The sequence below is a fragment of the Lysobacter sp. TY2-98 genome, assembly GCF_003367355.1.
Lineage (GTDB): Bacteria > Pseudomonadota > Gammaproteobacteria > Xanthomonadales > Xanthomonadaceae > Cognatilysobacter.
On the sequence record NZ_CP031413.1, the window covers coordinates 2,956,245 to 3,071,587 of the forward strand.

At 68.6% G+C, this 115,343-nt stretch carries 94 protein-coding genes and 3 pseudogenes (2 of these 97 cut by a window edge); 56 read left to right on the forward strand and 41 right to left on the reverse strand.

Going from position 1 to position 115,343, the window contains the following annotated elements:
• The 7 genes and pseudogenes from DWG18_RS14230 to DWG18_RS14260 form a co-directional block, all read left to right on the forward strand.
• Positions 1-631, forward strand: the 3' portion of a protein-coding gene (locus tag DWG18_RS14230; RefSeq protein WP_115647797.1) for an ATP-binding protein. Its footprint begins 401 nt before the window's first position; the window shows 631 of its 1,032 coding nt (coding positions 402-1,032); its start codon lies off the left edge, out of view; the stop codon is at positions 629-631.
• Complete coding sequence (ntrC, locus tag DWG18_RS14235) at positions 624-2,033, forward strand: nitrogen regulation protein NR(I) (protein WP_115647798.1); 1,410 nt, start codon at positions 624-626, stop codon at positions 2,031-2,033. Before DWG18_RS14230 ends, ntrC begins: the two co-directional genes overlap by 8 nt.
• Positions 2,034-2,090: 57 nt before the next feature.
• Positions 2,091-2,678: a superoxide dismutase family protein gene (locus DWG18_RS14240; protein WP_115648213.1), complete on the forward strand. Its 588-nt coding sequence runs from the start codon at positions 2,091-2,093 to the stop codon at positions 2,676-2,678.
• Between the two features lies 1 nt (position 2,679).
• Positions 2,680-3,180, forward strand: a complete 501-nt coding sequence (locus DWG18_RS14245) for a GNAT family N-acetyltransferase (RefSeq protein ID WP_240318545.1) — start codon at positions 2,680-2,682, stop codon at positions 3,178-3,180.
• A 219-nt stretch (positions 3,181-3,399) separates the two neighbouring features.
• The gene (locus DWG18_RS14250) at positions 3,400-3,699 is read left to right on the forward strand and encodes a hypothetical protein (RefSeq protein WP_115647799.1); all 300 of its coding nucleotides are present in this window, start codon (positions 3,400-3,402) and stop codon (positions 3,697-3,699) included.
• 148 nt (positions 3,700-3,847) lie between these two features.
• Positions 3,848-4,342 (forward strand): annotated as a pseudogene (locus DWG18_RS14255) (pyridoxamine 5'-phosphate oxidase family protein); the annotation flags it as partial.
• 238 nt (positions 4,343-4,580) lie between these two features.
• Positions 4,581-4,808: a DUF378 domain-containing protein gene (locus DWG18_RS14260; RefSeq protein ID WP_115647801.1), complete on the forward strand. Its 228-nt coding sequence runs from the start codon at positions 4,581-4,583 to the stop codon at positions 4,806-4,808.
• A gap of 7 nt (positions 4,809-4,815) precedes the next feature.
• On the opposite strand, the gene DWG18_RS14265 is transcribed toward DWG18_RS14260, so the two are convergent.
• Positions 4,816-5,724, reverse strand: coding sequence for a hypothetical protein (locus tag DWG18_RS14265; protein WP_115647802.1), 909 nt, complete (start codon positions 5,722-5,724; stop codon positions 4,816-4,818).
• Between the two features lie 87 nt (positions 5,725-5,811).
• Here DWG18_RS14265 and DWG18_RS14270 point away from each other — a divergent pair, with 87 nt between their 5' ends.
• Both DWG18_RS14270 and DWG18_RS14275 read left to right on the forward strand, forming a co-directional pair.
• Entirely contained in the window at positions 5,812-7,089 is a 1,278-nt protein-coding gene (locus DWG18_RS14270) for an acetyl-CoA C-acetyltransferase (RefSeq protein ID WP_115647803.1), read from the forward strand.
• A 93-nt stretch (positions 7,090-7,182) separates the two neighbouring features.
• The gene (locus tag DWG18_RS14275) at positions 7,183-8,214 is read left to right on the forward strand and encodes a DUF4349 domain-containing protein (RefSeq protein WP_115647804.1); all 1,032 of its coding nucleotides are present in this window, start codon (positions 7,183-7,185) and stop codon (positions 8,212-8,214) included.
• 57 nt (positions 8,215-8,271) lie between these two features.
• On the opposite strand, the gene DWG18_RS14280 is transcribed toward DWG18_RS14275, so the two are convergent.
• Both DWG18_RS14280 and DWG18_RS14285 read right to left on the reverse strand, forming a co-directional pair.
• Positions 8,272-9,504 (reverse strand): heme biosynthesis HemY N-terminal domain-containing protein, encoded by a 1,233-nt coding sequence (locus DWG18_RS14280; protein ID WP_115647805.1) that lies wholly within the window; start codon positions 9,502-9,504, stop codon positions 8,272-8,274.
• Between the two features lie 72 nt (positions 9,505-9,576).
• Positions 9,577-10,335: a uroporphyrinogen-III synthase gene (locus DWG18_RS14285; RefSeq protein WP_115648215.1), complete on the reverse strand. Its 759-nt coding sequence runs from the start codon at positions 10,333-10,335 to the stop codon at positions 9,577-9,579.
• Between the two features lie 33 nt (positions 10,336-10,368).
• Here DWG18_RS14285 and DWG18_RS14290 point away from each other — a divergent pair, with 33 nt between their 5' ends.
• The 5 genes from DWG18_RS14290 (at position 10,369) to DWG18_RS14310 (ending at position 13,492) form a co-directional block, all read left to right on the forward strand.
• Positions 10,369-10,833, forward strand: a complete 465-nt coding sequence (locus tag DWG18_RS14290; protein WP_115647806.1) for a YiiD C-terminal domain-containing protein — start codon at positions 10,369-10,371, stop codon at positions 10,831-10,833.
• A gap of 83 nt (positions 10,834-10,916) precedes the next feature.
• Positions 10,917-11,330 carry a hypothetical protein gene (locus DWG18_RS14295; RefSeq protein WP_115647807.1) on the forward strand — a complete coding sequence of 138 codons (414 nt, stop codon included), beginning with the start codon at positions 10,917-10,919 and terminating at the stop codon, positions 11,328-11,330.
• 79 nt (positions 11,331-11,409) lie between these two features.
• On the forward strand, positions 11,410-11,847 hold the full coding sequence (locus DWG18_RS14300) for a rhodanese-like domain-containing protein (RefSeq protein WP_115647808.1): 438 nt from the start codon (positions 11,410-11,412) through the stop codon (positions 11,845-11,847).
• A 76-nt stretch (positions 11,848-11,923) separates the two neighbouring features.
• Positions 11,924-12,442, forward strand: coding sequence for a protein-export chaperone SecB (gene secB, locus DWG18_RS14305; protein ID WP_115647809.1), 519 nt, complete (start codon positions 11,924-11,926; stop codon positions 12,440-12,442).
• Positions 12,443-12,448: 6 nt separating this feature from the next.
• The gene (locus DWG18_RS14310; RefSeq protein WP_115647810.1) at positions 12,449-13,492 is read left to right on the forward strand and encodes an NAD(P)H-dependent glycerol-3-phosphate dehydrogenase; all 1,044 of its coding nucleotides are present in this window, start codon (positions 12,449-12,451) and stop codon (positions 13,490-13,492) included.
• Between the two features lie 75 nt (positions 13,493-13,567).
• Here DWG18_RS14310 and DWG18_RS14315 read toward each other — a convergent pair whose 3' ends face one another.
• Together DWG18_RS14315 and DWG18_RS14320 are read right to left on the reverse strand one after the other, a co-directional pair.
• Positions 13,568-14,158: an outer membrane beta-barrel protein gene (locus DWG18_RS14315; RefSeq protein WP_115647811.1), complete on the reverse strand. Its 591-nt coding sequence runs from the start codon at positions 14,156-14,158 to the stop codon at positions 13,568-13,570.
• Between the two features lie 159 nt (positions 14,159-14,317).
• Entirely contained in the window at positions 14,318-14,887 is a 570-nt protein-coding gene (locus DWG18_RS14320) for a diffusible signal factor-reguated Ax21 faimly protein (RefSeq protein WP_115647812.1), read from the reverse strand.
• Between the two features lie 229 nt (positions 14,888-15,116).
• Here DWG18_RS14320 and wrbA point away from each other — a divergent pair, with 229 nt between their 5' ends.
• On the forward strand, positions 15,117-15,716 hold the full coding sequence (wrbA, locus tag DWG18_RS14325) for an NAD(P)H:quinone oxidoreductase (RefSeq protein ID WP_115647813.1): 600 nt from the start codon (positions 15,117-15,119) through the stop codon (positions 15,714-15,716).
• A 15-nt stretch (positions 15,717-15,731) separates the two neighbouring features.
• Here the strand turns inward: wrbA and DWG18_RS14330 are convergent, their stop codons facing one another.
• Positions 15,732-16,211, reverse strand: coding sequence for a tRNA (cytidine(34)-2'-O)-methyltransferase (locus DWG18_RS14330; RefSeq protein ID WP_115647814.1), 480 nt, complete (start codon positions 16,209-16,211; stop codon positions 15,732-15,734).
• Positions 16,212-16,238: 27 nt separating this feature from the next.
• Entirely contained in the window at positions 16,239-16,943 is a 705-nt protein-coding gene (locus DWG18_RS14335; RefSeq protein WP_115647815.1) for an SDR family oxidoreductase, read from the reverse strand.
• Positions 16,944-17,086: 143 nt separating this feature from the next.
• Between DWG18_RS14335 and DWG18_RS14340 the strand changes: the two genes are divergently transcribed.
• The 8 genes from DWG18_RS14340 to ubiB all read left to right on the forward strand — a co-directional run bounded on the left by DWG18_RS14340 (position 17,087) and on the right by ubiB (position 27,501).
• A complete protein-coding gene (locus DWG18_RS14340) occupies positions 17,087-19,948 on the forward strand; it encodes a pitrilysin family protein (protein ID WP_115647816.1) in 2,862 nt (953 codons plus the stop codon).
• Between the two features lie 72 nt (positions 19,949-20,020).
• On the forward strand, positions 20,021-20,347 hold the full coding sequence (locus tag DWG18_RS14345; protein ID WP_115647817.1) for a DUF4156 domain-containing protein: 327 nt from the start codon (positions 20,021-20,023) through the stop codon (positions 20,345-20,347).
• Between the two features lie 126 nt (positions 20,348-20,473).
• On the forward strand, positions 20,474-21,490 hold the full coding sequence (locus DWG18_RS14350) for a 3-oxoacyl-ACP synthase III (protein ID WP_115647818.1): 1,017 nt from the start codon (positions 20,474-20,476) through the stop codon (positions 21,488-21,490).
• A gap of 76 nt (positions 21,491-21,566) precedes the next feature.
• Positions 21,567-22,511, forward strand: coding sequence for an alpha/beta fold hydrolase (locus DWG18_RS14355; RefSeq protein ID WP_115648216.1), 945 nt, complete (start codon positions 21,567-21,569; stop codon positions 22,509-22,511).
• The gene (gene oleC / locus DWG18_RS14360) at positions 22,508-24,172 is read left to right on the forward strand and encodes an olefin beta-lactone synthetase (RefSeq protein ID WP_115647819.1); all 1,665 of its coding nucleotides are present in this window, start codon (positions 22,508-22,510) and stop codon (positions 24,170-24,172) included. The genes DWG18_RS14355 and oleC overlap by 4 nt, the downstream gene beginning before the upstream one ends.
• Positions 24,169-25,167 carry a 2-alkyl-3-oxoalkanoate reductase gene (gene oleD / locus DWG18_RS14365; protein WP_115647820.1) on the forward strand — a complete coding sequence of 333 codons (999 nt, stop codon included), beginning with the start codon at positions 24,169-24,171 and terminating at the stop codon, positions 25,165-25,167. The genes oleC and oleD overlap by 4 nt, the downstream gene beginning before the upstream one ends.
• A 34-nt stretch (positions 25,168-25,201) precedes the next feature.
• A complete protein-coding gene (locus DWG18_RS14370; RefSeq protein ID WP_115647821.1) occupies positions 25,202-25,843 on the forward strand; it encodes an SCP2 sterol-binding domain-containing protein in 642 nt (213 codons plus the stop codon).
• Positions 25,840-27,501, forward strand: coding sequence for a ubiquinone biosynthesis regulatory protein kinase UbiB (ubiB, locus tag DWG18_RS14375; protein WP_115647822.1), 1,662 nt, complete (start codon positions 25,840-25,842; stop codon positions 27,499-27,501). The genes DWG18_RS14370 and ubiB overlap by 4 nt, the downstream gene beginning before the upstream one ends.
• Positions 27,502-27,530: 29 nt before the next feature.
• Here the strand turns inward: ubiB and DWG18_RS14380 are convergent.
• Positions 27,531-28,004 (reverse strand): annotated as a pseudogene (locus DWG18_RS14380) (tryptophan 7-halogenase); the annotation flags it as partial.
• 51 nt (positions 28,005-28,055) lie between these two features.
• Positions 28,056-29,342, reverse strand: coding sequence for a sugar MFS transporter (locus DWG18_RS14385; protein WP_115647823.1), 1,287 nt, complete (start codon positions 29,340-29,342; stop codon positions 28,056-28,058).
• A gap of 211 nt (positions 29,343-29,553) precedes the next feature.
• Between DWG18_RS14385 and DWG18_RS14390 the strand changes: the two genes are divergently transcribed.
• Positions 29,554-30,570 carry a LacI family DNA-binding transcriptional regulator gene (locus DWG18_RS14390; RefSeq protein WP_205289368.1) on the forward strand — a complete coding sequence of 339 codons (1,017 nt, stop codon included), beginning with the start codon at positions 29,554-29,556 and terminating at the stop codon, positions 30,568-30,570.
• A gap of 2 nt (positions 30,571-30,572) precedes the next feature.
• On the opposite strand, the gene DWG18_RS14395 is transcribed toward DWG18_RS14390, so the two are convergent.
• The 3 genes from DWG18_RS14395 to DWG18_RS14405 all read right to left on the reverse strand — a co-directional run bounded on the left by DWG18_RS14395 (position 30,573) and on the right by DWG18_RS14405 (position 37,173).
• Positions 30,573-31,760, reverse strand: coding sequence for an NAD(P)/FAD-dependent oxidoreductase (locus tag DWG18_RS14395; protein ID WP_115647825.1), 1,188 nt, complete (start codon positions 31,758-31,760; stop codon positions 30,573-30,575).
• Positions 31,761-31,862: 102 nt separating this feature from the next.
• Positions 31,863-34,634: a pitrilysin family protein gene (locus tag DWG18_RS14400; RefSeq protein ID WP_115647826.1), complete on the reverse strand. Its 2,772-nt coding sequence runs from the start codon at positions 34,632-34,634 to the stop codon at positions 31,863-31,865.
• Positions 34,635-34,782: 148 nt separating this feature from the next.
• A complete protein-coding gene (locus DWG18_RS14405; RefSeq protein WP_115647827.1) occupies positions 34,783-37,173 on the reverse strand; it encodes a S9 family peptidase in 2,391 nt (796 codons plus the stop codon).
• Between the two features lie 215 nt (positions 37,174-37,388).
• On the opposite strand from DWG18_RS14405, the gene DWG18_RS14410 reads away from it, so the two are divergent.
• The 4 genes from DWG18_RS14410 to DWG18_RS14425 are packed head-to-tail and all read left to right on the forward strand — an operon-like array spanning position 37,389 to position 43,444.
• The gene (locus DWG18_RS14410) at positions 37,389-38,804 is read left to right on the forward strand and encodes a cytochrome ubiquinol oxidase subunit I (protein WP_115647828.1); all 1,416 of its coding nucleotides are present in this window, start codon (positions 37,389-37,391) and stop codon (positions 38,802-38,804) included.
• A complete protein-coding gene (cydB, locus tag DWG18_RS14415; RefSeq protein ID WP_115647829.1) occupies positions 38,801-39,817 on the forward strand; it encodes a cytochrome d ubiquinol oxidase subunit II in 1,017 nt (338 codons plus the stop codon). The genes DWG18_RS14410 and cydB overlap by 4 nt, the downstream gene beginning before the upstream one ends.
• A gap of 44 nt (positions 39,818-39,861) precedes the next feature.
• Complete coding sequence (locus tag DWG18_RS14420; protein WP_115647830.1) at positions 39,862-40,143, forward strand: YcgL domain-containing protein; 282 nt, start codon at positions 39,862-39,864, stop codon at positions 40,141-40,143.
• Positions 40,136-43,444 (forward strand): ankyrin repeat domain-containing protein, encoded by a 3,309-nt coding sequence (locus DWG18_RS14425; RefSeq protein ID WP_162823872.1) that lies wholly within the window; start codon positions 40,136-40,138, stop codon positions 43,442-43,444. The genes DWG18_RS14420 and DWG18_RS14425 overlap by 8 nt, the downstream gene beginning before the upstream one ends.
• A gap of 36 nt (positions 43,445-43,480) precedes the next feature.
• On the opposite strand, the gene DWG18_RS14430 is transcribed toward DWG18_RS14425, so the two are convergent.
• Positions 43,481-45,283, reverse strand: coding sequence for a monovalent cation:proton antiporter-2 (CPA2) family protein (locus DWG18_RS14430; protein ID WP_115647831.1), 1,803 nt, complete (start codon positions 45,281-45,283; stop codon positions 43,481-43,483).
• 136 nt (positions 45,284-45,419) lie between these two features.
• Here DWG18_RS14430 and DWG18_RS14435 point away from each other — a divergent pair, with 136 nt between their 5' ends.
• The gene (locus DWG18_RS14435; RefSeq protein WP_115647832.1) at positions 45,420-46,391 is read left to right on the forward strand and encodes a GGDEF domain-containing protein; all 972 of its coding nucleotides are present in this window, start codon (positions 45,420-45,422) and stop codon (positions 46,389-46,391) included.
• A complete protein-coding gene (locus DWG18_RS14440; protein WP_162823873.1) occupies positions 46,388-47,320 on the forward strand; it encodes an energy transducer TonB in 933 nt (310 codons plus the stop codon). Before DWG18_RS14435 ends, DWG18_RS14440 begins: the two co-directional genes overlap by 4 nt.
• A gap of 87 nt (positions 47,321-47,407) precedes the next feature.
• Here the strand turns inward: DWG18_RS14440 and rho are convergent, their stop codons facing one another.
• Positions 47,408-49,087, reverse strand: a complete 1,680-nt coding sequence (gene rho / locus DWG18_RS14445; RefSeq protein ID WP_115647834.1) for a transcription termination factor Rho — start codon at positions 49,085-49,087, stop codon at positions 47,408-47,410.
• Between the two features lie 312 nt (positions 49,088-49,399).
• Positions 49,400-49,726, reverse strand: coding sequence for a thioredoxin (gene trxA / locus DWG18_RS14450; protein ID WP_115647835.1), 327 nt, complete (start codon positions 49,724-49,726; stop codon positions 49,400-49,402).
• A 243-nt stretch (positions 49,727-49,969) separates the two neighbouring features.
• Between trxA and rhlB the strand changes: the two genes are divergently transcribed.
• The 10 genes from rhlB to DWG18_RS14500 all read left to right on the forward strand — a co-directional run bounded on the left by rhlB (position 49,970) and on the right by DWG18_RS14500 (position 61,123).
• The gene (gene rhlB, locus DWG18_RS14455; protein WP_115647836.1) at positions 49,970-51,709 is read left to right on the forward strand and encodes an ATP-dependent RNA helicase RhlB; all 1,740 of its coding nucleotides are present in this window, start codon (positions 49,970-49,972) and stop codon (positions 51,707-51,709) included.
• A 298-nt stretch (positions 51,710-52,007) separates the two neighbouring features.
• Positions 52,008-52,694, forward strand: a complete 687-nt coding sequence (ftsE, locus tag DWG18_RS14460) for a cell division ATP-binding protein FtsE (RefSeq protein WP_115647837.1) — start codon at positions 52,008-52,010, stop codon at positions 52,692-52,694.
• The gene (gene ftsX, locus DWG18_RS14465) at positions 52,691-53,650 is read left to right on the forward strand and encodes a permease-like cell division protein FtsX (protein ID WP_115647838.1); all 960 of its coding nucleotides are present in this window, start codon (positions 52,691-52,693) and stop codon (positions 53,648-53,650) included. The genes ftsE and ftsX overlap by 4 nt, the downstream gene beginning before the upstream one ends.
• Before the next feature lie 7 nt (positions 53,651-53,657).
• A complete protein-coding gene (locus DWG18_RS14470) occupies positions 53,658-54,494 on the forward strand; it encodes a response regulator (RefSeq protein ID WP_115647839.1) in 837 nt (278 codons plus the stop codon).
• A gap of 138 nt (positions 54,495-54,632) precedes the next feature.
• Entirely contained in the window at positions 54,633-55,361 is a 729-nt protein-coding gene (gene ung, locus DWG18_RS14475) for a uracil-DNA glycosylase (RefSeq protein ID WP_115647840.1), read from the forward strand.
• A gap of 126 nt (positions 55,362-55,487) precedes the next feature.
• The gene (gene zwf, locus DWG18_RS14480; RefSeq protein ID WP_205289369.1) at positions 55,488-56,945 is read left to right on the forward strand and encodes a glucose-6-phosphate dehydrogenase; all 1,458 of its coding nucleotides are present in this window, start codon (positions 55,488-55,490) and stop codon (positions 56,943-56,945) included.
• 2 nt (positions 56,946-56,947) lie between these two features.
• Entirely contained in the window at positions 56,948-57,658 is a 711-nt protein-coding gene (gene pgl, locus DWG18_RS14485) for a 6-phosphogluconolactonase (protein WP_115647842.1), read from the forward strand.
• Positions 57,658-59,493, forward strand: coding sequence for a phosphogluconate dehydratase (edd, locus tag DWG18_RS14490; RefSeq protein ID WP_205289370.1), 1,836 nt, complete (start codon positions 57,658-57,660; stop codon positions 59,491-59,493). Before pgl ends, edd begins: the two co-directional genes overlap by 1 nt.
• Positions 59,490-60,473, forward strand: a complete 984-nt coding sequence (gene glk, locus DWG18_RS14495; protein ID WP_115647844.1) for a glucokinase — start codon at positions 59,490-59,492, stop codon at positions 60,471-60,473. The genes edd and glk overlap by 4 nt, the downstream gene beginning before the upstream one ends.
• Positions 60,470-61,123, forward strand: coding sequence for a bifunctional 4-hydroxy-2-oxoglutarate aldolase/2-dehydro-3-deoxy-phosphogluconate aldolase (locus DWG18_RS14500; protein ID WP_115647845.1), 654 nt, complete (start codon positions 60,470-60,472; stop codon positions 61,121-61,123). Before glk ends, DWG18_RS14500 begins: the two co-directional genes overlap by 4 nt.
• Before the next feature lie 3 nt (positions 61,124-61,126).
• Here DWG18_RS14500 and DWG18_RS15620 read toward each other — a convergent pair whose 3' ends face one another.
• From DWG18_RS15620 to DWG18_RS14510, 3 genes are all read right to left on the reverse strand, one after another.
• A complete protein-coding gene (locus tag DWG18_RS15620) occupies positions 61,127-61,252 on the reverse strand; it encodes a hypothetical protein (protein WP_255417361.1) in 126 nt (41 codons plus the stop codon).
• Positions 61,253-61,352: 100 nt separating this feature from the next.
• On the reverse strand, positions 61,353-62,804 hold the full coding sequence (locus DWG18_RS14505; protein WP_115648218.1) for a sodium/solute symporter: 1,452 nt from the start codon (positions 62,802-62,804) through the stop codon (positions 61,353-61,355).
• Positions 62,805-62,887: 83 nt separating this feature from the next.
• A complete protein-coding gene (locus DWG18_RS14510) occupies positions 62,888-65,683 on the reverse strand; it encodes a TonB-dependent receptor (RefSeq protein ID WP_115647846.1) in 2,796 nt (931 codons plus the stop codon).
• A 215-nt stretch (positions 65,684-65,898) separates the two neighbouring features.
• Here DWG18_RS14510 and DWG18_RS14515 point away from each other — a divergent pair, with 215 nt between their 5' ends.
• A complete protein-coding gene (locus tag DWG18_RS14515) occupies positions 65,899-68,457 on the forward strand; it encodes an alpha-amylase family glycosyl hydrolase (protein ID WP_162823874.1) in 2,559 nt (852 codons plus the stop codon).
• 6 nt (positions 68,458-68,463) lie between these two features.
• Here DWG18_RS14515 and DWG18_RS14520 read toward each other — a convergent pair whose 3' ends face one another.
• A complete protein-coding gene (locus DWG18_RS14520) occupies positions 68,464-70,245 on the reverse strand; it encodes an alpha/beta hydrolase-fold protein (RefSeq protein WP_205289371.1) in 1,782 nt (593 codons plus the stop codon).
• A gap of 61 nt (positions 70,246-70,306) precedes the next feature.
• On the opposite strand from DWG18_RS14520, the gene DWG18_RS14525 reads away from it, so the two are divergent.
• Positions 70,307-70,618 (forward strand): hypothetical protein, encoded by a 312-nt coding sequence (locus DWG18_RS14525; RefSeq protein WP_115647849.1) that lies wholly within the window; start codon positions 70,307-70,309, stop codon positions 70,616-70,618.
• Positions 70,619-70,631: 13 nt separating this feature from the next.
• On the opposite strand, the gene DWG18_RS14530 is transcribed toward DWG18_RS14525, so the two are convergent.
• The 3 genes from DWG18_RS14530 to DWG18_RS14540 are packed head-to-tail and all read right to left on the reverse strand — an operon-like array spanning position 70,632 to position 77,035.
• On the reverse strand, positions 70,632-72,674 hold the full coding sequence (locus tag DWG18_RS14530) for a glycoside hydrolase family 97 protein (RefSeq protein ID WP_115647850.1): 2,043 nt from the start codon (positions 72,672-72,674) through the stop codon (positions 70,632-70,634).
• A gap of 4 nt (positions 72,675-72,678) precedes the next feature.
• Positions 72,679-75,372, reverse strand: coding sequence for an alpha-1,6-glucosidase domain-containing protein (locus DWG18_RS14535; protein WP_240318547.1), 2,694 nt, complete (start codon positions 75,370-75,372; stop codon positions 72,679-72,681).
• A gap of 49 nt (positions 75,373-75,421) precedes the next feature.
• On the reverse strand, positions 75,422-77,035 hold the full coding sequence (locus DWG18_RS14540) for an alpha-glucosidase family protein (RefSeq protein ID WP_115647852.1): 1,614 nt from the start codon (positions 77,033-77,035) through the stop codon (positions 75,422-75,424).
• 288 nt (positions 77,036-77,323) lie between these two features.
• On the opposite strand from DWG18_RS14540, the gene DWG18_RS14545 reads away from it, so the two are divergent.
• On the forward strand, positions 77,324-78,826 hold the full coding sequence (locus DWG18_RS14545) for an MFS transporter (RefSeq protein WP_115647853.1): 1,503 nt from the start codon (positions 77,324-77,326) through the stop codon (positions 78,824-78,826).
• A gap of 35 nt (positions 78,827-78,861) precedes the next feature.
• The gene (locus tag DWG18_RS14550) at positions 78,862-80,505 is read left to right on the forward strand and encodes an alpha-amylase family glycosyl hydrolase (RefSeq protein WP_240318668.1); all 1,644 of its coding nucleotides are present in this window, start codon (positions 78,862-78,864) and stop codon (positions 80,503-80,505) included.
• Between the two features lie 12 nt (positions 80,506-80,517).
• Here DWG18_RS14550 and DWG18_RS14555 read toward each other — a convergent pair whose 3' ends face one another.
• On the reverse strand, positions 80,518-81,552 hold the full coding sequence (locus DWG18_RS14555) for a LacI family DNA-binding transcriptional regulator (protein WP_115647855.1): 1,035 nt from the start codon (positions 81,550-81,552) through the stop codon (positions 80,518-80,520).
• 232 nt (positions 81,553-81,784) lie between these two features.
• On the opposite strand from DWG18_RS14555, the gene rpoH reads away from it, so the two are divergent.
• Positions 81,785-82,672, forward strand: coding sequence for an RNA polymerase sigma factor RpoH (gene rpoH, locus DWG18_RS14560; protein ID WP_115647856.1), 888 nt, complete (start codon positions 81,785-81,787; stop codon positions 82,670-82,672).
• 71 nt (positions 82,673-82,743) lie between these two features.
• On the opposite strand, the gene DWG18_RS14565 is transcribed toward rpoH, so the two are convergent.
• The 4 genes from DWG18_RS14565 to DWG18_RS14580 all read right to left on the reverse strand — a co-directional run bounded on the left by DWG18_RS14565 (position 82,744) and on the right by DWG18_RS14580 (position 88,075).
• Positions 82,744-84,087 (reverse strand): XVIPCD domain-containing protein, encoded by a 1,344-nt coding sequence (locus DWG18_RS14565; RefSeq protein WP_162823875.1) that lies wholly within the window; start codon positions 84,085-84,087, stop codon positions 82,744-82,746.
• Between the two features lie 26 nt (positions 84,088-84,113).
• Positions 84,114-84,737 (reverse strand): hypothetical protein, encoded by a 624-nt coding sequence (locus tag DWG18_RS14570; protein WP_162823876.1) that lies wholly within the window; start codon positions 84,735-84,737, stop codon positions 84,114-84,116.
• 92 nt (positions 84,738-84,829) lie between these two features.
• A complete protein-coding gene (gene tal, locus DWG18_RS14575; protein ID WP_115647859.1) occupies positions 84,830-85,780 on the reverse strand; it encodes a transaldolase in 951 nt (316 codons plus the stop codon).
• Positions 85,781-85,861: 81 nt separating this feature from the next.
• Complete coding sequence (locus tag DWG18_RS14580; protein ID WP_115647860.1) at positions 85,862-88,075, reverse strand: primosomal protein N'; 2,214 nt, start codon at positions 88,073-88,075, stop codon at positions 85,862-85,864.
• Between the two features lie 442 nt (positions 88,076-88,517).
• Between DWG18_RS14580 and DWG18_RS15350 the strand changes: the two genes are divergently transcribed.
• Positions 88,518-89,423: a hypothetical protein gene (locus DWG18_RS15350; RefSeq protein ID WP_162823877.1), complete on the forward strand. Its 906-nt coding sequence runs from the start codon at positions 88,518-88,520 to the stop codon at positions 89,421-89,423.
• Positions 89,413-90,051 carry a DUF3106 domain-containing protein gene (locus tag DWG18_RS14585; protein WP_162823878.1) on the forward strand — a complete coding sequence of 213 codons (639 nt, stop codon included), beginning with the start codon at positions 89,413-89,415 and terminating at the stop codon, positions 90,049-90,051. Before DWG18_RS15350 ends, DWG18_RS14585 begins: the two co-directional genes overlap by 11 nt.
• A 3-nt stretch (positions 90,052-90,054) precedes the next feature.
• Here DWG18_RS14585 and DWG18_RS14590 read toward each other — a convergent pair whose 3' ends face one another.
• Positions 90,055-90,369, reverse strand: coding sequence for a DUF4286 family protein (locus DWG18_RS14590; RefSeq protein ID WP_115647862.1), 315 nt, complete (start codon positions 90,367-90,369; stop codon positions 90,055-90,057).
• Positions 90,369-91,670 (reverse strand): DUF3667 domain-containing protein, encoded by a 1,302-nt coding sequence (locus DWG18_RS14595; RefSeq protein ID WP_115647863.1) that lies wholly within the window; start codon positions 91,668-91,670, stop codon positions 90,369-90,371. The genes DWG18_RS14590 and DWG18_RS14595 overlap by 1 nt, the downstream gene beginning before the upstream one ends.
• Before the next feature lie 118 nt (positions 91,671-91,788).
• Here DWG18_RS14595 and DWG18_RS14600 point away from each other — a divergent pair, with 118 nt between their 5' ends.
• From DWG18_RS14600 to DWG18_RS14615, 4 genes are all read left to right on the forward strand, one after another.
• The gene (locus DWG18_RS14600) at positions 91,789-93,180 is read left to right on the forward strand and encodes an MATE family efflux transporter (protein ID WP_240318669.1); all 1,392 of its coding nucleotides are present in this window, start codon (positions 91,789-91,791) and stop codon (positions 93,178-93,180) included.
• A 68-nt stretch (positions 93,181-93,248) separates the two neighbouring features.
• A complete protein-coding gene (sppA, locus tag DWG18_RS14605) occupies positions 93,249-95,141 on the forward strand; it encodes a signal peptide peptidase SppA (protein WP_115647865.1) in 1,893 nt (630 codons plus the stop codon).
• 124 nt (positions 95,142-95,265) lie between these two features.
• Positions 95,266-98,262 carry an ATP-binding protein gene (locus DWG18_RS14610; RefSeq protein ID WP_115647866.1) on the forward strand — a complete coding sequence of 999 codons (2,997 nt, stop codon included), beginning with the start codon at positions 95,266-95,268 and terminating at the stop codon, positions 98,260-98,262.
• A gap of 128 nt (positions 98,263-98,390) precedes the next feature.
• Positions 98,391-98,801 carry a response regulator gene (locus DWG18_RS14615; RefSeq protein WP_162823879.1) on the forward strand — a complete coding sequence of 137 codons (411 nt, stop codon included), beginning with the start codon at positions 98,391-98,393 and terminating at the stop codon, positions 98,799-98,801.
• Between the two features lie 12 nt (positions 98,802-98,813).
• On the opposite strand, the gene DWG18_RS14620 is transcribed toward DWG18_RS14615, so the two are convergent.
• Positions 98,814-99,044 (reverse strand): hypothetical protein, encoded by a 231-nt coding sequence (locus DWG18_RS14620; RefSeq protein WP_115647868.1) that lies wholly within the window; start codon positions 99,042-99,044, stop codon positions 98,814-98,816.
• 67 nt (positions 99,045-99,111) lie between these two features.
• On the opposite strand from DWG18_RS14620, the gene DWG18_RS14625 reads away from it, so the two are divergent.
• Positions 99,112-99,891, forward strand: coding sequence for an SDR family oxidoreductase (locus tag DWG18_RS14625; protein WP_115647869.1), 780 nt, complete (start codon positions 99,112-99,114; stop codon positions 99,889-99,891).
• Positions 99,892-100,113: 222 nt separating this feature from the next.
• On the opposite strand, the pseudogene DWG18_RS15565 reads toward DWG18_RS14625, so the two are convergent.
• Positions 100,114-100,269: pseudogene (locus DWG18_RS15565) on the reverse strand (KGG domain-containing protein); the annotation flags it as partial.
• A 354-nt stretch (positions 100,270-100,623) separates the two neighbouring features.
• On the opposite strand from DWG18_RS15565, the gene DWG18_RS14635 reads away from it, so the two are divergent.
• Entirely contained in the window at positions 100,624-102,567 is a 1,944-nt protein-coding gene (locus DWG18_RS14635) for a PBP1A family penicillin-binding protein (protein WP_205289372.1), read from the forward strand.
• Positions 102,568-102,597: 30 nt separating this feature from the next.
• Here the strand turns inward: DWG18_RS14635 and DWG18_RS14640 are convergent, their stop codons facing one another.
• The 10 genes from DWG18_RS14640 to DWG18_RS14685 all read right to left on the reverse strand — a co-directional run bounded on the left by DWG18_RS14640 (position 102,598) and on the right by DWG18_RS14685 (position 112,360).
• A complete protein-coding gene (locus DWG18_RS14640) occupies positions 102,598-103,215 on the reverse strand; it encodes a DUF4124 domain-containing protein (protein WP_115647872.1) in 618 nt (205 codons plus the stop codon).
• Entirely contained in the window at positions 103,212-103,889 is a 678-nt protein-coding gene (locus tag DWG18_RS14645) for a DUF4124 domain-containing protein (RefSeq protein ID WP_240318548.1), read from the reverse strand. The genes DWG18_RS14640 and DWG18_RS14645 overlap by 4 nt, the downstream gene beginning before the upstream one ends.
• A gap of 81 nt (positions 103,890-103,970) precedes the next feature.
• Positions 103,971-104,531: a Sua5/YciO/YrdC/YwlC family protein gene (locus DWG18_RS14650; protein ID WP_115647873.1), complete on the reverse strand. Its 561-nt coding sequence runs from the start codon at positions 104,529-104,531 to the stop codon at positions 103,971-103,973.
• Positions 104,528-104,986: a DUF4440 domain-containing protein gene (locus DWG18_RS14655; protein ID WP_205289373.1), complete on the reverse strand. Its 459-nt coding sequence runs from the start codon at positions 104,984-104,986 to the stop codon at positions 104,528-104,530. The genes DWG18_RS14650 and DWG18_RS14655 overlap by 4 nt, the downstream gene beginning before the upstream one ends.
• A gap of 13 nt (positions 104,987-104,999) precedes the next feature.
• Positions 105,000-107,507, reverse strand: a complete 2,508-nt coding sequence (locus DWG18_RS14660; protein ID WP_115647875.1) for a DNA topoisomerase I — start codon at positions 107,505-107,507, stop codon at positions 105,000-105,002.
• A gap of 194 nt (positions 107,508-107,701) precedes the next feature.
• Positions 107,702-108,655 (reverse strand): RDD family protein, encoded by a 954-nt coding sequence (locus tag DWG18_RS14665; protein ID WP_115647876.1) that lies wholly within the window; start codon positions 108,653-108,655, stop codon positions 107,702-107,704.
• Positions 108,652-109,416: a GYF domain-containing protein gene (locus DWG18_RS14670; RefSeq protein WP_115647877.1), complete on the reverse strand. Its 765-nt coding sequence runs from the start codon at positions 109,414-109,416 to the stop codon at positions 108,652-108,654. Before DWG18_RS14670 ends, DWG18_RS14665 begins: the two co-directional genes overlap by 4 nt.
• A gap of 42 nt (positions 109,417-109,458) precedes the next feature.
• Positions 109,459-109,947 carry a DUF494 family protein gene (locus DWG18_RS14675; protein WP_115647878.1) on the reverse strand — a complete coding sequence of 163 codons (489 nt, stop codon included), beginning with the start codon at positions 109,945-109,947 and terminating at the stop codon, positions 109,459-109,461.
• An 85-nt stretch (positions 109,948-110,032) separates the two neighbouring features.
• On the reverse strand, positions 110,033-111,154 hold the full coding sequence (gene dprA / locus DWG18_RS14680; RefSeq protein ID WP_115647879.1) for a DNA-processing protein DprA: 1,122 nt from the start codon (positions 111,152-111,154) through the stop codon (positions 110,033-110,035).
• 75 nt (positions 111,155-111,229) lie between these two features.
• Complete coding sequence (locus DWG18_RS14685; protein WP_115648220.1) at positions 111,230-112,360, reverse strand: LysM domain-containing protein; 1,131 nt, start codon at positions 112,358-112,360, stop codon at positions 111,230-111,232.
• Between the two features lie 210 nt (positions 112,361-112,570).
• Here DWG18_RS14685 and def point away from each other — a divergent pair, with 210 nt between their 5' ends.
• From def to rsmB, 3 genes are all read left to right on the forward strand, one after another.
• Entirely contained in the window at positions 112,571-113,077 is a 507-nt protein-coding gene (gene def / locus DWG18_RS14690; RefSeq protein ID WP_115647880.1) for a peptide deformylase, read from the forward strand.
• 126 nt (positions 113,078-113,203) lie between these two features.
• Entirely contained in the window at positions 113,204-114,124 is a 921-nt protein-coding gene (gene fmt / locus DWG18_RS14695; protein WP_115647881.1) for a methionyl-tRNA formyltransferase, read from the forward strand.
• Between the two features lie 9 nt (positions 114,125-114,133).
• On the forward strand, positions 114,134-115,343 hold the 5' portion of the coding sequence (rsmB, locus tag DWG18_RS14700; protein WP_115647882.1) for a 16S rRNA (cytosine(967)-C(5))-methyltransferase RsmB. 116 nt of this gene lie beyond the right edge of the window; only the first 1,210 of its 1,326 coding nucleotides appear in the window; the start codon lies at positions 114,134-114,136; the stop codon falls past the right edge of the window.

Sequence of the window (115,343 nt, forward strand, 5' to 3'; positions counted from 1 at the left end):
CCCGCTCGCGGGCTTGAAGGGCGCGGCGCAACTGCTCGCACGCCGGCTCGATCCCCACGATGCCGACGGTCATGCACTGACCTCGCTGATCGACGCCGAGACCGTGCGGCTCACCGCGCTGCTCGATCGCCTGCTCTCGCCGGCCCCCGCGCAGCCGCATGCACCGCTCAACGTGCACGGCGTGCTCGAGCGCGTGCTACGCCTCGCCGAATCCGACGCGGGCTGGGCGGTGCGCCTGGTGCGCGACTACGACCCCAGCCTGCCGGACATCGACGGCGACGCCGATCGCCTCACGCAGGCGACGTGGAACCTCGTGCGCAATGCGATCGAAGCCGGCGCGTCGCAGGTGACGCTGCGCACGCGCGCCGAACACGCTGCGCGCATCGGCGAACTCGTGCATCCGCTCGCGCTACGCCTCGATATTTCCGACGACGGCCGCGGCGTGCCGGCGGAACTCGCCGATCGCCTGTTCCTTCCGCTGGTGAGCGGGCGCGCGGAAGGCACGGGCCTCGGCCTCGCGCTGGCGCAGCAGGTCGTGCGCGAACATCGCGGCGCGCTCAGCTACCGCTCGCGTCCGGGCCATACCGTGTTCACGCTGCTGCTGCCGTTGCCGGAGCCGGTCGATGCCTGAGCCGCTGATCTGGATCGTCGACGACGAAGCCGCGATCCGCTTCGTGCTCGCCACCGCGTTGCGCGATGCGGGCTGGCGCGTCGAGGCGTTTCCGGACGCGGGCAGTGCGCTGGACGCGTTCGACGCGTCCGCATCGCCGCCCGACCTGCTGTTCACCGACGTCCGCATGCCTGGCGACGACGGCCTCGTTTTGCTGGAAAAACTCAAGCAGCGCCGCGCCGACCTGCCTGTCGTGGTGATGAGTGCGTACACCGACATCGCCAGCACGGCAGGTGCGTTCCGCGCCGGTGCGCACGAGTTCCTGTCCAAACCCTTCGATCTCGACGATGCCGTGGCGCTCGCGGCGCGCGTGCTCGGTCCGTCCACGCCGCCGGTCACCGCGCCCGACGAATTGCCGGCGACCAGCGAAGCGCTGCTCGGCAGCGCGCCGGCGATGCGCGAACTGTTCCGCGCGATCGGTCGCCTCGCGCAGGCGCCGTTGTCGGTGCTCGTCACCGGCGAAACCGGCACCGGCAAGGAACTCGTCGCGCGCGCACTGCATCGCGAGTCGCCGCGCGCGCAGCGTCCCTTCGTCGCGCTCAACACCGCCGCGATTCCGTCGGAACTGCTCGAATCCGAACTGTTCGGCCACGAGGCCGGCGCCTTCACCGGCGCCGCGCGTCGTCACATCGGGCGCTTCGAACAGGCCGACGGCGGCACGCTGTTCCTCGACGAGATCGGCGACATGCCGGCCGCGTTGCAGACCCGGCTGCTGCGCGTGCTGCAGCAGGGCGAATTCTTCCGCGTCGGCGGGCGCGAACTGCTCCGCGTCGACGTGCGCGTGATCGCGGCGACGCACCAAGATCTCGAAGCGCGCGTCGCCGGTGGGCAGTTCCGCGCCGACCTGCTGCATCGTCTCGACGTCGTGCGCCTGCGCCTTCCGCCGCTGCGCGAGCGTCGCGAGGACATCGCGCTGCTCGCCGCACATTTCCTCGCGCAGGCGGCGTCGCGGCTCGGCGCGCGCGCCAAGCGCTTCGATCGCGACGCGCTCGATCGTCTGCAGGTACATGCCTGGCCGGGCAACGTGCGCGAACTCGAGAACGTCTGCTGGCGCCTGGCCGCGCTCGCGCCGGGCGAACGCATCACCCGCGCCGATGTCGACGCCGCGCTCGGCACCGCGCCCGCGCCCGTCGCCGACTGGGACGCCGCGCTCGCCGACTGGGCGCGCGAAGCCCTCGATCGCGGCGATGCCAATCTGCACGATGTCGCGCGCGAACGCCTGGAGCGCGTGCTGCTCGACGTCGCGCTCGAACGCACGGGCGGGCGTCGCGGTGAAGCGGCGACGCTGCTCGGACTCGGCCGCAATACCGTGACACGCAAACTCGGACCCGGACGCCGCCGCACCCCGCGCGACGCCGGCTGACTTCACCGCGCGCGAATGCGTGCGCCGCAGACTGTCGATCCTTCGCAGGAGACCGCCATGAAGACATGCCTTGCCGTGATGACCTCCACGCTGCTGCTCGCCGGATGCGCGAGCACCGCGCCTGCACCCGCACCGTCGACGTCGCCCTCGTCCGCACCGGTCGCAAGCGTCGGCGTCGCGATGCCGCCGGTGAATTCCGCGGTGATCGCGCTCGCGCCCGCGTCGGGTTCGCTGGTCAGCGGTCGCCTGAGCGCAATGGCGATGACTGACGGCGTGCATATCACCGGCGACATCGGTGGCCTCGCGCCGAACAGCACGCATGGCCTGCACGTGCACGAGAAGGGCGACTGCAGCGCGGCCGATGCGACGAGTGCAGGCCCGCACTTCAATCCCGCCGGCAAGCCGCACGGCAATCCGTCCGCGGGAACGCATCACGCCGGCGACCTGCCGAACATCACCGCGGGCAGCGACGGCGTCGCGCACGTGAACCTGCACGTCGCTGGCGTATCGCTCGGCGGCGCCGCGGGGACGAACATCCTGGGTCGCGCGCTGGTCGTGCACGGTTCGGCCGACGACTACACCTCGCAGCCTGCGGGCAATTCCGGCCCGCGCATCGCTTGCGGCGTCGTCCGCGCGGGCGGCTGACATGCTCGGCCATCTGCGTGTGCGCGACGCGGTGCCGACCGACGCCGGACGGCTCACGCAGTGGGCGTGCACGATGGCGCGCGAGACCGAAAATCTCGAACTCGATCCGAACATCGTGCTGGCGGGTGTCACGCAAGGCATCGCCGATGCGGCCAAAGCGCACTACATCGTCGCCGTGCATGAAGTGCAGGTCGCCGGCGGCGAAGTCATCGCCGAGCCGGTCGGCATGTTGATGACGACGACCGAGTGGAGTGACTGGCGCTGCGGTTACTGGTGGTGGATCCAGAGCGTGTACGTCACGCCCGAGCACCGTCGCGCCGGCGTGTTCCGCGCGCTGTATGCACACGTGCGTGCGCTGGCTGCTGCGCGTCGTGACGTGATCGGCCTGCGTCTCTACGTCGAGCACGAAAACGCCGACGCGATGGCGACCTACACCGCGCTCGGCATGCACGACACCGGCTACCGCATCTTCGAATCGACCTCGCGCCGCGACACGCGCTGAGGGCGCGATTGCGCCGCACTACGGCCGGCTGGGCGCAGCCGTCGGCCGCTTTCACGCACGCGACCGCGACGGCCGTCACGCGACACGGCCGCTGCATGGGCCGTTCATGTGAAAACGGAGTGACGTGGCTAGGCTGTACTTCCGCTGCGCGCCGCCGATAGTTCGGCTGGGGGTCGCGTTCGGACCCCGTCGACATCATCGATCGCGCTGCATGGCGCGATGTTCCAGGAGTTCCGTGTCATGCAGGTTATGGGCGCGACGCTGCGCAAGATCACTCTCAAGGATGGCCTCACCGCCATGCTCTTCAGCCTTGCGCTGACGGCCGGCCTCGCGGTCGCGTTCAAGTCCAGCGGTCGTGACATGTGGCAAGCCACCGACGCGTTGATGCCGGTCTTCATCGGCGGTCTGGCGCAGGCCGCCGGCATCAATCCGGTGCGCAGCCCCTTGCTGCTCGCGCTGGTCGCCGCAGGCGCGGCGGTGGCGATGCTGCTGACCAAGCTGGCCCTCGGCACGCTCTGACGTACCGCGGCAGCGCAGGTGTTCGACGGCCGCCGCGAGGCGGCCGTTTTCGTTGGGTGCGTGTGCGGCTGAACGATCGCGTGGGCGATTCACCGCGCTTTGGCGACGCGCACCGCAGCGTCGGCGCGTCTTCCCACGGAATCCTGCCATGGCCCGCCGACTCACCAGCGCCGAGCAACTCGCCGAACTCATCGAAGGCATCGACATCGCGATGTTCACCACCGTCGGCCCGGACGGCTGGCTGGTGAGTCGTCCGCTGTCGACGCAGCAGGCAAGCTTCGATGGCGAACGCATCTGGTTCTTCACCGAAGCCGACAGCCCGAAGATCGCCGAGATCCGTCGACGCAAGAAGGTCAACGTCGCCTACGCGTCGAAGGACGCGAACACCTACGTGTCCGTCGCCGGCGAAGCGCGCATCAACCGCGACCGCGCGAAGATCGAATCGCTGTGGAGCGATGCGATGAAGGCATTCTTCCCCAAGGGCGTGAACGATCCCAACCTCGTGCTGCTCGAAGTGCAGGTGCGCAGCGCCGAGTACTGGACCGGCCCGAAGACCGGCGTCGGCAAGCTGCTCTCGTTCCTCGTCGCGCGCGTGACGAAGAAGGAAGAGCTGATGGGTGAGAACCGCATCCTCGACCTGCGCGACGGACGCCGCCGTGCGCTCAAGCCGCCGTCCGACAAGTCCGCGGGCGGGCGCTCCAAGACCGCGGCGAAGAAGGCCGCCGCGGGCGTGCTGACGCGCGCCAAGCCGAAGTCGACCGCTCGGGGCCGCACCGTCCACTGATCCGTCGCCGCCATCCGTCGGCGGAGCGCATCACCGGCGTTGCGGCGTCATGCCGCAGGCGCATGCTGCCGACGTCGGTCCTCCGCGGAGGTGCGCGATGAAGGCGTTGAACGTGGTGACGCTGGTGCTGCTGGTGCTCGGCGGCCTCAACTGGGGCCTGATCGGGCTGCTGCAGCTCGATCTGGTCGCGCTGGTGTTCGGCGGCGCGGACTCGCCGCTGTCGCGCATGGTCGATCTGTTCGTCGGCAGCGCGGCGCTGTGGCAACTGCTGCGCTGGATGCGGGTCAGGCGTCGCTTGCAGCCGGCGTCGGCGACGACCGGCTGAGTCGATCTCAGGCGAGGGCGTCGAGCGCGTCGGCGCCGGCGTCGCAATGCACGAAGTTCACCGGCACGCCGTGCGCCTGCAGCACGGCGGCGAGCTGGCGTTGCCGCGCTTCGAAGTGCGCGTGCTGGCGGAATGCACGCTGGCGGCATTCGTCGGTGATGCAGTCGAGGCCGACCGCGTAACGCTGCTGCCAGGCTTGCGTCGAAAACATCGCGATGCGCGCTTCGCCGTCGGTGTAGTGCACGAGTGGCTCGGGCGGTGTGTCGAGCCAGGCGTCGGCGTCGGGCGCGAGCAGCGCGGTTTCGATGACGGGCCACAGTGGCGCGAGCCCCGCGTGTTCGTACTGCAGCGAGGTCATCGCCGCGAGGTCGTGCACGGTGAGGTAGCGCGCGTGCTCGACCTGCAGGCCGAACATCGACTGCGCGGCGAGCGCGGTCGCTGCGCCGGCCATGCCGCGTTCGAGCAGTTCGTGCTCGAACAGGTCGCCGACCGGCGCGACGCGTTCGGGGTCGCCGGTCAGTACGAACGGGACCAGGCGCAGCGGGCCGCCCGCGAAGTCGGGCTGCGGCGTCAGCGCGCCGGGCAGGCCGCCTTCGTGCGCGCCGAATGCGATGACGCGGCCCCGACTGGAACCCGGCGCACGCGCGGCGAGGTCGTCGAGTTCGCGATGCAGCGGCCAACCCGGGCGCAGCACTTCGACCGGGTCGTAGTGCGCGCCCACGATCACCAGTTCGAGTTCGGCAGCGCCCGGCGCGAAGGCGGCGAGGTCGGCGGCGATCAGCGCGGCGAGTTCGCCGGCCTGGGCCTGGCTGACGCGGTTGTCGCGGACGGGGGCGTCGCCGGCCAGTTCGAGCGCGAGGGCGCCGAGCACGTGGAGGTTGCCGGCGGCGTCGGTCGCGGGGGGAAGTTCGGTCATCAGTACGCTGGCGTGTGGTAGCGCTACACTCGCTGCATTATGCCCGCGGCGCCGCGCGCGCCACGTCATCGACCCACGAGGCCTTCCATGCTGCTGCATCGTCCCGTCGCCGTGCTCGGCGGTGTCCGCATTCCCTTCTGCCGCCAGAACACCGCGTATTCCGACGTCGGCAACCTCGGCCTGTCCGTGCGCGCGCTCGGCGCGCTGGTCGAGAAGTACGGCCTGCAGGGCGTGCAGCTCGGCGAGGTCGCGATGGGTGCGGTGATCAAGCATTCGTCGGACTGGAACCTCGGCCGCGAGGCGGCGCTGTCGTCCGGCCTGTCACCGCTGACGCCGGGTATCACCCTGCAGCGCGCCTGCGGCACCTCGCTCGATACCGTGGTGCACATCGCCAACAAGATCGCGCTGGGCCAGATCGACGCCGGCGTCGGCGGCGGTTCGGACACGACGTCCGACGTGCCGATCGTCTACGGCGCCAAGCTGCGCCGCCGCCTGCTCAAGGCGGCCGCGGCCAAGACCGTGGGCGAGAAGCTGCGCGCGTTCGCCGGCTTCAGGCCGAGCGAGCTGAAGCCGGATTTCCCCGGCGTCGCCGAGCCGCGCACCGGCAAGTCCATGGGCCAGCACTGCGAGGACATGGCCAAGGAATGGCACATCCCACGCGAAGCGCAGGACGAACTCGCGCTGTCCTCGCACCACAAGCTTGCCGCGGCGTACGAGCGCGGTTTCTTCGACGATCTCGTCGTGCCGTTCCGCGGCGTGTCGCGCGACAACATCCTGCGTCCCGACACCACGCTCGCGAAGCTCGCATCGCTCAAGCCCGCGTTCGATCGCACCAGCGGCCGCGGCACGCTGACAGCGGGCAACTCGACGCCGCTCACCGACGGCGCCGCGACCTGCCTGCTCGCGAGCAATGAATGGGCGCAGGCGCGCGGCCTCGAACCGCTGTGCTGGATCCGCGACGCCCAGGTGGCGGCGGTCGATTTCGTTGCCGGCGAAGGCCTGCTGATGGCGCCGACGGTGGCGGTCGCCGAGATGCTGACGCGCAACAACCTGACGCTGCAGGACTTCGACTTCTACGAGATCCACGAGGCGTTCGCCGCGCAGGTGCTGTGCACGCTGCGTGCGTGGGAGAGCGAGGAGTACTGCCGCAACCGCCTCGGCCTGCAGCACGCCATGGGCTCGATCGATCCGGCCAAGCTCAATCCGAACGGTTCGTCGCTGGCGACGGGCCATCCGTTCGCGGCGACCGGCGCGCGCATCGTCGCCACCGCGGCGAAGGAGCTGGCGCAGCGCGGTGGTGGTCGCTGCCTGATCTCGATCTGCACCGCTGGCGGCATGGGCGTGGTCGCCATCCTCGAGCGTTGAGGTCACTGCGGCGGCCGCGTGCGGCCGCTTCGCAACCCCGGTAAGGTCGGCCGGCCGTTGAGAACGGCACCCCAATCTTTCCGGAGTCGTGCAATGCGCCGTCGCCTTGTAGTTCCCGTCGTTTTGCTCCTGCTGAGCGTGGGTTGCAGCAACAAGGAGCAGGCGGCGGATTCGGCCGCGGCGGGCGCCGACGTCGCCGCGTCGCGCGGTGCCGCGATGCAGGCGGCGGCCGATGCCGAAGGTGTAGCCGCGCCCGCCGCGCCGGCTGCCGTAGCTGAAGCCACAGCCGCGGCTGCCGTGGCCGCGGCAAAGTCGAACACGACGGGCCCCGGTGTCGATCCGGACGCCATGGGCTCCGCCGCGATGACGCAGAACGTCGGCACCCGGCGCTTCATCCGCACCGCCCAAGTCGATGCGCAGGTGCGCGATGTCCAACGCGCGGTGATTCGCATCACCGACCTCGCCGCCGCGCAGGGCGGCTTCGTGACGCGCGATGACGTCACCACGTCGATCGATCGGGTCGAAACGCGTCCCCTCGGCAACGAGCGCCTGGTCGAACTGTCGACCTACACCATGCGCGGCGACCTGCAGGTACGTGTGCCCAGCGATCGCGCGCAGATGTTCCTGCGCAGCGTCGCCGGCGAACTCGAGTTCCTCGATCGGCGCCACTACGAAGCACTCGACGCGCGGTTCGAACTGCTGCGTCGCGAACTCACGCGCCGGCGGCATGACCAGGCGCAGGCTGCGATGGGCGACGCCGCCGCTCAGAACGGCAAGATCGCCGACAAGGCCGATGCGATCGAACGTCGCGCCGATCAGCAGACCGCGCGCGACGAAGCCATCGTCGAGCAACGCACCTACGAGGATCGTGTCGAATTCGCCACGCTGGAATTCAACCTGCGGCAGGCGCAGCTCGTGCGTCGCGCGGAACGTCCGGATGTCGACGCGATCCTCCGTCACGAACGTCCGAACCTGCTGGCGCGCCTCAGCACCGCGATCGCTGATGGCGGACGCGGACTGCTCGATCTGCTCGTCACGCTCGTGGCGGTGTGGCCGCTGTGGCTAAGCCTCGCGATCGTCGTGGCGGCGGTGCGCGCATGGAAGCGTCGCTCGCGACACGCTTGAAAGAACGAACGCCTGCGCCACCGACGAGGTGACGCAGGCGTTCTCCCCCGCGACCGGTTACTGCAGGCGCGTGCTGCCGCGCGGATCGCGCAGTGGATCCAAGCGGCGTGACACGCCTGCGTCAGGCGCAAGATCCACCAACGCATCACCGCGCGCACTCCGCAACGCATTCGCGTAGGCCACACGTGCGCGGCTCTCGTCACCGTTGGCGGCATAACCGTGACCGAGCAGCTCCCAGGCTTCCGGGCCAGCGTCGTGTTGGATCGCATCGTGAAGCGTGCTCTCCGCGCCCAGCCAATCGCCGTGTGCGTATTGCAGGCGCGCGCGGCTCATCAACAGACCGGGACTGCCCGGGTGCTCGTTGAGCCAGCGCTCGATGCGCGACGCGCGCTCGTCGAGGCGCCCGATCGACAGGCGTCCGTACAGCGCAGCCAGCGATTCGTCCCAGTGCGCGTCCAGCGATTGCTCGATCGCGCGCGAGGCGGCGTCGTCCCAGTGCAGTGCAGCGGCGCGCTCCGCATACGCGGCAACCACCGCGGGATCGTGGCGAAGCGCTGACGACACGCTGTCCCAACGCGACGCCAGCGCATTGCCATCGGCTGCGGCCAGCAGCGCACCGCGCGCCCAGCGCGCTTCGAGCCGCGGCAGGTCGGCTTCCGGCACGGCGTCGGCTTTGCGCAGCGCACCGAGCATGCCGTAGGCATCGTCGTAGCGGCCGAGTTCGGCCAGTGCCTGCGCGCGCAGTGCGAGCCCACGCGGGGGCAGCGGTTGTGCGGCGCTGGCGTCGAGTGCTGTCAGTGCGTCGGCCGGACGCTGATGCGCGAGAGCGAGTTCAGCGAGCGCGACCGCACGCAACGCGGGATGCGTCGACGCGAGTGTGTCGACGTGCTGCTGCGCGAGCACCGGCTCGCCGCGCGCAGCGGCGGCGCGGGCGGCGTGCACGCGCGCGATCGCGAGCGTGTCGGGGTCGTCGATGGTCGCGAGCGAACGCTCCGCGCGGTCCCAGCGACCGAGGTGCATGTCTTCCAGCGCAGCGCCGAGCCGCGCACGTTCGACGCGCTCGCGACGGCGGCGCAATGCGATGCCCGGCGCCGCGAGCAGGCGAACCAGCAGCCACGCACCGGCGAAGATCGCCAGTCCGATCGCGATGGCGCGTGGCAGGGTGGTGGTGTAGTCGGTGCCGCCATAACGCATCAAGACCAGGCCCGGCTCAGGCAACAACACCTGCGCGGCAAGCGCGATGGCGAGGACGGCGACCGTCCAGAGCAGCAGACTGCGGATGAACGACATGGCGACGCCTCAGCGTGAACGCGAGGCCACCAGTCTCGGCAGCACGGGCGGGAGAGCCCGTGAAAAGCCGCTTCAGCGCTGCGGCCGGTTCAGCGCGGCGACAAGTTGCGCGGGTCGCGGGCCGTCGGCGACCACGACATCTTCGAAGCCGAGTCGCGTCGCATGCTCCGCCAGCCGTTCGCTCGCGGCGAGCACGCGCGCACGTCGCAGGCGCGCGAGATCGGCCGGCTCGAGTTGGCCGATCGCGAGGTCGAGTGCTTCGCCACTCGACAATGCGATCGCAAGCGCGCCGTCCGCGCCGCGCAATCCGCGCAGGCCGGTGCGCGGCAGCCCGCAGGGTTCGCGCGAATAGACATCGGCGCGCACGACCTGCGCGCCGCGCGCCTGCAGCGCGGGTGCGAGACGGTCGCGGCCGCCGGGTGCGGTGACGAGCCCGACGCGACGTCCGGCGATTGCGTCGAACACCGGCAGCGCGAGTACGCCGTCGCTGTCCATGCGCGATGGTCGCAGCACCTCGCGCGCACCTGCACGGCGCAACGCCTGTGCGGTACCGTCGCCAAGCGCAACGATCGCCGCGCGCGTGTCGATCGCCTGCAACGCCTTCGCGGCGGCGACCGCATTCGGGCTGGTGAACACGACGACGTCGCAGGCGAGCACGTCACGCAATGCGGCGCGCGTCGTCGCGTCGTCGCGCATCACGATGCGCACCGGCGATAGCGCGATGACCGCATGGCCTGCACGGCGCGCGACGTCACGCAGCCGCTGATGTTGGCCACGCGGCCGCAGCGAGATCACGTACCATCGCGGGCCCGTCGACAGGGAGTCGTGCATGACGCGCACTTTCTCACACCGGCCGATGTCGCCATGAGCGCCGACGCACTCGCGCATCTCGACGCGCACTACCAGGGCATGCCGCCGGTGCGCGCGCTGCAGTTGTCGATCGAATCGTTCGACGGCGAACGCCTGCGACTCACGGCGCCGCTGGCCGCGAACGTCAACGACAAGGGCTGCGCGTTCGGTGGTTCGCTGGCATCGCTGATGACGCTCGCCTGCTGGGGTCGCGTCTGGCTCGGCCTGCACGACGAAGGCCTCGACTGCGACATCTACGTCGCCGACAGCCGCATCCGTTACCTCGCGCCGCTGTACGACGACCTGCACACCGAAGCGATGCTGGCGGAGGGCGCGTCGTGGGCGGACTTCGTTGCCGCGATCCGCAGCAAGGGACGCGGCCGCATCGACCTGGCGGCGCGCGTCGACCTGCCCGATGGCCGCCCGGCGACGACGTTCGACGCGCGCTTCGCCGCCATCCTCCGCCCGCCCGCCGGCTGAACGATGTGGCGGAGCGCGACGCCGTCCGCTTCGCGGGCAGGGCGTTGGGCCCTAGGATCGGCGCATCCCGGGGAGACCACCGCATGCGCCTGCTTCGCTACCTGCCGCTCCTGCTGCTGCTCGTCGTCGGCCTCGCCGTCGCGGGCCCCGCCCAGCGTGCGCTGCCGCGTGCCCAGGACAACTGGTCCGCGGCGATCCGCTGGGGTGATTTCGACGGCGCGATCAACCTGATCGACCCGGCGATCCGCGCCGAGAAGGCGCCGAACTCGATCGAGATGGCGCGCTACAAGCAGGTGCAGATCTCGACCTACCACGACGTCGGCGCCAGCGCGGACTACAAGGCCGGGCTCGCCGTGCGCGACATCGAGATCGGCGTGATCAACCGCAATACGCTGGCCGAGCGCACCGTGCGCTACCGCGAGACCTGGCGCTGGGACCCGCAGGCCAAGGCGTGGTGGATCACCAGCGGACTGCCGGATCTCTGGGCGAACGACTGAGCGAACGGCGCGGCCCCGCGCCGGCATCGCCGCCGGCGCGTGCGACAATCCGCGCCCCGTTTCCGTCGGCTTTTCGTCCGTGACTTCCCAGGAAATCCTCGATTTCGCCGGCCGCCACTCGATGCTCGCCATCGGGTTCGTGGTCCTGACCGTCGCCATCATCGCCACCGAGATCGCGCGGCTGTTCCGCCCCTACAAGGCGCTGACGCCGGCCCAGTTCACCGCGCTGGTGAACCGCGAGGACGCGGTGGTCGTCGATCTCTCCGCCAGCGGCGAGTTCGAGAAGGGCCACATCGCCGGCAGCCGCAACGTGCAGGCCAGCGCGTTCGGTCCCGAGCACAAGCTGCTCGCGGGCGCCAAGGAGAAGCCGGTGATCGTCGTCTGCCGCACGGGGCAGGGCTCGGCCGACCAGGCCGCCAAGCTCAAGAAGGGTGGCTTCGCCCACGTCTACTGGCTGGATGGCGGCGTCGCCGCGTGGCAGCAGGCGGGCCTGCCGCTGGTGAAAGGCCGGGCCTGAGCCGTCCCGGGCGCGCCCGCACGGCGTGCCATAATTCCGCCCCTTTCGTATCGATATCCGTGCCGGAGCACGCGCCATGACCGATGAGATCCAGAACGACGCCCAGTTCGGCGCCACCGAAGCCACCGACGGCACCGGTGCTTCCTTCACCGTCGAGAAGATCTACGTCAAGGACGTGTCCTTCGAAGTTCCGGGCGCGCCGGCGGTGTTCAACGAGCAGACGCAGCCGCAGCTGCAGATGAACCTCTCGCAGCAGGTCACGCGCCTCAACGACTCGGCCTTCGAGGTCGTGCTCGGCGTCACCCTGACCTGCCTCGCCGACGACAAGCCGCTCTACCTCGCCGAAGTGAAGCAGGCCGGCGTGTTCGGTCTGGCCGGCTTCGACGCGCAGACGCTCGACGCGATGCTCGGCACGCACTGCCCGGGCGTGCTCTACCCGTACGCGCGCCAGATCATTTCCGACCTGATCCAGGCCGGCGGCTTCCCGCCGTTCCTGCTGCAGCCGCTGAACTTCGAAGGCCTCTACGCCGAAGGCCTGCGCCAGCGCATGTCGCAGGGCGGCCTCGAGTCGTCCGAGGCGGCCGGCAACGCCTGATCCGCGATGGCGGACACGCTTGAAACCCCGCACGCGCCCCGGCGCGTCGCGGTGCTCGGCGCGGGCTCCTGGGGCACCGCGCTCGCCGCGCTGATGGCGCGCAACGGCGAGGTCGTGACCCTCTGGGGCCGCGACACCGACGTCGTCGGCGCGATCGATACGTCGCACGAAAATCCGCGCTACCTGCCGGGCGTCCCCTTGCCGGATGCCCTGCGCGCGACCACCGACCTGCCGACCGCGATGCGCGACGCCGACCTCGTGCTGGTCGTCGTGCCCTCGCATGCCTTCGCCGAGACCCTGCGTTCGCTCGCGCCCTATCGCCCGGCCGATGCCGGCGTGGCATGGGCGACCAAGGGTTTCGAGCCGGGCAGCGGACGGTTCCTGCACGAAGTGGCCGGCGAAGTGCTGGGCCCGACCGTGCCGCTCGCGGTGGTCACCGGTCCGTCTTTCGCGAAGGAAGTGGCGCAGGGCCTACCCACCGCGCTTACCGTGCATTCCGATGACCCGCAGTTCGCGCAAGACGTCGCCGAAGCGCTGCATGGCACCGCCTTCCGCGCCTACACCGGTGACGACATGCTCGGCGCCGAACTCGGTGGCGCGATGAAGAACGTGCTCGCGGTGGCGACCGGCGTCGCCGACGGCATGCAGCTCGGGCTCAACGCGCGCGCGGGCCTGATCACGCGCGGCCTCAACGAGATGCTCCGCCTCAATCAGGCGCTCGGCGGCAAGGCCGAGACGCTGATGGGCCTCGCCGGCCTGGGCGACCTAGTGCTCACCTGCACCGGCGATCTGTCGCGCAATCGTCGGCTGGGTCTGGCGCTCGGGCGCGGGCAGTCGATCGTCGACGCGGTGCGCGAGATCGGACAGGTGGTCGAATCGGTGCAGACCGCCGACGAAGTGATGCGCCAAGCGGAACGCGTCGGCATCGAGCTGCCGATTTCGAGCGCGGTGCGGGCGGTGCTGCACGGCCAGCTCACGCCGGCCGACGGCCTGCGTCAGCTGCTGGCGCGTGAGCAGAAGCCGGAATATCCGACCGGGCTGTTCGAATAAGCGCGTTCCAGCGTCGTCGCGTCACCAAAGAAAAAAGCCCGGCCGAAGCCGGGCTTTTCTGTCACACGAGCGCGATCAGAAGCTCGCGCGCACGCCGACGTTGTAGCGGTGGTAGCCGTCGCCGGCATCGAGCTCGCCGACGATGCCCCACGTCCGGTTGATCTTGGCCTGGAAGCCCAGCGTGCCCGAGAAATCGCCGCCGAAATCGCCGCCGTCCTCGTAATTCGCCTTCAGCCAGCCCTCGAAATGCGGGTTGAACGCGCCGCGCACACCGACGCTGGCGCGGGCGCCGTCGGTCGAGAAGCCGGCGCCGGAGACCTTGATCTCCTTGCGCGCATAGCCGATCTCGGCATTGAGCTCGGCGCGCTCGCTCATCGGCATCAGCCAGCCCACGCCCACGTTCGACTCGTTGGCGTCGATGTCGGTGCCGTAATCGTTGTTCGTGCCGCGGGCGTAGCCGCCGAACACGTAGTAGCTCTGCGCGAAGCCGACCGAGCCGCGGATATAGCCGCCGTCGAAATCCGTGTCGCTGCCGACGTTGCTGCTGGTGTTGATGCTGAGGCGCGTCCAGCCACCTTCGACGTAGGTGTGGGAAACGCCCTCGGCCGCGGAGGCGGCGAACGGAGCGGCAGCCAGCGCGATCGCCAGCACGAGCATCTTCTTCATTGAAACCCCTGTTTTTATTGGTTTTTTATCGACCGCGGCTGAGCCGAGGCTACACAATATTAACAAGAAATTCACACCGGCAAAAGAAAAGCCCGGCCGAAGCCGGGCTTTTGCACTCACGAGTCGGGGGAGAGAGGACTCGAGTCGTGACCTGCTGGATCAGAACGAGATGCGCGGGCCCACGAACCACTGGGTGTCGCCGCCGTTGGCGAACTTCACGTCGGCGTTGATGCCCCAGGTCGGGTTGAACTTCACCGTGGCGCCGACGCGGCCGTAGAAGTCGCCGTCGAAGTCCTGGTAGTCCTCGTAGCCGGCCATGCCGTAGGCCTCGAAGTTCGGGGTGATCGCGCCACGCACGCCGGCTTCGACGCTGTAGCCGTTGCCGTCCACGCCCTGGCCGGCGTCGAACTTCTCGTAGGCCACCTTGGTGACGAGGTCGAGCTTCGGGTTGATCTCGCGGTTGTAGCCGGCGCCGATGCGCCACTGGTCGAGGCTGATGTCGGTGTCGTTGATGTCTACCTTCGAGTAGCCGCCGAACACGTGGAAGTTCGGGTTGATCGCGCCCGAGCCGTTGATCGCCCAGCCGTCGGCGTCGTTGTTGGTGCCGGTGTTGCTGGCGTCGGCGCGGGTGTAGCCGCCCTCGACGTAGTTGTAGGACACGCCCTCGGCCGCGGAGGCGGCAAACGGAATGGCGGCGAGCAGGGTCAGGGCGAGCAGGGTGCGCTTCATGAGGGAAGGTCTCTCGTTATTTTTTGGATTTCGACGCCGACCTGTAACCGGCCGGTGCGGCGCAGTATCCGGAGCGCAGCCGAACGGTTCCTTAATCCTGAACTGATGAGTTCATGAACTTCGTCGCGTCGCGAAGGTCGGCGGCGCGAGCCTCCGTCCCGACAGCCCGCTTGGACATCCCGCTGACGGGCGCGGTCGTGCAATCAGGGTTTCCGACCGGAGCGCGACGATGGCCAAGGTGCTGGTTCTCTATTACTCGGCCTACGGCCACATCGAGACGATGGCGAACGCGGTCGCCGAGGGCGCGCGCCAGGCGGGTCCGCAGGTGGACATCCGCCGCGTGCCGGAGCTGGTGCCGGACGAGGTCGCGAAAAATTCGCACTACAAGCTCGACCAGGCCGCGCCTATCGCGAAGGTCGACGAGCTGCCGAACTACGACGCGATCATCGTCGGCACCGGCACGCGTTACGGGCGCATGGCCTCGCAGATGGCCAACTTCCTCGACCAGACCGGCGGGCTGTGGGCGAGCGGGGCACTCAACGGCAAGGTCGGGTCGGCGTTCACGTCGACCGCGACGCAGCACGGTGGCCAGGAGACGACGCTGTTCTCCATCCTGACCAACCTGATGCACTTCGGCATGGTCTGCGTGGGCCTTCCCTACAGCTTCCAGGGCCAGATGCGCCTCGACGAAATCACCGGCGGCGCGCCTTACGGCGCGACCACGATCACCGGCGGCGACGGCTCGCGCCAGCCGTCGGCGAACGAACTCGACGCGGCGCGCTTCCAGGGCCGCGAAGTCGCGCAACTGGCAGCCAAACTGTTTGGGTGACTGAAACCTCGCGGGCTACGCGCCGCCGGCGTAGCCCTGCTGTCGCCATGCTTCGAACACGGTCACCGCGATCGCGTTCGACAGGTTGAGCGAGCGCACGCCGGGTCGCATCGGCAGCCGGAGTCGTTGCGATTCGGGCAGTGCGTCGAGCACCTCGCCCGGCAAGCCGCGTGTTTCAGGACCGAACAGGAATACATCGCCGACACGATAGTCCGGCGTGTCGAAGCGCACGGTGCCGCGCGTGGAGAACGCGAACACGCGCAAGGCCTCGCCATGCACCTCGCGAAGATGCGCGAGGGCCGCGTCGAGATCGCCATGCACCTTCACCGACGCGTACTCGTGATAGTCGAGGCCGGCGCGCTTGAGCTGTTTGTCGTCCATGTCGAAGCCGAGCGGCTCCACGAGATGCAGGCGCGCACCGGTGTTCGCGCACAGGCGGATCGCGTTGCCGGTGTTCGGCGGGATTTCGGGCTGGTAGAGGACGACGTCGAACATGTGGCGATTATCGCCGCAGTGCGCGCGTCACCACGGCAGCGGCGCGCCCTGCCAGTCCACGAACGAACCCGAATGCGCGAGGTCGAGCTTGTCGATCACGCGCAGCAGGCCTTCGACCGATTGCGTCGGCGTGACCGGCGCCTGCTCGCCGCCCATGTCGGTCTGCACCCAGCCCGGATGCAGTGACACCACCGCGATACCGCGCTCCGCCAGCGCGGCGGCGAGCAGGCGCGTGACCATGTTCAACGCCGCCTTGCTGATGCAGTAGGTCGGCGTGCCGAAGCGCGTGGTGTTGGCGATCGAACCCAGTTGCGACGTCATGTTCGCGATCTTCGCGCCGTCCGCGAGCAGTGGCGCGACCGCCTGCGCGAGCAGGAACGGGCCCATCGCATTGGTGCGGAAGCTGTCCTCGAGATTCTTCGCCGGCACGTGGCCGAAGCGTTCGCCCGAATGCAGCAGGCCCGCGTTGTTGATCAGCAGGTGCAGGCGTTCCTCGCCGAGCACCAGCGGAAGTTCGCGCGCGATCTCGATCTCCGCCTTCGGATCCATCACGTCGAGCGGCAACACATGCAGCCGTCCCGGATGCTCGCCGACGAGGCGATTGAGGTCATGCGCCTGCGCCGGGTGGCGCGCGGTGGCGATCACGTGGTCACCGCGCGCGAGCAACTGGCGGACGTATTCCAGCCCGATGCCGCGATTGGCGCCGGTAATGAGGACGTTGCGACGGGGCATGGCGGACTCCGGGGGCTGGGTGACCCGACTCTAGCCCGCGCCCCGTTCAGGCGGCGCAGGCAGGACCTTCGGCCCGGTCCGCGGCCGGCGTCGCCCGGTTAGCATCCGGCGGCCGGCGGGACCGCCGGCTTCCGGAGCCCTCGATGTCCCGTCTTCCCCTGCGCCTTACCGCCCTCGCCCTCGGCGTCGCTTTCGCCGTCGGTACGCCGGCGACCCTGCTGGCCTCGCCGACCGCTGCCACCGCCGCCCCGGCCAAGGCCGCGCTCGACATCCCCTACCAGCGCTTCGTGCTGCCGAACGGCCTGACCGTGCTGGTGCACGAGGACCACAAGGCGCCGGTCGTCGCCGTGGCGGTCTGGTACCACGTCGGCTCCAAGGACGAGCCCGCGCGCAAGACGGGCTTCGCGCACCTCTTCGAGCACCTGATGTTCAACGGCTCGGAAAACCATCCGGGCGAATTCTTCGAGCCCTTCGAGCAGGCCGGCGCGACCGGCCAGAACGGCACGACCTGGCTCGATCGCACCAACTACTACGAAACCGTCCCGACCACCGCGCTCGACATGGCGCTGTGGATGGAGTCGGACCGCATGGGCCACCTGCTCGGCGCGATCGACCAGAAGACGCTCGACGAACAGCGCGGCGTCGTTCAGAACGAGAAGCGCCAGGGCGAGAACGAGCCCTACGGCCGCGTCGACGAGCGCATGCTGCTGCAGACGTTCCCGGCCAACCATCCGTACCACCACGACACCATCGGCTCGATGGCCGACCTCGACGCGGCCTCGCTCGAGGACGTGAAGACCTGGTTCCGCGGCTACTACGGCGCGGCGAACACGGTGCTGGTGATGTCGGGCGACATCGACGTCGCCACCGCGAAGGCGAAGGCGCTGAAGTACTTCGGCGACATCCCGGCGGGCGCCCCGGTTGCGCGCCAGGCGAAGTGGGTGGCGGCGCGCACCACGTCGACGCGCGACCAGATGGACGATCGCGTCGCGCAGACACGCATCTACCGCGAGTGGAACATCCCGGGGCGCGGCGAACGCGACCTCACGCTGCTCGACCTGGCGGCCGACGTGCTCGGCGGCGGCAAGACCTCGCGCCTGTACCAGCGCCTCGTCTACAAGGATCACCTCGTCGACGACGTCTCCGTCGGCATCACGCCGTTCGAGCTGGCGAGCCAGTTCGAGCTGCAGGCCGACGTGAAGCAGGGCGTGGATCCGAAGAAGGTCGAAGCCGCGATCGCGGACGAGTGGGCGAAGTTCCTCGCCACCGGGCCCACCAAGGAAGAGCTGATGCGCCTGCAGGCGGCGAATCGCGCGGCGGTCGTGCGCGGCATGGAGCGCGTGGCGACCAAGGCCTCGCAGCTCGCCGAAGGCCAGGTCTACCTCGGCAATCCGGATGCGTGGAAGCAGTCGTTCGACTGGAACCAGAAGGCGACGATCGCCGACGTGCTGAAGGCGTCGAAGTCGTGGATCGCGCGCGGCGATTACACGCTCACCGTCGTGCCGACGACGGGCGCGCCCAAGGAAGAGACCGTCGCCGGCCTGCCCGCTGGCATGCGTCCCGCCGACATTCCGGGCAAGCCGACCACCGCGTTCACCACCACGCCGTCCGACGTCGACCGCAAGAAGGGCGTGCCGGCGGTGGAGACGTTCCCGGACCTCACATTCCCGAACGTGCAGCGCGGCCACCTCAAGAACGGCATCGAAGTGGTGCTCGCCGAGCGCCACAGCGTGCCGGTGGTCAACGTCAGCCTGCAGTTCGACGCCGGCTACGCCAGCGATGTCGGCGGCAAGCTCGGCACCGCCGCGTTCACCGCCGCAATGCTGGACGAAGGCACGGCCAAGCTCGACTCGGTCGAGATCGCCAAGCAGCGCGAGCGCCTGGGCATGGGCCTGTCGTCGGGCTGCGGCCTCGACAGCTGCGCGGTCGGCGCGAACATGCTCAGCGATTCGCTGACGCCGTCGCTCGACCTGCTCGCCGACGTGGTGCGCAACTCCGCGTTCCGCAGCGCCGACATCGAACGCGTACGCGCGCAGTGGCTGGCGGGCATCGCGCAGGAGAAGACGCAGCCGACCGGTATCGCGCTGCGCACGCTGCCGCCGCTGCTGTACGGCGAAGGCCATCCGTACGCGATCCCGTTCTCGGGCACCGGCACCGAAGCCAGCATCAAGTCGCTCAGCGCGGCCGACATGACCGCATGGCGTTCGGCCTGGCTGCGCCCGGACAACGTGCGCATCATCGTGGCCGGCGACACCACGCTGCCGCAGATCACCGAGCAGCTCGACAAGGTGTTCGCTGACTGGACGCCGCCGTCGGTCGCGAAGGGGACGAAGAGCGTTCCGCAGGTGGCCGCGCAGGCCAAGCCGCGCGTGTTCCTGATCGACAAGCCCGGCGCGCAGCAGTCGCTGATCCTCGCGGGCCTGCTCGCACCGCCGACCACGGTCGCCAACAACCTGCCGATCCAGACGATGAACTCCGCGTTCGGCGGCACGTTCACCTCGCGCCTCAACATGAACCTGCGCGAGGACAAGCACTGGGCCTACGGCGCGTATTCGTTCATGGACGACGCGCTCGGCCAGCGCCCGTACATGCTCTACGCGCCGGTGCAGACCGACAAGACGAAGGAATCGGCGGCGGAAATCCTTCGCGAAGTGCGCGACGTCGTGGGCCCGCGTCCGCTGAGCGCGGCCGAGATCACCAAGATCAAGGTCAACGACGTGCGCAGCCTGCCGGGCAGCTACGAGACGATCGGTGCGGTGCTGGGTGCGCTGTCCGACAACGTTCTCTACGGCCGTCCGGACGATTACGTCGCCACGCTGCGCGAGCGCATCGAAGCGCAGAAGGATGCCGACGTGCAGGCCGCGGCGACGCAGATCATCCATCCGGATGCGCTGACGTGGGTGATCGTCGGCGACCTGTCGAAGATCGAGGCGGGCGTGCGTTCGCTCAACTTCGGCCACGTGCAGGTGGTCGACGCGGACGGCAAGCCGGTCGCGACGAAGTAATCGCCGCAGGAGTTTTGCGGTTCAGACGCGCGGGGCGACAATCCCGCGCGTCTTCGTTTGGGGAGCCTGCCGATGCGCCATGCCGTTCGTCTTGCGTCGCTCACGACGCTGGTCCTCGCCGCCAGCGCCTGCACCTGGGTGCCGATGCAGCAGGGCGCCGCCGCCGTGCAGGTGCGCGCGCTCAATGCCGCGACCCCGGGCTGCACCAAGCTCGGCGAGATCGAGGGCAACGTCACCGACCGTGTCGCCCTGTACGAGCGCAACCCGCTGCGCGTGCAGGAGGAACTCGAGACGATGGCGCGCAACGAGGCCGTCGGCCTGTCCGCCAACACGGTGGTGCCGTTGGAGGCCCCGCACGACGGCCGCCAGCGCTACTCCGCCTGGCGCTGCCCGCGCTAAGTCCGCTACGGCCGCTGCGGCGGTCACGAAACGGCTGAACGGCCCCGCACGCCGCCGTACGGTGGCGTGCGCGGTACCCCCGCGCGCGTTAAGCTTGCGTGTTCCAGTTGCCCTCGAGCCGCGCCCATGCTGTTCCAACACGTCGCCATTGCCGGCCTCGCGCACATCGATGCGCCGCGCCGCCTCACGACGGACGAAATCAACGCAAGGCTGCGACCCACCCTCGATCGTCTGGGCATCAAGACCGACGTGATCAAGGACATCGCGGGCGTCGACGCACGCCGTCTCTGGGACGGCCCGATGCTGGCGTCCGACGCCGCCACGCTGGCGGCGGTGAAGGCGCTGGCTGATGCCGGCGTCGATCCGTCGCGCATGGGCCTGCTGGTCAACACCTCGGTCAGTCGCGACTACCTCGAGCCGTCCACCGCTTCGATCGTCTCCGGCAACCTCGGCCTGCCCGACACCTGCCAGAACTTCGACGTCGCCAACGCCTGCCTCGCCTTCATCAACGGCATGGACATTGCCGCCCGCATGATCGAGCGCGGCGAGATCGAGTACGCGCTCATCGTCGACGGCGAAACCGCCGACCTCGCCTACGAGAAGACGATCGAGCGCATGACCCGCGCGGACGTCAGCGAAGACGACTTCAAGAACGAGCTCGCCACGCTGACGCTGGGTTCCGGCGCCGCCGCCATGGTCATGGCGCGCACCGAACTCGCCCCCGGCGCGCCGCGCTACAAGGGCGGCGTGACCCGTGCGGCGACCGAGTGGAACAAGCTCTGCCGCGGCAACCTCGACGGCATGGTGACCGACACGCGCCAGCTGCTGATCGAAGGCGTCAAGCTTGCGCAGAAGACCTTCCAGGTCGCGCGCCAGAAGCTGGGCTGGGTGGCCGAGGAACTCGACGAGTTCGTCGTCCACCAGGTCAGCAAGGTGCACACCGCCGCGTTCACCAAGGCCATGGGCATCGATCCGAAGAAGGTGCTCACCATCTTCGGCGAGCACGGCAACATCGGCCCGGCCTCGGTGCCGATCGTGCTGAGCAAGCTGCGCGAGATGGGCCGCCTGAAAAAGGGCACGCGCGTCGCGCTGCTCGGCATCGGCTCCGGCCTGAACTGTTCGATGGCCGAAGTCGTCTGGTGACGACGCGACACCTGCATCGTTGAACCTTCGCGGCCGCCTCGTGCGGCCGCGTGCTTTCCAAGACATCGACCACGCGATGGACACCGCGCACCTGCCCGACTACCCGTTCACCCCGCAGCGCTTCGAGGTGCGGCCGGGCATTTCCATGTCGTATCTGGACGAAGGCCCGCGCGACGGCGAAGTCGTCGTGATGGTCCACGGCAATCCATCGTGGAGCTACTACTGGCGCCACCTCGTGCTCGGCCTGCGCGATCGCTATCGCTGCATCGTGCCGGACCACGTCGGCATGGGGCTGAGCGACAAGCCCGACGATGGCGGCGGCGTGCGTCCGCCGTCGCAGCCGTCGCGCGACGGCGCGCGCTACGACTACACGCTGCAATCTCGCGTCGACGATCTCACCGCATTGCTCGCGCACCTCGGCATCACCGGCGACGTCACGCTCGCGGTGCACGACTGGGGCGGCATGATCGGTTTCGGCTGGGCGATCTCGCACATGCCGCAGGTCAAACGCCTGGTCGTCCTCAACACCGCCGCGTTCCCGCTACCGAGCGCGAAGCCGATGCCCTGGCGCCTGTCGCTCGGCCGCGATTCGATCGTCGGCGCGTGGGCCATCCGCAGGTTCAACCTGTTCGCACGCGGCGCCTCGCGTTTCGGCGTGACGCGCGCGATGCCGCGCGACGTGCGCGATGCGTACGACATGCCGTACCACGGCTGGACGAACGCGATCTCGACGATCCGCTTCATGCAGGACATTCCGCTGCAGCCCGGCGATCGCGCGTGGCCGCTGCTCGAGCGCGTCGGCGCGACGCTGCCGCAGTTCGCCGACCGTCCGACCTTCATCGGCTGGGGCCTGCGTGACTTCGTGTTCGACAAACACTTCCTCGACGGCTTCCGCCGCGCGCTTCCGAATGCCGAGGTGCATGCATTCGGCGACGCCAACCACTACGTGCTCGAAGACAAGCACGAGGTGCTGGTGCCGGCGATCCGCGAATTCCTCGACATGCATCCCCTGAGCGCATGACGGCGGCCACCGCGCCCTGCAACATCGCTGCAGCGCTGCCGCGCATGGCGACGCAGGCGCCGGACCGCATCGCGATGCGTTGCCCGGGAACGCCCGGCGCCGATGGTCTGGCGACGTACGACATCGCGCTGACCTACGCCCAACTGGATGCGCGCAGCGATGCGATCGCGGCGGGCCTGGCGAAGCGCGGCATCGTGCGCGGTACGCGCACCGTGGTGATGGTGAAGCCGTCGCCCGAATTCTTCCTGCTGATGTTCGCGCTGTTCAAGGTGGGCGCGGTGCCGGTGCTGGTCGATCCGGGGATCGACAAGCGTGCACTGCGGCAATGTCTCGACGAAGCCGCGCCCGACGCCTTCATCGGCATCCCGCTGGCGCACGTCGCGCGTGTGCTGCTCGGCTGGTCGAAGTCCGCGCGTGTGCGCATCACCACGGGTCGTCGCGCGGTTCTCGCCGACGACACGCTGGCGCACGTCGAGGCCGATGGCGCCAACGCAGGCCCGCAACTCGCAGACACGCAGCCCGACGACGTCGCCGCGATCCTGTTCACCAGCGGCTCGACCGGTATCCCGAAGGGCGTGGTGTATCGCCATCGTCACTTCGTCGCGCAGATCGACCTGATGCGCGACGCGCTGGGCATCCGCGAAGGCGAGGTCGACTTTCCGACCTTCCCGCCGTTCGCGCTGTTCGGCCCCGCGCTCGGCCTGACGTCGATCATTCCAGACATGGACGCCACGCGCCCCGCCAGCGCGGATCCACGCAAGCTCCACGCCGCCATCGACCGCTTCGACGCGCAGCAGCTGTTCGGTTCGCCCGCGTTGATGCGCGTGCTCGCCGACTATGGCAAGCCGCTGCCGACGATCCGTCGGATCACCTCTGCCGGCGCACCGGTACCTGCCGACGTCGTTGCACGCATGCGCGAGCTATTGCCGGACGACGCCGACTTCTACACGCCCTACGGCGCGACCGAATGCCTGCCCGTCGCGGTGATCGAGAGCCGCGAATTGCAGTCGACACGCGAAGCGACGGAAGCCGGTGCCGGCACCTGCGTCGGACGCGCGGTGCCGCCGAACGAGGTGCGCATCATCCGCATCGACGACGCGCCGATTGCGACCTGGTCGAACGCTCCCGTCGTCGGCGCGAACACCATCGGCGAAATCACCGTCGCCGGGCCGACCGCGACCGACGCGTACTTCCATCGCGATGCCTCGACGCGCCTCGCCAAAATCGTCGAGACGCTCGAGGATGGCAGCACTCGCGTCGTGCATCGCATGGGTGACGTCGGCTATCTCGATGCCGAGGGTCGCCTGTGGTTCTGCGGCCGCAAGACGCAGCGTGTGGAGACGGCGAGCGGTCCGCTCTACACCGAGCAGGTCGAGCCGGTGTTCAACACGCATCCGGACGTGCGCCGCACCGCGCTGGTCGGTGTGGGGGATGCGGGCGCACAGACGCCGGTGCTTTGCGTCGAGCTGAAGCCGGGTGTCGCCGCCGCACAGTGGCCACGCATCGAGCGCGAGCTGCGTGACATCGGCCGCGGCCACGTCCACACCGCGCGTATCGAAACCTTCTTGCGGCATCCCGCATTCCCGGTCGATATCCGCCACAACGCGAAGATCGGGCGCGAGAAACTCGCCGTGTGGGCGGCGAAGGAGATCGGTCGATGAAGGTACTCGTGACGGGTGGTGGTGGCTTCCTGGGCCAAGCGCTGTGTCGTGGCCTGCGCGCACGCGGCTACGAGGTCGTCAGTTTCAATCGCGGCCACTACGCGGAACTCGATGCGATCGGCGTGACGCAGGTCCGCGGCGACCTCGCGAAACGCGACGCGGTGATCGATGCCGCGCGGGGCTGCGACGCGGTCTTCCACAACGCCGCGAAAGCCGGCGCGTGGGGCCCGTACCGCGAGTATTTCGATGCCAACGTCGCCGGCACCGAGCACGTCATCGACGCCTGCCATGCGCACCGTATCGGCAAGCTCGTCTACACCTCGACGCCGAGCGTCACCCATCGCGCGACGCATCCCGTCGCCGGCCTCGGTGCGGACGAGGTGCCGTACGGCGAACACCTGAAGTCGCCGTATGCCCGCACGAAGAAGCTCGCCGAGGAGATGGTGCTGGCGTCCAACACGCCGTCGCTCGCGGTGGTCGCGCTGCGTCCGCGCCTGATCTGGGGCCCGGGCGACAACCAGCTGCTGCCGCGCATCGCCGATCGTGCGCGCGCCGGGCGACTCAAGCTCGTCGGTGATGGCAGCAATCTCGTCGACACCACGTTCGTCGAGAACGCGGCCGATGCGCATCTCGCCGCGTTCGATCACCTCGCGCCGGGTTCCGCCTGTGCGGGCCGACCGTACTTCGTCAGCAATGGCGATCCGCGCAGCATGCGCGAGACGCTCGATGCGCTGCTCGCGGCAGTCGGCGCGCCGGGCCCGGATGGCTCGATTCCATTCCGCGCCGCTTACGCGATCGGCGCGCTGTGCGAAGGCCTGTGGACGGTCCTGCCCCTGAAGGGCGAGCCGCCGATGACGCGCTTCCTCGCCGAACAGCTGGTCACCACGCACTGGTATTCAATGGCGCCGGCCTTGCGTGACTTCGGCTGGTCGCCGCGGATCACCTTCGAGGAAGGCCTCGCGCGGCTGCGCGAGGCGTCACGAAGCGCGGCGTGAGCGTGCGGCTTCGCGGCCGCCCTACAATGCGCCGATGGACGCACGCCGCACGCCGCTGGACACGCTGAAGCCGCTCGCCGGTCGCGCCCTCGAGGCCGCGCTCAACCGCGCGCTGGCGCTCGATCCCGATACCCGCGATGGCCTGCGCAATCTCGACGGACGTCGTCTGGTCGTACGCCTCGCCACGCCACCGCTTGCGCTGCAGATCACCGTCGACGGCGAACGCCTGCGCGTGGGCCCGGTCGATGACGCGAACGAAGCCGACCTGTCGGTGCGCGCCACGATCGGTGGCCTCATCGCGCAGCTCCCCTTCATGCGTCGCGACGATGCGCCCGCAGTCGGCGCGATGCGCATCGAAGGCGATGCCGACCTCGCGCGCCGCCTGCAGCGCCTGGCCGAGCGCTTCGATCCCGACTGGCAGCAGCCCTTCGTCGCCGCGTTCGGTGACGTGCTCGGCGTGCAGGTGGCGCAACTGTTCGCGACTACGTTGCGCACGGCCAAGACGGCAACGGGCGTGCTCGCCACCAACGCCGCCGACTACGTGCAGCACGAGACGCAGGACGTCGTCGGCCGCGACGAACTCGCCGCGTTCTACGACGACATCGATGCGCTGCGCGACGACGTCGAGCGCCTCGCCGCCCGCATCGCCCGCCTGCAACCGCGGGGCGTCGCATGACGCCGGTGTTGCGCGCGTGGCGCATCGGTCGCGTGCTGCTGCGTTATCGGCTCGATGCGCTGCTGGAGGACACGCCGGCGGAACGGTGGCTGCGTCTCGCGCGCCCGTTCGTGCCGCGTGCGTCGGCGGCCGTCGCCGAATTGCCGCGCGGTGCGCGACTGCGGCTCGCGCTGCAGGAACTCGGTCCGATCTTCGTCAAGTTCGGTCAGATCCTGTCGACGCGTCGCGATCTGATTCCGCCGGATGTCGCCGACGAACTCGCACTGCTGCAGGATCGCGTGCAGCCGTTCGACGGTGAAGCCGCGCGCCTCATCGTCGAGGAATCGCTCGGCCGACCCATCACCGACCTCTTCGCAAGCTTCGACACCACGCCGCTCGCCTCCGCCTCGATCGCACAGGTGCATGCGGCGACGCTGCCGGGCAGCGGCCGCGAGATCGTGGTCAAGGTGCTGCGGCCCGGCATCCGTCGGCAGATCACGCAGGACATCGCGCTGCTGCGCGCACTCGCCGGCATCGCCGAACGCACGCATCCGGCCGCCGACAAGATCCGTCCGCAGGCGGTGGTCGACGAGATCGAACACACGCTCGACGCCGAACTCGACCTGCAGCGCGAAGGCGGCAACGCCAGCGTGCTGCGTCGCTTCTGGGAAGGCAGCGACGATCTCTATGTCCCCGAAGTGATCTGGTCGCACACCGGCGATCGCGTGCTCACGCTCGAGCGCGTGCGTGGCATTCCGTCGGATGACATCGTCGCGCTCGATGCCGCCGGCATCGATCGTCGCGCGCTCGCCGCCAAGGGCGTGCGCGTGTTCTACACGCAGGTGTTCCGCGACAACTTCTTCCACGCCGACGCGCACGCCGGCAACATCTGGGTGGACGACGATCCGGCGCGTCGCGCGAATCCGCGTTTCATCGCACTGGATTTCGGGATCATGGGCCAGCTGTCGGACGAGGACCAGTACTGGCTCGCCGAGAACTTCATGGCGATCTTCAACCGCGACTATCGCCGCATCGCCGAGTTGCACGTCGACGCCGGCTGGATGCCGGCGCATACGCGCATCGACGAACTCGAAGCCGCCGCACGCGCGGTCTGCGAGCCGTACTTCACGCGTCCGCTGTCGGAAGTGCCGCTTGCGGAAGTGTTGGTCAAACTGTTCCGCACCGCGCAGAAATACGAGCTCACGTTGCAGCCGCAGCTGATCCTGCTGCAGAAGACGCTGCTCAACATCGAGGGCGTCGGTCGCCTGCTCGATCCGCAGATCGACATCTGGGGTGTCGCGCAGCCCGTGCTCGAACGCATCCTGCGCCAGCGCTACAGCCCGAAGCGGCTTGCCAGCGAATTCCGTAAGCGCTTGCCGGAACTCGTGACGCATGCGCCGGAGATGCCGCGCCTGCTGCATCTCTGGTTGAAGCAACAGGTGGAAGGTCGCCACGAGCTCGCGATGCGATCGCAGGATCTCGCGCAACTCGTCGAAGAAGTGCGACGCATGCAGCGACGTACCGTCGCCGCGCTGCTCGGCACCGGCCTGATGATCGTCGCTGCGCTGCTGTACGCGCTCGATGCGGGTGGGCCGCATCTGTGGTCGATCCCGGCCGCCGCGTGGATCGCCGCGCTCAGCGGCCTGTGGGCCTTGCGCGCAGGCTGGCCGCGTCGCTGAGCATTACGCGGGACCGGCACGTTGGCCTGCGCTGGGCAGTAGCGCCTCACGTACTCGCTGTGCAACGGAAGCTGTCGCACGGTGTTCTCCACGCGAGAGCGAATGCCGGCAAGGAACCGAGCGAGCTCCGCATCCCTCATGAGATCCGCCGCTGCGTGATGCGTGGCCGGATGGATGCCCTGGCCGACCATCACCTGGATCCACGAATTCTCGGCGAACAGCTCGCTGGGCACGCGGAACACGTGGCCGGTTTCGCGGAACGGATCGATGCGATGACGCAGCGACGCGGGCACGTCCATCTCGCGGCACGCGCGCCAGAACGGATCGGGGCGGTTGTTGACGTGGTAGTGCAGGATGATGAAGTCGCGGATGTGCTCGATCTCGTGCCGCGTCTGCGCGTTGTATTCGGCGACGTCCGCCGGGCTGGTGCCCGCATTCGGGAACATCTGCATCAGGCGCACGATGCCGCGCTGGATCGGATGGATGCTGGTCGATTCGATCGGCCCGCGATCGAGCGCAGCCACTTGGACACGTTCGCAAAGGTGATCAGCGCATCAGTGCGCGCGCTCATACAGGCGCGCGTACTTCAGTCCGAAGAACAGGATGAAGGCGTAGCAGGCGATCGGCAGGAAGAACGACGGCTGCAGGCCGATGGTGTCGGCGAGTTTGCCCTGCACGAACGGCACGACGGCGCCACCGACGATCGCCATGCACAGCACCCCGGAGCCACGCCCGGTGAGGTCGCCGAGGCGATGCAGCGCCATGCTGAAGATCGTCGGGAACATGATCGAGTTGAACAGGCCGACGCAGAGGATCGCGATCATCGCGGTCGTGCCGCTGCCCAGCGTCGCGATCAGGACCAGCGCGATCGCCATGGCGGCGTTGAAGCCGAGCGCCACGCCGGGTCGCACGTAGCGCATCGCGGCAAAACCAATGAAGCGGCCGATCATCGCGCCGCCCCAGTAATAGCTCACGTACTTCGCGGCATCCGCGGCGGGCATGTGCGCGATCTGCGGCTCGCCGAGGAAGTTGACGAGGAACGAGCCGATGCTCACTTCCGCGCCGACGTACAGGAAGATGCCGATCGCGCCGAGCACCAGGTGCATATGGCGGAAGATCGACGTGGTCGGCGCGCCGGGCAGTGCATCGTGATGCGTGATGCGCGGCAGCCGCACCAGTGCAAACAGCACGGCTAGCAGCGCGAGCGCCGCGGCGAGGCCGAGGTAAGGGCCCTGCACGCTCGACGCCTCGGTCGCGCGATACGCGGCCTGCTGTGCCGGCGCCATCGCCGCGATCTGGTCCGGCGCGAGCGCAGCCGCACCCGACAGGATCAGCACGCCGCCGAAGTACGGGCCGATCGTCGTGCCCAGCGAGTTGAACGCCTGCGTGAGCGTGAGCCGACTCGATGCGGTGCGCGGATCGCCGAGCACGGTGACATACGGATTCGCCGCGACCTGCAGGATGGTGATGCCCGCCGCCAGCACGAAGAACGCGACGAGGAACAGCGCATACCCGCTCGTCGCGGCGGGATAGAACAGCAGGCAACCCGACGCGGCGATCGCGAGGCCCGTCACCGCGCCGCGCTGGTAGCCGATGCGCCGGATCAGTGCACCCGCGGGCAGCGAGACCAGGAAATAAGCGCCGAAGAAGCAGAACTGCACCAGCATGGCCTGGGTGTAGTTGAGCGTGTAGACGGCCTTGAGGTGCGGGATCAGCACGTCGTTGAGCGACGTCAGCAGTCCCCACATGAAGAACAGGAGCGTGACGATGACCAGGGGACGCACGGTGCCCGCAGGCGCGTCGGTGGTCGAGACAGGTGATGCGGCCGAATACGAACCCATTGACACGGTCTCCAGCGGAGGGTCGGCCGGAGTCTGCCGCAAGGCCGGCGGGGATGATAGCGCTGTCAATTTTCCGCTAGCATCGACCCGGTTCGCGGGGTCGTCGCAGCGATGCATCCCCGCCGACGCGCCGGAAATGGGGACATTACACCGCGTCGCCGCATCGCCTGCTTCATGGGCGATGGTGCGATGCAGGCCGACGGGAGCGATCATGGTGTCGAGAGTGCGGATCGAGGACGTCGCCGAAGCGGCGCAGGTCTCGATGAAAACCGTATCGCGCGTGCTCAACCGCGAGCCCAACGTGCGCGAGGAAACGCGCGAACGCGTGCTCGACGCGGTGAAGCGACTCAACTACATCCCGCACTTCTCCGCGCGCAGCCTCGCCGGCAGCAAATCGTTCCTGGTCGCGCTGCTCTACAACAACCCCTCCGACAACTACCTGATGGGCGTGATGTCGGGCGCGCTCGCGGCCTGCGAGCAGCACGACTACGCGATGCTGCTGTGTCCCGTCGAAACCGATGTGCCCGCGCTGCTGGATCGCGTCGAGAACCTCGTGCGTCGCTCGCAGCCCGATGGCCTGGTGCTGACGCCGCCGATCACCGACATCCCGGAGCTACGCGCGCGTCTTGCGGAAATGCAGATTCCGGTCGCGTGCATCTCGCCCAAGGACCGCACGCACAGCATTGGCGTCGGCATGGATGAAACCCAGGCGGCCTGCGACATGGTGCTGCACCTCGCCACGCTCGGACATCGTCGCATCGCGCACATCTGCGGCCACCCTGCACACGGCGCGACCGGTTGGCGCATCGCGGGGTATCGACTGGGCCTGCAGCGCGCGGGGCTCGACATCGACGAAACACTGATCATGCCCGGCGAGTTCTCGTTCGAATCCGGCGCACGTGCGGGTCGCGCGCTGCTGGCGCAGAAGCGTCGGCCGACGGCGATCTTCGCGGCGAACGACGACATGGCGGCCGGCGTGATTTCCGCTGCACTCGAACAGGGCCTGCGCGTGCCGGAAGATCTTTCCGTCTGCGGCTTCGACGACACGCCCATGTCGACGCAGATCTTTCCGCCGCTCACCACCGTGCATCAGCCCACGCACGAGATGGGACGTCTCGCGACGCTCGAACTGCTTGCCGCGGTCCAGAACCCCGACGGCGGCCGCATGTTGCACGTGCCCTACACCGTCTGCGTCCGACGCTCGAGCGGCCCGGCGCCGCATCGCTGATTTCAGGCGGCGATTGCTTCACCGCAGGCGTGTCCCGCGGCCCACGCCCACTGGAAGTTGTAACCACCGAGCCAGCCGGTCACGTCGACCACCTCGCCGATGAAATACAGGCCAGCCACGAGGCGCGACTCCATCGTGCTCGACGACAGCTCGTGCGTGTCGACGCCGCCCAGCGTGACTTCCGCCGTGCGATAGCCTTCGGTGCCGCTGGCCACGATCGGAAAGCGTTGGAGCAGTGATGCCGCCTCGCGCAGCTGCGGCGGCGTGAACTGCTTCATCGGGCGATCGGGTAGCCAGACTTCGCAAAGACGTTGGGCGAAACGCTTCGGCAGCGCTTCGGCGAGCACGGTGTGCATCAGCGCATCAGGGCGCGATGCGCGATGCCCCGTCAGAAACCCGTGCGCATCGCGACCGGGCAGCAGATCCAGCACCAGTTCGTCGCCCGGCTGCCAGTACGACGAGATCTGCAGGATCGACGGCCCGCTGAGGCCGCGGTGCGTGACCAGCAATTTGTTGCTGAAGCTCATGCCGTTGCAGTTCGCAGTGACATCGAACGCTACGCCGCTGAGATCCGCCAGCCGCTCCTGATGCGTACCGCTGAGCGTCAGCGGCACCAGTCCGGCGCGCGTCGGCTTCACCGCATGGCCGAAGGTGCGCGCGAGTTCGTATCCGAAACCGGTCGCGCCCATGCTCGGAATCGACAGCCCGCCGCTGGCGACGACCAGCGCACGCGCGTGGAACGTGCCCGCGGTCGTCCGCACGCGGAAGTCGCGCTCGCCCTCGTGCGCGATGCGTTCGACGCTGCAGCTCGTCAGCACCTCCACACCGGCCGCGTCGCACTCGTCCATCAGCATCTTGACGATGAGCTTGGACGACTCGTCGCAGAACAGCTGGCCCAGCTCCTTCTCGTGGTACGCGATGCGGTGCCGCTCCACCATCTCGATGAAGTGCCACGGCGTGTAACGCGCCAGTGCCGACTTGCAGAAATGCGGGTTGCCCGACAGGTAATTCGCGGGCGTCGTGCCGGTGTTGGTGAAGTTGCAGCGCCCGCCGCCCGACATCAGGATCTTCTTGCCGACGCGGTTCGCATGCTCGACGACGACCGTGCGCAGCCCGCGGCGCGCCGCGGTGAGCGCGCACATCAGGCCGGCGGCACCGCCACCGATGATGAGGACATCGACGTCTTGCATGGATCCCGTTGCAGGCAGGGCGGCCGCCAGTATCGGCGACCGCCCGTGGTCAGGTGCGCATTCGCGTGAGAGCGCCCGGCGACCGCGCCGCCGGGCGTGCGATCACTTCGCCGCAGCGGCCTTGGCGAAGTCGCCCGCGAGATAGATGCTGAGCTTCGCCGGATCGAAGTGCCTCTTCAGCGCGGCGTTCACCTCGGCCACCGAAAGCGCGGCCAGATGCGCGTCGAACTGCGCCTGGTAATCCATGGTGCGGCCGAGATAGAGGTTGTGGCTCAGCGTGCCGGCGACCGCGCCATCCGAGGCGCGCGACTGCTTCCGCTGCGTGAGCAGGCCGGCGACGGCGTCGCGCAGCTCGCTCTCGGTGACGCCGTCGCGCACCAGGCGGGTGAACTCCTCGCGGATGCCGGTCTCCACCTTCGCCGCGTTCTGCGGCGCGGCGATCGCCTGGATCGTGAGCGCGCCGTCGTCGTCGCGCCCCGTCGCGCTGGAGTCGGCCGACAGGCTGCTGCCGACGCCGTAGCTCAAGCCTTCCTTGCCGCGGATGCGCTCGCCGAGGCGCGACGCCATCGAACCACCGCCGAGGATGTAGTTCGCGACCGCGAGCGCGGGGTAGTCGGCGTCGGCTTCGTTGAGCGAGGTATTGATGCGTGCGATGACGACGGCGTTCGACTTGTCCGGCGTCTCGATCTGCAGGCGCTGCGGCGCGACGTCGGTGAAGCGCGTGTCGATCGGCGCGTAAGGCACCGGCGACTTCCAGCTCGCGAACAGCGATTCGATCTGCACGCGCATCGCCTTCGCGTCGAAATCGCCGACCACGGTGATCTCGCCCTGCGACGTGCCGTAGAAGCGCTGATGGAAGCGCCGCACGTCGTCGAGCTTGAGCGCCTTGATCTGCGCCAGCTGCGCGTCCAGCGAATCGTGGTGGAGCGGATGACCAACCGGCCACGGATCGAAATGCGTCGCGAGCGCGTCGCCAGCGAGCGGGCCCGGCTCCTTCGCGTTCGCCTCCATGCCGGTGATCGCCTGCAGCCGAATCTGCTCGAACTCGGCCTCGTCGAACGCCGGTTCGCGTAACAGGCTCGCGGCGAGTGCGAGCGCCTCGGCGACCGTGTCGCGCTTGGAATCGAGCGAGATGTTCGCCCCTTGCAGGCCGCCACCCACGCCACCGCGGGTGTTGAGCGCCTCGAAGCGCTGCGCGATCTGCTCGCGCGTGAGCGCCTTGCTGCCACGCATGAGCATCGCGCCCGCGATCGATGCCGCCGGATCCGGGCTCTGCTTGAGCGATTCGACATCGCCGAAGCGGAACGTCGCGTTCACCACCACGGTGTCACCGCGCGTGTCCTTGGGCAGCAGCGCGACCTTCAGGCCATCGCCAACGGTGAACGTCTCGGTGCGCGCCTGGATATTCTGCGGCGTCGGATCGAACGCCTCACCGGCGGCGACCGCCGCGCGACCGGTAAAGCCCTTCAGCGCCGTCGCCGCGTCCGGCGCGGCGGGGATTTCCGCGCGATCCGGCGAATCGGTGGGCACGAAGCGACCCAGCGTGCGATTGCTCGGCTTGAGATAGGCCTTCGCCACGCGATTGACGTCGTCGACCGTGACCGCCGCGACGCGATCGCGATCGAGGAAGAACAGACGCCAGTCGCCGTCCGCGACCGCACCGGTCAGACCCATCGCAACGGCATTCACGTCCGACAGGTTCTTCTCGAACGCGTTGGCGAAGCGCTGCTTGGACTGCGTGACTTCCTCGGCGGTGATCGGGTGCTGCGCGATGTCCTGTTCGACCAGCCGCAGCAGTTCGGCTTCGATCTTCGCCGCGTCCGCACTCTTCGGGGCGGATACGTAGAACGTGGCGAGGCCCGCGTCGCGCAGGCCATCGCTGCCGGCACCAACGCCCGCGGCGAGCTTGCCCTCGACCAGCGTCTTGTGCAGGCGCCCGGTCGGCGTGTCACCGAGAACGTCGAGCAGCACGTCGAGCGCGGCGCTGTCCGCATGCGTCGCGCCGGGTACGTGATACGTGAGCATTTCGAGGCGCACGTCGCCGCGGCGGCGTACGGTGACTTCGTGTTCGCCGTCCTGCACGGGCTCCACCGTGTAGAACACGGGCATCGCCTTCGCCGGCTTCGCCACGGGGCCGAACGCCTTCACCACCTGCGCCAACGCCTTGGCCGTATCGATCGGACCGGCGATGACGAGCGTCGCATTGTCCGGGCGATACCACGTGCGATAGAACGCCTGCAGACGCTCGATCGGCACGTTCTCGACGTCGCTGCGCGCGCCGATCGTGGTGTGGCCGTAGTTGTGCCACTGGTAGGCCGCGGCACGCAGGCGCTCGCTGAGCGCGCTGCCCGGATTGTTGTCGTTGCGCTCCATCTCGTTGCGCACGACGGTCATCTCGGAGTCGAGATCCTTCCTCGCGATGTTCGAATGCACCATGCGGTCGGCCTCGAGGCCGAGCATCCACGCGAGCGTGTCGTCGTTCGCGGGGAACGAGCCGAAGTAGTTGGTGCGGTCGAGCGAAGTGGTCGCGTTGTACGACACGCCGCGCTTCTTCATTTCGGCCGGGATGTCGGTATGCGTTGGCGTGCCCTTGAACATCAGGTGTTCGAGCAGGTGCGCCATGCCGGTCTCGCCGTAGCTCTCGTTCGCCGAGCCCACGCCGTAGGTGATGTTGACGGTCACCGTCGGGCGGCTGGTGTCCGGGAACAGCAGCACGCGCAGGCCGTTGGCCATGCGGTATTCGCAGATGCCTTCGACGCAGGGGCCGGCGGTCAGGCCTTTCGGCAGTGCGGTCGGCGTCGCCGGTGCGGCGAAGGCGGGCGAGAGGGCGAACGCGCAGGCAAGCGCGAGGGGAAGAATGCGAATCCGTGACATGAACGTTCCTGTGTGGGGCCGGCCTCCCCGGCGCGGCGCGCGCATTGTGCCCTGCACGTGGGCACGTCGCCCGAGGCGTGCCTTTCGCGTTCAGTCCGGCGCGGTCGCCCGAAACGATCGGGCCGCCTTGCAGCGGCCCGATGCGGGGTCACTGGCCCAGCGATTGCTGGAACAGCTCCCGGATGCGGCGGTATTCGTCGTACCACGAATCCGCATGCACGAAGCCGTGGCGCTCCATCGGATACGGCGCGAGCGTCCACTTGTCCTTGTGCAGCTCGATGAGCTTCTGGGTGAGCATCACCGAATCCTTGAAGAACACGTTGTCATCGATCATGCCGTGCGCAATCAGCAGGTTGTCCTGCAGGTTCTGCGCGTATTCGATCGGCGAACTCGTCGCGTAGGCGTCGGGGTCGAGTTCCGGCGTGTTGAGGATGTTCGACGTGTACTCGTGGTTGTACTGCGACCAGTCGGTGACGGGGCGCAACGCGGCGCCGGCCTTGAACGTGCCCGGCGAACGGAACAGACCCATCAGCGTCATGAAGCCGCCGTAGCTGCCGCCGTAGAGGCCCGCGCGGCTGCGGTCGGCATGACGGTTCGCGACGGCCCAGTCGAGCGCGTCCAGATGATCGTCGAGCTCCGGATGGCCCATGTTGCGGTAGATGGCCGTGCGCCAGTCGCGGCCGTAGCCGCTGGACGCGCGGTAGTCGATGTCGAGCACGACGTAACCGGAGTCGACGAGCAGGTTGTTGAACATCTGCTCGCGGAAGTAGTTCGGGTAGCGCGCGTGCACGTTCTGCAGATAGCCCGCACCGTGGATGAAGAACACGACCGGATACGTCTTGCCGGGCTCGTAGTTCTTCGGGCCGTAGAACTTGCCCCAGATCGTGCCGGCGCCGTGCTTGCTCGGGATCTGCACGATCTCGGGCTGGATGAAGTCGATGGCCTTGAACTTCTCGCTGCGCGTATCGGTGAGTTCGCGCGTGGCACCGCCGTTCGCGTCGACGACGGCGAGCTGCGGTGGCACGTAGCTCGACGAATGGCGCACCAGCAGCTTCGAGTCGTCCGGCGAGAGATCGAAGTCCTCGACGCCGTCGAGGCTGGTCACCTCGCGCACGTCACCGCCGTTCGCGTCGACCGCGCAGACCTCGTAGTCGCCCGGCCACTTGCGGTTGCATTCGAAGTAGAAGCGATGGCCATCACGCGTCGCGACCGGCGCGGACACTTCCCACTTGCCCGACGTCAGTGCACGCGACGAACCCGGCGCATCGCTGACGTAGAGATGCGAGTAGCCCGACTTCTCCGACAGGAACCACAGACGATTGCGGCCGTTCGCGTTCGGCAGCCAGCCGAAGTCGTTGAAGTTCCAGTTGATCCACGCGTTGTCGGTGAGGCGGTCGCGCGTGACGAGCTTCTTCGCACCGAGGTCGACCTGCGCGATCCAGCGATCCTTGTTGTCGACGGCACGTACCAGCACGGCGGCATCGCGACCATCGTCGCTCCAGTGGATGGCGGGACCGGTGCCATCACCATCGGTCTCGATGCGCGCATCGCGCGCGCCGTCGAGCGGCTTCTTGCCGGCCTTCTTGCGCAGGTCGGCGAGCGGATCGGTCTTGATGCCGGGCAGGTCGTCGAACTTCAGTTGCGTGATCGTGCCCGTCGCGGTCTCGACCAGCCACAGCGAATGCGCGGCCGGCGGATTGCGACCGACGCGCGTGCGACCTTCCTCCGTTTCCTCGTAACCCGATTCGGTCACGTACTTCGGCATCTTCGTCGCCTGGCCGAGGTTCGCATCCTTCGGATAGGTCACCGCGAGCAGCCAGCGACCGTCGGGCGACAGCGCGCTGTCGACGAGCTCGACGTCCTTGCCGAGGTACGCCGGCGGCGGCGCGGCGGTGGGGTCGGCGGCGCGCCAGCTCTTGTCCTGCGCCTTCGCGGCTTCGCGCTTTTCGCGATCGGTGCGCAGCGTGTCGATCATGTGCAGCTGGCGCGTGCGCAGATCGTCGTCCTTCTTCGCCTTGTCCGGATCGTCCTCGGTCTTGAGCGTCGAGGCCTGCGCGACGGCTGTGCCCGCGCGCCACATGAACCAGTCGTTGCCGGCGCGGAACACGAGCTGGCCCTGCGGGCCCCACTGCGGACGCGAATCCTGCTCCGCCGTGCGCGTGACCTGCGTCAGCGCGCCGCTCTTGAGGTCGCGCACGAAGATGTCGCCACCGCGCGAGAACGCCATGCGCGTGCCCGATGCATCGACGACCGCGTCGTCGCCATCGATCGACGCGCGATCGGCGCCGTCGAGCTTGACCGCCGCGCCGCCGGCGATCGGCTGGCGGAAGGTGTCGCGGATCGTCGCGCCGCTGCGCTTCTGGCTGAAGTAGGCGTTCCGGCCGTCCCAGCTCCACCACGCCTGTTCGACCGCGTTACCGATCCAGTCGGGATCGGCCATGGCCTGGTCGAGGCTGATGCGCGGCGCGGTCTGCGCGGTCGCGGCGAGCGGGGCGAGACCCGCGAGGAGAAGGGCGGTGGCGAGGCTGCTGCGACGCATCGAGGAGTCCGGCAAACGAAGTCGGCGGAGGGTAACAGCCGCCGGCGCGCGGCGGCCGTGGCGTCGGTCATCGCCAACGTGCGCGGTTTCACGGCTTCACATGCGCGGCGAACGGACACGACAGCGGACTCGGCCGTCACTGGCGGCGGGCGGCCGCCGCGGCGCACAATACGCAGGCGAACAGACGACCCACTTGATCGAAGGGATGGCCCTCGATGGATGCTTTGCTGCTCTCACGGATCCAGTTCGGATTCGTGATCTCGTTCCACATCATGTTTCCCGCGTTCACGATCGGCCTGGCGAATTGGCTGGCGTTCTGTGAATGGCGATGGCTGAAGACGCGCGACAGCGTCTGGCGCGACATCTATTTCTTCTGGCTGCGCATCTTCGCCATCAGCTTCGGCATGGGCGTGGTGAGCGGGATCGTCATGAGCTTCCAGTTCGGCACCAACTGGGCGGTGCTCAGCGAGCGCGCCGGCAACATCCTCGGCCCGTTGATGACGTACGAGGTGCTGACCGCGTTCTTCCTCGAAGCGACGTTCCTCGGCGTCATGCTGTTCGGCGCGAAGAAGGTGCCGGAGAGACTGCATTTCTTCGCGACCTGCATGGTCGCGCTCGGCACGTTGATCTCGACGTTCTGGATCATCTCCGCCAACAGCTGGATGCACACGCCGGCCGGCTATTCGATCAACGCCGCCGGCGTGTTCGAGCCCGCCGACTGGTGGGCGATCATCTTCAATCCTTCGTTCCCGTATCGCCTCGCGCACATGGTGCTGGCCGCATTCATCACCACGTGTTTCGTGGTCGGTGGTGTCAGCGCCGCGTATCTCTGGCGACGCGAGCATGTCGACGCCGCGCGCAAGATGCTGAAGATGGCGGTGCTGTTCGCCGCGATCACGGTGCCGACGCAGATCTTCGTCGGCGACCTGCACGGCCTCGAAGTCCACAAGCACCAGCCGGCCAAGCTCGCCGCGATCGAGGCGCACTGGGAGCAGGGCGAGCCCGGCGCCGGCGTGCCGCTGGTGCTGTTCGCGTTGCCGGACATGGACAACGAACGCAACAACGCCGAGATCGCGCTGCCGCGCGTCGGCTCGCTGATCCTCACGCACAGCTGGGCGGGCGAGATCACGCCGCTGAAAGCGGTGCCGCGCGATGAACGCCCGCCGGTCGCGCCGGTGTTCTTCTCGTTCCGGGTGATGGTGGGTCTCGGCGTCGCGATGCTGCTGCTCGCCTGGGCGTCGGCACTGCAGCTTCGTCGCGGACGCCTGTTCGATTCGCGCTGGCTCATCAACGGCTGGCGCTGGATGACGTTTGCCGGTTTCGTCGCGCTGCTCACCGGCTGGTACGTCGCCGAGATCGGGCGTCAGCCGTGGGTGATCTACGGTCTGCTGCGCACTGCGAACGCGGTGAGTCCGATGCTGACCACGGGGCAGGTGATCGCGTCGATCGCCGCCTTCGTCGCCGCCTATTCGGTCATCTTCGGCTCGGGCCTCTGGTACATCCGCAAGCTCGTGCGCATCGGGCCGATACCGCACGACCCGGGTCCCGACGCCGAACACGGGGACCGCAGCCCGAAGCGTCCGTTGTCGGTCGATTCGCTGCCCGAGGAAAGCGCCGGGGTGCGCCCGTGAGCGCCGCGACCGTCCTGCCGGTGGTCTGGTTCGGCGTGATCGGCTTCGGCGTGCTGATGTACGTGCTGCTGGACGGCTTCGTGCTCGGTCTCGGCATCCTCGCGCCGTTCGCCCGCGACGAGGACGAGCTCGACCACATGATGAACACGGCCGCGCCGATCTGGGACGGGAACGAGACCTGGCTGGTGCTCGGCGGCGCCGGCCTGCTCGCCGCGTTCCCGAAGGCGTACGCGGTGATGCTGTCGGCGCTGTACCTGCCGGTGCTGCTGATGCTGATCGCGCTGATCTTCCGCGGTGTCGCCTTCGAGTTCCGCTTCAAGGCGACGCGCGCGCGCCGGTTCTGGGGCGCGGCGTTCGGTCTCGGCTCGACCTTCGCCGCGTTCGCGCAGGGCGTGATCCTCGGCTCGATCGTCGAAGGCATGCCACTGACCGCGGGCAAGTACCTCGGCGGCGCGTTCGGCTGGTTCAGCCCGTTCTCGATGCTGACGGGCGTCGCCGTCGTGTTCGGCTATGCGCTGCTCGGCACCACCTGGCTGATCCTGAAAACCGAAGACCGCCTGCAGCGCTCAGCGCGTTACATGGCGCGCCCGCTGGTGCTGGCGGTGGTCGCGTTCATGGGCCTCGTCAGCGCGTGGTTGCCCTTCCTGAACTCGCGGATCATGGCACGCTGGTTCGAGGGCGGCAGCTTCTGGTGGCTGCTGCCGGTGCCGCTGCTCGCGCTGGTCAACGCGTTCCTGCTGTGGCGCGCCGCCATGCGCGAGGGCCGCGACGCCATGCCGTTCGTGCTCACGCTGACGTTCTTCCTGCTCGGCTTCATCGGGCTGGTGATCGGCGTGTGGCCGCACATCATCCCGCCATCGCTGACGATCTGGGGCGCCGCGTCGCCGCCGTCGTCGCAGGGTTTCGTGATGGTCGGCATGGCGGTGCTGCTGCCGGCGATCCTCGGCTACACGTGGTGGTCGTACCGCGTGTTTTCCGGAAAGGTCGCGGCCGATAGCGGCTATCACCACTAGTCCGCGGGTATGCTGTGCCGACGCCCCACGAGCGTCGGCCTTCAATGCACGCCCACGTCTACAAGAGCCTCCGAAAGGCCGACACCTACGTCTATCTCGCGCAGCGCGACGGGTTCGACGCGCTTCCCGAAGCCGTGCGCGCGCAGCTCGGCGGTCTCGAGTTCGTGCTCGAAGTCGAACTGTCGCCCGAGCGCAAGCTCGCGCGCGCCGACGCGGCACAGGTGCGCGAGGCGCTGGAGTCGCGCGGGTTCTTCCTGCAGATCCCACCGCTGCCCGATGCCCCGCCCTACGACGCCGAAGAGTTCTACCGGAGCCGTGATGCCTGAGCGCGGCATGTCGAACGGGCGCGCGTTCGCGTTCATCGCCGCTGCCGCGGGGGTCGCGGCGCTCGCTGCCCTGCCGTCGCCGATCGCCGCGCTCGGGCTGTTGCTCGCGCAGCCGCTGGCGACGCTCGGTATCGCGATGCGCCGTCACACCGCGCGCGGACCCAGGTCGCATGCGCTGATCGCGGCGGGCCTGTGGACGGTCGCGACCGTCGGCACTGCCGTCGTGCTCGGCTGGCCGCTGTCCGCGCTGCTGCACAGCGGTTCGCTGCCGGCGACGATCGCGTTGAGCCTCGCCATCGGCATCGTGCTGCTGGTGCTGTGGCCGACGTGGACACTGTGGAGCGGCGTCGAGCGTGACGGCGACTGGCGCGAGCATCTCGACGCGATGCACGACGCCGACCGCATCGCCTGGCGCGGCCTCGGCGTTGCCGCCGCGGTGCTCGCGATCACTGCGGCGACGCTGCTGCTGGCCTGGCCCGGCCTGCTCGCCGGAGGTGCGCGGATCGCGGTGGCGGTGGCGGTCGCGCTGCTCGGGCCGCTGCTGCACGAAGTCATCCAGCGCGCGAACGACGTGCCGCGCGCGGTGGCGCCCGTCGTCGCACCAATCGCGGCGGAAAACGTCGTCTCGCTCGACGCCGTGCGCGCCGAAACCACCGTCGCGCCGCCGCCGGTCGCCATACCCGCGGTCGATCCGCAGGCGATGCTGCGCGAGCTCTACGACGCCGCACGCGGCGGTCGCGTCGAACGCGCGCTCGCACTGATCGATGCCGGTACCGACATCACGGCACCGCCGCCCGCCGGCGAACGCGACCAGCGCGCACTGCCTGTGCTCGCTGCGGTGCTGCCCGACCTGCGCCTGCTGCGCGCACTGATCGCCAAGGGCATCGACCTCAACGCGATGCATGCCGGCATGACGCCGCTGCTCGCCGCCACGCGCGACAGCTGGCATGGACGTCCGGAAGCGGTGATGACGCTGCTGTCGAACGGCGCCGATCCGCGCATGCGCGACGCCGAAGGCAACACCGCATTGCACTTCGCCGCGCGCAGCACCGATCCCGGCGTGGCCGCGCTGCTGCGCGACGCCGCGGCCGAACTCGAAGTCGTGAACAACGAAGGCCTGTCACCGCTTGGCATGGCCTGCGCGGTCGGCAACTGGCGCGTCGCGCGCTTCCTGCTCGAACGCGGCGCACGACCGGAACCGGCGGGCGGCCAGCCCGTCCTGCTGGCTGCCGCTGGCGCGGAAGACGACGATCCCGCCGGTGTGCAGCTGCTGCTCAAGCACAAGGCGCGTGTCGATGCGCGCGATCGTTCCGGCCGCACCGCGCTGCACGTGGCCGCACTCGCCGGCCACATCGAGATCGTCATCGCGCTGCTCGAAGCCGGCGCCGATGCGGCACTCGCCGACGCGCAGGGCCGCACGCCGATCATGGAAGCGGTGCGCGGCGGCCATCTCGAAATCGCCGATGAGCTGCTGCGGCAGATGTCCGACGGCGGTGCGGCGCAGGCGGCGCGCGTCGATGCGGAGGGTCGCGGCCTGCTCGCGCTGGCCTGCGAATCCGATCGCACCACGCCCGAACTCGTCGCGCGGCTGATCGAACTCGGCGCCGATCCGTCGCACGTCGACAAGCAGGGCAAGCGACCGGTCGACCGCGCGGCGGAAGCGGGGCGCTGGTCGCTGGTCGCCGCGCTCGACGCGGGCTACGGCCTGCCGGTCGCGCTGCGCGAGGACGACGACACGCCGTTGCCCGATCGCACGCCGATGGCGCTGCTGCGCGAAGGCCTGCACGAAGGCCGCGACGGCCTCGATGCAGTGGCGAAGCTGATGTCGCCGGTCGATCTCGGCGCGTTGTTGCACGACGACGAGATCGTCGCCAATCCGGCCAACGTCGCCTGGTTGCTCGCGCGCGGCGCGGATCCGTACGTGCGCGACGGCCAGGGACAGACACCGTTGTTCGTGCTGCTCGGTCGCGGTCCGGGCGCGGTGCCGGCGCTGCGCCGTTTTCTCGATGCCGGCGTGTCGCCGACCGGGCGCGGCGGCCTCGCGCGTTTCCTCGCCGCCTGCATCGCCGGCGACGCCGCCTGCGCGCGCATGGCCATGGACCTGCTCGAACGCGGCGCCGATCCGTTCGGTCCGTCGCGCGGCGGCGATCCGGCGATCACGCTTGCGGTGCGCCTCGGTGGGGCACCACTGGTCGAACGTCTGCTGCAGATCGGCGTCGGCCTCGACGCACGCGACAGCCGCGGCATGAGCGCGCTCCATCTCGCCGCCGCACTGGGACGTCTCGATCTGGTCAAGCGCCTCGTCGCCCACGGCGCCTGCACCGAGCTGCGCGCGACCGACGGACAGACGCCGCTCGGTGTCGCACTCGCCGCGGGTCGCCGCGACATCGCCGACTGGCTCGACTGGCGCGGCTGGCCCCTGCCGCGTCGCCCGCTGCGTGCCGCCGACGTGCCGGCCGCCGCGATGGCGGGCGACGACGATGCGGTGCGTCGCCTGCTCGATCTCGGCTTCGCCGTCGACGCCACTGACCGCCAGGGTTGCAGCGCGCTGTTGCGTGCGGCGGGCGGCGGGCATCGCGCGGTGGTCGAGCTGCTGCTGTCGCGCGGCGCGGACGCCGGCCTCGCCGCGCAGTCCGGCGCGACCGCATTGTCGGCCGCGGTGTCGATGCGTCACCTCGACATCGTCGACCGCCTCGTCGCATCGGGCGTCTCGCTTGAACAGCGTCTGCCGGGCGAGCTCACCGTACTGATGGTCGCGAGCGCGCTGGGCCTGCCGGATCTGGTGATGCGCCTCATCGCCGCTGGCGCCGACGTGCACGCGGTCGACGGCCAAGGTCGCAACGCACTGCACTGCGCGGCGCTCTATGCGTTCACGGCACGCGACCGCGCGCGCGTGATCGCATTGATCGATGCACTGGAGCTCGCCGGTGTCGAACCGGACGAGCGCGCGAACGGCGTCACGCCGCTGCTGCTCCTGCTGGGTGCGCGCGCCGAACCGGGCACGCCGGTCGACGAGGAGGTGCTGCTCGCCGCACTCGAACTGTTCCTCACGCACGACGTGGCGCTCGACGCGCGCGATGCGCGCGGCTTCGGCCCGCTGCATCTCGCCGCGCTGCACGGACTGTCACGCGTGGTGCAGCGCCTGCTCAAGGCGGGCGCCGATCCGGAACTGCGCGACTCGCTCAACCGCACGCCGCGCGAGATCGCGCTGATGCGCGGCTTCGTCGACATCGCCGCGGAGTTCGCGCCGGCGGCGTCGCAGCGCGACATTTCGATGGCGCGCTTCCTGCGCGATCGCTGAGGGGTCGATTCGCCGCGGCGATGCGCGGCGGATCGGTCAGGGTGTCTCCGCCTCGCGCACCATCGTGCCCAGCACGCCTTCGCCGACGTCGGCGTTGAACAGGTCTTCGAGTTCGCGACGCGCCTCCCGCGAGGTCTGGATCAGCGCCGCTTCGTCGTCGCGCACTTCGTACTGCGCACGCAGCAGGCGTTCGTCGTGTTCGCGGAAGCGCTTGACCTGCGCGTGCACGGTGGTGGGGTCGAAGCCCAGGTCGACCAGCACGCGCTCGCCGGTGTACAGGCTGGAGTAGAACGTCTCGCGGATCGCCTGCGCGCCGAGATCCATCAGTTCCCACGCGTGCCGGCGATCGCGCGCGCTCGCATACACGGCGGCGTCGGGATACAGCTGGCGCACGGCGCGCGTCGTGCGCACCGACGCCTCGGGATCCTCCAGTGCGATCACGAACACCTTGACCGATTCCGCACCCGCCGAGCGCAGCAGATCGGAGCGACTCGGATCGCCGTAGTAGACCGGGTTGCCGAAGCGGCGGACGAAGTCGACCTGGTCGGCGCTGGGTTCGATCGCGATGAAGGGCAGCTTCTGCGCGGCGAGCAGGCGCGCGACGACCTGGCCGAAACGCCCGAACCCTGCGACCAACACCTTGGGTTGGTGGTCGGGAATCGTGTCGAACGCGCGCGCCGGTTTGGCGGGCGCGCGGCCGATCAGGCGCACGACCACCAGCATCAACAGCGGGCCGACCGCCATCGACAGGCCGACGGTCGCCACCAGGCGATCGCGCGTGAGTGCGTCGATCAGGCCGACGCGTGTCGCTTCGGAAAACACGACGAACGCGAATTCACCGCCGAGTGCCAGGACGCCTGCGAGCTGCACGGCTTCGCGCCCCGACAGTCGCCCCGGTCGACGCCCGACGATCACGAGCAGCACGAACTTGATCGCGAGCATCGCGCCGACCAGCGCCGCCATGCGCAGCGGTTCGGCGACGACGCGCGCAACGTCGATCGTCATGCCCACGGCCATGAAGAAGAGGCCCAGCAGCAGGCCCTTGAAGGGATCGATCTGCGCTTCGAGCTCGTGGCGGAATTCCGAATCGGCGAGCAGCACGCCGGCGAGGAACGCGCCGAGACCCGGCGAAAGCCCCGCCTGCAGCATGATCCACGCTGCGCCGAGCACGGTGAGCAGTGCCGCGCCGGTGAACACTTCCGGCATACCGGTGCGGGCGATCAGGCGGAACGCCTGCCGCAGCAGCAGGCGACCACCGACCACCACGAGCAGCACGGCACCCAGCGCCTTGCCGACCATGTAGCCGTCGAATGCCGTGCCGCCCACATGGCCGAGCAGCGGCATCAGCGCAAGCAGGGGAATCGCGGCGAGGTCCTGGAACAGCAGGATCGCGAACGCGAGACGGCCGTGCTCGCTGTGCACCGCGCGTCGCTCCGACAGCAGCTGCAGGCCGACGGCCGTCGAGGACAGCGCGAGCGCGATGCCGACCACGATGGAAGCCGTCCACGACAGTCCGGCCAGACGCGCGACCGTGCCGAGCGCCAGACTGCACAGCAGCATCTGTGCGCCGCCGGCGCCGAACACCGGGCGGCGCATGACCATCAGGCGCGATGGCGAAAGCTCGAGGCCGAGCACGAACAGCATCATCACGACGCCGACTTCGGAGGCCGCGAGCACCGGGTCGGCGTCCGCGACCACGCGCAGTCCCTGCGGACCGAGCAGCACGCCGGCGGCGAGGTACCCGAGCACCGCGCCGAGCCCGAGGCGTCGGAACAGCGGCGCGGCGACCACCGCGGCGAGCAGGAAGACGAGCGCGAGATCGAGACCGCTGCCGTGCATGGTGAAACTCCCGGGCCGGACGCTCCATCGTAGCCGGCGCGCCGCATGCGCGATCACGGTCATCGCGACGCAGTGTCCGCCGGGTTACGCTCGCTTGCCGGCCCACCGCGGCCGGCCCCGACCGAACGAGGCCGCGATGTCGCTCCAGCGCCTGCGCACCGACTTCCAGTTCGCCGTGCTCGTCGCGTGCTGCGTCATCGGCACGCTCGGCATCTTGCCCTTCATCGTGTTGCGCATCGCCGCGCACGAATGGGCGGCCGCCGCCGTCGACGCCTCCATCGTCGCGGCGCTCGTCCTCGCGTTCGTTCGGGGTTGGCGCGGCGGCAACGTCACGCGCATCGGGCGCTTCGTCGTCGTCGTGATCACGCTGGCCTGCGTGGCGTCGAGCCACCTGCTCGGACTGTCGGGCGCGTTCTGGTCGTTCCCGGTGCTGCTCGCGAATTTCATCCTGGTGCGTAGACGCGATGCATTGCTCGCGTCGGTGGCGCTGATTTCGACCGTCGTCATCGACGGGCGTGCGTTTGTCACCGTGCTCGACCGATCGATGTATGTCGCCAGTGCGTCGGTCGGCTGTGCGCTCGCGTACGTCTTCGCATTGCGCACCGACGTGCAGCGCGAACAGTTGCAGACGCTGGCCTCGCGCGACCCGCTTACGGGCGTCGCCAACCGGCGTGCAATGGATCGCGAGATGCATATCGCCGTCGAAGCGTTCCGTCGCCATCGCATGCCGGTTGGCCTGCTCGTGATGGACCTCGACCACTTCAAGCGCATCAACGACGAGTTCGGCCACGAAGCTGGCGACGACGTGCTGGTGCACTTCACCCGCGTCGTGCAATCGAGCTGCCGTGCCGGTGACCGCCTATTCCGCTATGGCGGCGAAGAGTTCGTGCTGCTCGTCCCGGGCATCGACGCCGACACCCTGCGTCGGCTCGCTGAAGTGCTGCGCGAGGCGGTGAGTGTGCGCGTGCGTGCGGGCACTCGCGCGGTCACGGTGTCGATCGGTGGGGCAGTGTTGCAGCCCGACGAAGACAGCGGCGCGTGGATCGCGCGGGCCGATGCAGCGATGTACGAGCCGAAGCGGGAAGGGCGGGATCGGGTGGTGGTGTGATCGTCGCTTTCCGGCACAATGCGCCGACCTGGCAGGGGAGCAAGGGAATGAGACGTTTGCCGATTGCCGCGTGCGCGGCATTGCTGGCGATCGCCCCCGCGATTGCCGATCCGCTGACGATCGAGCCGCGTGTGTTGACGACGTTTCTCGATGGGGAGCTCACGATCGATCCGACGGGCGCGGTGGAGTCCTATCGCGTGACCGGTGACATTCCAGAAGGAATGGCAGCGAAGGCGCAGGACATGGTTCGACAGCTGCGATTCGAGCCGGTGTTGGCGGACGGTCGTCCTGCGCGGGCGCATACGATCATGCGAATCACGCTGGCGGGCACGCCGACCGACGATGGCGGCATCGACGTCCACCTCGACAACATCACGTTCCCAGTGATGGATCGTTCGAAGGGCGCGAAAGAACCGGAGTCCGGAGTCCACGCGGAGGTCGACAGCAAGTCGATGCCCGACTACCCCGTGATCGCGCTGCGTGCGGGCGTCGAGACCGACGTTCTGATCGTCGTTCGTTTCTCGCGCGACGGCCGCATCACGGACGCGGCTGTGAGACAGAGCGCCCTCATGTCAGCGGGAGGCGATCCGCAGGTCGTGTCGAAGCTGCTGTCGGAATTCGAATATCAGAGCCTTCGCGCGGTGCGGCGCTGGCACGTGAAGGTCGACGTGGCCGAAGGCAAGCAGTTTCCCGAAGAGGGCATGACAGCGGTTGTACCCTTTACCTACCGCATGCATGAGCTGGTCGCGCCGCGGGCCGGTGACTGGCGATGGGAAACGCGATCCGCGAAGCGAGAGACGCCGTGGGTCAAGCGCGATCCGTCCGAGCCATTGGTGGGTGTGGCGGACATGACGGGCGGCGACATGCAGACCGAGACCGGAAATGGATTTCGATTGGCGACGCCGTCCGGTGGCAAGGGCCAGCATTGATCCTGCCGCCGCATCGCAAGGCGACCGACGGCGATGGTGAAAAAAAGCCCCGCCGAAGCGGGGCTTTTTTGCATCGTTCGAACCGCCTCAGCGCTTCATTGAACTGAAGAACTCGTCGTTGCTCTTCGTGTTCTTCATCTTGTCGAGCAGGAACTCCATGGCGGCGATTTCGTCCATGCCGTGCAGGAGCTTGCGCAGGATCCAGATCTTCTGCAGCAGTTCCGGCTCGATGAGCAGGTCTTCGCGGCGCGTGCCCGAGCGGTTGATGTCGATCGCCGGGTAGACGCGCTTTTCCGCGATGCGGCGGTTGAGGTGCACTTCGGAGTTGCCGGTACCCTTGAACTCCTCGTAGATCACCTCGTCCATCTTCGAGCCGGTGTCGACCAGCGCGGTGGCGATGATGGTCAGCGAGCCGCCTTCCTCGACGTTGCGCGCGGCACCGAAGAAGCGCTTCGGACGGTGCAGTGCGTTGGCGTCGACACCGCCCGACAGGATCTTGCCGGAGCTCGGCACGACGTTGTTGTACGCACGCGCGAGGCGGGTGATGGAGTCGAGCAGGATGACGACATCCTTCTTGTGCTCGACCAGGCGCTTGGCGCGCTCGATCACCATTTCGGCGACCTGCACGTGGCGCGCCGCCGGCTCGTCGAACGTCGAGCTGATGACTTCGCCGCGCACGGTGCGCTGCATGTCGGTGACTTCTTCCGGGCGCTCGTCGATGAGCAGCACGATCAGGTGCACGTCGGGATGGTTGTACGTGATCGCGGTGGCGACCTGCTGCATCAGCATGGTCTTGCCGGCCTTCGGCGGCGAGACGATCAGCGCGCGCTGGCCTTTGCCCTGCGGCGCCATCAGGTCGAGGATGCGGCCGGTCACGTCTTCGGTCGACCCGTCGCCGCGTTCCAGCCGGAACTTGCGGCGCGGGAACAGCGGCGTGAGGTTCTCGAACAGCGCCTTGTTCTTCGACGCTTCGATCGGCTCGCCGTTGATGGTGTCGACGATGTTGAGCGCGAAGTAGCGCTCGCCGTCCTTCGGCCAGCGGATGCGGCCGGAGATGTGGTCGCCGGTGCGCAGGTTGAAACGGCGGATCTGGGACGGCGAGATGTAGGTGTCGTCCGGGCCGGCGAGGTAGCTGGCTTCGGCGGCGCGCAGGAAGCCGAACCCATCCGGCAGGATCTCGAGCACGCCGTCGGCGGCGACGCCTTCACCGTGGCGGGTCAGCACCTTCAGCAGGGCGAAGATGATGTCCTGCTTGCGGGCGCGGGCCACGCCCTCGTGGATGTTCAGCTGCTCGGCGAGCTCGATCAGCTTGCCGGCGGGCATGCGCTTGAGATCGCCCAGCGAGTACTGCGGGAAGCCTTCGGGCACCTGCGGATGCGGGCGCGGCACGAATCCCTCGCCGTTGCTGCCGCCGTCGTCGCCCATCATGTGTTCGCGCCGTTCGCGCTGGCGCTCGCGGCGGTTCTTGAAGCGCTCGCGGCGGCTCTGGCGCTGGCCTTCGCCCTGTTCACGCGGGCCGTTCTGGCCGCCGGGGTTCTGCTGCGACGACTCGCCGGAGGCTTCGGGTGCGCCGGCAACCGGCGCGGCGGGCGCTTCGGCAGCGGGTGCGGATTCGGTGCGGGCCGGCGCGTCAGCGGCGGCCGGGGCCTCGCTGCGCGGCGGTTCGGCGACGGCGGGCGCGGATTCGGGGGCGTCGGCCTTGGCGACGCGCGTCTTGCGCACGCGCTTTTCGGCGACTTCGCCGGCGTCGGGGGTCTGGTCGGACAAGCGGAAATTCCTCGCTAAAGCGGCGAGCACTCGCGGTGCGCGAGCGATGTCGGGATCGGATCGATTCGGATGAATCAGAGGGGTGCGGCGAGCGCGAACGCGCCGGGCCAGCAGGAAACTAGCACCGCCGCGACGAGGCGTGCAAGCACTCGCGACAGCGGAATTCGACCGGAGGAAGCGGCGATGCCGCGTGAAGGTCGGCCGGGGCGGCGCCGAGGCAGGCACTCTACGCGACGGGCGGGGTGCGCGAGGCACGACGCCGCCCGTGCGGTTCATCGGCGGGTCACGCCGGCGGCGCGACCCGTGCGGGCGTCAGAGCGCCTTGTCGAGCAGCTGCGCGAGCTGGGCCTTGCCCACCGCGCCGATCTGCTGGCCGTGGATCTGACCGTCCTTGAAGACGAGCAACATCGGGATCGAGCGCACGTGGAACTTCATCGCGGTCTGGCGCTCGTCGTCGACGTTCACCTTCACGATCTTGGCGCGGCCTTCGTAAGTCGTCGCCAGCTCGTCCAGCGCGGGCGCGATCATCTTGCAGGGGCCGCACCACGGGGCCCAGAAGTCCACCAGCACCGGCTCGGACGACTGCAGGACTTCGCGGTCGAAATCGGCATCGCCGACGTGCTTGATCTTGTCGCTCACTGAAGGTGTCTCCTCGGGGTACGGGTGCGGGCGCCATGGTCGCACGGACGTGGTGCAGCCATGCGCTACACTTGGGGGCCTTCCGCGGTGGCGCAAGCCCCGCGAGACCGTCCGATCCGCACTCGCAGCGTTCCGCGAGTGCATCCCGCCCGCTCCCCACGCGCGCCCCGGACGCCTGGCCCGGCCGGCTTCATGCCCGGCTGCTGCCCTCCCTCGCACGCGCCGCTTCGGCGCCGGATCCTGATGAGCGACAAACCCTTAACCGACGTTTCCTTTACCTCGTTCGACCTGCACCCCGCGCTGCTCGCGGGCCTTGAAGCCGCCGGCTTCACGCGCTGCACGCCGATCCAGGCCCTCACCCTTCCGCTGGCACTGGCCGGCCGCGACGTCGCCGGCCAGGCGCAGACCGGCACCGGCAAGACGCTCGCCTTCCTCGTCGCCGTCGTGAACCGGCTGCTGACCCGCCCGGCGCTCGCCGACCGCAAGCCGGAAGATCCGCGCGCGCTGATCCTCGCGCCGACCCGCGAGCTCGCGATCCAGATCCACAAGGACGCGGTGAAGTTCGGCTCCGATCTCGGCCTGAAGTTCGCGCTGGTCTACGGCGGCGTCGACTACGACAAGCAACGGCAGATCCTGCAGCAGGGCGCCGACGTCATCATCGCGACGCCCGGTCGACTCATCGACTACGTCAAGCAGCACAAGGTCGTGTCGCTGCATGCGTGCGAGATGTGCGTGCTCGACGAAGCCGACCGCATGTTCGACCTCGGCTTCATCAAGGACATCCGCTTCCTGCTGCGTCGCATGCCCGAGCGCACCACGCGGCAGACGCTGCTGTTCTCCGCGACGCTGAGCCATCGCGTGCTCGAACTCGCCTACGAGCACATGAACGAGCCGGAGAAGCTCGTCGTCGAGACGGAAAGCATCACCGCCGCACGTGTGCGCCAGAAGGTGTACTACCCGTCGGACGAAGAGAAGATTCCGCTGCTGATCGGCCTGCTGTCGCGCAGCGAAGGCGCGCGCACGATGGTGTTCGTCAACACCAAGGCGTTCGTCGAGCGTGTTGCGCGTGCGCTGGAGAAGGCGGGCTACCGCGTCGGCGTATTGAGTGGCGATGTGCCGCAGAAGAAGCGCGAATCGCTCCTGAAGAAGTTCCAGGCCGGCCAGCTCGAGATCCTCGTCGCGACCGACGTCGCCGCGCGCGGCCTGCACATCGACGGCGTTTCGCACGTCTACAACTACGACCTGCCGTTCGACGCCGAGGACTACGTCCACCGCATCGGCCGCACGGCACGCCTCGGCGCCGAAGGCGACGCGATCAGTTTCGCCTGCGAGCGCTACGGCATGTCGCTGCCCGACATCGAGGCCTACATCGAGCAGAAGATCCCGGGCGAGCACGTATCGCCCGAGATGCTCACCGCCCTGCCGCGCCCGGTTCGCGAGAAGGTGGAAGGCGAGGAAGAGGAGAGCGTCAGCACGATCTTCCGCGAGGCGCGCGAGCAGAAGGCCGAGGACGACGCGCGTCGCGGCATCAAGCCGCGTAGCGGTGGCCGCACGGGTTCCGGTGGTCGTGATGGCGAGCGTCGTCCGCGCGGCCCCAAGCCCGAGCGCGCGGCCGGCGAGCCGCGCCGCGAAGCGAAGCCGGAGCCGGCCGCGTCCGTCGCAGGCGATGCAGTGGGCGAGGCCGCCAAGGCGCCACGTCCGCCGCGCATCGATCCGGTGACGGGGCAGGAACTGCCGGCGCGCAAGCGTCGTCGCCGTCGTCGCGGCAAGCCGGTCGATGGCGCCGCCGCGACGGATGCGGGCACGCCGAACGCCACAGCCGCGACGCGCAGCGAGCGCGGTCCGGCGCGCCACGACGCGCGTCCGCCGCGGGCCGCGACTGAATCGCCGAAGGCCAGTGTCGAAGCGAAGCCGGGCCTGCTGCATCGCGTCGCACGCGGGTTGAAGTCGCTGATCACGCGCGCGCCGCGCAGCCAGCACTGACGTCCCGCACAGCGTGTATCGAACGGGCGGTCGCTGCGGCGGCCGCCCGTTTTCGTTTGCGATCGTCGCGCGCGAAACTGCCCCCGATCCGGGAGGCGCTGCGCATCCTGCGCGGTGACGCAATACAGGCGCCGTGCCCGGCTGCCGCCACAACCGGATCAGGCCGCGTGCGGAGGAGGCGTCAGTGCGCCGGGCCCGACGCCGTGCCGCCGTGCGGAAGCGTTGCACGCGCCCGGAGCAGCGACCTTCATGTCGCACGGTTGATGGTCATCGCAAGGCATCTGCGATACTCCGCCGCATGACCCTCCTGCGTTTCGATAACGTCGGCAAGCGCTACGCCTCCGGGCGCGAGGCGCTGGCGGACGTGAGCTTCGAGGTGGCGCCGGGCGAAATGCTGTTCGTCACCGGGCATTCCGGTGCGGGAAAGAGCACGCTGCTGCGCCTGATCCATCTCACCGAGCGTGCCTCGCGTGGCGCGGTGATCTTTGCCGATCGCAACATCGGCAAGCTGCGTGGACGCCGCATGGCGATGCACCGGCGCGAAGTCGGCGTGGTCTTCCAGGACCATCGCCTGCTCGCGGACCGCAGCGTCGGCGACAACGTCGCACTGCCATTGCTGTTGCGCGGCATGCACCGCGCCGAGATCGGCAAGCGCGTGCGCTCCACGCTCGACAAGGTGGGTCTGGCCGATCGCGAGAAGTCGCTACCGCGCCAGCTCAGTGCGGGCGAGCAGCAGCGCGTGGGCATCGCGCGCGCGCTGGCGGCGGAGCCCAAGCTGCTGTTGGCCGATGAACCGACCGGCAATCTCGACCCCGCGCTGTCGACCGAGATCATGGGCCTGCTCGATTCGCTGGCCGCGCGCGGCACCTCGGTGATCGTCGCCAGTCACGACCTCGCGCTGGTGCGCCGCATCCGCAAACGCGTGCTGGTGCTCGACCACGGACGCCTCGTCGACGACATTCCGCCCGGGGAACTCGCGCCATGAGCACGAAGACGGCAAAGGCGCGACGCAACGACGGTGTGCACACACGGTCCCGGCTCGGCGCGTGGTTCGATCACCACGTCTACAGCCTGGTCGCGAGCCTGGGCCGCATGCTGCGCAAGCCATGGGCGACGGGGCTGACGGTCGGCGTCATGGCAATCGCGATCGCGCTGCCACTGGGGCTGTGGGCGGTGCTGGCGAACGTCGCACAGTTCACCGGCGAGGTGCAGCAATCGCGGCAGGTGAGTCTGTATCTCGTGCCGGGCACCACGCTCGAACGCGCGAATGCACTCGCGCAGCAGATCCGATCGCGGTCGGACGTCGTCGCCGTCGTGGTGCGCAGTGCGGACGAAGGCCTCAAGGAACTGCGCGCGCAGGGCGGCCTGTCGGAAGCAGCGGACGCGCTCGGCACGAACCCGCTGCCGCATCTGTTGCGCGTCACGCCGCGCGGTGACGACGCGGTACTCGCGGCGTCCTTGCAGTCGCTGACCGACGTGGACGTGGTGCAGCAGGACGATGCTTGGCGCACGCGGCTCGATCGCTGGCTGACGCTCGGCGTGCGCATCGCCCTCGTGCTCGCGGTACTGCTCGGGCTCGGTGCGTTGCTGGTGGTCGGCAATACCGTGCGGCTCGACATCCAGTCGCGCCGCGACGAAATCGAAGTGCTGCAGCTGCTCGGCGCCACCGACGGCTTCGTGCGTCGCCCGTTCCTGTACCTCGGTGCGTGCTACGGGCTGCTTTCGGGTGCGATCGCACTCGCGCTGCTCACCGGCGCGGAACTCGCACTGCGCGATCCGATCGCCGGCCTCGCGCAGACGTACGGTTCCGCATTCCGCCTGCAGGGCTTCGACCCGATCCGGGCCGCCGTCGCAGTTCTGGGTGCCGGCGTCATCGGTTGGCTTGGCGCCGGGCTGGTGACGGGTCACTATCTCCGGCAGACCCGCTCGACCGGCGACTGATGTGAGCATGGAGCACCAGGATCTTCGCCATCTGACGTCGACATCGGCGCGCGTGATGGTGGTCGATGGATCGAAGCTGGTCCGGAAGCTCATCGCCGACGTGCTGGCGAAGGAAGTGCCGGGCACCGAGGTCGTCTGCTGCGACAGCGTGGCGCAGGCGCGAGAAGCGCTGGCGAACGGGCCGGTCGACCTGGTGACGACGGCGATTGCACTGCCCGATGGCGACGGCCTCGCGCTCGCGCGCACCGTGCGCGAAGCGGCAGGGCAGAAGTACGTACCGATCATCGTGGTCTCCGGCGATGCGCAGTCGCTGCTCGAATCACGCACGTTCACCGACGACGTCACCGATTATTTCGACAAGGGCCTCGGCCACCACGCGCTCGCCGCATTCATCCGCGGCTACGTCCAACCGGAACCGATTCCGGGTGCGCGCGTGCTGTACGTCGAGGACAGCAAGGTGGTGGCCGTGGCGACCAAGCGCATGCTCGAGCGCCACGGTCTCAAGGTGCTGCACTTCATCGGCGTCGAAGAAGCGCTCGCGCATTTCGAGCAGCATCGCGGGCAGGACGACGTCGGCGCGGACCTCGTGCTCACCGACGTGTACCTCAAGGGCGAGCTCAGCGGCCACGACCTGCTTGGTCGGCTGCGCGTGCAGTTCGGCTACGGCAAGCGTCGTCTTCCGATTCTGGTCATGACGGGCGATGCGAATCCGCAGAACCAGAGCGAGCTGCTGCGCGCGGGTGCGAACGATCTGGTGCTCAAGCCGATCGAGGAACGCCTGCTGGTGACGAAGACGCTGTTCCAGCTGCGCGTGGCGGGCATGGAGCAGCGCGCGGCGGTTTGATCGCTCGCTTCGACAGGTGTCTTCAGAGCGCGTTGTCCGGCGCGCCTTCCACGCAATCCCGCGCATCACACACATCGCAAGCGTCGCTTTCGCCGCAGGCGAATTGCGTCATCCGGCTCAATTCCCCACGATAGGTGGATGGCATCCCTCGACGACATCCGACTTGAGCCGGGCTGGAAGGCGCATGTCGGCGACTACCTGCTGCGCGATGACATGCAGCATCTGGCTGCGTTCCTGCGCGATCGCAAGCGCGCGGGTGCGCAGGTGTTTCCGCCGGGCCATGAAATCTTCGCCGCGTTCGACGCCACGCCGTTCGATCGCACGCGCGTGGTCGTGCTCGGTCAGGACCCTTATCACGGGCCGGGGCAGGCGCACGGGCTCGCGTTCTCGGTGCTGCCGGGCGTGCCGGTGCCGCCATCGCTGCTCAACATCTTCGCGGAGCTGCAGCGTGATCTGGGCATCGCGCGGCCCGATCACGGTTGCCTGCTGCCGTGGGCGTGGCAGGGCGTGCTGCTGCTCAATGCGGTGCTGACGGTCGAGAACGGCCGCGCCGGCGCGCACCAAGGCAAGGGTTGGGAAGGCTTCACCGATCACGTCGTCGACGTGCTCAACGCCGAGCGCGAGGGACTCGTGTTCCTGCTGTGGGGCAGCTATGCGCAGGCCAAGGGCAAGCGCATCGACACCGGCAAGCATCGCGTACTGAAGGCGCCGCATCCGTCCCCGCTGTCTGCGCATCGCGGCTTCATCGGCTGCGGGCATTTCTCGGCGACGAACGAGTACCTGGCGCGGCGCGGCGGCACGCCGATCGACTGGTCGCTGCCCGCCGCGGCGACGCTCCGGAGCCGGTTGGATCCGACCCCGGCGTAGGGGGGGGGGAGCCCGATGACAGCGCTGCCATTCGGGGTACTCTCCGTCTGAGCGGCTGTAATCGTTTGCACCGCACCCTTCATTGCACGCGCCGTACGCTTGGGAGTCCTGTCGACCTCCGTGCCCATGAGCCCTACGCCCGCATCGCTGCTCACCATCTTCGGCGCCTCCGGTGACCTCGCGCAGCGCATGCTGCTGCCGTCCCTGTACGCCCTGCATCGCGACCGCCTGCTGCCCGCGTCCCTGCGCATCCTCGGCACCGCGCGCAGCGAGTTCGACGACGCCGGCTTCCGCGCCAGCGTCGCCGAGGCGATCGAACGCTTCGTGCCCGCCGCCGAGCGCGACGAAGCGGAAATCCGTGGGCTGCTGGAGCGCATCCACTACGTGCCGGCCACGCTGGGCGACGACGCGTCGTTCGCCAAGCTCGGCGAACGCATCGCTGCCCTGCGCAACGGCGGCGACGTCGTCTATCACCTGTCCACCGCGCCGCGCTTCTACGGTGACATCTGCCGTGCGCTCGGCACGATGGAGCTGGCCGATGCCGGCACGCGCGTCATGCTCGAGAAGCCGATCGGCCACGACCTCGCCAGCGCGAACGCGATCAACGACGCCGTCGCCGCGGTGTTCAACGAGTCGCGCATCTTCCGCGTCGACCATTACCTCGGCAAGGAGGGCGTGCAGAACCTGCTCGCACTGCGCTTCGGCAATGCGATGTTCGAGCCGCTGTGGAACGCACGGCACATCCAGCAGGTGCAGATCACCGTCGCCGAAACCGTCGGTGTCGAAGGCCGCGGCGATTACTACGACGACTACGGCGCGATGCGCGACATGCTGCAGAATCATCTGCTGCAGCTGCTGTGCCTCGTCGCGATGGAGCCGCCGTCGCACTTCGATCCATCGGCAGTGCGCAACGAGAAGATCAAGGTGCTGCGTTCGCTGCGACCGATCGGGCGCAACGACGTCGCCGCCGAAACCGTCTCGGGGCAGTACACCGCCGGTGCGATCGACGGAAAGGCGGTGCCCGGCTATCTCGACGAATTGGGTCGCCCGAGTCGCACGGAGACCTTCGTCGCCATCCGCGCGCAGGTCGACAACTGGCGTTGGGCCGGCGTGCCGTTCTACCTGCGCACCGGCAAGCGCATGGCGCGCCGCTCCACCGAAATCTACGTGCAGATGCGCCAGGTACCGCACTCGATCTTCGGCGCCGCGCCGCAGCCGAATGCGCTCGTCATCCGCCTGCAGCCGGACGAGCGCATCGAACTGCAGGTGATGAGCAAGACACCCGGCCTCGATCGCGGCGGACTGCAGCTCTCGCCGGTCGAGCTCGATCTCGACATGCACGAGGAGTTCTCGACGTATCGCCGCCGCCTCGCGTACGAGCGTCTGTACCTCGATGCGATCGAAGGCAACGGCACACTGTTCGTGCGCCGCGATGAAACCGAAGCCGCGTGGCAGTGGGTCGACGCCATCTATGACGGCTGGCGCGCCGCCGGGCTCACGCCAAGGTCGTATCCCGCCGGTACCTGGGGCCCGAGTGCGGCGGTGACGCTGGTCGACCGCAGTGGCCACAGCTGGCGCGAGTAGCGATGGCCTGGGTCGAACACACCTACGACAACAGCGAGGCACTGGCGATCGCGCTGGCGCAGACGCTCGGTGACGCCGTCGAAGCCGCGCTCGACACGCGCGGCCACGCGATGCTCGCGCTTGCCGGCGGGCGCACCCCGCTGCCGGCGTATCGCGCACTGGCCTCGCGCTGGCGCCATGACGTGCGCGCCCGCCGCATCGTGCTGATGCCGACCGACGATCGCTGCGTACCGCACGATCATCCCAATTCCAACGTCGGTGAACTGCGCGCGATCTTCGACGGCACGCCGGTGCGCGTCGAATCGCTGACGACCGCCGATGGCGACGCCGAGCGCTCGGTGCACTATGCGCACGCGATGCTGGCGGACCACCGCGACGACTTCGATGCGGTCGTGCTCGGCATGGGCGCGGATGCGCATTTCGCATCGCTGTTTCCGGGCGCGCGGCAGCTGGCTGAAGGGCTTGATCCGGCGTCGATGCTGGGCGCGCTGCGCGTCGATCCCGACCCCCTGCCGGTCGAAGCACCATTTCCGCGCATGTCGCTGACTTTTGCACGTCTGCTGCGATCGCGCGCCATCCACCTGGCCGTCACCGGCGAGGCCAAGCGCAACGTGCTGCAGGCCGCGTACGCCGATGCCGACGCGTCGATGCGACCGGTCGCGGCGCTGCTCCATGCACCGGAACGCACGGCGCACGTCCACTGGAGTCCCTGATGTCGATGCATCCCACCGTCGAGCGCGTGACCGCGCTCATTCGCCAGCGCAGCGCGACGTCGCGCGCCACCTACCTCGCGCGCATGGCGTCGATGCGCCACGACGGCCCGGCGCGCACCGCGCTGGGCTGCGGCAATCTCGCGCACGGTTTCGCCGCCGCGGGCGCCGACAAGCCGCTGCTGCGCGGCAAGGTCGGCGCCAACATCGGCATCGTCACCAGCTACAACGACATGCTGTCGGCGCACCAGCCGTTCGAGACCTATCCGACGCTGATCCGTGCGATCGCACGCGCGAACGGTGGCAGCGCGCAGGTCGCCGGCGGTGTGCCGGCGATGTGCGACGGCATCACGCAGGGCCGCTTCGGCATGGAGCTGTCGCTGTTCTCGCGCGACACCATCGCGCTGTCCACCGCGATCGCGCTGTCGCACGACATGTTCGACGGCATGCTGATGCTCGGCATCTGCGACAAGATCGTGCCGGGCCTGCTGATCGGCGCGCTGAGCTGGGGCCACCTGCCGTGCATCCTCGTGCCGGCGGGTCCGATGCCGTCCGGCATTCCGAACAAGGAGAAGGCGCGCATCCGCCAGCTCCATGCGGAAGGCAAGGTCGGCCACGAGGAACTGCTGGAAGCCGAAGCCGCGTCGTACCACGCGCCCGGCACCTGCACGTTCTACGGCACCGCCAATTCCAACCAGATGCTGATGGAGGTGATGGGCCTGCACATGCCGGGCACCGCCTTCGTCAATCCGGGCACCGCGCTGCGCGATGCCTTGACGGTCGCCGCGACCGAGCGCGTGCTTCAGATCACCGCGCTGGGCAGGGACTACACACCGCTGTCGCAGAGCGTCGACGAGCGCGCGATCGTCAACGCGATGGTCGGCCTGGCCGCGACCGGCGGTTCGACCAATCACGCGATCCACCTCGTCGCGATCGCACGCGCCGCGGGTCTGCGCATCGACTGGGACGACCTCGACGAACTCTCCCGCGTCACCCCGCTGCTCGCACGCATTTACCCGAACGGCAGTGCCGACGTGAACCATTTCGAGGCGGCCGGCGGCGTGGGTTTCGTGATCCGCGAGCTGATCGATGGCGGGTTCCTGCACGACATCCGTTGCGTGCACGGCGGCACGCTGCGTGACCAGGCGAAGCAGCCTTACCTCGACGGAACCACCCTCAAGTGGGGCGATCCGCCGGCGCAATCGCGCGATCCCTCCGTGGTGCGGCCGCTGTCCGAACCGTTCGACGCCGAAGGTGGCCTGCGCCGCCTGCAGGGCAATCTCGGCCGCGCGGTGGTGAAGGTGTCGGCGGTCGCGCCGGAACATCGCGTCATCGAAGCGCCGGTGCGCATCTTCGAAGCGCAGGACGCACTGCTCGACGCGTTCCGCGCGGGCCTGCTCGAAGGCGACTTCATCGCGGTGGTGCGCGGGCAGGGACCGAAAGCGAACGGTATGCCCGAGCTGCACAAACTCACGCCAACGCTGTCGGTGCTGCAGGACCGCGGCCAGAAGGTCGCGCTGCTCACCGACGGCCGCATGTCCGGTGCATCCGGCAAGGTGCTCGCGGCGATCCATCTCACGCCGGAAGCGGTGGCCGGCGGTGCGATCGCGAAGCTGCAGGCCGGCGATGTCGTGCGTATCGACTCGGATGCCGGGACGATCGATGCCCTCGTCGACGCCGCCGAGTGGGCGGCGCGTACGTCGCAGATGCCGAACGTCTCCATCAACCGCACGGGCATCGGCCGCGAGCTGTTCGCGCTGATGCGACGCGAAGTCGGCAGTGCCGAAGAAGGCGCGTGCTGCCTGCTCGACGCCAGCGACCGGGAACTCTCCGCATGAGCCACCTCGGTCTGATTGCCGACATCGGCGGCACCAACGCGCGTTTCGCGCTGACCGATCTCGACGCGCCAACCCCATCGCTGCGCGATGTGCAGCCGCTGGCCTGCGGCGACTTCGCCTCGCTGCAGCACGCGTGCGAGCACTACCTGCAGAGCGTCGGCGCGAAGCCGATGCGCGCCGCGATCGCGGTCGCGTCACCGGTGAATGCCGACGAGATCCGCCTGACCAATCGCGCGTGGTCGTTCAGTCGTCGCGAGCTGGAGCAGGCGCTCGGCCTCGAGCATCTGCTGCTGCTCAACGACTTCGGCGCGGTCGCGTGGGCGGTGCCGGCGTTGTCGGGTGATGACGCGGTGCATCTCTACGGCCCGTCGCAGCGTCCGCCGCGTTCGCCGGTGACGGTGATCGGCCCCGGCACGGGTCTCGGTGTCGCGCTGTTGCTGGGCGATGAGGCCAGCGGCTGGCGCGTGATCGAAACCGAAGGCGGGCACATCACTTTCGCGCCGGTCGGTGACGAGGAACGCACGATCGCGCGCTGGCTGGACTCGCTGCACGGGCGCACGTCGACCGAGCGCGTCCTGTGCGGCACGGGACTCGCGCAGATCGATGCGGTGCTGCGCGATCCGGAACGGCCCGCGGGCAATGCACCGGTGCTGCGTGACCCGGCCGAGGTGGTGCGACTCGCGCTGGAGGGCCACGACCTCACGGCGCGACGCGCGCTCGCGCGCTTCTGCGCGATCCTCGGCAGCGTCTGCGGCGACGTCGCGCTGGTGCACGGCGCGCGCAGCGTGATGATCGCCGGCGGCATCGTGCCGCGCTTCGTGCCGTTCCTGCGCTCGAGTGCCTTCCGCGAGCGTTTCCTCGCGAAGGGACGCTTCGCCGCCTATCTCGAGAACGTCGCGATCGACGTGATCACCCATCCGCAGCCCGGCCTGCTTGGTGCCGCCGTGGCGCTGCGCGCGACGACGGAGACGCATCGATGAACTGGACGCCCGAAACCCGCGCTGCGCGCGTCGACGACATCCTGGCGCAGGCGCCGGTGCTGCCCGTGCTCGCGATCGAGCGCCTCGAAGATGCCGTGCCGCTCGCACGCGCACTCGTCGACGCCGGCCTGCCGGTGCTGGAGATCACCTTGCGCACGCCGTGCGCTTTGGATGCGATGCGTGCGGTGGTCATCGAAGTGCCCGGCGCAGTGGTTGGCGCCGGCACGATGCTGCGATCGGAGGATTTCCGCGCCGTCGAAGCGACAGGCGCGGTGTTCGGCATTTCACCGGGCGCGACGCCGGCGCTCTACGACGCCGCCGAACTCAGCGCGCTCGCGTTCCTGCCCGCCGTGGCCACCGCAACGGAACTCATGCTCGGCATGGAGCGCGGCTATCGACGCTTCAAGTTCTTCCCCGCGGAAGGTGCCGGCGGCGTCACGGCGCTGAAGGCCTTCGGCGGGCCGTTCGCGGACATCCGCTTCTGCCCGACGGGCGGCATCGACGCGGCGAAGGCGACGGGCTATTTCGCGCTCGGGAACGTCGCGACGGTGGGCGGTTCGTGGATGGTGCCGGCGGACGCGCTGGCATCGCGCGACTGGGATCGGATCGGCCGGCTGGCGCGCGAAGCGGCGGCGTTGCGCGGCGGCTGAGCGTCAGTGATGCGGACGGTTGCGGCGGGCGAATCGCGCCAGCTGTCCCGCGGCGAAGGCCAGCACCGCGACGGCCGAGATCATCAGCAGCAGGACCGGGCTGTCGCCGAGCATGAAGTCCAGGATCATGCGTCGAGGATACGCCTGCCGGCCTCGGCCGCACGCTGAATGACACCCCGAAACGCGACGGGCCGCCCGCAGGCGGCCCGTCGTGCCGACGCACGGTGTATCACGCGGCGTCGGGAATCGCCTGCCGGCGCGCACCGCCCATCACGCGGCTGCCGACCAGCGCGAAGGCGATCGTCGCCAGCAGCGTCGCGAACATCAGGTGGATGTAGTGCGGCGGCGGCGGAAGCACCTGGCGTGCCGTCAGCGCCGGCCAGCCGAAGGTGAAGAAGGCATACAGCAGCGTGCCGAACACCAGCGACCAGCGCACGGCGCGCGCGTTCACGCCGTTGAAGAAGATCGCCACGATGAAGGCGGCGAGCACCGGCATCGAATACAGGCCGTTGAGCTGCTGCAGTGTGCCGATGATGCTCTTCGAATGCGTGTACAGCGGCACGATCGCGAGCGACATGATCGTGAATGCGATGGTGACGATGCGGCCGAGGCGCTTGGCGTCCGCGTTCGGATTGATCTTCGCCAGGTGCACGTCGACGGTGTACAGCGCCGCCGCCGAATTGAGCGCGGCGCTGTAGCTCGACAGCACCGCACCGGTGATCGCCGCGGCGAACGCCCCCGATAGCCACGACGGCAGCACGAGATCCACGAGTCGACCGTAGGCGTCGTCGTCGACATCGCCGAACAGCTTGAATGCGAGGAGGCCCGGCAGCACGACGATCGCGGGCGTCAGCAGCTTGAAGAAGGCGGCGGCGTAGATGCCCTTCTGCGCTTCGCGCACCGTCGGCGCGGCGAGGGCGCGTTGCGCGATCACCATGTTGGTGCCCCAGTAGAACAGGTGCGCGAACAGCATGCCGGTGAACAGCGTCTGCCACGGGATGTCGGAATCGGGACCGCCGACCAGCGTCAGGCGTTCGACCGGAATGCCCGAGAAATCCCAGTGGATGGCGTTGAGCGCGAACAGCGTGACGAGCACGCCCATCACCAGCAGCACGACGCCCATGTAGGTATCGGAGATCGCGATCGCGCGCAGGCCGCCGAGCGCGGCGTAGGCAAGGCCACCGATCGCGAACAGAACGGCGATCGCGATGATCGGCAGGTCCGGATGGAACATCGACGCCATGAACTTGGAGCCGGTGTACAGCACCATCGGCAGCAGGATGAAGAGGTAGCCGAGCAGGAACATCACCGACACCGCGCGGCGCAGGCCCGGATCGCCGAGGCGACGCTCGAGCAGTTCGGTCGTGGTCGTGCACTTGTAGCGGTAGTACATCGGCACCAGCACGTGCGCGAGCACCAGAAGACCCGCAGCGGCGCCGAATTCCCACCACGCCATGAGCATCGTCTGCGCGCCATTCATGCCGACGATCTGTTCGGCCGAGATATTCGTGAGCAGCAGCGAGCCGGCGATGAAGGGCCACGTCAGCGAGCCGCCGGCGAGGAAGTAGTCGCGACCGCGATCCGTGGCGTGGCGCTCGCGGCGGCAGCGCCACCACGTGGCGAGCGCGACCAGTGCGGTCAGCGCTAGAAAGACGGCGACCTGTACGGCATTGGAGGACATCGGCAACTCCATCGTCGCAAAAGAAAAAGCCCCTGCCGTCGGAGAGAACCGGCAGGGGCCCGGGGGTTACGCGTGTCGCGGGATCAGAACTTGTAGTTCAGACCGACCAGGTAGGTGCGGCCCCACTCCACGTATTCCAGCGGACGATCCTTGGATTCAGCGTAGGTGCGATACGCCGAGTTGGTCAGGTTGTTGACCTGCATCAGCAGGGTCAGGCCCTTCAGGCTGGACGCGTCACCGAACGAATAGCTGACCTGCGCGTCGGTGATGTTCTCGCCGACCACGTAGCGCAGCGTGCGGTTGCCGGCGAAGTTGCCGATCTCGCCGATGAAGTCGGAACGACGACGCTGGTTCACGCGCGCCTCGAAACCGTTCTTCTCGTAGTACGCCATGAAGTTGTAGACGCGCTTCGACAGGCCCGGCAGGTCGATCGGCTTGTTGCCGACGCTGCTCGCGCTGTCCGGCGCGAGGATCTGCACGCTGCTGTCGTTGAACGTCGCGCTGGTGACGATGCCGAAACCGTCGAGGGCGTCCGTGAACAGATTCAACGGCAGCGACGCGGTCAGCTCGACGCCCTGCAACTTGCCGCCCTTGCCGTTGAACGGTGCGGTGAAGTTACCGGTCGACTGTGGCTTCGGCAGGTTCGACGGGTAGCCGGCGAGTAGGTCAGAGAAGTCGTAGTTATCGACCGTCTGCGTGTAGATGTACGTCGACAGATCCTTGTAGAAGTATGCGGCGGCCACGTAGGCCTTGGTACCGAAATACTTCTCGTAGGAGATGTCGAACGCATTGGCGCGCCACGGATCGAGTTCCGGGTTGCCACCCGATGCACCCGGCTTCGGCGGCGATTTCGTAGTGTCGACACCGAAGTCACGCGAGGCACGCAGTTCGTCGACGCGCGGACGCGCCATCTGCTTGGCGAGCGCGACGCGCAGCGTCTGGTCGGCCGGCAGCGAGAACGCGAGGTTCAGGCTCGGCAGCCAGTCGGTGTACGACTTGCCGCGCGTGTACGGCACGATCTGCTGGCCGGCCGGACGCGAACCGTCGAACACGTTCGCCGACGAGGACTGGTCCGTGTGCACCGCCTGGATGCCGACGTTGCCGCGCACCGGGATCGAGCCCCACTGCGTGTCCACGTTGGCCTTGAAGTAGGTGGTGCCGATCTTCTCGTTGACCGTCCATGCCTTGGCGACCAGGTAACCCGCCGCGGTCTCGCTCGGGTTGAACGTCATGAAGCGATCGACGACGCCGGGAACGTTCCACGCTGGAATGATGCCGACGCCAGCGAAGCCGAGGTCCACGGTGCCGTACTGGAGGTCGGACGGAATCGTGACTGGACCCTGCGGACCGAGGTTGGTGGACGCTTCCGGCTGGTGCTTTTCCTTCTCGCGATCGGCGTAGTTGAAGCCGACGTCGAAATCGGAGAACCAGCTCAGCGATTCGGGCGCGGCGAAGTTCGCACCGACGCGCAGGCTGACGAGTTCATCGCGGACGCTCGGCACCTTGCCGTAACCCGAGCCGTAGATCGTGTTGGCCAGGTAGAGCTTCGACGGATCGTTGTACATCAGCGTCGGATTGATCTGCGAGAAGTCGCCGCTCGAGTACGCGAGGTGCAGCGTGTCGAGCTGGGACCCCGACGGAGTCGGCGCGAGCTGCAGGTTGTTCTCGAGGCTCAGTTCGTTGCGATCGGCCTTCGACCAGCTGACATCGGTGAAGAACTTCACGTTGTCGAACTTGAAGGTGTTGTTCCAGGCGAACGCCTTGATGGTGTCGCGGCGGTCGTTGTACATGCCGCGTACCAGCGGGTACACGCCGGTGACGGTGCCGCCGGTGAACGTGCCGTTGCCGTTGATCTGCGCGCCGGTAACGTTGAGGCCCGGGCTGTAACCGCCGTTGTACCCGCCCAGGTTCACTTCGAACTGGTTGGCGGTGTCTTCGGCGTGCGCCCTGGAGTAGAAGACGTCCATGACGCTGTGCCACATGTCGTTCGGGCGGACTTCGAACGTCGCCATCACGCCGTCGCGCTTGGTGTAGCCCGTGCGGCGCAGCGCCTTGATGCCATCTGAGTAGTAGGTGCAGCCGCTCGCGGACGGATCGGGGCAACCCGCGCCGGACGGAACGCCCGGACGCCAGGTCGGGCCGATCCGGTTCCACGGCTCGTACAGGCCGACCTGGTTTTCCTGGGTCGGCGTATCCGAATGCGAGTAACCGATCGAGAAACCGAACGTGCGGTCAGCGGACTGCGTGATCAGGCTCGCGTTGATGCGATTGCCGAAGGCGTCCTGGCCCGCCGCGCTGCCCAGCGAGTTGTACGACGCGCGTGCGCCGACGGCGATGACCTGGTCCTGGAAGTCGAGCGGGCGCACGGTGCGCATGTCGACCGTGCCCGACAGGCCCTGGCCGACGAGGCCGGCGTCCGGCGTCTTGTACACGGTCACGCCGCTGAGCAGCTCGGCCGGGTACTGGTCGAACTCGACGCTGCGGTTGTCGCCCGTGCTGACCATCTCGTGGCCATTCATCAGGCTGGTCGAGAAGTCCGGCGACAGGCCGCGCACGCTGATGACCTGCGCACGACCGGCGACGCGCTGCGCGGCGACGCCCGGCAGTCGGCCGATCGATTCGGCGATGCTGATGTCGGGCAGCTTGCCGATGTCTTCGGCGGAAACCGCCTCGACGATCGACGTCGAATTCTTCTTGGTGTCGATGGAGCGTTCGATGCCGCGACGGATGCCGTGCACCGTCACCGTGTCGAGCTGCTTGGCCTCGTCCGCGGACTTGGCGTCGGCCGCCGTGGCCGTCTGCGCCTGGGCCGCCGTCGCCAGCATCATCGCCGACGATGCGAGCGCGACGCTGAGCAGGTTGCGTTTCAGATTCAACATCCCCTGGTACTCCCCGAACTTGAGGTTTCGTAGCGAAAGGGCCCGCGATCGACGTCGCGTAACCGGACTGCTGCGGCAGGCTCCACCGAGCTGCGGCGATGGTAGAGGGGCGTCTCCCCGCACAAATCCTGCTGCAAACGTATTCATGGCAGCGCCGTGACAGCGCGCCACGCGGCGGACCACCATGCGCCACGGCCAGGGGCGGAGGGCGCGAGATGAACAGGCATCGATGGGCGTTGCTTGCGGCGGTGCTCAGTGCGTCGGCGACGGCGTCCGCCGCGCCCAAGGCGCCGCCAACGCCGGACTGGCGCGACCAGATCGTCTATTTCGTGATGCTCGACCGCTTCGACGACGGCGATCCGCGCAACGACGATCAGCACACGGGCGAATTCGACCCCGGCGATGGTGCGCACTACAGCGGTGGCGACCTCGCCGGCGTGACACGACGCCTGGACTACATCCGCGGCCTCGGCGCGACCGCGGTCTGGATCACGCCGCCGGTCGCGCACCAGTGGTGGAACCCGCGCGCGAACTACGGCGGCTACCACGGCTATTGGGCCGACGATTTCTCGAAGGTCGATGCGCACTTCGGCACGCTCGCGGACTACCGCGCGCTGGCCGACGGCCTGCACGGCCGCGGCATGTACCTCGTGCAGGACGTGGTGGTGAATCACGTCGCCGACTACTTCCGCTACGACACCGCGCCCGGCGTCGATCCATCGCAGGGTTACACGCCGGTGCGCGATCCGCGCGGCCATGTCGCACCCACGCAGGCGCCGTTCGATCTCAACGATCCGCGTCGCCCGCGCGATCGTGCCGCCGCGATCTATCACTGGACACCCGACATCGTCGATTACGGCAATGCCGCGCAGGAGAAGAACTGGCAGCTTGCCGGGCTCGACGATCTCAATACCGAGAACGCAACCGTGCGACGCGCGCTGCGTGCTAGCTACGCGAAGTGGATCCGCGACGTCGGCGTCGATGCATTCCGCGTCGACACCGCGTTCTACGTGCCGCCCGCCTACTTCGAGGATTTCCTCTACGCCAATGATGCGAAGGCGCCCGGCATCCTGCGTGTGGCGAAGGCGAACGGGAAGCCCGCGTTCCATCTCTTCGGTGAGGGCTTCGGCCTCGATCGTCCGTTCGACGACACGCAGGCGCGCAAGATCGAAACCTACGTGCGTGGCGAGCACGGCGAGCCGCGCCTGCCGGGCATGATCGATTTTCCGCTGTACGGCACCACGCTCGACGTGTTCGCACGCGGACGCCCGACCGCCGAGCTTGCTGATCGCATCAAGCGGCGCATGCGTGTGCATTCGGCGCCGCATCTGATGGCGACGTTCGTGGACAACCATGACGTCGACCGTTTCCGCGCGACCGGCAGCGACGCGGCATTGAAGCAGGCGTTGCTGATGCTGATGACGCTGCCGGGCATACCGGTCGTGTACTACGGCACCGAGCAGGGCTTCACGCAGCAGCGCGCGGCGATGTTCGCCCGCGGGTACGCCTCCGGGGGGCGCGACCATTTCGACACGACGAGCGATGGCTATCGCTACCTGCAGCGCGTGATTGCCTTGCGACGCGGCAATCGCACGCTGTCACGCGGCACGCCGACGCTTCTCGCTTCGAATCCTGCGGCACCAGGTGCGTTGGTGTATTGCATGGACGGCGCCGGCGGTGCCGTCCTGGTCGCGTTCAATACGGCGGATCGGCCGACGTTGCTCGATGCGCTGGATGTGCCCGTTCGTGGAACTCCGCGCCCGCTCTTTTCGATCGATGGCGACGCGCCGTCGTGGGACGGGCGCCGTCCGCTGGTACTTCCCGCACGCGCTGGCTATGCATGGGCGATCGATGCAACACCTTCGCGGGCCGACACCGTCCACGACCCGCTGACGATCGAGGCGCTGCCGTCCAAGCTCGCTGAAATGCAGTCCATCACCGGGCGCGCGACGCCAGGCGCCCACCTGCAGCTTCTTCTGGATGGCGATCTCTCGACCGCGCTGCCGGTCACCGTCGCGCGCGACGGACGTTGGCGCGCCACATTGCCGACGTCCGACCTCGTCGACCCCGAGGTCGCCCATCGACTCGTCGCGTTCGATGCGGCGCGCGCCACGGTCTCCTCGCCTGCGACGTTCCACGTCGACCGCGAGTGGGTGACGCTCGCCGACGTCGCCGATCCGCAGGGCGACGACATCGGTCCCACGGGCCGCTATATGTACCCTGCCGACGCGGCGTGGCGTGCGGCCCATCCGGGCGACATCACGCGCGTGCGGGCGTCCGGCAGCGGCGGCGCGCTACGCCTCGACGTCAGTCTGCGCACGCTGATGAGGTCGTGGAACCCCGCCAACGGCTTCGACCACGTCGCGCTCACCGTCTACGTTTCGCTCCCGAACGCGCGCGACGGCGCCGCCACGCTACCGCTGCAGGGCGCGGTGCTCCCGAGCAGCGCGCGCTGGCAGCGACGCCTGCGCATCGGCGGCTGGTCGAACACGCTGACGTCGTCCGATGGCGCCGACGCCACGCACGAAGGCACGCCGATGACGCCAGGTGCGCAACTGCGCGTCGACGCGGCGACCTCGACGCTGCAGGTGCTGCTGCCGTCGTCTGCACTCGGACGCCTGTCGTCGCTGCGGGGCGCGCGCGTCTACGTCACGACGTGGGACTACGACGGTGGCTATCGTGGCCTGTCGCCCGACGGCGACTCGCACACCTTCGGTGGTGCGCCAGCGGACGCACCCAAGATCCTCGACGACGCCTGGCTCGAGCTGCGCTGACCGGAGTCAGCGCAGCGGACCGAGCAGGAACTGCAGGGGCAAGTCGACGCGCGCCTTCCATGCCGCTTCGTTGTGCTCGGCGCCTTCGTAGACGCGACTGAGCACGTCACGTCCCTCGCGATAACCCAGTGCGGGCATCGCCGCGTCGATGCGCTGCTGGAACGGCGCGTACTCCGCGTCGAGCGTGCGCGTGCCGTGGTCGAAGTAGATCCGGTGCGTACCGGCGCGTGGCAGGTGCGACGCGAACCAGTCGACGCTTGCGCCGTTCGCGGCCGGCCAGTGCGTCGACACCGCACCCGCGCCGCCGAACACGTCGGGCCGCTGCGCCAGCGCGTACAACGAGATCAGCCCGCCCATGCTCGAGCCCATGACGAACGTGTCGGCCGGGGCCGTCTTCGTGCGGTAGTGCGCGTCGATGAAGGGCTTGAGCTCCTCGGCGAGGTAACGCACGTAGTCGTCCGAGCGCAGCGTCGCCGCATCCACCGGCGGTATGCCGTCGACCCCGACGTTGATCGAACTGCGCGCGACTGGCGCCTTCGGCATGTACTCCGCGAAGCGCAGCGGCGTGTTCCAGACACCGACCACGATCGCCTCGCGCACGCGGTGCGTGGCGATCAGGCGTGTCATGGCGCCGTCGACATCCCAGTCGACGCCGGTGGTGTAGCTCAATGTCGGATCGAACAGGTTCTGCCCGTCGTGCATGTAGAGCACGGGATAGCGCCGCTTCGGGTCGCGGCCGTACGACGGGGGCAACCACACGTCGACGTTGCGCGCGACGACGAAGCGCGACGGCAACTCCTGCCAGCTTTCCGTATGCCCGGTCGCGTTGAGGGCCGGCGCGTGTACCGCGTACGCCCAGCGCAGGAACGGCGGCAGCATCTGCGCCCAGCTCGCCTGCTGGTGCTTGCCCCCGTCGAGCACGTACAGCGCGACGTCGCTGCGGTCGGCGCGATGCGCGGCATCGTCGTTCACGCGGTAGCCCACCTGCTTCAGGCCCTTCATGCCGCCCGCATCGACGTTCCAGCCGTCGACCACGTCGCGCACGTCGTCGACCGCGTCGTTGACGCCGTCGCCGTCGCGATCGCTCGTCTCCTCGTCGGTGCCGATCGCGAAGAAGAAGCGCGCGCCATTGCGCGGCGGTGTGCTCGCGACCATCGACTGCGCGATGCGCGTGCGCTGCTGCGTGTCGGGGCGGGTCCGGTCGGTCGACAGCCAGAACGACGGCGAAAAGGCACCGACGCGCGCGAACACCTCGGGGTACTGCCAGCCGACGTTGAACGCATGGGCACCGCCGAGCGACCAGCCGAGGATCGCGCGCGCCTCCGGCGAGGGCCGCACCGCATAACGCGACTCCACGAAGGGCACGAGGGTGTGCACGAGCCATTCGGAATAGGCGTGCGCGCGTGCGCCGACGTCGCCGTACTTCGTCGGCGACACCACCGCCTTACCCGCGGCGCGATCGGAAAAGCCATAGGCGCCCATGCGGTCAGGCGGCATGTCGATCGCGACCACCACCGGTGCGCGGATCGTGCCGGCCGACGCCAGCGACATCACGGTGTCGGCCAGATGCACGGCTTCCGCGTCCTGCCCGTCGTCGACGTAAAGCGCATCGCAACCCGGCTGGGTGCCGGCACCGCAGGTGGGCGGCACGAAGACGCGCACGCGCAGTGGCGGGGTCGACACGCCCGGCGCCATGATCTGCAGGGTGTCGACGCGCAGCGGTGCGACATCCGCCGCCTGTGCCGCCACCGCAGCCATCGACAGCGACGTCGCGAACGCAGCGCGCACTACGCGACGCCGCCACGTCGCGTCGACACATCCGTACATTCCTCGCCCTAGAATCGTCGTCATGGATTACGAGCTCGTCATCAAGTTCTACCGCAAGTCGCTCGACGACGAGGCGTTCCTCGCCACGATCGAGGAGGAGCTGAAGCCGGTGCTCGGCGCCTCGGCGCGCACCGATGGATACGACGTGCGTCCGAAGGACATCAACCTCTTCGTACAGACCGACGATCCGCGCACGGTATTCCGCAAGATCAAGTCGGTGCTGGAGGCGCGGGGCATCGAGCGCGGCGTGTCCGCGGCGTACCGGCTCGTCGGCGGCGCACAGTTCACGTCGATCTGGCCGACGCGGCCGATGCGCCGCTTCACGCTCGACTGACCACGCACCATCGTCAGCGCAGCGCCTTCAGGCGAATGGCCTCGCCACCACCGGGCGCGAGCTTCAGCGTCAGTACGTCACCGCGCTTCACCGATCTGGTCTCGACGACGAACGCGAACGGACTGGTCTTCCAGTCCGCACCGTCGCCATCGCGATAGATCTGCGCTTCGTAACGGCGCCCGGCATCGAGGAAGTCCAGCGGCAGCGTGAGCGTGCGTGCGTTCTCGTCGGTCACGGAGCCGACGAACCAGTCGTTGCCGCCACGTTGCTTGCGCACGACCGTCACGAAGTCACCCGGTTCGCCATTGATCACCTTCGTGTCTTCCCAGTCGGTCGGCACGTCCTCGATGAAGCGGAACGCGTTCATGTGCTGCGCGTAGTGCTCGGGCAGATCCGCCGCCATCTGCACCGGTGAATAGATCACCACGTAGTTCGCGAGCTGCTTCGCGATCGTGCTCTGGATCGGCTGCCCGCCGCGGCCCTTCAGGCTCAGCACGCCGGGCGTGAAGTCGAACGGGCCGGCGAGCATGCGCGTGAACACGAGATTGGCCTCGTGCTCGGGCGGGTTCGGTGGATTGCCCCAGGCGTTGTATTCCATGCCACGCGCACCTTCGCGCGCGATCCAGTTCGGATACGTGCGGCGCAGGCCGGTGTCCTTGATCGGTTCGTGGTCGACGATCGCGATGTGCCGCTTCGCCGCTTCCTGCACGACGCGCAGCTGATGGTTCGCGCGCCACTGGCCGTCATGCCATTCGCGCAGCACCGGGCCGCCGTCGACATCCTGACGTTCGATCTGGCCCGCGTCGCAGACGTAACCGGTCTTGACCACGTCGATGCCGAGTCGCGCATCAAGATCCAGCGCCTTCGGTAGCTGGCGCTCGTAATGGCTGACCGCGCAGCCCGTTTCGTGATGGCCGATCAGGTGCACGCCCTTCGCCGCCGCGTATTTCGACAGCCCTTCGATGTCGAAGTCGGGCGTCGCCCTGGTGAAGTCGAAATCCCAGCCGTTCGCGAACCAGTTGCCGTCCCAGCCGGGATTCCACCCCTCGACGAGCACGCCACGGAAGCCGTGCGCGGCGGCGAAGTCGATGTGGCGCTTGGTTTCTTCCGTGGTGGCGCCGTGCTTCGGGCCCGTCGCCCACGTCTTCTCGTCGAGATGCAGCGACCACCACACACCGACGTATTTCGCCGGCTTGAACCAGCTCACATCGCCGAGCTTGTTGGGCTCGTTGAGGTTTAGGATGAGGCTGGACTCGACAAGACCGCCGGCGCGGTCGCTGATCGTGATCGTGCGCCACGGCGTGGTGAACGGTGCGGTGCGGCGCACCTTCCAGCCTTCGCTGCCGGGCGACAGCTGCGCCTTGAGGCGCTGGCCCTCGATGCGACGCAGCCACATGCTCGAGTAGTCGACGAGCGCGGCTTCATGGAACGAGAGATAAGTGCCGTCGTCCGTCTTCAGCGTGACCGGCGTATGCGCCTGGCTGACCTCGCGCAGTGGGGTGCGGTTGTACAGGTATTCGTAACGGTTCCATTCGCCCGCCGGAATCCACCACGCCGTCGCGTTCGGCACCACGTCGAACTCGGTGAGTTCCTCGGTGATGCGTACGTCCTTCATCGACGGCTGGTCCGGGAACTCGTAACGGAAGCCGAGGCCGTCATCGAACACGCGGAACGTCACGTCGATCGCGCGCTTGGCGTTGATCGTCTCGGTGAAACGCGTCCGCAGTTCGTTGTAATGGTTGCGGGTGACCCGACGCTCGCCCCACGGCTGTTCCCAGGTCTCGTCCGCGCTGCGCGTCTGCTGCGAGGTGAACGCGAGGTTGCGCTGAATCTGCTCGGCGTTCTGGAACAGGAAGCCGAGCCGCGACGTGCCGATCAGCGGCTTGTCGTCGCGGAACACGCGATAGCCGATGCGCCCGTCGTCGACGTCGAGCTCGACGCGCAACGAATGATCCGGCGACTCCACGCTCGCGACGGTCTTGGCCAGCGCCGGATGCGCGGTGAGCAGCACGAGGGCGGAAACGAGGGCGGTCAGCGGACGGCGTGACAGGCTCATGGGTTCACTCGATGACGAAAACGGCGGCGGTGCGGCCGGGCACGGTGACGCGGCCGGTCGGGTCGTAACGGGCTTCGCGCACGCGCGCATCGGTGCCGGCGCGTTGCACGGGGTGGAGCACGTAGGCCTTGTGCGCTTCGCCGGGCAGCGCGAGGGTCTGCGCTTCCGGCGAAGTGTTGACGAGGTAGAGCAGCTCGCGCGCGCCGGGCAGGCCCGTGCCGTCGAGATGGCCGACGATCACTGCGGGGTTCTGCGTCGGGCCGGTGTTGAGGAAACTGAGACGGCGTTCGACGTCGCTCGCGTTACGCAGGCGCAGCAGCGGCGTCGTCGCGCGCAGCTTCAGCCAGTCGCGGAAGACGTCGCGCGTCCAGGCGATCTCACGCGGTGCCGGCTTGATGGATGCATCGCGCAGGAAAGGCGCGAGGAGCGGCCAATCCTTGCCGTTGTCGGCGGACCGCGGCAGGCCGACACCGAAGCCGTTGTCGGTGTAGGTCCAGTCGAGCCGATTGAACGCGTCGCCCGACTCGAAGCTGTTGCGATCGAGTGACTTGCTGCGCAGCACGTCGATGCCGGCGTGGTAGTAGGCGACGCCCTGGCTCAATGCCACCACCGCGATGCCGAGCACCTGCGCGCGCGCACGCTCATCGCGCGGCGTCCCGGCAGGCAGGCGCAGCGCGTTCACATCGAACAGCGTGAGGTTGTCGTGGTTCTCGACATAGTTGACGACTTCGTCGGGCGCAGTTGCATAGCCCGCGGCTTGGCCCGCGTAGTCGAGCGCGGCCAGTGGCGCGGTCCGACCGTCGGCGAAGGTCGTCGTGTAGTCGCGCAGCGTGCCGGCCAGCCCCGCCCGGATCAGGTCGGCGGCGTGCAGCGCGTCGGTGCGCGACGCGGGTACTACGGCGAGTCCGTTGAGCCAGCCCTTGTTCGCACGCAACGCCTCGCCCGAATCGCAGCAGCCGCCGCCCCGCAGCGCATCGCGCGCGCGGTCGCTGAACGTCGCGATATCCGTGCCGTCCAGCCGCCCCTGCGCCGCCTGTACGAAGCGCGCACCGTTCGCGACTTCACCGAAATTCCAGCCTTCGCCGAGCATCGGCACGTCATGACCGACGGCATCGCGCAGCGCGCGTTGCGCGCGTTCCATCGCGGCGCGCGGCTGGTGGCCCATGAGGTCGAAGCGGAACGAGTCGATGCCGTAGTCGCGCGCCCAGCGCACCAGCGTGTCGGCCATGAGTCGCGCCATCATGCGGTGCTCGGTCGCTGTGTTCTCGCAACACGTGGAGTGCTCGACCTTGCCGTTCGCGTCGAGCCGGTAGTAGTAGCCCGGCACGATGCGATCGAGCACCGAGGTGTCGGCTTGGCCGGACGTCGTGGTGTGGTTGTAGACGACGTCCATGCCGACGCGCAGGGCCAGCGCATGCAGTGCCTGCACCATCGCGCGGAACTCGCGGATGCGCACCGCGCCGTCGGCGGCGTCGGTCGCATAGCTGCCCTCCGGTGCGCCGAAGTGCTGCGGGTCGTAGCCCCAGTTGTAGCAGTCGCGGTGGGCCACTTTCGCGATCGCCGCCTGCGGCGCCGGGCTGTCCGGCGCGCCCTTCAGGATTACGGGCGATGCGCAACCGCGTTCGGGAATCGTCGCGATGTCGAACACCGGCAGCAGGTGCACATCGGTCAGCCCGGCGGCGCGCAGCGCGGCGAGGTGTTTCATGCCTGCCGATGTAACGTCGGTGAAGGCGAGGTACTTGCCGCGATGTGGCGTCTGTACGCTCGCGTCGGCGACGGAGAAGTCGCGCACGTGCAGCTCGTACACGGTCATGTCGACCGGATTCTCAGCCGGCGCAGGTCGCGCGTGGTCGGGCCAGTGCGCCGGCGCGAGGTGCGGGTTGCTCGTGTCGCCCAGATCCTCGACCACGCTGCGCTTCGAGTCCGGCGTCAATGTCACCGAATACGGATCGGTGACGCGATTGCGTACGACGCCGAGGCCCGGCACGAAAACGTCGGTCAGGAACAGGTAGCTACGGCCACGCACATCGCCCGGTACACGCGCGGTCCACGCGCCGCTCGCCTCGTCGCGCTTCAGGGCGACCGGCATCGCGTTCGCAGAACCGCGTCCGTAGAGGCACAGCGCGACGCGTCGCGCGGTCGGCGCCCAGACGCCGAAACGGGTGCCGCTGCGTTCGACCTGTGGTCCCAGTTCCGCCGCGTCGCCGTCGAAGGCCGCATCGAGCAGGCCCGGCGACTGCAGGTAGGTCGCGTCGACGGCACGCCCTTCGTCGTCCTCGCGCACCAGCCACCACTGCGTCGCGACGTTCGCGCGCAGCGTGCGGGCATCGACGTCGCTAAGCTGGCGTTGCGCGCCCGCGGGGAGGAACCGAAACGCATCCGCCGCTTCGGGGGCGAGCGGCCGCGTCGGTGAGCGGGGTTGCAAGGCGAGATCGGCGCCTTGCACATGATGCGAGGCATCGATACGAAGCGCAGCGTCGTGCGACCCGACAAGGCGATAGCGCCCATCGTCGGGCATGCCGGGCCACCGCAGCGTGCGCGCGTCGAGCCAGTAGGCGCGGGCATCGAGGCGCGGGTCCGCAGCGGCGGACAGCGTGGTCGATGTCGCTTCGCGCGCGCAGTCGGCGGTCGTCGGCGCAGCGGCGAAGGCAGTGCCGGCAAACACGCCGACTGCAAGAGCGGTCAGCCCGATGTGCACGCCTCGCAGCCGATGCGACCGCACGTCGAACGATCCGGCGCGCGCCGGATCAGTCGAGTCGTGCGAACAGCGCGCCATGGGCGGGCAGCTGCAGCGTGCCAGCGTCAACGCGACCTGCGGCAACGCCCGGTGCATCGAGCTTCGTCGCAGCGCCGACGTCGAGCGTGCAGGCGACATCCGCAGCCGAAAGGTTGAACGCGACGAGCAGGCGCTCGCCCGCGTATTCGCGCACGAACACGAGTATCGGTTCGGGCGTGTCGAGGAAACGGATCGCACCTTCGACCAGCGGCGCCTGGGTGCGACGCCAGCGCAGGAACGCGCGCACGGCGTTGAGTACCGACGACGGATCGCTGTCCTGCTTCGCCACGCTGCGCGGCGTATGCGCCGGCGCGACCGGCAGCCACGGCGTGCCGTCGGTGAAGCCGGCGGACGCGCCGCCGTTCCACGGCAGCGGCGTGCGGCATCCGTCGCGGCCCTTGAACGTCGGCCAGAACGCGATGCCGTAGGGGTCCTGCAACAGCTCGTAGGGCACGTCGGCTTCGGGCAGGCCGAGTTCCTCGCCCTGGTAGAGGCAGACCGAACCGCGCAGCGAGCACACGAGCGCGACGAGCTGACGCGCGAGCACGTCGTTCGCCTGGCCGTCGCCCCAGCGCGACACCGCCCGCTGCACGTCGTGATTGCTGATCGCCCAGCACGGCCAGCCTTCGGTCATACTCGCTTCCAGGCGTTCGACCGTGCCGCGGATGAAGGCGGCGGTGAAGTCGTCGGTGAGCAGCTCGAAGCTGTAGCCCATGTGCAGGCGGCCGGGGCGCACGTACTCGGCCATCGTCGCGAGCGAGTCTTCGGACGAGATTTCGCCGAGTGCGGCGACGTCGGGATAGCGGTCCATCAGCGCGCGGATCTCCTCGAGGAAGACGAGGTTTTCCGGCTGCGTGTTGTTGTAGTGGTGGTACTGGAACGCGTACGGGTTGTCGGGCGAAAAGCCGCGGCCGGTGCGCAGGTGTTCCGGCTTCGGCGGGTTGTCGCGTAGCTGCGCGTCGTGGAAGCAGAAGTTGATCGCGTCGAGGCGGAAGCCGTCGACGCCGCGATCGAGCCAGAACTTCACGTTTTCCAGCTGCGCCTGCTGCACCGCCGGATTGTGGAAATTGAGGTCGGGCTGTTCGGTCAGGAAGTTGTGCAGGTAGTACTGGCCGCGGCGTGACTCCCACTGCCATGCGACGCCGCCGAAGATCGACAGCCAGTTGTTGGGCGGCGTGCCGTCGGGCTTCGCGTCGGCCCACACATACCAGTCGGACTTCGCGTTGCTGCGGCTCTGCCGACTCTGCTTGAACCATTCATGTTCAGCCGAGGTGTGACTGAGCACCTGGTCGATCATCACCTTCAGGCCCAGCGAATGCGCCTTCGCTAGCAGGCGATCGAAGTCCTCGAGCGTGCCGAACATGGGATCGACTTCGCGGTAATCCGCGATGTCGTAGCCGAAGTCGGCCATCGGCGACTTGAAGAACGGCGAGATCCAGATCGCGTCGACGCCCAGGCTCGCGACGTAGTCGAGCTTCTCGACGATGCCGGGCAGGTCGCCGATGCCGTCGCCATTGGTATCGAGGAAGCTGCGCGGGTAGATCTGGTAGATCACCGCGCCTCGCCACCAGGTCTTCTTCGTCATCGAGACCTCAACAACCCCAGATGCATGGACGACCGTCCGGTCGCTGCGCGGCATTCCGCGCATGCCGCGGGAGGATTCCACGCGGGCGGTGGAGGATGACGGCAGTGCGCGGCGCGCCCGTGTTGAATACGTTTGCAGCGGAATTTGTGCAGCCGGGGCGCTGTCTACCATGCCGCGCACATCGTCTGCGGGCGATCGGATGCGCGTGATCGATGTTGCAGCGCACACCGGTTTCTCGCGGACTCCGCGTCACACTCGTCGCACGACTCGACGTTACCCAGGGCATTCATGAATCCCAACACGCAGTCCAAGCCGCGGCTCTCGTTCTGGCAGATCTGGAACATGTGCTTCGGCTTCCTCGGCATCCAGTTCGGTTTCGCACTGCAGAACGCCAACGTCAGCCGCATCTTCCAGACGCTCGGCGCGAACATGGACGACCTGCCGGTGTTGTGGATCGCCGCGCCGCTCACCGGCCTGATCGTGCAGCCCATCGTCGGTCACTTCTCCGATCGCACGTGGACGAGGCTGGGGCGTCGCCGTCCGTACTTCCTTGTTGGCGCGCTGCTCGCCACCGTCGCGCTGCTCGCGATGCCGAACTCGCCGAGCCTGTGGATCGCCGCCGGCCTGCTGTGGATGCTCGACGCATCGATCAACATTTCGATGGAACCGTTCCGTGCCTTCGTCGGCGACCAGTTGCCGGTGGAGCAGCGCGCGACGGGCTATTCGATGCAGAGCTTCTTCATCGGCGTGGGTTCGGTGGTCGCCAGCCTGCTGCCGTACGTGCTCGCGCACTTCGGCGTCGCCAATACAGCGGATGCGGGCCTGGTGCCGGATACGGTGCGCTGGTCGTTCTACGCTGGCGGCGTCGTGCTGGTTGCGGCGATCGCGTGGACGATCATCAGCACGAAGGAATATCCGCCGGAAACGCTGCAGGCCTGGGACGAGGCGCCTGTCATCGCGCCGCGCCCGCGCGATGCGAAGCGCATGGGGACGGCGGCATTCGTCTGGCTTTCGGTCGGTGTTGCACTCCTCGCGCTGGTCTACCTGCGCGGGCTCGACAAGCAGCTCTACATCCTCGGCGGTCTCGTCGCGGCCTACGGCATCGCCTTGCTGCTGCGCGGCGGTTCCGTGATTGGCGGCGCCTTCGCCGAAATCATGGATGACCTGTACGACATGCCGTCGACGATGCGCCAGCTCGCCGTCGTGCAGTTCTTCTCGTGGTTCGCGCTGTTTGCGATGTGGATCTACACCACGCCGGCCGTCGCCGACCTGCACTTCCACAGCACCGACACCACGTCCGCCGCATACAACGAAGGTGCGAATTGGGTCGGCGTGCTGTTCGCCGCCTACAACGGGTTCGCGGCGATCGCAGCGGTCGTCATTCCGAAGATGGTTGCCCGCTGGGGGCTGCGCACGAGCCACCTGATCAATGCCGTGCTCGGCGGACTCGGGCTGGTGTCGATCATGTTCATCCGTGATCCGCACTGGCTGCTGCTGTCGATGGTCGGCGTGGGCTTCGCCTGGGCGTCGATCCTGTCGCTGCCGTACGCGCTGCTGTCCGACAGTGTGCCGGCGAAGAAGATGGGCGTGTACATGGGCATCTTCAATTTCTTCATCGTGATCCCGCAACTCGTCGCGGCGAGCCTGCTCGGCTTCCTGCTGAAAACGATCTTCGGCGGCCATCCGATTTACGCACTCGTGATCGGCGGCATCTCGATGGTGGTCGCGGGCCTCTGCGTGCTGCGCGTACGCGAACCGCAGGGCCACGCCCGCCTGGCGGCCGCACCGTGAGGCGCGCGCTTCTCGCCCTTGCGCTCGCGTTCGCGCTGCCGAGCGTGCATGCGGACGAGGCGTCGGTGTCGGCGCGGCAGTTCGTCGGCACCACCAAGCCGTTCGCGAGCGATGCCATCTACTTCCTGATGACGGACCGCTTCGTCAACGGCGATCCGTCCAACGATCACCGTGAGCAGGGCGGCAAGCTGCTGCACACATTCGATCGGCCGACACCCGGCGCACCCAAAGGCCATAGCGACAACATCGGTTACATGGGCGGTGATTTCAAAGGCGTGTTGAACAACGCCGACTACATCCGCGACATGGGCTTCGGTGCGGTGTGGATCACGCCCATCGTCGATCAGCCCGACGAAGCATTCACAGGCGGCGACCCGGTGAAGTGGGGCGGCATGTGGACCGATCGTGGCAAGACCGGCTATCACGGGTACTGGGGCGACAACTTCTGGGTGCTCGACGAGCATCTGCCGAGCAAGGACCTCGATTTCCGCGGCCTGACGTCCGGGCTGAAGCAGCATGGTTTGAAGACGGTGCTCGACATCGTCTGCAACCACGGCTCGCCGGCGTACACGATGCCGAAGGACCAGCCGAAGTACGGAAAGATCTACGGCCCGCATGGCGAACTCCTCGCCGATCACCAGAACCTGCCGCCGGCCAAGCTCGATCCGAAGAACGACCCGCTGCACCGCTGGTACAACACGTCGGGCGGGCTCGCCCAGCTGTCGGATCTCAACGAGAATGAGCCCGCGGTGCTCGACTACTTCGTGGGCGCGTACTCGCAGTGGATCGACCAGGGCGCCGACGCGTTCCGCATCGACACCATCGGCTGGATGCCGAATTCGTTCTGGCACGCATTCAGCGCACGCATCCGCGCGAAGCGACCGGGCTTCTTCATGTTCGGCGAAGCATTCGACCATGACGCCGCGACGATCGCGCAACACACGCTGCCGCGAAATGCCGACGTCAGTATGCTCGACTTCCCGCTGAAGGAGCGGCTGGTCGAAGCGTTCGGTACGCAGCAGAAGGGCTACGAGCGCGTGGCCGAACGTCTCTATTTGACCGATGGCCCGTACACGAACCCGTACGAGCTGATGACGTTCTACGACAACCACGACATGGCGCGCCTCGACGCGTCGGACTCGGGCTTCATCGACGCGCACAACTTCCTGTTCACCGCGCGCGGCATCCCGGTCATCTACTACGGCTCCGAGGTCGGCTTCGAACGCGGGACCGCCGAGCACACCGGCAACCGCAATTACTTCGGCCAGCAACGCATCGAAGAGGCGAAGAAGAATCCGATTCACGACGCGCTGCGTCGAATTGCGAAAGTGCGCGCGGCCACGCCGGCGTTGCAGCGCGGCCTGCAACTCAACCTCGAGTTCAAGGGCGACCACGCGGCGTTCTATCGCGTGGTCCAGACCGGTGACGCGCAACAGACCGCGCTCGTGCTGCTCAACAAGGGCAACGCGCCAACGCAGTTCCACGTCGACCGCTGGATGCAGGCGGGCACGTGGCGTGCGCAGCTTGCGGGTACTTCGACGCAGATCGCTCGCGGCGGCGCGCTCGACGCGACGGTCCCGGCGCACGGCGTCGAGGTCTACGTGCTCGATGGCGCGATCACGAACGATGAACTGCGCACGGCCCTGCAGGACGCGGAGCGCCGCAAGACGCGGCAGTGATCGGCGTCGCGCTCAGCCGAGCGTGAACGAGGATTTGCGGACCACCAGCGACGCCGGCAGCATCGCGCTCTCGGCGTGCTCGTCGCGCACCAGCTGCATCAGCGTCGCCACCAGCAGCTGGCCGGCCTTCGTCGTGTCCTGCATCACCGTCGTCAACGGCGGCGTGGTGAAGCGCGCCATCGGGATGTCGTCGAAACCGACCACCGAGACGTCGTGCGGAATGCGGATCCCGGCCTCGTGCAGCGCGCGCATGGCGCCGATGGCGATGAGGTCGCTGGCCCCGAAGATCGCGTCGAACGGGCGGCCGCGCGCGAGCAGCTGGGTCGCGGCGATGTAGCCGGCTTCCTCGCTGGTCTCGGCGTCGACCTGCAGAGCCGGATCGAGTCTCAGGCCGGCGGCCTCGAGCGCGGCGGCGCAGCCGCGGTAGCGGTCGAGGAATTCCGGGTAATGCGAGGACGCGTGGCCCAGGAAGGCGACGGTGCGCCGGCCGCAGGCGACCAGGTGCTGCCCGGCGAGCTTGCCGCCGTGGACGTTGTCGCAGCCGATCGACACGCCGGGCTGGTCGGCGTCGACCGCGCCCCAGCGAACGAAGTGGGTGCCGCGCTCGACCAGCGCCGACAACTTGTCGCGGTAGAGCTCGTAGTCGCCGTAGCCGAGCAGGATCAGCCCGTCGGCCTTCATCGAGTCCTCGTAGTCCGAGTGCCAGTCGTCCGACAGCTGCTGGAACGAGACCAGCAGGTCCTGCCCGTGGCGGGCGCAGGCGCGGGTGATCGAGCCCAGCATCGACAGGAAGAACGGGTTGATGTGCGACTCGTCGGGGGTCGGGTCCTCGAACAGCAGCAGGGCGAGGGTGCCGGACTTCTGGGTCCGCAGGCTCGAGGCCCGGCGGTCCACCTTGTAATTGAGCTCCCGGGCGACCGCCTCGACCCGCTTGCGGGTCTCCTCGTTCACCAGCGGGCTGCCGCGGAGCACGCGGGAGACGGTCGCCTGGGACACGCCGGCCCGGTAGGCGATGTCGAACGAGGTCGGCTTGGTTCGCTTGGTCATGCCGGCGGGAGTGTAGCTGTGGGCCGCCGTCCACCGGCGACCCTGCCATCGGTCAGGGCTGGAAAAGCGGCCTTGGGGTCCACATGACGGGAGTTGAGTCCCATACCGCCGGTTTTACGCGACGCAAACGAATCGATCGTCAGACTTCCGCCTCCGTCGTCCCACGAATGCAACGGTCCGGAACTTCCAGACCCTTTAGCAGTCGAATACCCCGACTGCTAACCTAGAGCCTATGACCCAGACAGCCTCCACTGCTCTCGTCACCAACAACCTGCCGACCGTCGCGTCGGTGGGTCTGAGCCCGCTTGGCTCGCTCGAGGCATATATCGGGGCGGTGAATCGCATTCCGGTGCTCAGCGTCGACGACGAACAGCGCCTTGCGCGCCGTTATCGCGACGAGGAAGACCTCGACGCCGCGCGTGAGCTCGTGCACTCGCACCTGCGCTTCGTCGTGCACGTCGCGCGCGGCTACAACGGCTACGGCCTCGGCATCGGTGACCTTATCCAGGAAGGCAACATCGGCCTGATGAAGGCCGTGAAGCGCTTCGATCCGGATCAGGGCGTACGCCTCGTGTCGTTCGCGGTCCATTGGATCCGTGCGGAGATGCACGAGTTCATCCTGAAAAACTGGCGCATCGTGAAGGTCGCCACGACCAAGGCGCAGCGCAAGCTGTTCTTCAACCTGCGCAAGAGCAAGAAGCGCCTCGGTTGGATGAACGCCGACGAGGTGCGCGCGGTCGCCGCCGACCTCAACGTGTCCGAGCGCGAAGTGCTCGAGATGGAATCGCGCCTGTCAGGTCGTGACATCGGCTTCGACGCGCCGGACGATGGTGACGAGGACGGTCCGCCGTCGCCGGTTGCCTACCTCGCCGCGCAGGGCGAAGACCCGTCGCAGCTGTACGAGCGCGAGGACGAAGAGGACAACCACCTCGAAGTGCTGCGCGAAGGCCTGGCCGAGCTTGACGCGCGCTCGCGCGACATCGTCAAGCGTCGCTGGCTCGACAGCGAAGCGAAGGTGACGCTGCAGGAACTCGCCGACGAATACGGCGTCTCTGCCGAGCGCATTCGCCAGATCGAGGCGAACGCGCTCAAGAAGATGCGCGCGCTGTTCGCGGCGTAAGCGACGTCATTCGATGTTCTCGTGAACGGCCCGGGAAACCGGGCCGTTTGCTTTTGCGTCGTGCGATCCCGTCAGTGCGACAGTGACGGGGCGGGTGCTGTATGCACCTGAGTGAACTGCGGATCCTGGCGCTGCGCCTGAACGTTCACCGCGACCTCGTGCAGCTGGCGACTGCTCTCGGCGATCGACTGCGTCGACGCCTGCCGCGCACTGATGGCATCCGTCGCGCGGTTGAGACCCGGCTCGTCACGCACCGGGCTGACCTGCACGCCGCGAACGAGCGTTCCGCTGGTGTTGAACTCGACGCGATCGATGCGGCTGAGGCCGTCGCGAACGAGTTCGGCGGCGAGCGCGGCGGCAATGCGTTCGCTATGCGGGCCGGAGTGGATGCCGCGCGCGTGCTCTGCTTCACGGACCTTTTCGAGCGTGTTCTCGAAAAGCGCGTGGTTCGGATTCGGCGGTGACGTGACGAGCGCTGCCTCGGCAGCGTGGAGCGCCGCTTGTGTCCGCGTTCCAAAAGTACCGTGCTTGTCGTCGATGTGGTGGTCGCGCTGGAAGGCTTGCAGCGCTTCGCGGGTGTGCACTCCCAAGTGGCCGTCTGCAGCGATGTGCCGGCCATGCGCGTCGCGATAGCCAAGACGGTCCAGCGCAAGCTGCATGGCGTGCACCGATGCCTCGCGCTCGCCAGCGGTCGACGCTTGATGCACCGCCTGCGGCCGATGTGCGGCCGGATGTGCCTGATGCGCGTTTGGCGACGGGGCCTGCGGCGCAGGCGGCTGTGCCCCCTGCGCATGTGCACCATGTCCGAGGTGCTCCGCCCACGCACGTGCCGCACCACGACGGGCGTCGAGGCCGTTCGCGCCGCCATTGATGTCCCGGGTCGCGAGGTCGACGTCAAACTGGTGCCCGTTCGGGCGGACACGATCGTTCCAGTACGTGATCGCGATGCGCGCGGCGATGTCGCGGTCGGCCGCGAGCTCCGGATGACCGACCAGGTCAACCCCGAGGCGTCGACCCATCGACTCGTAGTGATCACGGCCGGTGAGCTGCACGTAGCCGCGCCCTCGGAACCGCCACCCATCGTCCGGCTCGATATTGCCGAGATTCCGTGCGCCCCACGTGCCGCCGTAAACGGCATTCGCAATCGCGCGATCGCCGCCCTGCGTGATCGCGCGCGCTTCGTCGATGGTCGTCAGCCCGTTACGGCCGTCATGCCAATGCCCTTTGCGATCCCTGTGCGGCCCGAAAACTTCGAGGAGCCGCTCAGCCGAATAGTGCGTACTTTCTTCCATCCGGTGGAAACCGCCGCATTCCACCTGCATCTGGCCCATGAAGTTGGCCAGTTCGCGCGGGTCGGTGATGCCTGCAAGGCGTGCCTTTTCCAGCAGGAACTCAGCGTTGGGGTTGGAGTGCATATCGAATCCTTTCGATGCTTTGGGGTTTAGAGCGATGCCTTCTGGACCTTCGCGTCCGTCGGCCACTGGCGCGTTGCACGCAGTATGTCGAGCGATTCGGTTTCCCGGAGGCTGTCTGGCGCGCATTGCAGATCGGCGATCTTTCCGCCGTCCGCGTTCAAGATCGCTATGCCGGAGCGCGCGAGGTCATCGCGGCCCGCCACGGAATACAGAGCGTAGGTCGTTCCTTCCCGCTGGAAGGAGTACGCATACCCGCCGGTGTCGCCCGCGAACATCAAGGGCGTTCGGGAGAACGTCGGTGTGTCGCCCGCGCTGCTGACCTGTTCCAGTTCGACATTGGACGGCGTTCCGAACCGGTAGCGCGTTGTTGCGGCGGTCTTCGCGGTCGAGCAAAGGCTCACCGACTTGCCGGACGCCGCGATCGTGCAGCCGAACAGAAGTTCCTCGTCGCTCGCGCAGGCCAACACATCGCCCGCCTTGCTCGCGGTGGGGTGGTCGACGGGCGTGCTGGACGGAGCGGGCGGCTCGCCTGCTGCGCGTGCCGACGGCGCTGGTGGCGTGGCGTCGCCTTGAGGCGTCGACGTCGGGCTGCAGGCACTCAGCGCTATAGAAACGCAGGCCACACTTAGTGGCCGGAAGAATCGATCCATGACGGTTCCTGTGAAGTCCATTACGGGATGACATGCATTTAACGACGATGCCAGCGCCTTGATCGCTGCACCGGTATACGGCCCTGCTTGGGCTAGCGTACTCGCGAATCGAGCAATTGCTCCAGCTTCAGCTGATCCTGCGCGAACTTGCGAATGCCGTCGGCGAGCTTCTCGTTCGCCATCGCGTCCTCGTTGTGCTGCCAGCGGAACTGCGCTTCATTGATGTGGCTCGGAGCCGGCTCGCGCGCGCCGTCGTCGACGAGCGCGCGGTCGAGCAGCGCATCGCTGGTCTCCAGTTCGGCGAGGAGTTCGGGCGAGATCGTGAGGCGGTCGCAGCCGGCGAGCGCGGTGATCTGGCCGATGTTGCGGAAGCTCGCGCCCATCACGACGGTGTCGTAGCCGTGGCGTTTGTACCACTGCCAGATGCGGGTGACGGATTGCACGCCGGGGTCCTCCTGCGGCGTTGCGGGCTTGGCGGCGCCGTTGGCGATGTACCAGTCGTAGATGCGGCCGACGAAGGGCGAGATCAGGAAGACGCCGGCTTCGGCGCACGCAATGGCCTGCGCGAACGAGAACAGCAGCGTGAGGTTGCAATGGATGCCATCGCGTTCGAGACGCTCGGCGGCGCGGATGCCTTCCCAGGTCGACGCGATCTTGATCAGAAGGCGATCGCGGCCGACGCCCACGGCGTCGTAGAGTTCGACGAGACGACGCGCTTTCGCGACGGTTGCTTCGGTGTCGAAGCTCAGGCGCGCGTCGACTTCGGTGGAGACGCGACCGGGAACGATCTTGAGGATCTCGTTGCCGATGGCCACGGCGAGGCGATCGGATGCATCGGCAACACGTGCGTCGTGGTCGCTGCCCGCTGCGGATGCAAGCGCGGCGTCGACCAGCGGTGCATACGCGGGCAGCGCGGCGGCTTTCAGCAGCAGCGACGGATTGGTGGTCGCGTCGAGCGGGCGGAAGCGGGCGATGGCATCGATGTCACCGGTGTCGGCGACGACGGCGGACATCTCGCGCAGCTGGTCGAGCAGGGACGGCATGGGCAACTCCCGGATACGAACGGGGATTGTGCATGGCGTCGCGCGGGCGTGCCATCGAGCAGCCTGGCCCACGCCGGAGTATCAGTAGAGATCCACCGGGTCGACGTCGAGCGACCACCGCACCTTGCGCGCTTCGGGCAGTTCGCGGATCGCAGGCAACGCGGCGTCGAGCGCGGCATGCAACGCAGGACGCGCGTTCGACGACACCACGAGCTGCGCGCGCTGGTAGCCGGCGCGTCGTGGCATCGGCGCGGGAATCGGGCCCTGCGCGGTGAGCACGCCGCCGGGCGACGACGCCTCGAGATGGCCCCGTGCCTGCGCGAGGAACGCATTCGCGATGTGCATGTCGCGCGCTTCGGCGCGGAACATCGCCATGTAGGCGAACGGCGGAAATTGCGCGTGTTCGCGCAGCGCGAGTTCTTCGTCGGCGAAGCGCGTGTAGCCGCCGGTGAGCAGCGTCTGCAGCAGCGGGTGATCGGGATGGTGCGTCTGCAGCAGCACTTCACCGGGCTGGTCGGCGCGCCCGGCGCGGCCGGCGACCTGGATGAGCAGTTGCGCGAGCTTCTCCGGCGCGCGGAAGTCGGCGGAAAACAGCCCTTCGTCGATGCCGACGACGGCGACCAGCGTGAGGCCCGGGAGGTCGTGGCCTTTCGCGAGCATCTGCGTACCGACGAGGATGCCGGGGCCGTCACCGAGCGCGTCGAGGTGGCCCGAGAGTGCGTCGCGATTGCGCGTGGTGCCTTTGTCGATGCGCACGACCGACACCTGCGGGAAGCGTGCGGCGAGCGTTTCCTCGAGTTTCTCGGTGCCTGCACCCTGCGGTTGCAACGCAAGGCCGCCGCAATCGGGACATGCATCCGGTGCACGACGCGCGGTGCCGCAGTGATGGCACTGCAGCCGCCGACCTTTCGCATGCACCGTCATCGACGCGTCGCAACGCGGGCATTCCGCGGTCCAGCCGCAGTCGTGGCACAGCAGCACGGGTGCATAGCCGCGCCGGTTCTTGAACACCAGCGCCTGGCCGCCCGACGCGAGCGTGCGCGACAGCGTCTCGATCAGCTCGTTCGACAGGCCGGCATCCAGCGCGCGCTTGCGCACGTCGACGACGCGAACCGCCGGCGGCTTCGCCACGCCGGCACGGTGACGCAACTGCAGATGCGTATAGCGACCGATGCGCGCGTTGCGCAGCGATTCCAGCGACGGGGTCGCGCTGCCGAGCACCACCGGAACGCCAAGCGCATGGCCGCGATAGAGCGCGAAGTCGCGTGCGTGGTAGCGGATGCCGTCGAGCTGCTTGTAGCTGCCGTCGTGTTCCTCGTCGACGACGATGAGGCCGGCGTCGGGCAACGGCAGGAACACCGCGCTGCGCGTGCCCACGACGACGCGCGCCTGGCCCCGCAGGCAGGCGGCCCACGTGCGTGCGCGCTCGCCGTCGGACAGGCCGGAGTGCAGCGCGTACACGGGCACGCCGAGGCGCGCACGGAAGCGGGCGAGGGTCTGCGGGGTCAGGCCGATCTCGGGCACCAGCACCAGGGCCTGCTTGCCGCGTGCGAGGCAGTCGGCGATCGCATGCAGGTAGACCTCGGTCTTGCCGCTGCCGGTGATGCCGTCGAGCAGGAACGCGTTGAAGGTGTCGCGCGAGTCCAGGATCGCGCCGATCGCCGCACGCTGTTCGTCGTTGGGCTCGGGTCCATCGCGCGCGGGCGTCGCGGCGGGCGACATGACGAGGGATTCGACGAGCCCGCGCTCGTCGAGGCTGCGCAGCGCGGCGCGCCAGTCGTCGAGCAGGCTGTCCAGCTCATCTTCGGCGACGGCGCCATCGCCGAGGCGCTCGGCGAGGCGGCGCGGTCGCCCCGCACGCATCTTCGGTAGCGCGTCGATACCGGCGGCGCTCAGGCGCCAGCCGATGCGGTCCGTCGCGGGCAGGGGTTCGCCGTGGCGCAGCAGCGTCGGCAGGGCCGTGGCGACGATCTCGCCGAACGGCTCGTGCGTGTAGTGCGCCAGCCAGCGCAGGGAATCCCAGATCTCGCCGGCGAGCAGCGGCTGCGCGTCCAGGCGCGCGAGCGCGGGCTTGAGCTCGGCGCCCTCGTCGTCCGGCGCACCCATCGCGGCGATCACGCCGACGCGCTCGCGCGTCCCGAACGGCACCCGCACGCGACAGCCGACGACGTCTCCGCCGGGGTCGTCCGCAGGCGGCAGATAGTCGAACAGCCGTGGCAGCGGCAGGCCGCCGATCGCGACTTTCCACACCGCGTCAGCGGCAGGAACGGGGCGAGGGGCGGGCGGCGTCGGCATCGGGGAAGTCTAGGGGGCCGCGGCCGCTCGGCGCGTTGCGAGCTTGGGGGGCATTGCTCGCGTCGGGATCATGAATCGAACGTAAGTCCGCGCCCGTATTGAAGAACGGCCCTTATCCACATCGCGTGTGGATAAGTCTGTGAATGGAGTGCGGGGCGCACTGCGCAAGCCCGTAAAGACGGGCAGCGGCCGTGGGTTGGCGAAAAAATCGCCAAGGCGGATATTTCCTTCACAATCAAATACTTGGGCGTGAAACACGCGTGTAATCCTGCGGCTACGACGTCGCAAATGCTGCGAATGACGGCTGCGTGACGGCTGTGCACAACGCTTTTGGCCGTGGAACCGCGTCACACAAGGCTGGAGCCGTGAAGAAGGCATCTGTCAAGCCGGCTTTCACGGCATCCGGCGAGGTTCCGACGAACGCGACGGCTATCATCCCGGCATGTCGTCCCCCGCCCCGGCGCCCGCTCCGGCGCTCGCCCAACCCGCCGCCCTGGCCGCCTTCCTGCGCGGCGTGGATCGCCGCGCGGCGGTCCTCGCCGAGCTGCAGACCGGCTCGTCGTCGATCGGTGATGCCGCCCTGACCCGCGCCATGGCGGTGTTCCGCGAGGCGGCCCTGGACGCCCCGATGGCGGACTGGCCGACGCTGTTCTGGCGCACGCTGCTGGCCCAGCCCGCGTTACGGACCGCCCGCGACGGCGCGCGCCTGGGCCTGCCGCCGTCGTCGCCCGCCGTGCGCGCCGCGTTGCTGCTGCGGGTGGCGGCAGGGCTCGACGAGCCGACCGCGGCTGCGGTGATGGGGGTCGCGCCCGAGGTCCAGCGCGAGGCAGTGATCCGCGCGCTGCCGAAGCTGGCCGACGGCGGCCCCGATGCCACGGCCTGGACGCGCCTGCAGCGCGAGGCGCAGCAGCGTCTTCGCGAGCTGCCCGCCGATCGCGCGCTCGAACTCGCGCGCATCCGCGAAGGCGCATTGGCGGGCACCACCGAACGCTTCTTCCCGCAGCGTCGCGACCACCGCTGGCGCTGGGTCGCCGGGCTGGCCGCCGCGGTCGCGCTCGGGCTGGTCGGCACGCGCTACCTCGGCGGCGCGGGCGATGTCGTGCGCGTGGTCCCGTTGCCGTCCGCTGGCGAACCGGCGAGCCGCTACGCGCGCGAATCGGGCCTGATCGCCCACCCCGATTTCGAACTGCTGGCCGATCCGGATGGTGAAAAGCTCGCGCACGACGCCGCTTTCCTCAGCTGGATGGTCGGTCATCCCGCCCGCCCGGCATCGACCACCACCGCGACCGACGCGACCGCGACGACGCCCGACATTCCGGAAACCAGCGAGGCCACCGATGCGCCGTAAGGCACGCATCGCGCTGCTGTTCGCATCGTTGCTCGGTGCCGGCGCGTCGATGGCCGCCGCGACGTTGCCGGACGACCTCCAGGACGTCGCAGCGCTGTTGCAGCCGTTGCAGCGCGCCGCGCTGCAGGCGCATGCGCGCGTCTGGGCAACCTGGGATGCGGACCACCGCGCGGCGTTCACCGCGCGCGCCGATCGCTGGGATCGCCTGCCCCCGCTGGAGCGCGGCGAGCGGCGCGCCGACTGGCAGGCCTGGCGCCAGCTGCCGCAGGACGAACAGGCGCGCGTGCGTGCCGCCGCGGCGCAGTACCTCGCGATGGACGCTGCGACCCAGCATGCGCTGCACGCCGAGTTCGACGCACTCGATCTCAGCGAGCGCCATGGCTGGCGACTGGGTCCGACGCTCGGCGCCGACTATCCGCGCCTGCAGCCGTTGCTGGCGCAGGTACCGCTCGACGAACACCTCGACCTCGTGCGCACCCTGCGCGCGATGACGCCGGAGGATCGCGACCGTCTGGCCGTGATCGTGCAGCGCACACCGCCGCAGGCGCGCGAGGCGTTGCGGCGTGAGCTGGTGTCGACGTCCGACGCGAATCGCGCGGCGTGGTTGCTGCAGCGCCTGGAGCGCTGATCATCAGGCGAAGCGGTCGAGCGGGCGCATCACGCGTCGCTGCAGGCGCACGCGATCACCGAAGCGTGCGACGCCTTCGGCGCGCAGGCGCGGCGCATGCGAGCGCAGGTAGGAGTCGAGCGCATCGGCGTCGATCAGCCGGTAGCGCATGCACACGCGCAGGCGGTCGGCGTCGTCCGGATCCAGCACTTCGTCCACGTCCGCACCGGTGAAGCCGGGAAGCGCCAGGATTTCGGCGACGTGCGCCTGCAGCCATTCGAGGTACTGCGCGCGGATGTTCGCGTCGACGTCGGCGGTGACTTCGTAGGTGAGCATCATCAGTGTCCGCTCGTGAGGCCGGCGAAGACGGTGTAAGTCGCCGCCAGCATGATCAGGAACTGGTAGAGGAACGCGACGACGAAATACTTGCCCGTCGTGATCGCCCAGTGCTGTCCGTACACGCGGTGCTGCATCAGCAGCAGGTAGATGGCAGCCCACAGCCACAGCAACAGCGTTAGCGGCACTGTGAGGGCGGCCGACAACGGCGACAGTCCGAGGATGAAGCTGCCGAGCAGCGTGAGCAGCAGGAACGCGTGGCTGTACAGCGCGACGACGAGGTGTTCGAGATACGTGCGACCGCTGCGGATGTAGAGCACCTTCAGCATCAGCGCGAACAGGGGCAGCATCAGGAAGAGCGCCGACGGCACGGCGGCCAGCATCAGCTGGAAGATGTAGCCGCTGTTGTTCTGCATGCGGTCGACGTTGTCCGCGAAGTTCGCGACGCGATGGTTGAACCAGCGATCGCCGAAGTCCGGCAGCCACGGGATGTCGGCCGGGTTGGTCTTCGCATCCCACGGCAGCTTCGGATCCTTGAGCTGGGCGCCGTTGATGCCGCGCATCATCTTGTCCATCGACTCGCGCGTGTCGTCGCCATCGCCATCGTCATCGGCGACGTCATCGTGCTTCGAGCGCTTCTTCGCACCGGCCCGATCGGCGTCGACTACGCCGGGCGTCACGCTGAGCGATACACCGTTCGGTTTGTCGGACGCCGCGGTGCCCGCGGCCGTTGTGCCCGCAGTCGGCGGCGCGTGCTTACGCAGCTCGGCGATGCGCGCGGCGGCCTGCGCGCGCGCCTTCGCTTCGGCCTCGTCCATGGCGTGCGCCATGAACGGCACATCCTTGATCTTGGTGCGTGCCTGCGCGATGCCGGCGAGCGTGTCGTCGAGCTTCTTCTGCACGTCGGCTTCGGTCTTCGCCGCCGCGAACGTCGAGTTGCCGGTGCCGGCGTCGACGACCTGGACCTTGGTCTTGTCCTTGTTCGACGTGTCGCCGTCGTCGCTCACCGTCAGCCGGCCGACGAAGAACGTGATCACGACCAGCACCAGGAACACGCGCAGCGGCGGGATGTAGCGCACGCGCTGGCCGCGCAGGTAGTTGCAGGCGACGCGGCCGGGATAGAGCAGGTCGCGCATGGTGCGGAACGCGCGGCCGTCGAGATGCCAGAACGATTCGAACACCTCCTCGACGGCGTGCGAGAAGCTGCTCATCGGGTTGTGCGCGTTCTGCCCGCAGGCATGGCAGTAGTGGCCCTGCAGCACGGTGCCGCAGTTCTCACAGGCGGTAATGGCGTCGGCGGTCATCGCGGTCCCCTCGCGGTCGTCGCGCATTGCAGCATGCGCGCGCGGTTTGCGCGACCTCGACGTGTCGCGCGGTAGCGGCGGAACCCGTCGCGGCCTACGATGGCCCGCCGCGTCCGGGATCGCCGTGTCCGCGCCCGCCCGTTTCCCGCACGAGATCCGCCGCACCGCGACGCTGGCCGCGCCGCTGGTCGCCGGCCATGTCTCGACCGGCCTGATCGGCTTCGTCGACAGCACCATTGCCGGGCGGCACGGCACGCTCACGCTGGCGTCGGTCGCGGTCGGCACCGGCCTGTTCTGGCTGCCGATGATGGTGCCGATGGGCACGCTGATGTCGATGCCGCCGTCCGTCTCGCATCTCGACGGCGCGGGCCGTCGCAGCGAGATCGGCCCTTTGTTTCGTCAGGCGCTGTGGCTCGCGTTCGCGCTGGGCCTGCTGATGTTCCTGTTCCTGACGTTCGTGCCGCTCGCGCTCGCGCCGTTCGGCATCGCGCCCGACATCATTCCCGGCGCGACCGCCTTCCTGCACGGCATCCGCTGGGGCGTGCCCGCGCTGACGTGCTACCTCGCGATGCGTTACTTGGCCGAAGGCCTGCACTGGACGCTGCCCACCATGCTGCTCGGCGGCGGCGGGCTCATCGTGCTGGTGCCGCTCGGCTACGTGCTGACCTTCGGCGCGTTCGGCCTGCCCGAGCTCGGCGCGGGCGGGCTGGGCATCGCGTCGTCGGTGATGATGTGGATGCAGGCGATCGCGTTCACCGTCGCCCATGCAAAAGCACCGCGCATGCGCGACATCCGCGTGTTCGCGCATTTCGACCCGCCGCGCTGGCCGGTCATCCGCGGCCTGCTCGCGAACGGCCTGCCGATCGGCGTCACCGTGCTGATGGAGGGCGGGCTGTTCATCGCGACCGCGCTGCTGATCGGCCGGCTCGGCCCGGTGCCGGCGGCGGCGCACCAGATCGCGATCAATGTCGCCAGCCTGTGTTTCATGGTGCCGCTGGCGGTGGCCGAGGCGACGACGGTGCGGGTCGGCCATGCGCTGGGCCGTCGCGATCCGGCCGGACTGCGGCGCGCCGCGCTCGCGGGCTACGTGATCGTGCTGCTGACGCAACTGATGTCCGCCATCGTGCTGCTCGCGGGCAACCACGCCCTGGTGCGGCTCTACACGCACGACGCGCAGGTGGCAGCGCTCGCGGCGTCCCTGCTGCTCTACGCCGCCGCGTTCCAGTTCCCCGACGGCGTGCAGGTGCTGTCGGCGGGCGCGCTGCGCGGGCTCAAGGACACGCGGGTGCCGATGGGGCTCGCGGCGTTCGCGTACTGGGGCGTGGGCATGCCGCTGGGCGCGACGCTGGGGCTCGGCCTGCTCGGCAATCCCCCATGGGGGCCGCGCGGCATGTGGGTGGGCCTGATCGCCGGCCTGACCGTGGCCGCGGTGCTGCTGGGCAGCCGCTTCGCGCGGTCCAGTCGCGCCGAACGGGTGACGCGGCTGGCGGCGGGCGAAACGGCCCGGTGACCTTCGGCGCATGACCCGTCACCGCCGGATCGGTACCCTGTCGCTGCATTTTTCCGAGACACCCCCTGATGAACTCGACCCGTCGCGGCCCCATCGCGAGCTTTTTCGTCGGCCTTTGGGACGTGATGAACTTCACGCGCCGGCTGATCGTCAACTTCGTCTTCTTCGGCCTGCTGATCCTGTTCTCGCTGCTGTTCATCGGCGCGGTGATCGGCGGCAACGCGCGTCCGATCCTGCTGCCGCGCACGACGCTGGTGATCGCGCCGCAGGCCACGCTGGTCGAGCAGTACACCAGCGATCCGCTGAGCCGCGCGTTCAACAAGAGCATGGGCGGCCGCAACGAGGAGCTGCAGCTGCGTGACGTGCTGCGTGCGCTCGACGCCGCGCAGCGCGACAAGAACATCGAACGCGTGCTGCTGCACGTCGACGACCTGCAGGGCGGCGGCATGGCCTCGCTGCGCGAAGTCGCCGCGGCGATCGCGCGACTGAAGGCCAGCGGCAAGCAGGTCGTGGCGTTCTCCGAGCAGATGGACCAGAAGCAGTACCTGCTCGCCGCGCAGGCGAACGAGGTCTATCTCGATCCGATGGGCCAGCTCACACTCGAAGGTCTTGCGCGCTATCGCCAGTACTTCCGCGAAGGCCTGCAGGACAAGCTCGGCGTCGACGTGCACTTGTTCAAGGTCGGCACGTACAAGTCGGCGGCCGAGCCGTACGTGCTCGACGCCGCGTCGCCGGCGTCGAAGGAAGCCGACCTGTTCTGGATGAACGACGTGTGGCAGCGCTACCTCGGCGACATCGCCAAGGCGCGCAAGCTCGACGTCGCCACGCTCACCAACGACGTCAACAACCTGCCGCAGGGCGTGGCGTCGGTGCAGGGCGATCTCGCCCAGCTCGCGTTGAACCAGCATCTCGTCGATGGCCTGAAGACGCGCCAGCAGGTGTGGGACCTCATGCGCGAGCGCGGCGAAGCCGACGACGACGCGACCGGCGGCTTCCGCCGCATCGACCTCGACGACTACATCGCGCATCTCGACAAGGGCCTCGAAGGCGTGGTGCCGGAGAAGCACGTCGCGGTCGTGGTGGCCGAAGGCGAGATCACCGGCGGCGATGCGCCCCCGGGCAAGGTCGGCGGCGACTCCGCCAGCGAGCTGCTGCGCCAGGCGCACGACGACGACAACGTCGCCGCGGTCGTGCTGCGCGTGAACTCGCCGGGCGGCGAAGTGTTCGCCTCCGAGCAGATCCGTCGCGAAGTCGAGCGCCTGAAGAAGGACGGCAAGCCGGTCGTTGTGTCGATGGGCGACGTGGCCGCATCGGGCGGCTACTGGATCTCGATGAACGCCGATCGCATCTACGCCGACCCGTCGACGATCACCGGTTCCATCGGCATCTTCGGCGTGATCCCGACGTTCTCGCGCGCGCTGGAGAAGATCGGCGTGCACACCGACGGCGTCGGCACGTCGCCGTATGCCGGTGCATTCGACCTCACGCGTCCGCTCGACCCGCAGGTCGGCACGGTGATCCAGACCGTGATCGAGAAGGGTTACCGCGACTTCACCGGGCGCGTCGCCAAGGCACGTGGTCGCACGGTCGAACAGATCGATGCGATCGCGCAGGGCCGCGTGTGGAGCGGTGCGCAGGGCAAGGAGCGCGGCATCGTCGACGCCATGGGCGGTCTGCAGGATGCGCTCGACGACGCGGCCGCACGCGCCAAGCTCGGCAAGCGCGGCGAGTACGACGTGCGCTACATCGAGAAGATCCCGACGCCGTTCGAGAAGTTCTTCCCCGGCCTCGCCCAGAGCCGCATCGGCATGGGCATGCTGCGCGAGTCCGACATGGCGCGCGCGCTGCTGGTGAAGACGGCACCGCAGGCCGCGCGCGACCTGCAGTTCCTCGAGGCCTCGGCGAACGATCGCCGCGGCGCGCCGGTCAAGGCGGTGGCGTACTGCTTCTGCGGGCTCTGACTCGCAACGCATTGCGACAGGGGCGGCTTCGGCCGCCCTTGTCGTTTCGGATGCGATGAAGGCAGCGACATGACGTTGAAGGACCGGCGGCTATAGTGGCCCGCCTCCGTCCGGTTGCTTCCGCATGTCCGAGGATTCCCGTCCGCAAACCGACGCCGCTGCACGTTCGCTGCACCGGCTCGCGTTTCTTGCACGGGCGGGCGAACAGCTGGCGGCATCGCTCGATTACGCCACGACGCTGGGTGGCGTCGCGCGTCTCGCGATTCCGGAGCTCGGCGACTTCTGCGTGGTCGACGTGGTCGAGGGCGAGCGCCTGCATCGCGTCGCGGCCGAACACGTGCGTGCCGACAAGCAGCCACTGGTGCGTGCACTCACGCAGGCCAATCCGGATCCTGCGGCGTCGCCCGCACCTGCGGGGCGCGTGCTCGCGAGCGGGATGACCGAACGCATCGAGGTGCTGACGGCCGAATCGCTCGCCTCGCATACGCACAGCGACGCGCACCTGCAGCTGGTCAAGGACATCGGCATCCGGTCCAGCCTGGCGGTGCCGATGATCGCGCATGGTCGCGTCATCGGCGTGATGTCGCTGGGCGTCACCGAATCGGATCGTCGCTACGACGCCGAGGACCAGCTGCTCGCCGAGGAGCTCGCTCGCCGCGCGGCGCTGGCCGTCGAGAACGCACGCCTGTACCGCTCGTTGCAGGACGAACTGCAGCGACGCGAACGTGCCGAGTCCGAGCTGCGCCTGTCCGAGCAGCGCTTCCGCGCGATCATGGAGCAGTCGCCGCTGTCGACGCAGCGCTTCGCGCCGGACGGCCGCACCATCGGCGTCAACGAGGCGTTTACCCGGCTCTGGGGTCTCTCGTTCGACGCACTCGCGCAGTACAACGTGCTCGAGGATCCGCAGCTCGAGGAAAAGGGCATCGCGCCGCTGCTGCGTCGCGCTTTCGAGGGCACGCCGACCGCACTGCCGGCGATCGTCTACGACGTGCACCGCACGCTGCCCGAGCTGAGCACGTACGAGGACGCGACGCGCTGGATCACCGCCTACGCGTATCCCGTGCGCGACGACGCTGGCGTCATCCGCGAAGTCGTGCTGGTGCACAACGACGTCACCGATGCGCGGCGCGCGGAGGCGCGACTGCTGCGCAGCGAGGAGCGCCTCAACGAGGTGCTCATCGCCGGCGGCCTGCTGACCTGGGACTGGGACATGGCGACCGGGCGCGTGGAGTGCTCGGGCAATGCGCGCGAATTCTTCGGCATGGAAGTGGGCCAGCGCGACGACTTCATGCGCACCATCCATCCCGACGATCTGCCGCTGCTGCTCGGGGTTTCCCGCGCAGCCATCGAGACCGGCGAGTTCCGGGCGATCGAATACCGCCTGCGCACCAGCAACGGGCGCGAGCGCTGGGTGCAGACGCGCGGGCAGGTCGAATTCAACGGAAACGGCGAGCCCGTGCGCATGTTCGGCATAACCGTCGAGGTGACCGAGCGCCACCGCGCCGAGGCGGCCACGCGCCTGCTCGCGGATGCGGGCGAGGCGCTGGGTGCGTCGCTCGACTACGCCACCACGCTCGACAATCTCGCGCGCATCGTCGTGCCGCAGGTGGCCGACTGGTTCGCGGTCGACCTGATCACCGACGACGGTGAACTCGAACGCGTCGCGGTCTATCACCCCGATCCCGAACGCGTCGCGATCGCCAACGAGTTCTTCCGCCGCTATCCACCGCGTCGCGGTGCCGGCGGGGCGTGGAACGTGATCGAGACGCGCCGGCCCGAGTGGGCCAGCGAGATTCCCGAACAGCTCATCATCGACAACGCGGTCGACGCCGAGCAGGCGCGCATGCTGATCAACCTGCAGCTGCGCTCGTACATCCTCGTGCCGCTGATCGCACGCGACACCGTGATCGGCGTGCTCACGCTGGTCTACGCCGAAAGCCAGCGTCGCTACGAAGCACCCGATGTCGCATTCGCGCTCGATCTCGCGCGCCGCGCCGCCATCGCGGTCGACAACGCGCGCCTGCACCTGCAGTTGCAGGACGAGCACCGGCGCAAGGATGAATTCCTCGCCACGCTCGCGCACGAGCTGCGCAATCCCCTCGCGCCGCTGCGCACCGGCCTCGCGCTGCTGCAGGCCACCGATGATCCGGCGACCGCGGTACGCGCCCGCACCGTCATGGAGCGCCAGCTCGGCCACATGGTGCGGTTGATCGACGACCTTCTGGATCTCTCGCGTGTCACCCGCGGTGCGATCGCGCTGCAGCGTCGGCGCGTCGCCGTCGGCGACGTCATCACCAGCGCGCTGGAAGCCAGTCGCCCGCTGCTCGATGCGGCCGGCCTCACGCTTGCGGTCGATATCGACGATGCCGACACGCCGCTGGATGCCGATGACACACGCCTGGCGCAGGTGCTGACCAACCTGCTCAACAACGCCGCGAAGTTCACGCCCGCCGGCGGACGCGTGGAGGTGCGCGTGCGTCGCGCGGGCGCGAACGTTGGCATCGAAGTCGTCGACACCGGCATCGGCCTCGCGCCGCTGCAGATCGACCGCATCTTCGAGATGTTCGAGCGCGGCGAGGGGTCGGAGGTGCACGGCGGCCTCGGCATCGGGTTGACGCTCGCGCGCCGCCTCGCCGAACTGCACGGCGGTCGCCTGCACGCCGAAAGCGACGGCCCCGGGCGCGGCAGCCGGTTCGTGCTCGACCTGCCCGTTGCGAGCGCCGCGCAGCGCGACACGACGACGCCGGCGATCGATACGCGCAGTCGCGGCGGTCGCCGCGTGCTCGTCGTCGACGACAACACCGATGCGGCGCTCATGCTCGCCGCGCTGCTCGAACTCGATGGGCACGACGTGCGCAGCGCGGGCAGCGGCGACGACGCGCTCGCGGTGGTGGACGACTTCGTGCCCGACATCGCTTTCCTGGATCTCGGCATGCCGGGCATGAGCGGTTTCGAACTGGCCGGTCGCCTGCGCGCGGATCCGCGCACGGCGACGACGCGACTCATCGCGCTCACCGGCTGGGGACGCGACGAGGATCGCGACCGCACGCAGGCCGCGGGTTTTGACGCGCACCTCACCAAACCGGTCGACCCCGCGGCACTGCTCGGGTTGCTCGCCTGAGCTGAACGCTTCGCGCTGGAGTCTGTTCGGGCGCTGAACACGAACGAGCTCAACCGGCGCGTTTCACGCCTGCTATGGCGGCTGCCCGGGACAGTGGAGGCCAATCCGAACCGCGCCTCACCTTTCTCATGGACTCGAGCAGCCCCGGCAAGGCCATTCTCATCGTCGAGGACAATCCCGACATCCGCGACACCTTCCGCACGCTGTTCGAGCTGGAAGGTTTCGACGTGCAACTCGCCGCCAACGGCGAGGATGCGCTCGCCAGCCTCGCGCGCAGCGACGAGGCGCCGTGCCTGATCCTGCTCGACCTCTCGATGCCGGTGATGGACGGCTGGGAGTTCCTGGACGTGCTGCGGTCACGCGAGCAGGGTGCGGAGATTCCCGTCACGGTGCTGAGCGCGAACGTCGACGCCAATGTCTCGCGTGACCTGCGCACGCGCTATGGCTGTCGCGTGCTGCCGAAGCCGGCGTCGGTCGACACGTTGCTCGATGTGGTGCGCAGCTATCAGCACGCGGGGCCGGGCCCGACCCTGCACTGACGCGGCGTGGTGTTACTGGCCTGACGTCGCCGCCTCGATCTCCGCGTCCTGCGCCTTGCTCGCCGCTTCCGCGTCGGCCTGCACGTTGTGCGCGCGATCGATGGGCTTGTGGATCTCGCGCGACAGTTCGTCGTGACGTTCGGCGGCCTGCGGCTCGACGGGCTTGTCCTTGTCGGGCACCGCGGGCTTCGAGCACGCGGCGAGCAGGGCGAGGGCGACGACGGCGGACAACGCTCGGGTCATGACGATCTCCAGCGGACGGGGCGCGTCCGTCGACGGCTATCCTACGCGCCAGCCCGACGGAGGACGCATGGACGATCGACGCTGGAGACTCGACGGCCAACTGGCTCTCGTTACCGGTGGCAGCGCCGGCATCGGTCGCGCGATCGCGGCCGAGCTGCTCGGCTTCGGCGCCGACGTGATGCTCGCCGCACGCGATGGCGACGCGCTCGAAACCGCACGCGCGGAACTCGCCGACGACTTTCCTGAGCGCCTGGTCATGGCGTTCACTGCGGACGTCGGCGTCGAGGAGCAGCGTCGCGAACTGCTGGACTGGGTCGAGGACCAGGGCGAAGGCCAGCTCGACATCCTCGTCAACAACGCCGGCGGCAACCTCAGCAAGCCGGCGACGGACTATGCCGACGACGAGTGGCGGCAGATCTTCGAAGTCAACCTGTTCTCCGCGTTCGAGCTCTCGCGCTATGCGCATCCGCTGCTCACGCGCCATGCGCAGTCGAGCATCGTCAACGTCGGCAGTGTCTCGGGGCTCACCGCGGTGCGCACCGGCGCGCCCTACGGCATGGCCAAGGCCGCGCTGCACCAGATGACGAAGAATCTCGCGATCGAATGGGCGGAGGACGGCGTACGGGTCAACGCGGTCGCGCCCTGGTACATCCGCACGCGGCGCACGTCGACCAAGCTCGCCGATCCCGACTACCTCGACGACGTGCTGCTGCGTACGCCACTCGGCCGGGTGGGCGAACCGGAGGAAGTGGCCGCGGCGGTCGCGTTCTTCTGCTTGCCCGCCGCCGCGTACGTCACCGGCGAATGCATCGCGGTAGACGGCGGGTTTTTGCGCTACGGGTTTTGAGTCCCGCAGAAACACGAAAAGCGCCCACGAAGGGCGCTCTCCGGTCTGCGCTGCGAGGCGCGATCAGGTCATGTCGCGGCCACCGGCGTTCATGCCGCCCGAGAGCGACGACGAACCACCGCGGTTCGACGAGAACTGGCCCTGGTTGTCGCGCGAGGATGCGGACGACTCGTTGGCGTTGTTCGCATTGTTGGCGTTGTTGCGACGGTTGCCACCGCCGGACGCCTCGCCGCCCTTGCGGCCGATCGCCGCCATGTGTTCGCGGTCCTGACTCACCGCTTCACCGCCCTTGCGGGCAATCTCACGCTGTTCGCGCGGATCCATCGCCGCGAAACCGCGATTGCTACGGCCTGTATTGGTGCCGTCGTTGTTGGCCATGTCCAAAGCTCCTTGTCTGCGATCTGGGTCGCGTGGGGGAAAGGGTCTTCGTCTCCGGATCGCGGCGGACAGCCACGACCCGCGACCGATCCTAGGCACACGGCCGTTAGCAGGCGGCTTTGGCATGGTGAAAGCGGAGCTAACGCAGTTCAGCTGTTTCAGTGTTGGCGGTGCACGCCGCGCATGTGAAGACGCGCCCGGATCCGCATCTCCACCTGTCGCGATCACGCACGCGGTGGTACACCGTCGGCCATGCTGAAGACGCCTCATGACGGCACCGGCGACACGCCGGGCCCGCACGCCGCAACACCGCCTTCCTCCCTTACTTCACTTCCTTTCCTGCAGCGACGCGTCGTGCGCACGGGTCTCATCGCGCTCGCGGTGCTCGCGCTCGTGGTCGCCTGGGTGACGTGGCGTCTCCCGCTGGATCGCGCGCTTCAACCGCTTCCGGACCCCACGCTGGTGCTGCTGGATCGCAACGGCGTGGCATTCGCGCGACGCGGCGCCGTGAAGGAAGCCCCGGTCGACGCCCGCACGTTGCCCCCGCACGTGACCGGCGCGCTGATCGCGATCGAGGATCGGCGCTTCTATCACCACTTCGGCATCGACCCGCGCGGCGTCGCGCGAGCGCTGGTCAGCAACTGGCATGCGGGCGGCGTGCGCCAGGGCGGCAGCACGATCACGCAGCAACTCGCCAAGACGGCGTTCCTCGAGCCCGACCGCACGATCCGCCGCAAGGTGCGTGAGGCGCTGATCGCGCTCTACCTCGAAGCGCGTCTCAGCAAGCCGGAGATCCTGTCGCGCTACCTGAGCTCGATCTACTACGGCGACGGCGTTTACGGCCTGCGCGGCGCGGCGCACCATTACTTCGGCAAGGAGCCCGAGCAGCTCGCGCTGGGCGAGGCGGCGATGCTCGCCGGGCTGGTGAAGGCGCCAAGCGCGCTGTCGCCCACGCACGACCGCAAGGCCGCGCTCAAGCGCATGCGGGTGGTGCTCGCGGCGATGGTCGATGCCGGCGTCATCACGAAGAAGCAGGCGAAGGCGGTGCGCGACCCGCGCGTCCTCCCATCGACCGAACGCCTGACCGGCGGCACCTGGTTCGCCGACTGGGTGTCGTCGCAGGCGCGCGAGGCGTTCGACGCCGACTATGGCGAGATCCGCGTGCACACCACGCTGGACGCACGCATGCAGAAGCTGGCGACGCGCGTCGTGCAGCACTGGCTCGCGGGCGAGGGGCGGCGCGTCGGCGCGACCCAGGCGGCGCTGGTCGCGCTGCGTCCGAACGGCGAGGTGATGGCGCTGGTCGGCGGTCGCGACTACGCGCAGAGTCAGTTCGACCGCGCCACGCAGGCGCGTCGCCAACCGGGCTCGGCCTTCAAGCTGTTCACCTATTACGCCGCCCTGCGCAGCGGTGCGACGCCGGACACGCTGGTCGACGACTCGCCGATAACGCTCGGCAAATGGTCGCCATCGAACTACGACGGCCACTATTCAGGGCCGATCCCCCTCCGCGATGCGCTCGCGAAGTCGAGCAACGTCGCCGCGGTGCGGCTGGTCGAGCGGGTCGGGCCGGACGCCGTGGTGCAGGCCGCGCGCGACCTCGGCGTCACCAGCCCGCTGGGGCGCGACCCCTCCATCGCGCTCGGCACCTACGAGGTGACACTGCTCGAGCTGACATCGGCCTACGCCGCGTTCGCGCAGGGCGCCGCGCCGGTCACTCCGCACGGGTTGCCGGGCGCGGCCGTGGCACCGTCGACGCCGCTGGATCCGACCCTGCGCGCGGAGATGCTCGACATGCTCTGGCAGGTCGTGCAGCGCGGCACCGGCCGGGCGGCGCGCCTGGGCATGCCGACTTTCGGCAAGACCGGCACCACGCAGGAACACCGCGACGCGCTGTTCGTCGGCATGGCGGCCGATCTGGTCGTCGGCGTCTGGGTCGGCAACGACGACGGCACGCCCATGCGCGGCGTCACCGGCGGCGCGATGCCCGCGCGCATGTGGCGCGACTTCATGAGCAGCGCGGTGAAGCTCGCCCCGGCCGGCGGGGCGCTGCAGGCGCCGGTCGTCGCGCCGCCGCCGGCTCGACCGATGCCCGAGCCGGACGACGAATCGATGCTGGGCGGCGAGGGCGACGTGCTGCCCGCGCCCATCGACGAGAACGCACCGGAGGATCTCACCGCCCCCGAAGCGACCGAACCGCCGCCGGTCGAGGAGCCGCCGCCCGGACCGCCTGCGGCCGAGCCGTCGCCGGAAACGGCGCCGCCCCCCGAGACGCCGCCGCAGGACGACGGCGGGTAATAGCGGCGGGTCGGAATTGGACCAGGGCGCTCAGCGCCCGCAGACGGTCTGCGCGGTCATCGCGTCCACGTGGGCGAGCTCCGCGCGGGCCTGTTCGACCTGTTCCGGCGCGAACGTCAGCGCCTGCTCGGCCTTGCGGCGGCGCTCGGCCCAGGCGGCGCAGCGTTCGGCCTCCGGCACGGCTTCGCAGTGGTCGTCGACGACTTCGCAGGCTTCGGCGTTGGTCGGCGTCCGGCCGTCCAGCCCGACCGCCGTCAGCGGCGCGCAGTGCGCGCTCTGCTCGGTCTCGCTGTAGTAGCGCCGGGCGTCCGCGGTCAGGCAGACGTAGAGCGCAGGCGCCGGCAGGAGCGCCGCCGCGGCCGCGGGTGCGGGCGTCGTTGCGCCGGTCTCCCCCATCGGCTGCACCGCGGCAACGGGCACGACCGGCGTCACCGGGGCGGGCGCTGGCGCGAGGACCGGACGCGCGGGCGTCGACGTCGGCGTCTCGACGACACGCTTCTGTTCCTTGCTGCCCTTGGGACACTTGCTGCCGTTCTGGATCGTGACCTGGCCGTCCGCACCCACGCAGCGATAGATCACGACGGTGGGGGCAGCGACGGCGAAACCCGTGGCGACGGCCAACAGCACCAACACGACAGCCGACTTCATCCGCATTCCTCTCCAAGTCGCGCATCGAGACTGCGCTGTTCGTGTTCGATCGCGTCGCGATCGCCCTGCAGCGCACTGAACCAGCGCCGATCCAGCGCTTCGCGACGATCCTGCATGCGCGCACAGACTTCCGCCGGCGGCAGGCTGTGGCAGACGTCGCGGATCCAGCTGCCGCCGGGCACCGTCGCATACGTCATGCCCGTGCCGATCGCGACACCGCTGCCGCCACGCACCGGCATTGGACCCCGATGCGGCATCGGCCGCGGCGGTACGCCGACCACGATCGGATAACCCAGCGTCCACAGCGGCACCCAACGCGGATTGCCCTCGCCGTTTTCGCTGGTATAGACGTCGCCATCCGGCGTGGTGCATTCGAACAGCGGACGCGGCGCAGTGCGATACACGACCGTCGTCGGCGCGACGTTGACCGCGGGCGGTGCGGAGGGTGCACGCGCGGTCGTAACGGTCCGGCCGGGCGGCGGATCGGTGGGGCGCGCCATCGTGCGTACTTCCTGGCGTTCACCGGCGCGGCAGGGCGAATCGCGCAGCGCGAGGTGGCCACTCGCATTCGTGCAGCGGTAGACGGTGATCGTGCTCGATGCCCGGGGCGGCGCGGCCGCGGACGGCGCCACCGCGAAACCGATCATCAGCAGGAGCGCGGCGCGTTGCGACATGCGCGCATCTTGCGCCGGCACACGTGACGCCGCGCGCCGTCCGGCGGCGGCTGTCGGCCCCGATTCAGGCGCGGATGACGCTCACTCGCGTAGTAGCTCGCCGGTGTGCGCGTCGCGGATCGACGTCGGCACGTTCCGGCCTCCGGTCTCGCCCTCGCACACGCCATCGAGCAGGGCGATCAATGCGGGCGACAACCCGGCGCGATCACGCGCGGGCGGCTGTCCGGTGAGATTGGCGCTGGTCGATACCAGCGGCCCGCCGAGCTGCGCGCACAGCGCGGCCACCAGCGGATGTGCACTCGCGCGCACGGCGATCGATCCACGTCCCCCGGTCACCCACGACGGCGCGGCTGGCGAGGCGGGAACCACCCAGGTGTGCGGTCCGGGCCAGCTCGCCAGCACGCGATCGCGCGCCTCGGGCGCGAGCGCGGTCCAGTCGACCACCGCGTCGAACTGCGCGGCGTCCGCACCGACCAGGATCAGTCCCTTCTCGACCGGGCGACGCTTGATCGCGAGCAGGCGATGCACGGCCTCGCCGTCGAACGGAATGCAGCCGATGCCCCACACGCCTTCCGTGGGATAGGCGATCACGCCCCCGCGGATGAGCACGGCGACCGCGGTTGCGATGTTGAGTTCGCTCATCGCGCCGCCTCGCGCCAGGCGACAGCGTCGCCGTCCTGCCAAAGCACCGCAGCGATGCGCCAGCCGTCGGCGGTGCGCGCGAGCTGCAGCGACTTCGCGCCTTCGCCGTCGATGGCGACGCCGTCGCGGCGGCCCTGCTTGCGATAGCGCGACAGCCGCGTCGCGATGCCATCGGCGACGAACGTACGCGACTGCGTTTCCCATTCGTGGAAGTCGAGGAGCGTGCCGTCGGCGAGCCAGCGGCGTCGTGGCGCGAGGAATTCGTCGAGCGACATCGTCGCGACAGCATCGCCATCGCGACGCACGATCACCGCGTCGCGCGCGAAAACGGCATGCGGTGTATCGAGCTCCGGTGACAGACCCGCGCGATTGTCGAAAAGTGCATAGAACGCGGCGACCACCGCATCGATCGCGACGACCTCGTCGGAGGTCATCGCATCACGGGTGGGCACCATCGCGTCCATCGCCTCAGAACGGCGCGTCGTCGGAGGCGGCCGCCTTTTTCACGACGGTCTTCTTCGTCGCCTTCTTGGCCGCCGTCTTCTTCGTGGCCTTCTTCGTGGTCGACTTCTTCGCAGCGGTCTTCTTCACCGCCTTGGTCGCCGCCTTCTTCGCCGGTGCATCCGACGCGGCCCTGGTCTTCTTCGCAGCCACCTTCTTCGTGGCCTTCTTGGCGAAGCGCGCACGCATCGGCTTGCCGGTGGCTTCCAGCATCTGCTGCGCTTCGACGAGCGACAGCGACGCCGGATCGCGATCCTTCGGAATACGACCGTTCAACTTGCCGTCGGACAGATACGGCCCGAAGCGCCCGTTGAGCACCTGCACGTCGTAACCGTCCCACTGCTTGATGATGCGGTTGCGTGCGATCTCTTCCTTCTGCTCGATCAGCTCGACCGCGCGCTCGAAGCCGATCGCGTACGGATCGTCTTCCTTCGCCAGCGACGCATAAGTCGCGCCGCGCTTGGCGAACGCACCGAAGCGACCGATGCCGACCGTCACCTTCTCGCCGTTGCTCTCGCCCAGGTCGCGCGGCAGCTTGAACAGCTCCAGCGCATCGTCGAACGAGATCGAATAGATGCTCTGGCCCGGTCGCAACGACGCGAACTGCGGTTTGTCCTCGTCCTCGCTGGTGCCGATCTGCACCAGCGGCCCGAAGCGACCGATGCGCGCGCTGACTTCGCGTCCGGACTTCGGATCGGTGCCGAGCACGCGCACGCTGCCCGCGTCGGTGCGATCGATGTTGTCCTTCTTGTCGTCGACCAGTTCCTTGAACGATTTCCAGAACCGCTCCATCAGCGGCACCCAGTCTTCCTCGCCGCGGCTCACCGCATCGAGTTCGTCCTCGAGCTTGGCCGTGAAGTCGTAGTCGACGTAGCGCGTGAAGTGCGCGGTGAGGAACTTGCCGACCGCGCGACCGACGTCGGTGGGACGGAACCGGCGGTTCTCGAGTTCGACGTACTTGCGCGCCAGCAGCGTGCCGATGATCGACGCATACGTCGACGGACGCCCGATGCCGTATTCCTCCAGCGCCTTCACCAGCGAGGCTTCGGAAAAGCGCGGCGGCGGCTCGGTGAAGTGCTGGTCGGCAACGACCTGCGCGAGCGGAATGCGGTCGCCCGTCTTCATCGCCGGCAGCTTGCGGCCTTCCTCGTCGTCCTCCGCACTCTTGGTGTCCTTGCCTTCTTCGTAGACAGCGAGGAAGCCCGGATCGACGACCGTCGTGCCCGACACGCGGAACGAGTGTTCGCTGCCCGCGGCGAGATCGACGCTCACCGTGTTCAACGTCGCCGGCACCATCTGCGACGCGACGGCGCGCTTCCAGATCAGCTCGTACAGGCGACGCTCGTCGTCGGGCAGGTACTTCGCGACCGACGCCGGCGTGCGCAGCGCGGAACTCGGACGGATCGCCTCGTGCGCTTCCTGCGCGTTCTTCGACTTGGTCGTGTAGACGTTCGGCTTGTCCGGTACCGCGCGCGTTCCGAAATCGCGCGCGATCACGTCGCGGATCTCGACGATCGCGTCCTGCGACAGGTTCACCGAGTCGGTACGCATGTACGTGATCAGGCCGACCGTGCCTTCCTCGCCGATCGCCAGGCCCTCGTACAGCTTCTGCGCGACCTGCATGGTGCGGCGCGTGGTGAAACCGAGCTTGCGCGCGGCCTCCTGCTGCAGCGTCGAGGTGATGAACGGCGGCGACGGACGACGCTTGCGTTCCTTGCTGGTCACGTCGGTGACCTGCAGCATGCCGTTCGCGTCGCGCTTGATGCGATCGCGCGCGCCGTGCGCATCGGTCTCGTTGGTCAGCGTGAACTGCTCGACCTTCTTGCCGTCGAGCTTGGTCAGCTTGGCGGTGAACGGCTGCGACGGATGCGTCGCTTCCGCTTCGATCGTCCAGTACTCGCGTGCGATGAAGGCTTCGATCTCCTCCTCGCGCTCGACGATCATGCGCAGCGCCGGCGACTGCACGCGGCCCGCGGACAGGCCGCGCTGCACCTTACGCCACAGCACCGGCGAGAGGTTGAAGCCGACGAGGTAGTCGAGCGCGCGACGCGCCTGCTGCGCATCGACCAGCGGCTCGGCGATCGCGCGGGGCTTGGTCATCGCTTCCTTGATCGCGCGCGGCGTGATCTCGGTGAACACGACGCGTTCGAGCGAGCGGTTCTTCAGCAGGCCGCGTTCTTTCAGGATCTCGGCGATGTGCCAGCTGATCGCCTCGCCCTCGCGGTCCGGGTCGGTCGCGAGATACAGGTGCTCGGCACCTTTCGCCGCCTTGGCGATCGCATCGACGTGCTTCTCGTTCTTGTCGATGAGCTCGTAGCGCATCGCGAAGCCGTGCTCGGGGTCGACCGCGCCTTCCTTCGGGACGAGGTCACGGACATGGCCGTAGGAGGCGAGGACGGTGAAGTCCTTGCCGAGGTACTTGTTGATCGTCTTGGCCTTGGCGGGCGACTCGACGATGAGGAGGTTCTTGGCCATGGCGGCGCTCCGTGGGGCGGGCGGCCCGGGACTCCCGTCGCGCGAGGGTCCGCGCGGGGCGAGAGGACAGCGTGAAAAACCGGGGCGTGGAAGCGGCGACGCCCGCGGACGGGTCCGCGGGCGTGCCGATTCTCTATATCTAGTGTCATCACGCACCGGCCACGGCTGTCAAGCCGGACCGGTGGGACGGGGCGTTAGTGGGCGCCGGCGCTGGCCATCGCGGCGATGAATACGCCGATCAGCGCGAAGTAGCCGACGATCGCCAACAGAGACAGCACCATGATCACGATGGTCACCACACCCAGTTCGCGACGCTGGCGTTCGGGGTGATTCGTGAAGGCCCATTTGTCGACGACGAGGGTGCTGCAGATCATGTCGTGCAGCGCGCGCTTGCGGTCGGTGAAACCGGCCATGACGAAGCCGATGAACAGGATCAGCGTCGACAGGATCATCGCGAAATAGCGGCCGAAACCGCGCCAGAACGAGATATGCCCGCCGCGGTCGTCGGTGAGCTTGATTCCGATCGCCATCTTGCCGAGCGTCGCCTGGTTGGCCGACGCGTGGAAAAAGCCGAAATACGCGGCCTGGAGCAGCAGTGGCGTCACGTACATCGCGATCAGGCCGATGATGCCGCCGGTCGTACCGAACGCCTCCGTCGGGTTGCTCTGCAGGGCCGCCATGCCGCCGAAGACGACGCCGGCGACCACCATCTGCACGATGAAACCCACGATGCCGACGATGAAGCTGTCGATGATGTAGGCCGAATAGCGCTTCCAGAACCCGGCATACACCACTTCCCCGTCATGCACGATGGCCGCATGGCTGCTGAGGCTTGCGGCTGGCGCGGCGTAGGGCGAGGCTGGCGACGTCACGCGCTCGACGACCTCGTAGGGATTGCGCCCGCCGCCATCGTCCGCGACTGCGAACGTCGCGCGCGGCGGAGCCGGCGGCGCGACGCCCACGGCGGCCGCGCCCGCGCCGATCACCTCGGCCATCACGTCGCGCCACGGCTTCCATTCGGGCATGCCCTCGCGCCAGACCAGCACCTCCGGCGCGAGCTGGCCGTTGGCGTGGAGCTGCGCCAGATCGTCACTGCCGACCGGACCGAGACGGTTCCGCTGGGCGTCGCTGTAATACCAGGTGCTCATGGCGTGGGCTCCGAATCGGGCTTGCAGGCGGCGCGGCGATAACGCGGGGGCAGGTCGCCGCCGGTGCAGTCCCACGGGCCCGACGGGGCGGTGGGTGCAGCGAAGACGACCGTCTTGCCATCGATCTGCGGCTTGGGGTCGCGCACGGTGATCTGGAAGGCGCAGCGGCCGTCCTGCAGGTGGCCGAAGTCGAGATTCGCGCCGTCGGCGACACCGGCTTCCTGCGCATCGTTCGGGCAACGGCCGAGTCGCTGATGCGCTTCGGTGACCTGCACTTCGATCGCTGCCGCGCGCATGTCGACCTGCTGTGCGACCTTGGAACGCACGACGTAGTCGTTGTACGCCGGGATCGCGATCGCGGCGAGGATGCCGATCATCGGTACCGCCAGTACGCCGACGACGATCAAGGCGATCAGGCACCCGGACATACCCTGCTTCTGCGGCGGCGCGGACCGGTAGGCAGTCGCGCCTGCACGCGCGGCGTGGGCGGAGTTGTAGCCATTCGAGGCGCCTGCATACGGCGTGGCACCGACGCCAGCTGCGGGGCCCGGTGGCAACGGCGGCGGCAGGCTCGCATCGGGCTTCACCGACAACAGGTCGAGCTCGTCGGCAACCTGCGCAAGCGGTTGCCATTCGCGCAGGCCTTCGCGCCAGACGAGCGTGTCCTGTTGGATGCGTCGATCGCGGTAACGCGCGCGCAGTTCGTCAGCCGACAGCGGGCCGACGCGACCCTGTCCCGGGTCGTGATAGAACCAATCCAAGGTATCCCCCGATACGTTCGCGGCCCTCCCCAGGGCCCGCGGCTAATGTACCGGTTCGGGCTCGTCGTCGAACATCTGCGTCTGCATCCAGGCGTACGCCGCCTCGCTGCCGGGCTGGTTGAACAGCACCATCAGCACGACCCACTTGAGGTCGTCGAGATCGATCGCGTCCTGCTCCAGTGCGAGCGCACGATCGAGCACGAGCTCGCGCTGCCCGGCGTCGACGACGCCGTGCTGCTCGAGGAACATCAGGAACCCGCGCGACTCGGCGTCGAGCTTCTCAAGCTCGGGCCCCGCGTACACGCGCACCGGCCCATTGGCGCGCGCCGGCTGCGCGACGGGGCGCGCCCGCGCGAGTTCGTCGAGCCAGTCGAAGGCCTTGTTGATCTCCGCCGGCGAGAAGCCCGCTTCCGTCAGCTCGCCGAGCAGGGCGCTGCTCTGCAGGGCATCGGGTCCGCCCGGCAGGACGGTGTCGTCGTCGAGGACGTGTTCGAAGAGGTAGAGCAGTACGTCGAGGATGTTTTCTTTCATGTCCCTCGGCCTGCGTCGCCTGGGCGACGCGGTGGGTCCGGAACCCCTATGCACGGGACCCGCAGAGGCCGGTTCGCGGTGCCGCCTACGCGACCCGGAAGAACCGACCGTGCTGCTGGGCCACGCGACCCTCCAGCTCCATGACGAGCAGCATGGAGGACAGCCGGGAGGGCGTCAATCCGGTGCGCTCGATGAGCCGGTCCATATCCGTGGGGTCGAAGCCGAGCGTTTTCCACAACAGATCGTGGTCGGATCCCTGCGGATAGCCGTGGTCGCTGGGCGGCGATTCAGGGTCTGTGACCACGTCCGCATCGAGCGCGACGCGATGCGCGGCGGCCTGTGCCCCGGCAGCGTCACCGAGTGCCTCGATGACGTCGCCGGGCGATTGCACCAGGGTGGCGCCGTCGCGGATCAGCCGATGACAGCCCCGGGCCAGCGGATTGCGGATCGAGCCGGGGATGGCGAAGACCTCACGGCCCGCATCGGCGGCAAGGCGCGCGGTGATCATGGCGCCTGAGCGCTCCGCCGCCTCGACCACGACCGTGCCGAGGCACAGCGCGGCCAGCAGGCGGTTGCGGCTGGGGAAATGCTCCTTGCGCGGGCCGGTGCCGGGCAGGTGCTCGCTGACCAGCACCCCGCACTCGGCGATGCGCGCGTGCAGCGATGTGTTCGACCGCGGATAGACCACGTCGGGACCGGTGCCGAGGACCGCGACCGTCGCGCCACCGACGTCTAGGGTGGCGACGTGTGCCGCCGCATCGATCCCCGCGGCCAGCCCGCTGCCGACGACGAAGCCGGCGCGCGCGAACGCACGCGCGAATTCCGCCGCATGTTCGCGGCCGCCCGGCGTGGGGCCGCGGCTGCCGACCACCGCGATCGCCGGGCGCCACAGCAGCGACGCGTCGCCCGCAACGAACAGCGCGAGCGGTGGGCTGGCCGCGTTGCGCAGGGCGGGCGGATAGTCGGGATCGGTCCAGCCGACGATGCGCTGATGGGGTTCGGCGAGCCACGCGCTGATCGCATCGAGCATGGACCCCTGCGGGCGTCGCAGCGTCGCGATCTGCGCCTCGCTCAAGCCGTGCGCTGTCCATCTTGCGGAGTCGGCGATTGCATGCGATGCCGTCGTCGCCGCTTCCAGCAGCGCACGCCGCGGCGCAAGGGGGCCGCCGGCGGCGACGAGGGTGGCGAGAGCGAGCGCGTCGTGCATCCCGCCAGCGTCGCCCTGAAACGACGACGGCGCCCTCAGGCGCCGTCGTGAACTGCTGTCGGAATTCTCCGAACGTTACTGCGTGGCGTCCGGATGCTTCAGTTCCTGACCGATCGCGGTCGGCCGGATGCCGTCCATGACCAGTGCGTAGCTGACCTTCTCGAAAGTGCGGAACACCATCACGTGGCTGGCGAACTCGTCCGGCAGGCGGACGTGATCACCGCGCGGGATGGTCTCTTCGCCGCGCTCGTCACCGACCAGCACGCGATCCGGCGTGAGGCTGCCGACGCGCCAGGTCGAGAAGACCGTGCCGTTGTCGATGCCGTCGCGCGAGCCGACCGACAGCGCGACGACGTCGCGCGGACCGCCATGGCTGACCTCGTCGGCCACCGCGAGCACCTGCGCGCGGCCGTACTCGAACTGCGCCTTCGGCGGGTGCGGGAAGAACTGCAGGTCGTACTCCTGCGCCGCGACCGGGATCAGGCGATCGCCGGCGCGCACTTCGCGGCCGACGCCATCGAGCACGAGCGTGGCGGTATCGACACCGCCACCGGCCGCGCGGCTGACCGTACCGGTCGCCAGCTGGCGCAGCTCGTAGCCGAGCAGCTCGCTGCCCTTGTCCGGCAGCACCGCCGACGTCCAGTAGTTCTCGAAGTCGATCAGATGATCGCCGCGGAAATCCAGGTCGTCCTTGTGCATCAGGTCGCAGCAGACGGTGCGGTCGAGGTGCGTGTAACGCACGGTCGGACGCACGACGGCCCAGCGCTGGCCCGGCTGCGCGTCGACACCGCGGATGTAGACGACCTGCTTGCCGACGGCGCGCAGATGGTCTTCCTCGATGCCCACCACGTAGGGCATGCCCTCGACGCTGTCGACGACGCGCAGGTTCTTGAGGAACGGTTCGACCTCGGCCAGCGGCACGCCGGTGATCGGCGCATCGGTGCGCGCGCCCGGCTGGACGGCGACACGGTCGAGATAGGCGAGCGAGATCACGTCACCCGGATAGATCAGGTGCGGATTGCGGATCTGCGGATTCGCCTGCCAGATCTCCGGCCACAGCCAGGGCTTCGCGAGGAAGCGACCCGCAATGTCCCACAGCGTGTCGCCACGCTTGACGGTGTAGGTGTCCGGATGGTCCGCCGATACAGCTGCGGCGGCAACGGTCAGCAGCGCGGCGGCAGCGACCGCGCGGAAGTTCTTCATCATGGCCATGGACCTGATTCCCCAGCAGGCGGAGCAGCCCCTTCCTTGAAGGGCGCTGGCACTATAGCCCACGCCGCCGCGACGGATGCAATGCCCGCGGAGCGGTAGAATGGCGTCCCGTCCTGCGGTTGTGACGGTGACCCCCATTTCCCGCGCGTCGACACACGACTGCGCTGCGTCGCCCGAACCGCCGGCGACGCCCCGGACTCCGCCATGGCCCTTCTCGAAATCCTCGAATTCCCCGATCCCCGCCTGCGCACGGTCGCCAAGCCCGTCGAGCCGGCCGAGGTCACCTCGCCTGCGTTCCAGAAGCGTCTCGACGACATGTTCGAGACGATGTACGAGGCGCCCGGCATCGGCCTGGCCGCCAGCCAGGTCGACGTCCACCAGCGCTTCATGGTCATCGACCTGTCCGAAGACCGCTCGGCGCCGCTGGTGTTCGTGAACCCGGAAATCCTGGAGCGCGACGGCGAGCAGGTCTATCAGGAAGGCTGCCTGTCGGTGCCGGACATCTTTGCCGACGTGACGCGCGCCAACTGGATCAAGGTGCGGGCGATCGGCCGCGACGGCCAGCCGTTCGAGATGGAAACCGACGGCCTGCTCGCGGTCTGCATCCAGCACGAGATGGACCACCTCGCCGGCAAGCTGTTCGTCGACTACCTCTCGCCGCTCAAGCGCGAGATGGTGCGCAAGAAGCTGGCCAAGCGTAAGCGCGCCTGAGAGCGTGGCGCGGCATCGGTCGCGCCCGCCGAGTTGCATGACCGACATACGAGACGCCGCGATCGTGGCGGCTCCGTCGCAGCGCGGTCGTTATCCTCCGCCGTCCCCCCTATTGCCACGACCCGCATGAGAATCGTCTTCGCCGGCACGCCCGAGTTCGCCGTTCCCGCCCTGCGCGCCGCCGCGCAGCGCGGTGAGGTGGTCGCCGTCTATACGCAGCCGGACCGTCCGGCGGGTCGCGGCCGCGAGCTGACGCCGTCGCCGGTCAAGAAAGAAGCGCTGCTGCGCGGCATTCCGGTGCTGCAGCCGGAGAACTTCAAAGCGGCGGTCTCGAAGGACGCGCTGCGCGCACTGCAGCCCGACGTGATGATCGTGGTCGCCTACGGCCTGATCCTGCCGCAGTCGGTACTCGACATCCCCCAGTACGGATGCTGGAACGTGCACGGGTCGCTGCTTCCACGCTGGCGCGGCGCCGCGCCGATCCAGCGCGCCATCGAAGCGGGTGACAGCGAAACCGGCGTCTGCCTGATGCAGATGGAAAGGGGTCTCGACACCGGCCCGGTGCTGCTTTCGCAGTCGATCCTGATCGGCGCCGATGAGACCGGCGGCCAGCTGCACGATCGTCTTGCCGAGCTCGGTGCGCAGGTGCTGCGCGACGGGCTCGGTCTGCTGCGCGCGGGCATGCGGCCGGTGCCGCAGCCGCAGCCGGAGGTCGGCGTCACCTACGCGCACAAGCTCGACAAGAGCGAAGCGAAGCTCGACTGGTCGCAGCCGGCGCAACTGCTCGCGAACAAGGTGCGCGCGTTCAATCCGTGGCCGATGGCCGAAGCGACGATCGCCGGCGAGCGCGTACGCCTGCACGGTGCGGTCGCGCTTTCCGAATCGACCTCCGCCGCACCGGGCACGCTGTTGCGCGCAGGACGCGAGGGTCTCGACATCGCCTCGGGTGACGGCGTGCTCCGCGTGCGCGTGCTGCAGCGCGAAGGTGGACGTGCGATCACCGCGGCCGATTTCCTCAACGCCCGCCAGGATCTGCGCGTCGCCTGACGCGCGTCCATGGCCGCACGCGACACCGTTTCCAAGAACGCGCCGGGCGTCGCGCCGCGCCTCGCCGCCGCACGCGTGCTCGATGCGGTGCTGCATCGGCATCGTTCGCTGCGTGCCGAACTGGGTCCCGCGCTGTCGACCCTCGCGGATCCTCGCGACCGCGCCCTGACCGAAGCGATCGTGCTCGCCGTGCTGCGCGCGCCGTCGCGTTATGGCGCCGCGCTCGATGCGTGGATGCCGAAACCGCTTCCGCGCCGCGACAGTGCGGTGCGCGCGCTGCTGATGGTCGGCCTGGCGCAGCTCGACCCGCTCGCGCTGCCGGCGCACGCGGCGGTCGCGGCGACGGTCGACGCCATGCGCGCGAGCGGGCAGGCGCATCGCGCGGGTCTCACCAACGCTCTTTTGCGACGCGCACAACGCGATGGCATCCCGACGGGCGATCCACGCGCGCACTGGCCGGACTGGCTGCGCACGCGCATCGAAGCGGACTGGCCGCACGACGTCGACGCGCTCTTCGACGCCAGCGCACAGATGCCGCCGATGTGGCTGCGTGTGAATCGTCAACGCATGGCGCGCGACGACTACCTCGCGCAACTCGCCGTGCTCGACATCGAAGCACTCGCGGACGAGGTGTTGCCGAATGCGTTGCGTCTGGCGCACGCGGTGCCCGTGGCGACGCTGCCGGGTTTCGATGCGGGCGTCGTCACCGTGCAGGACGCGTCCGCGCAGGCCGTCGCCGATGCACTCGCGCCGCCACCGGGCGCACGCGTGCTCGATGCCTGCGCCGCGCCGGGCGGCAAGACCACGCATTTGCTCGAGCGCGACGCCTCGCTCTCGGTCACCGCCCTCGATGTCGATGAGAAACGGCTGGCGCAGGTCGACAAGGCGATGCAGCGCCTCGGTTTCGACGGGCGCGCGCGCCTGATCAGCGCGGATGCGTCCGACGTCTCGGCGTGGTGGGACGGCGCGCCGTTCGATGCGGTGCTGCTCGACGCGCCGTGTTCGGCCACCGGCATCGTGCGACGCCAGCCCGACGTCGTTCTGCATCGTCGTGAGAGCGATCTCGACGCCTTGGTGGCGTTGCAGGCGAGGCTGCTCGACGCTTTGTGGACCACCGTCGCGCCCGGCGGAACGATGTTGTACGCGACGTGCTCGATCCTGCGCGACGAGAACGAACGTCAGGTCGAGGCATTCCTGAAGCGCGCACCCGATGCCATCG

Coding starts and splice junctions, on each gene's coding strand:
- ntrC (WP_115647798.1), top strand. CDS start 624: ATGCCTGAGCCGCTGATCTGGATCGTCGACGACGAAGCCGCGATCCGC.
- DWG18_RS14240 (WP_115648213.1), top strand. CDS start 2,091: ATGAAGACATGCCTTGCCGTGATGACCTCCACGCTGCTGCTCGCCGGA.
- DWG18_RS14245 (WP_240318545.1), top strand. CDS start 2,680: ATGCTCGGCCATCTGCGTGTGCGCGACGCGGTGCCGACCGACGCCGGA.
- DWG18_RS14250 (WP_115647799.1), top strand. CDS start 3,400: ATGTTCCAGGAGTTCCGTGTCATGCAGGTTATGGGCGCGACGCTGCGC.
- DWG18_RS14260 (WP_115647801.1), top strand. CDS start 4,581: ATGAAGGCGTTGAACGTGGTGACGCTGGTGCTGCTGGTGCTCGGCGGC.
- DWG18_RS14265 (WP_115647802.1), bottom strand. CDS start 5,724: ATGACCGAACTTCCCCCCGCGACCGACGCCGCCGGCAACCTCCACGTG.
- DWG18_RS14270 (WP_115647803.1), top strand. CDS start 5,812: ATGCTGCTGCATCGTCCCGTCGCCGTGCTCGGCGGTGTCCGCATTCCC.
- DWG18_RS14275 (WP_115647804.1), top strand. CDS start 7,183: ATGCGCCGTCGCCTTGTAGTTCCCGTCGTTTTGCTCCTGCTGAGCGTG.
- DWG18_RS14280 (WP_115647805.1), bottom strand. CDS start 9,504: ATGTCGTTCATCCGCAGTCTGCTGCTCTGGACGGTCGCCGTCCTCGCC.
- DWG18_RS14285 (WP_115648215.1), bottom strand. CDS start 10,335: ATGCACGACTCCCTGTCGACGGGCCCGCGATGGTACGTGATCTCGCTG.
- DWG18_RS14290 (WP_115647806.1), top strand. CDS start 10,369: ATGAGCGCCGACGCACTCGCGCATCTCGACGCGCACTACCAGGGCATG.
- DWG18_RS14295 (WP_115647807.1), top strand. CDS start 10,917: ATGCGCCTGCTTCGCTACCTGCCGCTCCTGCTGCTGCTCGTCGTCGGC.
- secB (WP_115647809.1), top strand. CDS start 11,924: ATGACCGATGAGATCCAGAACGACGCCCAGTTCGGCGCCACCGAAGCC.
- DWG18_RS14310 (WP_115647810.1), top strand. CDS start 12,449: ATGGCGGACACGCTTGAAACCCCGCACGCGCCCCGGCGCGTCGCGGTG.
- DWG18_RS14315 (WP_115647811.1), bottom strand. CDS start 14,158: ATGAAGAAGATGCTCGTGCTGGCGATCGCGCTGGCTGCCGCTCCGTTC.
- DWG18_RS14320 (WP_115647812.1), bottom strand. CDS start 14,887: ATGAAGCGCACCCTGCTCGCCCTGACCCTGCTCGCCGCCATTCCGTTT.
- wrbA (WP_115647813.1), top strand. CDS start 15,117: ATGGCCAAGGTGCTGGTTCTCTATTACTCGGCCTACGGCCACATCGAG.
- DWG18_RS14330 (WP_115647814.1), bottom strand. CDS start 16,211: ATGTTCGACGTCGTCCTCTACCAGCCCGAAATCCCGCCGAACACCGGC.
- DWG18_RS14335 (WP_115647815.1), bottom strand. CDS start 16,943: ATGCCCCGTCGCAACGTCCTCATTACCGGCGCCAATCGCGGCATCGGG.
- DWG18_RS14340 (WP_115647816.1), top strand. CDS start 17,087: ATGTCCCGTCTTCCCCTGCGCCTTACCGCCCTCGCCCTCGGCGTCGCT.
- DWG18_RS14345 (WP_115647817.1), top strand. CDS start 20,021: ATGCGCCATGCCGTTCGTCTTGCGTCGCTCACGACGCTGGTCCTCGCC.
- DWG18_RS14350 (WP_115647818.1), top strand. CDS start 20,474: ATGCTGTTCCAACACGTCGCCATTGCCGGCCTCGCGCACATCGATGCG.
- DWG18_RS14355 (WP_115648216.1), top strand. CDS start 21,567: ATGGACACCGCGCACCTGCCCGACTACCCGTTCACCCCGCAGCGCTTC.
- oleC (WP_115647819.1), top strand. CDS start 22,508: ATGACGGCGGCCACCGCGCCCTGCAACATCGCTGCAGCGCTGCCGCGC.
- oleD (WP_115647820.1), top strand. CDS start 24,169: ATGAAGGTACTCGTGACGGGTGGTGGTGGCTTCCTGGGCCAAGCGCTG.
- DWG18_RS14370 (WP_115647821.1), top strand. CDS start 25,202: ATGGACGCACGCCGCACGCCGCTGGACACGCTGAAGCCGCTCGCCGGT.
- ubiB (WP_115647822.1), top strand. CDS start 25,840: ATGACGCCGGTGTTGCGCGCGTGGCGCATCGGTCGCGTGCTGCTGCGT.
- DWG18_RS14385 (WP_115647823.1), bottom strand. CDS start 29,342: ATGGGTTCGTATTCGGCCGCATCACCTGTCTCGACCACCGACGCGCCT.
- DWG18_RS14390 (WP_205289368.1), top strand. CDS start 29,554: ATGGTGTCGAGAGTGCGGATCGAGGACGTCGCCGAAGCGGCGCAGGTC.
- DWG18_RS14395 (WP_115647825.1), bottom strand. CDS start 31,760: ATGCAAGACGTCGATGTCCTCATCATCGGTGGCGGTGCCGCCGGCCTG.
- DWG18_RS14400 (WP_115647826.1), bottom strand. CDS start 34,634: ATGTCACGGATTCGCATTCTTCCCCTCGCGCTTGCCTGCGCGTTCGCC.
- DWG18_RS14405 (WP_115647827.1), bottom strand. CDS start 37,173: ATGCGTCGCAGCAGCCTCGCCACCGCCCTTCTCCTCGCGGGTCTCGCC.
- DWG18_RS14410 (WP_115647828.1), top strand. CDS start 37,389: ATGGATGCTTTGCTGCTCTCACGGATCCAGTTCGGATTCGTGATCTCG.
- DWG18_RS14420 (WP_115647830.1), top strand. CDS start 39,862: ATGCACGCCCACGTCTACAAGAGCCTCCGAAAGGCCGACACCTACGTC.
- DWG18_RS14425 (WP_162823872.1), top strand. CDS start 40,136: ATGCCTGAGCGCGGCATGTCGAACGGGCGCGCGTTCGCGTTCATCGCC.
- DWG18_RS14430 (WP_115647831.1), bottom strand. CDS start 45,283: ATGCACGGCAGCGGTCTCGATCTCGCGCTCGTCTTCCTGCTCGCCGCG.
- DWG18_RS14435 (WP_115647832.1), top strand. CDS start 45,420: ATGTCGCTCCAGCGCCTGCGCACCGACTTCCAGTTCGCCGTGCTCGTC.
- rhlB (WP_115647836.1), top strand. CDS start 49,970: ATGAGCGACAAACCCTTAACCGACGTTTCCTTTACCTCGTTCGACCTG.
- ftsE (WP_115647837.1), top strand. CDS start 52,008: ATGACCCTCCTGCGTTTCGATAACGTCGGCAAGCGCTACGCCTCCGGG.
- ftsX (WP_115647838.1), top strand. CDS start 52,691: ATGAGCACGAAGACGGCAAAGGCGCGACGCAACGACGGTGTGCACACA.
- DWG18_RS14470 (WP_115647839.1), top strand. CDS start 53,658: ATGGAGCACCAGGATCTTCGCCATCTGACGTCGACATCGGCGCGCGTG.
- ung (WP_115647840.1), top strand. CDS start 54,633: ATGGCATCCCTCGACGACATCCGACTTGAGCCGGGCTGGAAGGCGCAT.
- zwf (WP_205289369.1), top strand. CDS start 55,488: ATGAGCCCTACGCCCGCATCGCTGCTCACCATCTTCGGCGCCTCCGGT.
- pgl (WP_115647842.1), top strand. CDS start 56,948: ATGGCCTGGGTCGAACACACCTACGACAACAGCGAGGCACTGGCGATC.
- edd (WP_205289370.1), top strand. CDS start 57,658: ATGTCGATGCATCCCACCGTCGAGCGCGTGACCGCGCTCATTCGCCAG.
- glk (WP_115647844.1), top strand. CDS start 59,490: ATGAGCCACCTCGGTCTGATTGCCGACATCGGCGGCACCAACGCGCGT.
- DWG18_RS14500 (WP_115647845.1), top strand. CDS start 60,470: ATGAACTGGACGCCCGAAACCCGCGCTGCGCGCGTCGACGACATCCTG.
- DWG18_RS15620 (WP_255417361.1), bottom strand. CDS start 61,252: ATGATCCTGGACTTCATGCTCGGCGACAGCCCGGTCCTGCTGCTGATG.
- DWG18_RS14505 (WP_115648218.1), bottom strand. CDS start 62,804: ATGTCCTCCAATGCCGTACAGGTCGCCGTCTTTCTAGCGCTGACCGCA.
- DWG18_RS14510 (WP_115647846.1), bottom strand. CDS start 65,683: ATGTTGAATCTGAAACGCAACCTGCTCAGCGTCGCGCTCGCATCGTCG.
- DWG18_RS14515 (WP_162823874.1), top strand. CDS start 65,899: ATGAACAGGCATCGATGGGCGTTGCTTGCGGCGGTGCTCAGTGCGTCG.
- DWG18_RS14525 (WP_115647849.1), top strand. CDS start 70,307: ATGGATTACGAGCTCGTCATCAAGTTCTACCGCAAGTCGCTCGACGAC.
- DWG18_RS14530 (WP_115647850.1), bottom strand. CDS start 72,674: ATGAGCCTGTCACGCCGTCCGCTGACCGCCCTCGTTTCCGCCCTCGTG.
- DWG18_RS14540 (WP_115647852.1), bottom strand. CDS start 77,035: ATGACGAAGAAGACCTGGTGGCGAGGCGCGGTGATCTACCAGATCTAC.
- DWG18_RS14545 (WP_115647853.1), top strand. CDS start 77,324: ATGAATCCCAACACGCAGTCCAAGCCGCGGCTCTCGTTCTGGCAGATC.
- DWG18_RS14555 (WP_115647855.1), bottom strand. CDS start 81,552: ATGACCAAGCGAACCAAGCCGACCTCGTTCGACATCGCCTACCGGGCC.
- rpoH (WP_115647856.1), top strand. CDS start 81,785: ATGACCCAGACAGCCTCCACTGCTCTCGTCACCAACAACCTGCCGACC.
- DWG18_RS14565 (WP_162823875.1), bottom strand. CDS start 84,087: ATGCACTCCAACCCCAACGCTGAGTTCCTGCTGGAAAAGGCACGCCTT.
- DWG18_RS14570 (WP_162823876.1), bottom strand. CDS start 84,737: ATGGATCGATTCTTCCGGCCACTAAGTGTGGCCTGCGTTTCTATAGCG.
- tal (WP_115647859.1), bottom strand. CDS start 85,780: ATGCCGTCCCTGCTCGACCAGCTGCGCGAGATGTCCGCCGTCGTCGCC.
- DWG18_RS14580 (WP_115647860.1), bottom strand. CDS start 88,075: ATGCCGACGCCGCCCGCCCCTCGCCCCGTTCCTGCCGCTGACGCGGTG.
- DWG18_RS15350 (WP_162823877.1), top strand. CDS start 88,518: ATGTCGTCCCCCGCCCCGGCGCCCGCTCCGGCGCTCGCCCAACCCGCC.
- DWG18_RS14585 (WP_162823878.1), top strand. CDS start 89,413: ATGCGCCGTAAGGCACGCATCGCGCTGCTGTTCGCATCGTTGCTCGGT.
- DWG18_RS14590 (WP_115647862.1), bottom strand. CDS start 90,369: ATGATGCTCACCTACGAAGTCACCGCCGACGTCGACGCGAACATCCGC.
- DWG18_RS14595 (WP_115647863.1), bottom strand. CDS start 91,670: ATGACCGCCGACGCCATTACCGCCTGTGAGAACTGCGGCACCGTGCTG.
- sppA (WP_115647865.1), top strand. CDS start 93,249: ATGAACTCGACCCGTCGCGGCCCCATCGCGAGCTTTTTCGTCGGCCTT.
- DWG18_RS14610 (WP_115647866.1), top strand. CDS start 95,266: ATGTCCGAGGATTCCCGTCCGCAAACCGACGCCGCTGCACGTTCGCTG.
- DWG18_RS14615 (WP_162823879.1), top strand. CDS start 98,391: ATGGACTCGAGCAGCCCCGGCAAGGCCATTCTCATCGTCGAGGACAAT.
- DWG18_RS14620 (WP_115647868.1), bottom strand. CDS start 99,044: ATGACCCGAGCGTTGTCCGCCGTCGTCGCCCTCGCCCTGCTCGCCGCG.
- DWG18_RS14625 (WP_115647869.1), top strand. CDS start 99,112: ATGGACGATCGACGCTGGAGACTCGACGGCCAACTGGCTCTCGTTACC.
- DWG18_RS14640 (WP_115647872.1), bottom strand. CDS start 103,215: ATGAAGTCGGCTGTCGTGTTGGTGCTGTTGGCCGTCGCCACGGGTTTC.
- DWG18_RS14645 (WP_240318548.1), bottom strand. CDS start 103,889: ATGTCGCAACGCGCCGCGCTCCTGCTGATGATCGGTTTCGCGGTGGCG.
- DWG18_RS14650 (WP_115647873.1), bottom strand. CDS start 104,531: ATGAGCGAACTCAACATCGCAACCGCGGTCGCCGTGCTCATCCGCGGG.
- DWG18_RS14655 (WP_205289373.1), bottom strand. CDS start 104,986: ATGGTGCCCACCCGTGATGCGATGACCTCCGACGAGGTCGTCGCGATC.
- DWG18_RS14660 (WP_115647875.1), bottom strand. CDS start 107,507: ATGGCCAAGAACCTCCTCATCGTCGAGTCGCCCGCCAAGGCCAAGACG.
- DWG18_RS14665 (WP_115647876.1), bottom strand. CDS start 108,655: ATGAGCACCTGGTATTACAGCGACGCCCAGCGGAACCGTCTCGGTCCG.
- DWG18_RS14675 (WP_115647878.1), bottom strand. CDS start 109,947: ATGAAAGAAAACATCCTCGACGTACTGCTCTACCTCTTCGAACACGTC.
- dprA (WP_115647879.1), bottom strand. CDS start 111,154: ATGCACGACGCGCTCGCTCTCGCCACCCTCGTCGCCGCCGGCGGCCCC.
- DWG18_RS14685 (WP_115648220.1), bottom strand. CDS start 112,360: ATGATGAAGAACTTCCGCGCGGTCGCTGCCGCCGCGCTGCTGACCGTT.
- def (WP_115647880.1), top strand. CDS start 112,571: ATGGCCCTTCTCGAAATCCTCGAATTCCCCGATCCCCGCCTGCGCACG.
- fmt (WP_115647881.1), top strand. CDS start 113,204: ATGAGAATCGTCTTCGCCGGCACGCCCGAGTTCGCCGTTCCCGCCCTG.